The organism is Streptomyces sp. NPDC096079 (genome assembly GCF_040303145.1).
In the GTDB taxonomy this organism is placed as follows: domain Bacteria; phylum Actinomycetota; class Actinomycetes; order Streptomycetales; family Streptomycetaceae; genus Streptomyces.
Genome location: NZ_JBEOST010000006.1, coordinates 115344 through 225163 on the forward strand (window position 1 = coordinate 115344; position 109820 = coordinate 225163).

116 protein-coding genes and 1 riboswitch (2 of these 117 cut by a window edge) are annotated in these 109820 nt (G+C 73.3%); of the genes, 60 read left to right on the forward strand and 56 right to left on the reverse strand.

The features are described from left to right. The 3 genes from ABTY59_RS14780 to ABTY59_RS14790 all read right to left on the reverse strand — a co-directional run. Positions 1-978: the 5' portion of an NtaA/DmoA family FMN-dependent monooxygenase gene (locus ABTY59_RS14780; RefSeq protein ID WP_352019308.1), read on the reverse strand. The gene continues 387 nt to the left of window position 1, outside the view; the window shows 978 of its 1365 coding nt (coding positions 1-978); its start codon is at positions 976-978; the stop codon falls past the left edge of the window. Continuing rightward, entirely contained in the window at positions 975-2090 is a 1116-nt protein-coding gene (locus ABTY59_RS14785) for an LLM class flavin-dependent oxidoreductase (RefSeq protein WP_352019309.1), read from the reverse strand. Before ABTY59_RS14785 ends, ABTY59_RS14780 begins: the two co-directional genes overlap by 4 nt. 113 nt (positions 2091-2203) lie before the next feature. Further along, positions 2204-2371, reverse strand: a complete 168-nt coding sequence (locus ABTY59_RS14790) for a putative leader peptide (protein ID WP_352019310.1) — start codon at positions 2369-2371, stop codon at positions 2204-2206. Between the two features lie 195 nt (positions 2372-2566). Between ABTY59_RS14790 and ABTY59_RS14795 the strand changes: the two genes are divergently transcribed. Then, on the forward strand, positions 2567-3739 hold the full coding sequence (locus tag ABTY59_RS14795; protein ID WP_352019311.1) for an alpha/beta hydrolase family protein: 1173 nt from the start codon (positions 2567-2569) through the stop codon (positions 3737-3739). 16 nt (positions 3740-3755) lie between these two features. Here the strand turns inward: ABTY59_RS14795 and ABTY59_RS14800 are convergent, their stop codons facing one another. The 3 genes from ABTY59_RS14800 to ABTY59_RS14810 form a co-directional block, all read right to left on the reverse strand. Continuing rightward, on the reverse strand, positions 3756-4340 hold the full coding sequence (locus ABTY59_RS14800) for a nucleosidase (RefSeq protein WP_352019312.1): 585 nt from the start codon (positions 4338-4340) through the stop codon (positions 3756-3758). 62 nt (positions 4341-4402) lie between these two features. Beyond that, a complete protein-coding gene (locus ABTY59_RS14805; protein WP_352019595.1) occupies positions 4403-5815 on the reverse strand; it encodes a vWA domain-containing protein in 1413 nt (470 codons plus the stop codon). A 71-nt stretch (positions 5816-5886) separates the two neighbouring features. Beyond that, positions 5887-6756: an AAA family ATPase gene (locus ABTY59_RS14810; RefSeq protein WP_352019313.1), complete on the reverse strand. Its 870-nt coding sequence runs from the start codon at positions 6754-6756 to the stop codon at positions 5887-5889. 181 nt (positions 6757-6937) lie between these two features. Between ABTY59_RS14810 and ABTY59_RS14815 the strand changes: the two genes are divergently transcribed. Next, positions 6938-8113, forward strand: coding sequence for a PP2C family protein-serine/threonine phosphatase (locus tag ABTY59_RS14815; RefSeq protein ID WP_352019314.1), 1176 nt, complete (start codon positions 6938-6940; stop codon positions 8111-8113). Positions 8114-8357: 244 nt separating this feature from the next. Next, positions 8358-8723 (forward strand): luciferase domain-containing protein, encoded by a 366-nt coding sequence (locus ABTY59_RS14820; protein WP_352019315.1) that lies wholly within the window; start codon positions 8358-8360, stop codon positions 8721-8723. 19 nt (positions 8724-8742) lie between these two features. Here the strand turns inward: ABTY59_RS14820 and ABTY59_RS14825 are convergent, their stop codons facing one another. Continuing rightward, positions 8743-9234, reverse strand: a complete 492-nt coding sequence (locus ABTY59_RS14825) for a PaaI family thioesterase (protein WP_352019316.1) — start codon at positions 9232-9234, stop codon at positions 8743-8745. A 98-nt stretch (positions 9235-9332) separates the two neighbouring features. On the opposite strand from ABTY59_RS14825, the gene ABTY59_RS14830 reads away from it, so the two are divergent. Then, positions 9333-9809: a winged helix-turn-helix transcriptional regulator gene (locus tag ABTY59_RS14830; RefSeq protein ID WP_352019317.1), complete on the forward strand. Its 477-nt coding sequence runs from the start codon at positions 9333-9335 to the stop codon at positions 9807-9809. A 50-nt stretch (positions 9810-9859) separates the two neighbouring features. Here the strand turns inward: ABTY59_RS14830 and ABTY59_RS14835 are convergent, their stop codons facing one another. Continuing rightward, positions 9860-10447, reverse strand: a complete 588-nt coding sequence (locus ABTY59_RS14835) for a histidine phosphatase family protein (RefSeq protein WP_352019318.1) — start codon at positions 10445-10447, stop codon at positions 9860-9862. A gap of 162 nt (positions 10448-10609) precedes the next feature. Here ABTY59_RS14835 and ABTY59_RS14840 point away from each other — a divergent pair, with 162 nt between their 5' ends. Further along, a complete protein-coding gene (locus ABTY59_RS14840; RefSeq protein ID WP_352019319.1) occupies positions 10610-11467 on the forward strand; it encodes a YhjD/YihY/BrkB family envelope integrity protein in 858 nt (285 codons plus the stop codon). Between the two features lie 3 nt (positions 11468-11470). On the opposite strand, the gene ABTY59_RS14845 is transcribed toward ABTY59_RS14840, so the two are convergent. Both ABTY59_RS14845 and ABTY59_RS14850 read right to left on the reverse strand, forming a co-directional pair. Continuing rightward, positions 11471-12316 (reverse strand): ABC transporter permease family protein, encoded by an 846-nt coding sequence (locus ABTY59_RS14845; protein ID WP_352019320.1) that lies wholly within the window; start codon positions 12314-12316, stop codon positions 11471-11473. After that, positions 12313-13221 carry an ABC transporter ATP-binding protein gene (locus ABTY59_RS14850; protein WP_352019321.1) on the reverse strand — a complete coding sequence of 303 codons (909 nt, stop codon included), beginning with the start codon at positions 13219-13221 and terminating at the stop codon, positions 12313-12315. Before ABTY59_RS14850 ends, ABTY59_RS14845 begins: the two co-directional genes overlap by 4 nt. A gap of 133 nt (positions 13222-13354) precedes the next feature. Here ABTY59_RS14850 and ABTY59_RS14855 point away from each other — a divergent pair, with 133 nt between their 5' ends. The 3 genes from ABTY59_RS14855 to ABTY59_RS14865 all read left to right on the forward strand — a co-directional run bounded on the left by ABTY59_RS14855 (position 13355) and on the right by ABTY59_RS14865 (position 15959). Further along, on the forward strand, positions 13355-14632 hold the full coding sequence (locus ABTY59_RS14855; RefSeq protein ID WP_352019322.1) for a sensor histidine kinase: 1278 nt from the start codon (positions 13355-13357) through the stop codon (positions 14630-14632). Continuing rightward, on the forward strand, positions 14629-15309 hold the full coding sequence (locus tag ABTY59_RS14860; RefSeq protein WP_352019323.1) for a response regulator: 681 nt from the start codon (positions 14629-14631) through the stop codon (positions 15307-15309). Before ABTY59_RS14855 ends, ABTY59_RS14860 begins: the two co-directional genes overlap by 4 nt. A 155-nt stretch (positions 15310-15464) precedes the next feature. Continuing rightward, complete coding sequence (locus ABTY59_RS14865; protein ID WP_352019324.1) at positions 15465-15959, forward strand: NUDIX domain-containing protein; 495 nt, start codon at positions 15465-15467, stop codon at positions 15957-15959. Between the two features lie 51 nt (positions 15960-16010). Here ABTY59_RS14865 and ABTY59_RS14870 read toward each other — a convergent pair whose 3' ends face one another. Beyond that, positions 16011-16532 (reverse strand): AMIN-like domain-containing (lipo)protein, encoded by a 522-nt coding sequence (locus tag ABTY59_RS14870; protein ID WP_352019325.1) that lies wholly within the window; start codon positions 16530-16532, stop codon positions 16011-16013. 117 nt (positions 16533-16649) lie between these two features. On the opposite strand from ABTY59_RS14870, the gene ABTY59_RS14875 reads away from it, so the two are divergent. The 3 genes from ABTY59_RS14875 to ABTY59_RS14885 all read left to right on the forward strand — a co-directional run bounded on the left by ABTY59_RS14875 (position 16650) and on the right by ABTY59_RS14885 (position 18166). Continuing rightward, entirely contained in the window at positions 16650-17315 is a 666-nt protein-coding gene (locus ABTY59_RS14875) for a DUF6629 family protein (RefSeq protein ID WP_352019326.1), read from the forward strand. Positions 17316-17326: 11 nt separating this feature from the next. Next, complete coding sequence (locus tag ABTY59_RS14880; protein WP_352019327.1) at positions 17327-17539, forward strand: hypothetical protein; 213 nt, start codon at positions 17327-17329, stop codon at positions 17537-17539. 123 nt (positions 17540-17662) lie between these two features. Then, positions 17663-18166, forward strand: a complete 504-nt coding sequence (locus tag ABTY59_RS14885; RefSeq protein WP_352019328.1) for a peptidylprolyl isomerase — start codon at positions 17663-17665, stop codon at positions 18164-18166. Positions 18167-18352: 186 nt separating this feature from the next. Here the strand turns inward: ABTY59_RS14885 and ABTY59_RS14890 are convergent, their stop codons facing one another. From ABTY59_RS14890 to ABTY59_RS14900, 3 genes are all read right to left on the reverse strand, one after another. Next, positions 18353-19189, reverse strand: a complete 837-nt coding sequence (locus ABTY59_RS14890) for an SDR family oxidoreductase (protein WP_352019329.1) — start codon at positions 19187-19189, stop codon at positions 18353-18355. Between the two features lie 147 nt (positions 19190-19336). Beyond that, complete coding sequence (locus ABTY59_RS14895) at positions 19337-19585, reverse strand: type B 50S ribosomal protein L31 (protein WP_352019330.1); 249 nt, start codon at positions 19583-19585, stop codon at positions 19337-19339. 267 nt (positions 19586-19852) lie between these two features. Next, positions 19853-22366, reverse strand: a complete 2514-nt coding sequence (locus ABTY59_RS14900) for a SpoIIE family protein phosphatase (RefSeq protein ID WP_352019331.1) — start codon at positions 22364-22366, stop codon at positions 19853-19855. Between the two features lie 196 nt (positions 22367-22562). Here ABTY59_RS14900 and ABTY59_RS14905 point away from each other — a divergent pair, with 196 nt between their 5' ends. Further along, positions 22563-23327: an alpha/beta fold hydrolase gene (locus ABTY59_RS14905; RefSeq protein ID WP_352019332.1), complete on the forward strand. Its 765-nt coding sequence runs from the start codon at positions 22563-22565 to the stop codon at positions 23325-23327. Positions 23328-23563: 236 nt separating this feature from the next. Beyond that, positions 23564-24868 carry a phosphoribosyltransferase family protein gene (locus ABTY59_RS14910; RefSeq protein WP_352019333.1) on the forward strand — a complete coding sequence of 435 codons (1305 nt, stop codon included), beginning with the start codon at positions 23564-23566 and terminating at the stop codon, positions 24866-24868. On the opposite strand, the gene ABTY59_RS14915 is transcribed toward ABTY59_RS14910, so the two are convergent. After that, positions 24852-25715 (reverse strand): LysM peptidoglycan-binding domain-containing protein, encoded by an 864-nt coding sequence (locus ABTY59_RS14915; RefSeq protein ID WP_352019334.1) that lies wholly within the window; start codon positions 25713-25715, stop codon positions 24852-24854. The genes ABTY59_RS14910 and ABTY59_RS14915 overlap by 17 nt on opposite strands. 5 nt (positions 25716-25720) lie before the next feature. Then, a riboswitch (cyclic di-AMP (ydaO/yuaA leader) is annotated at positions 25721-25868 on the reverse strand. Between the two features lie 390 nt (positions 25869-26258). Here ABTY59_RS14915 and ABTY59_RS14920 point away from each other — a divergent pair. Continuing rightward, entirely contained in the window at positions 26259-26861 is a 603-nt protein-coding gene (locus tag ABTY59_RS14920; RefSeq protein WP_352019335.1) for a DUF6197 family protein, read from the forward strand. A 60-nt stretch (positions 26862-26921) separates the two neighbouring features. On the opposite strand, the gene ABTY59_RS14925 is transcribed toward ABTY59_RS14920, so the two are convergent. Together ABTY59_RS14925 and ABTY59_RS14930 are read right to left on the reverse strand one after the other, a co-directional pair. Then, complete coding sequence (locus ABTY59_RS14925; protein ID WP_352019336.1) at positions 26922-28946, reverse strand: phosphocholine-specific phospholipase C; 2025 nt, start codon at positions 28944-28946, stop codon at positions 26922-26924. 176 nt (positions 28947-29122) lie between these two features. After that, positions 29123-29929: a DeoR/GlpR family DNA-binding transcription regulator gene (locus ABTY59_RS14930; RefSeq protein WP_352019337.1), complete on the reverse strand. Its 807-nt coding sequence runs from the start codon at positions 29927-29929 to the stop codon at positions 29123-29125. Between the two features lie 174 nt (positions 29930-30103). Between ABTY59_RS14930 and ABTY59_RS14935 the strand changes: the two genes are divergently transcribed. Together ABTY59_RS14935 and ABTY59_RS14940 are read left to right on the forward strand one after the other, a co-directional pair. Beyond that, positions 30104-31027, forward strand: a complete 924-nt coding sequence (locus tag ABTY59_RS14935; RefSeq protein WP_352019338.1) for an SIS domain-containing protein — start codon at positions 30104-30106, stop codon at positions 31025-31027. Between the two features lie 42 nt (positions 31028-31069). Then, on the forward strand, positions 31070-31903 hold the full coding sequence (locus ABTY59_RS14940) for a class II fructose-bisphosphate aldolase (RefSeq protein ID WP_352019339.1): 834 nt from the start codon (positions 31070-31072) through the stop codon (positions 31901-31903). A gap of 27 nt (positions 31904-31930) precedes the next feature. Here the strand turns inward: ABTY59_RS14940 and ABTY59_RS14945 are convergent, their stop codons facing one another. Beyond that, on the reverse strand, positions 31931-32806 hold the full coding sequence (locus ABTY59_RS14945; RefSeq protein ID WP_352019340.1) for a LysR family transcriptional regulator: 876 nt from the start codon (positions 32804-32806) through the stop codon (positions 31931-31933). 72 nt (positions 32807-32878) lie between these two features. Between ABTY59_RS14945 and ABTY59_RS14950 the strand changes: the two genes are divergently transcribed. Further along, positions 32879-33856: a DMT family transporter gene (locus ABTY59_RS14950; protein ID WP_352019341.1), complete on the forward strand. Its 978-nt coding sequence runs from the start codon at positions 32879-32881 to the stop codon at positions 33854-33856. On the opposite strand, the gene ABTY59_RS14955 is transcribed toward ABTY59_RS14950, so the two are convergent. Continuing rightward, positions 33790-34236, reverse strand: coding sequence for a nitroreductase family deazaflavin-dependent oxidoreductase (locus ABTY59_RS14955; protein ID WP_352019342.1), 447 nt, complete (start codon positions 34234-34236; stop codon positions 33790-33792). The genes ABTY59_RS14950 and ABTY59_RS14955 overlap by 67 nt on opposite strands. A gap of 169 nt (positions 34237-34405) precedes the next feature. Here ABTY59_RS14955 and ABTY59_RS14960 point away from each other — a divergent pair, with 169 nt between their 5' ends. From ABTY59_RS14960 to ABTY59_RS14970, 3 genes are all read left to right on the forward strand, one after another. Continuing rightward, positions 34406-35200: an alpha/beta fold hydrolase gene (locus tag ABTY59_RS14960; protein ID WP_352019343.1), complete on the forward strand. Its 795-nt coding sequence runs from the start codon at positions 34406-34408 to the stop codon at positions 35198-35200. Positions 35201-35426: 226 nt separating this feature from the next. Further along, positions 35427-36641, forward strand: a complete 1215-nt coding sequence (locus ABTY59_RS14965; RefSeq protein ID WP_352019344.1) for a S8 family peptidase — start codon at positions 35427-35429, stop codon at positions 36639-36641. 117 nt (positions 36642-36758) lie between these two features. Further along, positions 36759-37187, forward strand: a complete 429-nt coding sequence (locus ABTY59_RS14970; RefSeq protein ID WP_352019345.1) for a nucleoside deaminase — start codon at positions 36759-36761, stop codon at positions 37185-37187. A 55-nt stretch (positions 37188-37242) separates the two neighbouring features. Here the strand turns inward: ABTY59_RS14970 and ABTY59_RS14975 are convergent, their stop codons facing one another. Continuing rightward, a complete protein-coding gene (locus ABTY59_RS14975; RefSeq protein ID WP_502995374.1) occupies positions 37243-38364 on the reverse strand; it encodes a serine hydrolase domain-containing protein in 1122 nt (373 codons plus the stop codon). A gap of 458 nt (positions 38365-38822) precedes the next feature. Between ABTY59_RS14975 and ABTY59_RS14980 the strand changes: the two genes are divergently transcribed. From ABTY59_RS14980 to ligA, 5 genes are all read left to right on the forward strand, one after another. After that, a complete protein-coding gene (locus ABTY59_RS14980) occupies positions 38823-39716 on the forward strand; it encodes a poly(ethylene terephthalate) hydrolase family protein (RefSeq protein WP_352019347.1) in 894 nt (297 codons plus the stop codon). Between the two features lie 182 nt (positions 39717-39898). Then, a complete protein-coding gene (locus ABTY59_RS14985; RefSeq protein WP_352019348.1) occupies positions 39899-40855 on the forward strand; it encodes a GlxA family transcriptional regulator in 957 nt (318 codons plus the stop codon). A gap of 141 nt (positions 40856-40996) precedes the next feature. Continuing rightward, a complete protein-coding gene (gene gap / locus ABTY59_RS14990; RefSeq protein ID WP_352019349.1) occupies positions 40997-41995 on the forward strand; it encodes a type I glyceraldehyde-3-phosphate dehydrogenase in 999 nt (332 codons plus the stop codon). Positions 41996-42133: 138 nt separating this feature from the next. Continuing rightward, positions 42134-43141 (forward strand): hypothetical protein, encoded by a 1008-nt coding sequence (locus ABTY59_RS14995; protein WP_352019350.1) that lies wholly within the window; start codon positions 42134-42136, stop codon positions 43139-43141. 55 nt (positions 43142-43196) lie between these two features. Then, on the forward strand, positions 43197-45263 hold the full coding sequence (gene ligA / locus ABTY59_RS15000; RefSeq protein WP_352019351.1) for an NAD-dependent DNA ligase LigA: 2067 nt from the start codon (positions 43197-43199) through the stop codon (positions 45261-45263). A 21-nt stretch (positions 45264-45284) separates the two neighbouring features. Here ligA and ABTY59_RS15005 read toward each other — a convergent pair whose 3' ends face one another. From ABTY59_RS15005 to ABTY59_RS15020, 4 genes are all read right to left on the reverse strand, one after another. Then, entirely contained in the window at positions 45285-46076 is a 792-nt protein-coding gene (locus tag ABTY59_RS15005; protein ID WP_352019352.1) for a YqjF family protein, read from the reverse strand. A gap of 149 nt (positions 46077-46225) precedes the next feature. After that, positions 46226-46675 carry a nuclear transport factor 2 family protein gene (locus ABTY59_RS15010; protein WP_352019353.1) on the reverse strand — a complete coding sequence of 150 codons (450 nt, stop codon included), beginning with the start codon at positions 46673-46675 and terminating at the stop codon, positions 46226-46228. Positions 46676-46773: 98 nt separating this feature from the next. After that, a complete protein-coding gene (locus tag ABTY59_RS15015; RefSeq protein ID WP_352019354.1) occupies positions 46774-47469 on the reverse strand; it encodes a type 1 glutamine amidotransferase domain-containing protein in 696 nt (231 codons plus the stop codon). Positions 47470-47669: 200 nt separating this feature from the next. After that, the gene (locus ABTY59_RS15020; RefSeq protein ID WP_352019355.1) at positions 47670-48389 is read right to left on the reverse strand and encodes an alpha/beta fold hydrolase; all 720 of its coding nucleotides are present in this window, start codon (positions 48387-48389) and stop codon (positions 47670-47672) included. Between the two features lie 149 nt (positions 48390-48538). On the opposite strand from ABTY59_RS15020, the gene ABTY59_RS15025 reads away from it, so the two are divergent. The 3 genes from ABTY59_RS15025 (at position 48539) to ABTY59_RS15035 (ending at position 51321) form a co-directional block, all read left to right on the forward strand. Further along, positions 48539-49825 carry a hypothetical protein gene (locus ABTY59_RS15025; protein WP_352019356.1) on the forward strand — a complete coding sequence of 429 codons (1287 nt, stop codon included), beginning with the start codon at positions 48539-48541 and terminating at the stop codon, positions 49823-49825. Between the two features lie 28 nt (positions 49826-49853). After that, positions 49854-50126 (forward strand): hypothetical protein, encoded by a 273-nt coding sequence (locus tag ABTY59_RS15030; RefSeq protein ID WP_352019357.1) that lies wholly within the window; start codon positions 49854-49856, stop codon positions 50124-50126. A gap of 163 nt (positions 50127-50289) precedes the next feature. Next, entirely contained in the window at positions 50290-51321 is a 1032-nt protein-coding gene (locus ABTY59_RS15035) for a metallophosphoesterase family protein (protein WP_352019358.1), read from the forward strand. A 145-nt stretch (positions 51322-51466) separates the two neighbouring features. On the opposite strand, the gene ABTY59_RS15040 is transcribed toward ABTY59_RS15035, so the two are convergent. From ABTY59_RS15040 to ABTY59_RS15050, 3 genes are all read right to left on the reverse strand, one after another. Next, a complete protein-coding gene (locus ABTY59_RS15040; RefSeq protein WP_352019596.1) occupies positions 51467-51676 on the reverse strand; it encodes a ferredoxin in 210 nt (69 codons plus the stop codon). Positions 51677-51708: 32 nt separating this feature from the next. After that, positions 51709-52899: a cytochrome P450 gene (locus ABTY59_RS15045; RefSeq protein WP_352019359.1), complete on the reverse strand. Its 1191-nt coding sequence runs from the start codon at positions 52897-52899 to the stop codon at positions 51709-51711. A 158-nt stretch (positions 52900-53057) separates the two neighbouring features. Further along, positions 53058-54296 carry a sensor histidine kinase gene (locus tag ABTY59_RS15050; protein ID WP_352019597.1) on the reverse strand — a complete coding sequence of 413 codons (1239 nt, stop codon included), beginning with the start codon at positions 54294-54296 and terminating at the stop codon, positions 53058-53060. Positions 54297-54424: 128 nt separating this feature from the next. Here ABTY59_RS15050 and ABTY59_RS15055 point away from each other — a divergent pair, with 128 nt between their 5' ends. Further along, positions 54425-54862: a glutaredoxin domain-containing protein gene (locus tag ABTY59_RS15055; protein ID WP_352019360.1), complete on the forward strand. Its 438-nt coding sequence runs from the start codon at positions 54425-54427 to the stop codon at positions 54860-54862. Between the two features lie 3 nt (positions 54863-54865). Here ABTY59_RS15055 and sigJ read toward each other — a convergent pair whose 3' ends face one another. Beyond that, positions 54866-55819 carry an RNA polymerase sigma factor SigJ gene (sigJ, locus tag ABTY59_RS15060; RefSeq protein ID WP_352019361.1) on the reverse strand — a complete coding sequence of 318 codons (954 nt, stop codon included), beginning with the start codon at positions 55817-55819 and terminating at the stop codon, positions 54866-54868. 114 nt (positions 55820-55933) lie between these two features. Here sigJ and ABTY59_RS15065 point away from each other — a divergent pair, with 114 nt between their 5' ends. Together ABTY59_RS15065 and ABTY59_RS15070 are read left to right on the forward strand one after the other, a co-directional pair. Next, positions 55934-56353: a hypothetical protein gene (locus ABTY59_RS15065; protein ID WP_352019362.1), complete on the forward strand. Its 420-nt coding sequence runs from the start codon at positions 55934-55936 to the stop codon at positions 56351-56353. A 61-nt stretch (positions 56354-56414) separates the two neighbouring features. Continuing rightward, positions 56415-57089, forward strand: coding sequence for a hypothetical protein (locus ABTY59_RS15070; RefSeq protein ID WP_352019363.1), 675 nt, complete (start codon positions 56415-56417; stop codon positions 57087-57089). A gap of 15 nt (positions 57090-57104) precedes the next feature. Here the strand turns inward: ABTY59_RS15070 and ABTY59_RS15075 are convergent, their stop codons facing one another. The 4 genes from ABTY59_RS15075 to ABTY59_RS15090 all read right to left on the reverse strand — a co-directional run bounded on the left by ABTY59_RS15075 (position 57105) and on the right by ABTY59_RS15090 (position 60172). Further along, a complete protein-coding gene (locus ABTY59_RS15075) occupies positions 57105-57590 on the reverse strand; it encodes an SRPBCC family protein (protein WP_352019364.1) in 486 nt (161 codons plus the stop codon). A gap of 91 nt (positions 57591-57681) precedes the next feature. After that, a complete protein-coding gene (locus ABTY59_RS15080; protein WP_352019365.1) occupies positions 57682-58068 on the reverse strand; it encodes a VOC family protein in 387 nt (128 codons plus the stop codon). A 137-nt stretch (positions 58069-58205) separates the two neighbouring features. Then, positions 58206-58829, reverse strand: coding sequence for a histidine phosphatase family protein (locus tag ABTY59_RS15085; protein WP_352019366.1), 624 nt, complete (start codon positions 58827-58829; stop codon positions 58206-58208). 119 nt (positions 58830-58948) lie between these two features. Then, positions 58949-60172: a PP2C family protein-serine/threonine phosphatase gene (locus tag ABTY59_RS15090; protein ID WP_352019367.1), complete on the reverse strand. Its 1224-nt coding sequence runs from the start codon at positions 60170-60172 to the stop codon at positions 58949-58951. A 201-nt stretch (positions 60173-60373) separates the two neighbouring features. On the opposite strand from ABTY59_RS15090, the gene ABTY59_RS15095 reads away from it, so the two are divergent. Genes ABTY59_RS15095 through ABTY59_RS15105 form a run of 3 tightly spaced genes read left to right on the forward strand, consistent with a single transcriptional unit; the run spans position 60374 to position 62823 of the window. After that, on the forward strand, positions 60374-61066 hold the full coding sequence (locus ABTY59_RS15095; protein WP_352019368.1) for a VanZ family protein: 693 nt from the start codon (positions 60374-60376) through the stop codon (positions 61064-61066). Positions 61067-61076: 10 nt separating this feature from the next. After that, positions 61077-61751 carry a response regulator transcription factor gene (locus tag ABTY59_RS15100; RefSeq protein WP_352019369.1) on the forward strand — a complete coding sequence of 225 codons (675 nt, stop codon included), beginning with the start codon at positions 61077-61079 and terminating at the stop codon, positions 61749-61751. Beyond that, positions 61744-62823, forward strand: coding sequence for a sensor histidine kinase (locus tag ABTY59_RS15105; RefSeq protein ID WP_352019370.1), 1080 nt, complete (start codon positions 61744-61746; stop codon positions 62821-62823). The genes ABTY59_RS15100 and ABTY59_RS15105 overlap by 8 nt, the downstream gene beginning before the upstream one ends. Positions 62824-62832: 9 nt before the next feature. On the opposite strand, the gene ABTY59_RS15110 is transcribed toward ABTY59_RS15105, so the two are convergent. Then, the gene (locus tag ABTY59_RS15110) at positions 62833-64026 is read right to left on the reverse strand and encodes an MFS transporter (RefSeq protein ID WP_352019371.1); all 1194 of its coding nucleotides are present in this window, start codon (positions 64024-64026) and stop codon (positions 62833-62835) included. Positions 64027-64164: 138 nt separating this feature from the next. Between ABTY59_RS15110 and ABTY59_RS15115 the strand changes: the two genes are divergently transcribed. After that, on the forward strand, positions 64165-64893 hold the full coding sequence (locus ABTY59_RS15115; RefSeq protein ID WP_352019372.1) for a hypothetical protein: 729 nt from the start codon (positions 64165-64167) through the stop codon (positions 64891-64893). 25 nt (positions 64894-64918) lie between these two features. Here the strand turns inward: ABTY59_RS15115 and ABTY59_RS15120 are convergent, their stop codons facing one another. Continuing rightward, positions 64919-65263, reverse strand: coding sequence for an ArsR/SmtB family transcription factor (locus ABTY59_RS15120; RefSeq protein WP_352019373.1), 345 nt, complete (start codon positions 65261-65263; stop codon positions 64919-64921). A gap of 115 nt (positions 65264-65378) precedes the next feature. Here ABTY59_RS15120 and ABTY59_RS15125 point away from each other — a divergent pair, with 115 nt between their 5' ends. Then, entirely contained in the window at positions 65379-66356 is a 978-nt protein-coding gene (locus ABTY59_RS15125; protein ID WP_352019374.1) for a quinone oxidoreductase family protein, read from the forward strand. Between the two features lie 55 nt (positions 66357-66411). Here the strand turns inward: ABTY59_RS15125 and ABTY59_RS15130 are convergent, their stop codons facing one another. Both ABTY59_RS15130 and ABTY59_RS15135 read right to left on the reverse strand, forming a co-directional pair. Further along, positions 66412-66987, reverse strand: a complete 576-nt coding sequence (locus tag ABTY59_RS15130; protein WP_352019375.1) for a GNAT family N-acetyltransferase — start codon at positions 66985-66987, stop codon at positions 66412-66414. Positions 66988-67045: 58 nt separating this feature from the next. Further along, entirely contained in the window at positions 67046-67558 is a 513-nt protein-coding gene (locus ABTY59_RS15135) for an RrF2 family transcriptional regulator (protein ID WP_352019376.1), read from the reverse strand. A 109-nt stretch (positions 67559-67667) separates the two neighbouring features. Here ABTY59_RS15135 and ABTY59_RS15140 point away from each other — a divergent pair, with 109 nt between their 5' ends. Further along, entirely contained in the window at positions 67668-68423 is a 756-nt protein-coding gene (locus tag ABTY59_RS15140) for an SDR family oxidoreductase (protein WP_352019377.1), read from the forward strand. A 10-nt stretch (positions 68424-68433) separates the two neighbouring features. Here the strand turns inward: ABTY59_RS15140 and ABTY59_RS15145 are convergent, their stop codons facing one another. Then, on the reverse strand, positions 68434-68592 hold the full coding sequence (locus tag ABTY59_RS15145; protein WP_352019378.1) for a hypothetical protein: 159 nt from the start codon (positions 68590-68592) through the stop codon (positions 68434-68436). 109 nt (positions 68593-68701) lie between these two features. Continuing rightward, positions 68702-69856, reverse strand: a complete 1155-nt coding sequence (locus ABTY59_RS15150) for an IMP dehydrogenase (RefSeq protein WP_352019379.1) — start codon at positions 69854-69856, stop codon at positions 68702-68704. Between the two features lie 305 nt (positions 69857-70161). Here ABTY59_RS15150 and ABTY59_RS15155 point away from each other — a divergent pair, with 305 nt between their 5' ends. Continuing rightward, positions 70162-70545, forward strand: coding sequence for a VOC family protein (locus tag ABTY59_RS15155; RefSeq protein ID WP_352019380.1), 384 nt, complete (start codon positions 70162-70164; stop codon positions 70543-70545). Between the two features lie 14 nt (positions 70546-70559). Here ABTY59_RS15155 and ABTY59_RS15160 read toward each other — a convergent pair whose 3' ends face one another. Together ABTY59_RS15160 and ABTY59_RS15165 are read right to left on the reverse strand one after the other, a co-directional pair. Beyond that, complete coding sequence (locus tag ABTY59_RS15160) at positions 70560-71672, reverse strand: ABC transporter substrate-binding protein (protein WP_352019381.1); 1113 nt, start codon at positions 71670-71672, stop codon at positions 70560-70562. A 174-nt stretch (positions 71673-71846) separates the two neighbouring features. Further along, positions 71847-72455, reverse strand: a complete 609-nt coding sequence (locus ABTY59_RS15165) for a TetR/AcrR family transcriptional regulator (RefSeq protein WP_352019382.1) — start codon at positions 72453-72455, stop codon at positions 71847-71849. 94 nt (positions 72456-72549) lie between these two features. Between ABTY59_RS15165 and ABTY59_RS15170 the strand changes: the two genes are divergently transcribed. The 4 genes from ABTY59_RS15170 to ABTY59_RS15185 all read left to right on the forward strand — a co-directional run bounded on the left by ABTY59_RS15170 (position 72550) and on the right by ABTY59_RS15185 (position 75269). Continuing rightward, a complete protein-coding gene (locus tag ABTY59_RS15170) occupies positions 72550-73830 on the forward strand; it encodes an NADH:flavin oxidoreductase/NADH oxidase family protein (protein ID WP_352019383.1) in 1281 nt (426 codons plus the stop codon). A gap of 62 nt (positions 73831-73892) precedes the next feature. Next, positions 73893-74432 carry a hypothetical protein gene (locus ABTY59_RS15175; protein WP_352019384.1) on the forward strand — a complete coding sequence of 180 codons (540 nt, stop codon included), beginning with the start codon at positions 73893-73895 and terminating at the stop codon, positions 74430-74432. Positions 74433-74604: 172 nt separating this feature from the next. Further along, on the forward strand, positions 74605-74772 hold the full coding sequence (locus ABTY59_RS15180; RefSeq protein WP_352019385.1) for a hypothetical protein: 168 nt from the start codon (positions 74605-74607) through the stop codon (positions 74770-74772). A gap of 44 nt (positions 74773-74816) precedes the next feature. Next, positions 74817-75269, forward strand: a complete 453-nt coding sequence (locus ABTY59_RS15185; RefSeq protein ID WP_352019386.1) for a DUF5709 domain-containing protein — start codon at positions 74817-74819, stop codon at positions 75267-75269. Between the two features lie 37 nt (positions 75270-75306). Here the strand turns inward: ABTY59_RS15185 and ABTY59_RS15190 are convergent, their stop codons facing one another. Beyond that, on the reverse strand, positions 75307-76473 hold the full coding sequence (locus tag ABTY59_RS15190; protein WP_352019387.1) for a PucR family transcriptional regulator: 1167 nt from the start codon (positions 76471-76473) through the stop codon (positions 75307-75309). A gap of 145 nt (positions 76474-76618) precedes the next feature. Between ABTY59_RS15190 and ABTY59_RS15195 the strand changes: the two genes are divergently transcribed. Beyond that, positions 76619-78106, forward strand: a complete 1488-nt coding sequence (locus ABTY59_RS15195; RefSeq protein WP_352019388.1) for a long-chain-fatty-acid--CoA ligase — start codon at positions 76619-76621, stop codon at positions 78104-78106. Here ABTY59_RS15195 and ABTY59_RS15200 read toward each other — a convergent pair whose 3' ends face one another. Together ABTY59_RS15200 and ABTY59_RS15205 are read right to left on the reverse strand one after the other, a co-directional pair. Next, complete coding sequence (locus ABTY59_RS15200) at positions 78107-78532, reverse strand: tautomerase family protein (protein WP_352019389.1); 426 nt, start codon at positions 78530-78532, stop codon at positions 78107-78109. It lies immediately after the preceding gene. A gap of 29 nt (positions 78533-78561) precedes the next feature. Next, on the reverse strand, positions 78562-79263 hold the full coding sequence (locus ABTY59_RS15205) for an SDR family oxidoreductase (RefSeq protein ID WP_352019598.1): 702 nt from the start codon (positions 79261-79263) through the stop codon (positions 78562-78564). A gap of 96 nt (positions 79264-79359) precedes the next feature. Here ABTY59_RS15205 and ABTY59_RS15210 point away from each other — a divergent pair, with 96 nt between their 5' ends. Further along, positions 79360-79842 (forward strand): winged helix-turn-helix transcriptional regulator, encoded by a 483-nt coding sequence (locus ABTY59_RS15210; protein WP_352019599.1) that lies wholly within the window; start codon positions 79360-79362, stop codon positions 79840-79842. Positions 79843-79860: 18 nt separating this feature from the next. On the opposite strand, the gene ABTY59_RS15215 is transcribed toward ABTY59_RS15210, so the two are convergent. From ABTY59_RS15215 to ABTY59_RS15230, 4 genes are all read right to left on the reverse strand, one after another. Next, positions 79861-81072, reverse strand: a complete 1212-nt coding sequence (locus ABTY59_RS15215; protein ID WP_352019390.1) for a PucR family transcriptional regulator — start codon at positions 81070-81072, stop codon at positions 79861-79863. A 214-nt stretch (positions 81073-81286) separates the two neighbouring features. Then, the gene (locus ABTY59_RS15220; protein ID WP_352019391.1) at positions 81287-82228 is read right to left on the reverse strand and encodes a hypothetical protein; all 942 of its coding nucleotides are present in this window, start codon (positions 82226-82228) and stop codon (positions 81287-81289) included. A gap of 32 nt (positions 82229-82260) precedes the next feature. Then, positions 82261-83892, reverse strand: coding sequence for a DUF6801 domain-containing protein (locus ABTY59_RS15225; protein WP_352019392.1), 1632 nt, complete (start codon positions 83890-83892; stop codon positions 82261-82263). 88 nt (positions 83893-83980) lie between these two features. Next, positions 83981-84610: a hypothetical protein gene (locus ABTY59_RS15230; protein ID WP_352019393.1), complete on the reverse strand. Its 630-nt coding sequence runs from the start codon at positions 84608-84610 to the stop codon at positions 83981-83983. 574 nt (positions 84611-85184) lie between these two features. Here ABTY59_RS15230 and ABTY59_RS15235 point away from each other — a divergent pair. The 13 genes from ABTY59_RS15235 to ABTY59_RS15295 are packed head-to-tail and all read left to right on the forward strand — an operon-like array spanning position 85185 to position 97279. Then, positions 85185-86195: an ABC transporter ATP-binding protein gene (locus ABTY59_RS15235; RefSeq protein WP_352019394.1), complete on the forward strand. Its 1011-nt coding sequence runs from the start codon at positions 85185-85187 to the stop codon at positions 86193-86195. Next, positions 86192-86956: an MlaE family ABC transporter permease gene (locus ABTY59_RS15240; RefSeq protein WP_093878139.1), complete on the forward strand. Its 765-nt coding sequence runs from the start codon at positions 86192-86194 to the stop codon at positions 86954-86956. Before ABTY59_RS15235 ends, ABTY59_RS15240 begins: the two co-directional genes overlap by 4 nt. A 5-nt stretch (positions 86957-86961) precedes the next feature. Next, positions 86962-87768 carry an MlaE family ABC transporter permease gene (locus ABTY59_RS15245; protein WP_189801008.1) on the forward strand — a complete coding sequence of 269 codons (807 nt, stop codon included), beginning with the start codon at positions 86962-86964 and terminating at the stop codon, positions 87766-87768. Position 87769: 1 nt separating this feature from the next. Next, positions 87770-89023 (forward strand): MCE family protein, encoded by a 1254-nt coding sequence (locus tag ABTY59_RS15250; RefSeq protein WP_352019395.1) that lies wholly within the window; start codon positions 87770-87772, stop codon positions 89021-89023. Continuing rightward, positions 89020-90075 carry an MCE family protein gene (locus ABTY59_RS15255; protein ID WP_352019396.1) on the forward strand — a complete coding sequence of 352 codons (1056 nt, stop codon included), beginning with the start codon at positions 89020-89022 and terminating at the stop codon, positions 90073-90075. The genes ABTY59_RS15250 and ABTY59_RS15255 overlap by 4 nt, the downstream gene beginning before the upstream one ends. Continuing rightward, positions 90072-91121 (forward strand): MCE family protein, encoded by a 1050-nt coding sequence (locus tag ABTY59_RS15260; protein ID WP_352019397.1) that lies wholly within the window; start codon positions 90072-90074, stop codon positions 91119-91121. The genes ABTY59_RS15255 and ABTY59_RS15260 overlap by 4 nt, the downstream gene beginning before the upstream one ends. Positions 91122-91149: 28 nt before the next feature. Continuing rightward, on the forward strand, positions 91150-92172 hold the full coding sequence (locus ABTY59_RS15265) for an MCE family protein (RefSeq protein WP_352019398.1): 1023 nt from the start codon (positions 91150-91152) through the stop codon (positions 92170-92172). After that, positions 92169-93386 carry an MCE family protein gene (locus tag ABTY59_RS15270; protein ID WP_352019399.1) on the forward strand — a complete coding sequence of 406 codons (1218 nt, stop codon included), beginning with the start codon at positions 92169-92171 and terminating at the stop codon, positions 93384-93386. Before ABTY59_RS15265 ends, ABTY59_RS15270 begins: the two co-directional genes overlap by 4 nt. Then, a complete protein-coding gene (locus ABTY59_RS15275; protein ID WP_352019400.1) occupies positions 93383-94657 on the forward strand; it encodes an MCE family protein in 1275 nt (424 codons plus the stop codon). Before ABTY59_RS15270 ends, ABTY59_RS15275 begins: the two co-directional genes overlap by 4 nt. Next, on the forward strand, positions 94654-95193 hold the full coding sequence (locus ABTY59_RS15280) for a hypothetical protein (RefSeq protein ID WP_352019401.1): 540 nt from the start codon (positions 94654-94656) through the stop codon (positions 95191-95193). The genes ABTY59_RS15275 and ABTY59_RS15280 overlap by 4 nt, the downstream gene beginning before the upstream one ends. Further along, positions 95190-95918, forward strand: a complete 729-nt coding sequence (locus ABTY59_RS15285; RefSeq protein WP_352019402.1) for a hypothetical protein — start codon at positions 95190-95192, stop codon at positions 95916-95918. Before ABTY59_RS15280 ends, ABTY59_RS15285 begins: the two co-directional genes overlap by 4 nt. A 26-nt stretch (positions 95919-95944) precedes the next feature. Next, complete coding sequence (locus tag ABTY59_RS15290) at positions 95945-96487, forward strand: Rv1363c family protein (protein WP_352019403.1); 543 nt, start codon at positions 95945-95947, stop codon at positions 96485-96487. A 51-nt stretch (positions 96488-96538) separates the two neighbouring features. After that, on the forward strand, positions 96539-97279 hold the full coding sequence (locus ABTY59_RS15295; protein ID WP_352019404.1) for a hypothetical protein: 741 nt from the start codon (positions 96539-96541) through the stop codon (positions 97277-97279). A gap of 24 nt (positions 97280-97303) precedes the next feature. Here the strand turns inward: ABTY59_RS15295 and ABTY59_RS15300 are convergent, their stop codons facing one another. The 4 genes from ABTY59_RS15300 to ABTY59_RS15315 all read right to left on the reverse strand — a co-directional run bounded on the left by ABTY59_RS15300 (position 97304) and on the right by ABTY59_RS15315 (position 101614). After that, the gene (locus ABTY59_RS15300) at positions 97304-98062 is read right to left on the reverse strand and encodes a class I SAM-dependent methyltransferase (protein ID WP_352019405.1); all 759 of its coding nucleotides are present in this window, start codon (positions 98060-98062) and stop codon (positions 97304-97306) included. A 212-nt stretch (positions 98063-98274) separates the two neighbouring features. Then, on the reverse strand, positions 98275-100221 hold the full coding sequence (locus ABTY59_RS15305; RefSeq protein WP_352019406.1) for an ABC transporter permease: 1947 nt from the start codon (positions 100219-100221) through the stop codon (positions 98275-98277). A 98-nt stretch (positions 100222-100319) separates the two neighbouring features. After that, on the reverse strand, positions 100320-101135 hold the full coding sequence (gene modA / locus ABTY59_RS15310; RefSeq protein WP_352019407.1) for a molybdate ABC transporter substrate-binding protein: 816 nt from the start codon (positions 101133-101135) through the stop codon (positions 100320-100322). Positions 101136-101227: 92 nt separating this feature from the next. Then, entirely contained in the window at positions 101228-101614 is a 387-nt protein-coding gene (locus ABTY59_RS15315; protein ID WP_352019408.1) for a TOBE domain-containing protein, read from the reverse strand. Between the two features lie 270 nt (positions 101615-101884). Between ABTY59_RS15315 and ABTY59_RS15320 the strand changes: the two genes are divergently transcribed. Then, a complete protein-coding gene (locus tag ABTY59_RS15320; protein ID WP_352019409.1) occupies positions 101885-103414 on the forward strand; it encodes a PucR family transcriptional regulator in 1530 nt (509 codons plus the stop codon). A 5-nt stretch (positions 103415-103419) separates the two neighbouring features. Here the strand turns inward: ABTY59_RS15320 and ABTY59_RS15325 are convergent, their stop codons facing one another. Together ABTY59_RS15325 and ABTY59_RS15330 are read right to left on the reverse strand one after the other, a co-directional pair. Continuing rightward, the gene (locus ABTY59_RS15325) at positions 103420-103818 is read right to left on the reverse strand and encodes a TOBE domain-containing protein (RefSeq protein ID WP_352019410.1); all 399 of its coding nucleotides are present in this window, start codon (positions 103816-103818) and stop codon (positions 103420-103422) included. A gap of 43 nt (positions 103819-103861) precedes the next feature. After that, on the reverse strand, positions 103862-104404 hold the full coding sequence (locus ABTY59_RS15330; RefSeq protein WP_352019411.1) for a hypothetical protein: 543 nt from the start codon (positions 104402-104404) through the stop codon (positions 103862-103864). Positions 104405-104610: 206 nt separating this feature from the next. Here ABTY59_RS15330 and ABTY59_RS15335 point away from each other — a divergent pair, with 206 nt between their 5' ends. Beyond that, positions 104611-106956 carry a hypothetical protein gene (locus tag ABTY59_RS15335; protein WP_352019412.1) on the forward strand — a complete coding sequence of 782 codons (2346 nt, stop codon included), beginning with the start codon at positions 104611-104613 and terminating at the stop codon, positions 106954-106956. 64 nt (positions 106957-107020) lie between these two features. On the opposite strand, the gene ABTY59_RS15340 is transcribed toward ABTY59_RS15335, so the two are convergent. Next, complete coding sequence (locus ABTY59_RS15340) at positions 107021-107725, reverse strand: TetR/AcrR family transcriptional regulator (protein ID WP_352019413.1); 705 nt, start codon at positions 107723-107725, stop codon at positions 107021-107023. A gap of 125 nt (positions 107726-107850) precedes the next feature. On the opposite strand from ABTY59_RS15340, the gene ABTY59_RS15345 reads away from it, so the two are divergent. Further along, entirely contained in the window at positions 107851-109080 is a 1230-nt protein-coding gene (locus ABTY59_RS15345; RefSeq protein WP_352019414.1) for a saccharopine dehydrogenase family protein, read from the forward strand. A gap of 88 nt (positions 109081-109168) precedes the next feature. Here the strand turns inward: ABTY59_RS15345 and ABTY59_RS15350 are convergent, their stop codons facing one another. Together ABTY59_RS15350 and ABTY59_RS15355 are read right to left on the reverse strand one after the other, a co-directional pair. Continuing rightward, positions 109169-109414, reverse strand: coding sequence for a hypothetical protein (locus ABTY59_RS15350; RefSeq protein ID WP_352019415.1), 246 nt, complete (start codon positions 109412-109414; stop codon positions 109169-109171). A gap of 59 nt (positions 109415-109473) precedes the next feature. Beyond that, positions 109474-109820: the final stretch of a histidine kinase gene (locus tag ABTY59_RS15355; RefSeq protein ID WP_352019416.1), read on the reverse strand. 1747 nt of this gene lie beyond the right edge of the window; only the last 347 of its 2094 coding nucleotides appear in the window; the start codon falls outside the window, past its right edge; it ends in the stop codon at positions 109474-109476.

Consider the following 109820-nt stretch of genomic DNA (forward strand, 5'->3'; position numbering starts at 1 on the left):
GTCCCGGCCGGACAGGTCGATTCCCCACAGAAGGCTCGCGATGCCCAGCGCGACGGCCGGCGTGACCTGCTCCAGGCGGACCCAGCGGGCCTTCTCCTCGGCCTCCTTCTCGGTGGCCCCGATGACGATCTCCGTGCCCGGCAGGATCCGCAGGGCGTCCTCGGGCCGTCCGGCCGCCCGCAGCCGCCGCCGGACGTCCTCCGCGAAGGCGAGCGCGTCGTCGAAGTCCGTACCGTGCCGGGAGAAGATCACCTCCGCGTTGCGGGCCGCGAAGTCCCGGCCCTCGGCGGAGTCGCCCGCCTGGAAGATGACCGGATGCCCCTGCGCGCTGCGCGGCAGCGTCGGCGCCAGATCGACATCGAAGTGCCCGGTCCGCGTCCGTACGCGTCCCACCGCACCCGGCACCGACCAGGACCGGGCCTCGGCGGACCCGGCGACGGCGCCGTCCGCCCAGCCGTTCCACACGGCGCGCGCGACGGAGAGGAACTCCTCGGCGCGCCGGTAGCGGTCGGCGTGGTCGAGGAAGCCGCCCCGCCGGAAGTTCTCGCCGGTCCAGGCGTTGTGGGTGGTCACCACGTTCCAGCCGGCCCGTCCGCCGGAGAGCAGGTCGAGACCGGCGAGCCGCCGGGCGAGGTCGCCGGGCTCGTTGAAGGTGGTGTTGGACGTGGCGACCAGGCCGATCCGCTCGGTCGCGGCGGCGAGTGCCGACAGCTGGGTGATCGCGTCGGGGCGGCCGGCGACGTCCAGCTCGTGGACGCCGCCCTCCGACTCGCGCAGCCGCAGCCCGTCCCCGAGGAAGAACGCGTCGAAGAGCCCGCGTTCGGCCGTCCGCGCCACCTTCAGGAACGAGGCGGGGTCGATCTGGGAACCGCTCGACGGGTCCGACCAGATCGTCCAGTGGTTGACCCCCTGGAAGAACACCCCGAAGTGCAGCCGGGCGTCCGGGCGCGGGACGTCGTTCGGATCGGCGAGGGTCATCGGGTCTCCTCCCGGACGAGCACGGCGGCACCGTCGGTCGTGAAGCGGCTGAGGGGCCGGGGAAGGCCCAGGGAGGTGCGCAGGGTGGTGCCCGGCAGCGGACGTGCGGCGATCCGCCGGACGAACAGCTCCGGCAGGACGAGCCGGGAGAGCACCGCGAGGTCCTCGTCCAGGACGAGCGGGCGCAGCCGGACCCCGTCGACGTGACCGCCGAGCTCCGTCAGCAGCTCCACCAGACCGGCGGCGGGACCGGAGTACCGCAACCGGTCAGGGCCGCCCTCCCAGGGGGCGTGCCGCTCCAGGTCGGCGATCCGCTCCCGCGCCGACTCGCCCGGGGTGTCGAGGGCGACCTCCAGCTCGGCGAAGGCGAGCGGCGCCCCCGCGGCCGATGCCGCCCGGCCCGCTTCCGAGGGCGTCTCCCCGCCGACGAGCGCGACATCGGCGAGACCGGCCGGGGCGAGACCCGGGCGGGCGAGGACCACGGGCCGGCCCTGCGGCGGGCGCGGCACGATCGAGGGGCCCCGCACGGAGTACGTCTCGCCCTCGAAGTCGACGGCGTGGAGGCGCGAGCGGTCCAGATAGCGGCCGGTGGCCACCGAACGGATCACCGCGTCGTCCTCCCACGAGTCCCACAGGTCCCGCACGACCCGGAGCCCGTCGTGGGCCTCGCGGACGACCGCCTCGGCGCCCTCGACGACCGGCCGGCCCCAGGCGCGGGCGGCGGCCGGGTCCTCCTCGGTGCCGACGACCCAGCCGGCCCGGCCGGCCGAGACGTGGTCGAGCGAGGCGAGCTGCGAGGAGACGTGGAACGGTTCGGCGTACGTGGTCGCCACGACCGGCGCCACGCCGACGACGCTCGTCGACGCGGCCACGAACGCGGCCCGCTCCACCGCGCCGATCCGTCCGACGGGATCGTGCGCGGCGCCGGGCGGGAGGATCGAGTCCTCCAGGGTGACGAGGGTGAACCCGGCGTTCTCGGCGGCGGACGCCACCCGGGCGAGCCGGCGCGGGGTCAGCAGCGTGCCGGGGGCGTGCGCGGCACGCCGCCACGCGGCCGGATGGGCACCGTCGCCGTCGATCTCGACGGCCAGGCGCAGGGCGGGGCGGGGCATGGGAGTCCTTCCGTACGACAGGGAGGCGCGACGGCGCGGCAGCGGTGCGGGGCACGGCTGTACGGGGCCGGGCGACGGGACGTCACGGGACGCGCGGACCCACGCGGGGCGGGTCAGGCGCGAGGGGAAGGACAGACGGCCGAGGAGGTGCGGCAGAGGTCGACGTGCCGACGGCGGACGAGGCGGGCACGCGGACGGGCGGGGACGTGCGCGGTGACGATCACTGCGAGCACCTGCGCCTCCCCTCCGGGTTCCGGCCCGTGGTCGTGCGGGCGGATCACGTCACCCTAGGCAGGCCGCCGTCGCCGGTGTCAAGGTCGTCCCGACCGGCGGGACGTCAGGACGGCACCGGGGGAGGCCGGTTGGGACGCACCGCGGCCCTCCCGAGGGACGGAGCGCGTGTCAGACCCTGGGCTGACCGCAGGTCAGTCCGTGGACGGACGCGGCCGCACGGGAGCCGCGCCTAGCGTGCCCGCATGAACCGATTCACCAGGGCGGCCGCGACCGCCGCACTCGTCAGTACCCTCGTCTTACCCGCAGGCGTCGCCACGGCCGCCTCCCCGGACACCCCGGCCTCGAACGCCGCGGCCCCGGCCTCACGAGCGGCCGTGCTCCCGGACCCCACCGGCCCGTACGCCGTCGGCAGCACGGTCCTGTCGCTCGTCGACCGCTCCCGTACCGACCCGTGGGTTCCGTCCGCCGACGGCCGCGCGCTCATGGTCACGCTGCACTACCCGGCGGCCTTCCCCGGCGGCGGCCGCCCCGTCCCGTACGCCACGCGGGAGGAGGCGCGGCTGCTCGCCGAACAGCTCGGGCCCGGCGTCTCCGGCGACGAACTCGCCCGCACGCGCACCCACAGCAGGTCCGGCGTCCGGCCCGCACCCGGACGGCACCCCCTGGTGCTGCTCTCGCCGGGCTTCGGCGTCTCCCGCTGGACGCTCACCCACCTCGCCGAGGACCTCGCCTCGCGGGGCTACGTCGTCGCCTCCGTCGACCACGCCTACGAGTCGTACGGGATCAGCCTCCCCGGCGGCCGCGTCCTCACCTGCGTCGCCTGCGCGGCGCTCGACGAGGGCGGGGTGCACGGCAGCGTCGTCACCTCGACCCGCGCCGCCGACATGCGGTACGTCCTGGACAGGCTCACCGGGCCCGAGCCCGCCTGGAGGTACGCCGGCACGATCGACGCGCGCCGCGTCGGCATGGCGGGCCACTCCATCGGAGGGGCGAGCGCGGCCACGGCGATGGCGGCGGACCCGCGCATCGACGCCGGGATCAACATGGACGGGCGGTTCTGGGAGGACCTCCCGGCCCAGGGCCTGCGGGGCCGCCCGTTCCTGATGCTCGGGACGCACGACGGCATGCACCTGCCCGGCGGGCAGGACACCACCTGGGACCGGACGTGGACCGCTCTCGACGGCTGGAAGCGCTGGATCACGGTCGCCGGATCCGAACACTTCACCTTCTCCGACGGCCCCGTGATCGCACGTCACTTCGGCCTGCCCCAGCCCGAACTGCCCACCGACCGTGCCGTGGCGGTCACCCGGACCTACGTCGCGGCCTTCTTCGACACGCATCTGCGCGGGCTCCCGCGCCCGGTGCTCGACGGCCCGACACCCGGGAACCCGGAGGTCCACTTCCAGCACCGCTGAGCCGCCCCCGGCGGGGTCAGGAGCGGTACGGGGTGTTCGCCTCCGCCCAGTCGGCCAGCGCCCGCGCGCACTCGGCGACCGATTCGCGCCAGGTGCGCGCGGCACCGTCACCGGCCTCGTCGCTCACGTGCTTCACGATGCGCAGCGGCACCCCGGCGAGCTCCGCAGCCGCCGCGAGCGCGTACCCCTCCATGTCGACCAGCGGCGCCCGCTCGGCGAGCCGGGCACGGGCCGCCTCGTCCGAGATGAACGCGTCGCCGGTCGCCAGGACCACGTCGCCGCCGTCCGGCAGCGCCAGCGGCGCGCCGTACGTCTCGCCGGTCAGGGTGGCGAGCAGCTCCCCGTCGAGATCGTGCTGCACGACCGTGCCGACGACGTGCGTACCGGTCCAGCCGGGCCGCAGCGCCCCGGCCGTACCCAGGTTCACGATCCCCGACGGCCGCGGCCCCCGCCCGAGCACGCTCGCGAGCGCGGTCGCCGCGTTCACCTTGCCCATGCCGGTGAGCAGGACGGGCAGCTCCGTGTCGAGGAACTGCGCCTCCTCCTTGACGGCGAGCACGAGCAGCGGACGGTGGGCCGTGATCTCTCCCAAGAGTTCCATGGGGGCCACGCTAGTTCGAGAGCCCGCCCGCCGTACAACCCGGGCGTGCTCGGTGCCCGCCCTCAGACCGGCAGCAGGCGGCCGATCAGCTCGCCCAGCTGGCGGGCGTTGCGGCACGGGCGCATCTCCACGAGCTCCGCGTAGGCCGGGGCCACCGAGTCGCCCGTCCCCCACAGCGAGGGCTGTTCGGGATTGAGCCAGTGGACCCGGCGCGCGCGGTCCGCGACGAGCCGGAGCGCCGGGAGGTTCGGATCGGCGCCGTTGGTGCGGGCGTCGCCGAGGACGAAGACGACCGTGCGCGGGCCGATCGCCTCCGCGTACCGCTCGGCGAACTCCCCGAGCGCCGTCCCGTAGTCGCTCTGCCCGTGCCAACCGGTGAGCTCCGCCTCCGCGAGGATCCGGTCGCCGAGCCCGGCGGGGTCCGCCGCGTCCCGCGCGATCAGACCGGTGACCTCGTCGACCCGGTTGACGAACGCGAAGACCCGCACCCGGCTGAACTGGTCGTGCAGGGCCTGCACCAGCAGCATCGTGAACTGGGCGAATCCGGCCACCGACCCCGACACGTCGCACAGCAGGACCAGCTCGGGGCGCCGGGGACGACGCTGCCGCAGGACCGGGCGCACCGGGACACCGCCGGTCGACAGCGAGCCGCGCAGGGTCCGCCGCAGGTCGATCTCCCCGCGCGCCGCACGCCGCCGCCGGGCCGCGAGCCGGGTGGCCAGCTTCCGGGCCAGCGGCCGCACCGTACGCCGCAGCTCGTCCAGCTGCGCCCGCCCGGCCAGCAGGAAGTCCACGCCGTCCGCCGTGCCCGCGACCGCCCGCCGCGCGACCCGGTCACGGCCCTGCCGCTCGGCGACGCGCCGCCGGGCCTCGGACCGCACCCGCTCCCGGAAGGCCTCGATGCGCCGCCGGATCTCGTCGTCGAGGAGCCGGTCGGTGAACTCCGGACCCGAGACCGCCGCCTCGGCCCGCAGCCGGTCGCGCACCCGCGCGAGCAGCGTCTCGGGGCGCAGCCGGGAGAGCGTCCGGTACGAGGACCAGCCGTCGGACTCGGGACCGGAGCCGAATCCGCCGAAGCCGCCCACCGCCTCGGCCGCCAGCCGGTCGAGCGCGGCGCCGTCCCCCGCGGCGAGGGCCTCCGCCAGCCGGGCCCGGAGCGCCGCGAGGTCCGCCGCGGTGTCCTCGTACGACCCGGCCGCCCCCGGAGCGCCGCCGAGCGGGAAGTACAGGTCGAAGACCTGGTCGAACACCTTCCGCCGGGCCTCCCCGTGGAGCAGGGTCGCCGCCAGCGCCTCCCGGACCTGCTCCCGGTCGGTGAAGCCGACCGCTTCGAGCGCGAGCCCGGCGTCCACGGTCTCGCCGGTGCCGATCCCGAACCCGTGCGCGCGCAGCGCCGCGACGAGTCCGGTGAGCCGCTCCGCGGCCCCGGCGGGCGCCGCGCCGGGAAGGGCCGTGCCGCCCGCGCCCTGGGGCACGCCGGAGGGGCCCGGTTCCGCCGTGCCGGAAGCGCCCGCGTCCGCCGTGCCGGAGGCCGGCGCCGGCCCGTTCACACCGCGTCCAGGTCGAGCTTGGCCGTCGCCTTCACGATGTCCTCCTGGTGCTTCAGGAGGACGCCGAGGGTCTCCCGTACGACCCCCTCGTCCAGCCGGTCCGCGCCGAGCGCGAGCAGGGTGCGGGCCCAGTCGACCGTCTCCGACACGGACGGCGCCTTCCGCAGGTCCATCGCGCGCAGCGCCCCCACGACCCGGACGACGGACGCGGCGAGCGCGGCATCGAGACCGGGCACCTTGAGCGTGACGATCCGGCGCTCCAGCTCCTCCTCGGGGAAGCCGATGTGCAGGAACAGACAGCGCCTGCGGAGCGCCTCGGACAGCTCGCGGCTCGCGTTCGAGGTGAGGACGGTGAACGGGCGGCGCGTCGCCGTGATCGTGCCGAGCTCGGGCACGGTCACCTGGAAGTCGCCGAGCACCTCCAGGAGCAGCCCCTCCACCTCGACGTCCGCCTTGTCGGTCTCGTCGACGAGCAGCACCGTCGGCTCCTCGGACCGGATGGCGGTGAGCAGCGGCCGGGGGAGCAGGAACTCCTCGCCGAAGATGTCCGTCCGCGTCTCGTCCCAGGACTCGCCGCGCCCGGCCGTGATCCGCAGCAGCTGCTTGGCGTGGTTCCACTCGTACAGCGCGCGGGACTCGTCGACGCCCTCGTAGCACTGCAGGCGGACCAGGCGGGCCCCCGTGACCGCGGTGACGGCCTTGGCCAGCTCGGTCTTGCCGACGCCCGCCGGGCCCTCGACGAGCAGCGGCTTGCCCAGCCGGTCGGCGAGGAAGACGGTGGTGGCGACGGCCGGCGACGCCAGGTAGCCGGTCGCGGCGAGCCGTTCGGCCACGTCGTCGACGGAGGTGAAGAATCCGGTCGTCATGTCTGTCCCCCCGGGGAGCGGAAAGTCTTACTGGCCAGTAGCCTCAGCTGTACTTGATCAGATCGGGCACCACCGCACAACCGTCCCGTCCCGGCTCCGTGCCGCGCGCGGGGCGGCGGCCGCTGGTGCAATGGGGGGACCGGGTACGCCACCCGGAGGCCCGCACGGCGGTGGAGGTGTCGTGGCGGAACGGGACGAGGCCCTCCTGGCCAGGGCACGGGCCCTGGAGGAGGCGATAGGCGAGATCGGCACGACGCTCGACGAGACGACCACCTGCCGCGAGCTCGCGGCCTTCCTCGCCCGCCACCTCCATGGCTCCGTGACCGTCGCCCTGCTCGACGAGCAGGGCGGCCCGGCCGGACGCGCGGCCCGGGCGGGAACGGAGGAGGCCCCGGCAGGCCGGTCGCCGGCGGGCGCGGGCCCGGACCGCGGGACCCGGGACGGCGCGGCCGCGGACAGCGCCGGAGGGGACGCCCCCCGCCTCGCCGCGCCCCTCGCCGTCCACGACGAGCCCCCCCTCGGGACCGTGACCGTCCTGCGCCCGGGAGGGCCCGACTTCTCCGCCGGCGAGACGGCGGTGCTCCGGCAGGCGGCCCGGCTCGCCGCCCGCCACCTCGGCCACGCCCGACGGCTCGCCGCGACCGAGGACACCGCCCTCCACCTCCAGCGCGCCCTCGTGGCCGAACCGGGCAGGCCGCACCCCAACCTGGAGGTCGCGGGCGGTTACCTCCCGGTGGGTCCCCGCACCCTGGTGGGCGGCGACTGGTTCGAGACCGTGCGGCTCCACTTCGGCCGCAGCCTGCTCGTCGTCGGCGACGTCATGGGCCACGGGCTCGACGCGGCCGTGGACATGAACGCCTATCGCACGGCGCTCCGCGAGGTCGCCGAGACCGACCTTCCGCCCCACCGGGTGCTGCGCCACCTCGACGCGGTGGTCGCCGAGGACGACGCCCGCAGGCCCGCCACCTGTCTGCTCGTCCGGGTCGATCCCGCCCGGAGCGCCGCCACCTTCGCCAGTGCCGGGCACCTGCCGCCCGCCGTGTTCGGCGCGGACGGCTCCGCCTCGCTCGTGGACCTCCCGGTGGGGCCGCCGCTGGGAACCGGCGTCGGGGGCTACGAGCCCACGACGCGCCCGCTCACCCCGGGCGAGACCCTGCTGCTCTTCACGGACGGCCTCGTGGAGCGGCGCGGGGAGGACATCGATGTCTCGCTCGCCCGGCTGGCCGCGCTCCGGCTCCCCGCCGACTCCGGTCCCGAGCAGGTCGTCGAGGAGGTGCTCCGCCGTCTCGACGCCCCTCACGCGGAGGACGACGTGGCCGTCCTCGCGGCCCGTATCCGTGCCCGCCCGGCCGCATGACGCCGACGCGGGCCCGTATCCGTGCCCGCCCGGCGCCGACGTGGGCCCGCATCCGCACGCGCCCGGCCGCATGACGCCGACGCGCGTCCGTCGGAGTGTCCGGAGTGACGCACGGTCACTCCCGTGCCCCGTGCAGTGGTGACGCACGGTCACACGGGCCGTCTCGACGGTCTGTTTCTCGCCACGGCGGGATTCTTCCGGCAGGACGCTTGTGCGCGGCCCCCGGGCCCGGCACGCTCCTCGTATGAACACGGCCAGGCATGCCAGTGAACGTCTGATGAGCTGGCCCTCGCTGACCCCCGGCCGCGCCCATTGCGGCGCCGAGCTCGGACTGGGCACCGGGACGCAGGAGATCGTCCACTTCCACGGCGAACACGAGGCGGACGTCCACCTCACCCGGGCCATGGTCGCGAAGCTGCGCCCGGCCCTCCTCGGATCGAGTGCCGTCCGGCTGCGGGCGGGGTCGGGCTGGGTGACGGTCCGGCTGGACATGGGCTCCGACATCGACCTGCTCGCGACGCTGGTGAGCGCCGCCCTCCAGGCCAACGGCGTGCCCGACGTGGCACCGGACGGCTGCACCCGCACCCGTCCGGTCACCGGCATCTGCTGATCCGCCGAACCCGTGGTCCCTACGCGGGGATCGGGAACAGCATGCAGGTGCTGGTCGCGTGACCGAGGAGCCGGTCCTCCGCGTCGTACAGGCCGGCCTCCGCCAGCGCCGTGCGGCGCCCCCGCGACAGCACCGTGCCGACGGCCCGGATCTTGCCCGTGTCCATCGTGATCGGGCGGAGGAAGCGGGTCGACAGGTCGAGCGAGGTGTACGCCATGCCCTGCGGGAGCGTGCTGTGGACCGCGCAGCCGGCGGCCGAGTCGAGCAGGGTCGCGTACACCCCGCCGTGCACGCTGCCGATCGGGTTGTAGTGCTCCTCGCCCGGTTCGAGCGCGAAGACCGCGCGCCCCGGTTCGACCTCGTCGAGGGAGAAGCCCAGCAGGGCGGCGATCGGCGGTCCCGGCAGCCTGCCCGACACGATCTCCCGCAGGAAGTCGATGCCCGCCATCGACGTCGAGGCGCGCGCGGTGGCCCCGGCGTCCTCCCACTCGACCGTGCGTGACCGCCCCATCACCACTCCACTCCGAAGAACAGCTGACTCTGTACACCGAAGCTAGCTTTCGCGTCAGCTGACTGTCAACGACAGAGCCAGGTGGCTACAGTGGGCGCATGAACTGGCTGGACACGGATACCGAGAACTGCCCGGTCGGCCGTGCCCTGGACATCGTGGGCGAGAAATGGAGCCTGCTCATCCTGCGGGACGCCTTCAACGGGGTGCGCCGGTACGACGAGTTCCGCCGGCACCTCGGCCTCTCGGAGGCCGTCCTCGCCGACCGCCTCCGCAAGCTCGTCGCCGCCGGCGTCCTACGGAGCGAGCCCTACCGCGAACCGGGCGCCCGCACCCGCCACGAGTACCGGCTCACCCGCAAGGGCGTCGACCTGTGGCCCGTGCTCCTCGCCCTCAAGCAGTGGGGCGACACCCACGCGGGTGAGCCGGACGGGCACGTCCTCGACATCCGGCACACCGGCTGCGACGCCCCCGTCCGCGTCGTCGTCCAGTGCGAGGGCCACGAACCGACCGTCCTCACGCCCCGCGACGTCACCGTCCGCCCCGGCCCGGCCGCCCGGCCCCGCCGGACCGGCTGAGTCCCGCCGACCCGGGTCCCGCGCACCGCACTTCGGGTCCCGGTCCGTCCCTACGGCACGTTCCAGGCCGAGATGACGGGCTGTCCGTCCTCCACGGCCAGGAAGGCGAGCGTGCCCGGATGCGGGTGGCCGAGCAGCCGGCTCGCGCTCGCGTCGAGGCCGAGCCAGCGCACGGTGAGCACGCGCGCCAGGTGGCCGTGCGCGACCACGGCGACATCACCCCCGTCCAACAGCGGCCGGATGCGGTCGAGCACCGCGTCCGTACGGGCGGCCACCTGGGCGAGCGCCTCACCGGGGTGGTCGGCGTCACCGGGAACGACACCGTCGCGCCAGAGGTCCCAGCCCGGCCTCTGCGCACGGATCTGCTCGGCGGTCAGGCCCTCGTAGCCGCCGTAGTCCCACTCCCGCAGGTCGGGATCGGTCTCGACGCCGGTCAGGCCGGCGAGCTCCGCCGTCCGCACGGCACGGCTCAGAGGGCTGCTGAACACGGCGGCCAGAGGACGCCGGGCCAGTCTCGGAGCCAGGGCGCGCGCCGAAGCCTCGCCCGCTTCGGTCAGCGCGACGTCGGTCCGGCCGGCGTGCCGGCCCGACAGGCTCCACTCGGTCTGGCCGTGTCTGATCACCATCAGCTCCCCCATGGCCGTGCAGGCTAGCGGTTCTCGTGCCACGTCGAGGCGGATTTCCCACCCGCGCTGCAGCCGTCCACGGCCGGCGCTCCGGACGAGCGGGGCTCTCGTCCGACCCACCCGTTCGGCCCCACCCCTGCGAGTCCCCGGGCCCGGCCGGGTACCTCACCAGGCATGCCCTCCACACCCGGTCCGCCGCGCGACGGTGCCCCCGCCGAACACGGCCACTGGTTCGCACGACTCCACGCGCGCGTCCTCGCCTCCTCCGTCGGCCTCGCCTGGAGCCGCGGCCGGGCCATGGAACTCATGCACCGCGCCATGGGCTTCGCGGCGCTCAGCCTGCTCACCCTCGTCCCCCTGCTCATCGTCGTGGCCGCGGCCGACCTCGCCAGCGGCCAGGGCTTCGCACGCTGGCTGGTCCAGGGCCTCGGCGTCTCCGACGTATCGGAGGAGGAGGTCGAGCAGCTCTTCGGGCAGCCGGGACAGGCTCTCCAACGCACCACGGCCTTCGGCCTCGCCGCCCTCGCCGCGTTCGGCGTCACCTTCGGTTCCGCCGTGCAGACGGGGTACGAGCGGGCCTGGGACCTCCCCACCGCCCGCTGGCACACCATGTGGCGGCACGTCGTCTGGCTCGCCGTCCTCGTCGCCGCCCTACTGCTCTTCGTCGCCTTCCCGGCACCGGAGAACGCGTCGGCGGGCGTCACCACGGTCGTCGCCCTCGGCGACCTCCTCGGCACCTTCGTCTTCTTCTGGTGGTCGCAGCGCTTCCTGCTCTGCGGCCGCATCCGCTGGCGCGCCCTCGCTCCCGGAGCCGTCCTCACCGCACTGGGGCTCCTCGGGCTGCGGATCTTCTCGCAGCTGGTCTTCTCCCCGCTGATCGCCTCGAACGCCGTGACGTACGGTCAGTTCGGCACCGTGCTCGTCCTCCAGTCCTGGCTCGTCGGCGTCGGCTTCGTCGTGTACGGAGGCGCCCTCGTCGGACGTCTGGTCCACGAACACCTCGTGCGCCGCAGGCTGCGGCACCCGGTGTGAGCCCTACTGGTCCCGGCCCCGCACCGCGAGGACCGTCACCACCGCCCCGCCCAGCGCCCACAGCGCGTACACCAGCCACGCCCCGCCCGCCGACCACGGGAACGGCTCACCGGACCCGGGAGGTCCCGCGTCCGCGAGCCGCTCCCAGGCGTGCAGCGGGGTCGCGTGGGCCAGGACGGCGGTCAGGTGACGCCGGTCCGAGAGCACCGCGGGCAGCAGCAGGAGCAGGACGAACGCCCCCACGACGGAGACCGCGCTCCGCCGCAGCAGTGCGCCGACCGCCATCCCGGCCACCGCGCACACCGGGGCGAGCGACGCCGAGGCCACGACGATCCGCAGCGCTCCGGGATGGGTGATCGGCAGCCCGACGTCACGGGCCGACAGCATCGCCTGGGTAGACCAGAAGGAGGCCCCCGCGACGACCGCGCCGAACAGCGCCTGCACCACCGTCACGACCAGCACCTTCGCCGCCATGAGCGCTCCCCGTGCCGGGACGGCGGTGAACGTCGTACGGATCAGGCCACTGCCGTACTCGCCGACCACCGTGACGGCGCCCATGGCCGCCGAGGCGAGGATCAGGACGAGCGCCCCGTTGTACGTGAAGGCGTCCCACAGCGCCATGTCGTGCGCCACGAAGTCGGCCCGGCTCGCCGCGTCGTACTGGAGGAAATAGCGGTAGTGGTCCCAGGCGGTGCCGAAGTTGAAGGCGACCACGGCGAGCGCGGCGAGCAGCAGGGACCACCCCGTCGACCGCAGCGACCACAGCTTCAGCCACTCCGACCCCACGAGGTCGCGGAAACGGGCACGGGGCTCCACCACGGGCGGCACGGGGAGGTCGAGGGTCGTCATCGGGCTTCTCCTGCCAGGTACTCGACGCTGTCGGCGGTCAGTTCCATGAAGGCCTCCTCCAGGGAGGCCGTACGGGTCGTCAGCTGGTCGAGCAGCACCCGGTGCTCCAGGGCCAGTTCACCGATGCGGGCGGCCGGGAGCCCCGTCACCGTCAGCCGGCCGGCCTCCTCTTCGACCTCGGCGCCTTCCGCGAGGAGCAGCGCCGTCAGCCCGGCCCGGTCGGGGGTGCCGACCGTGACGCTCTGCCGCCTGCCGCGCGCCGCGAACTCCGTGAGGCTCTCCGCCGCGATCAGCGCGCCCCGGCCGATGACGACCAGCTCGTCCGCCGTGTGCTCCATCTCCGTCATCAGATGGCTCGACACGAACACCGTGCGCCCCTCGGCGGCGAGCCGCCGGAACAGTCCCCGCACCCACTTCACGCCCTCCGGGTCGAGGCCGTTCAGCGGCTCGTCGAACAGGAGCACCGGCGGGTCGCCGAGCAGCGCTCCGGCGATGCCGAGCCGCTGCCGCATGCCCAGCGAGTACCCGGCGATCCGGCGCCCGGCCGCCCCCGCGAGACCCACCTCCTCCAGGACCTCGTCCACCCGGGACAGCGGGATGCGGTTGCTGCGCGCCAGCACCGCCAGATGCGCCCGTGCGGTCCGGCCGCCGTGCGCGTCACCGGCGTCGAGGAGCGCGCCCACGTGCCGCAGGCCGCGCGGCCGGTCCGTGAAGGGCCGCCCGTCGACCGTCACCGAACCGCTCGTCGGCGCGTGCAGGCCGAGGACCATGCGCAGCGTGGTGCTCTTGCCCGAGCCGTTGGGCCCGAGGAAGCCGGTGACCCGGCCGGGCCGGACGGTGAAGGTGAGCGCGTCGACCGCGGTGGCGGCGCCGTAGCGCTTGGTGAGTTCCCTGACTTCGATCATGTGCACCACCGTGCCGTCAGGCCCCCGCGCCGGGCATCGGACCAGCACGGACAATCGGCGGGGTCCCTGTCGCCCCGGGTCGTACACCCGTGGTCCGATGCCCCGTGCCACGGCCCCCGATTACGATCACCGCATGTCCGCCACCCCGTCAGCAGCGTTCCACAAGAGGGTCACGCCCGGTGGTTGGGCCGCCGTCGCCTGGGGCCTGGGCATCGTCTTCACCGCCCTCCTCCGGATGCGGGTGCCCGGCCAGGAGGGACCGGAGGTCTTGCCCGGATTCGTCATCCTGCGCTGGGACGGCCTCCTCATGCTGAGCGTCGGTACGCTCCTCACGCTGCGCGGGAGCGCTCTTCTGGCCCGGCGTCCGACCAGCGCCCTCAACCACCTCCTCGTCGCCCCGGTCATCGCCTCGACTCCCCTCGGCGTCACCGCCATCCCCTTCGCCCAGTACCTCGCGGTCGACGTCGCGCTCTACGCCATCGCCGCCTCCCGCCCCGGCCGGGAAGCCCGGCGTGCGCTCCTTCTCGCCGAGGGCCTGCTCGTCGCCTACCTGGCCGTCCGCGCGCTCTGCGGCTGGCCCGCGGGCACCACCGGCACCCTGGCGGTCGCCCTGGCCGCCCTCGTGGCCTGGCTGCTCGGCCGCTCGGAGGGCCAGGCCCGGGAGTACGCGGAGCGCAGTCGCGCCCAGGCCGCCGAGCAGGCCGTCACCACCGAACGCCTCCGGATCGCCCGGGAGATGCACGACACGGTCGCCCACAGCATCGGGATCGTCGCCCTCCAGGCCGGCGCCGCCCGCCGGGTCATCGACACCCAGCCCGAAGGGGCCCGGCAGGCCCTCGGCGAGATCGAGACCGCGAGCCGCGAGACCCTCGCCGGTCTGCGCCGGATGCTCGGCGCCCTGCGCACGCCGGGCACGGACGCGCAGGAGCGGCCCGAGCCGGGCCCCGCCGCCTCCGGGAGCACTGAGACCTCCGCCGAGGTCCGGGGTCTCCCCGAGATGCCGGGCCTGGGCGCCCTCGACCGGCTCGCCGAACTGACGGGAAACGCCGGCGTGCGCGTCGCCGTCCGCGTCGCCGGCGCCCCGCGCCCGCTGCCGCCGGACATCGACCTCTCCGCCTTCCGGATCGTCCAGGAGGCCGTCACCAACGTCGTACGGCACTCGGGCGCCGGCTCCTGCACGGTCACCGTCGACCACCGCGGGCCCGACTCCCTCGCCGTCACCGTCGAGGACGGCGGCCCCGTCCCCGGCCACGCGCGCGTGAACCCCGGCCCCGGCTCCGGATACGGCCTGACCGGGATGCGGGAACGCGTCGCCGTGCTGCACGGAGAGTTCACCGCGGGACCCCGCCCCGGCGGCGGCTTCCGCGTCACCGCCCGCCTTCCCCTGCCCACAGGAGACACCACGCCATGAGCGAGACCACCGTCGAGCGGCCGGTCCGCGTCGTCCTCGCCGACGACCAGCCCCTGGTGCGCACGGCGCTCCGAATGGTCATCACCGACACGCGGGACCTCGTCGTGGCCGGCGAGGCCGCGAACGGCGCCGAGGCCGTCCGGCTCGTCGAGGAGACCGAAGCCGACGTGGTCGTCATGGACCTGCGGATGCCCGGTACGGACGGCATCGAGGCCACCCGGATCATCACCGAGGGCCCCACGGGCGCGCGTGTCGTCGTCCTCACCACCTTCGACGACGACGACCACGTGTACGCGGCGCTCCACGCGGGCGCGTCCGGGTTCCTCGTCAAGGACATGGCCCTGGACGACATCCTCGCCGCCGTCCGTGTCGTCGCCTCCGGCGACGCCCTCATCGCGCCCAGCGTCACCCGGCGCCTCATCAAGGAGTTCACCGACCGCCCCAGGACCGCGCCCGCCGCCCCGCGCCGCCGCGTCGAGGGCATCACCGTCCGCGAGCGCGAGGTCCTCACCCTCGTCGGGCGAGGGCTGTCCAACGCCGAGATCGCCGGCGAACTGCACATCAGCATCGCCACCGCGAAGACCTATGTGACCCGGCTGCTCTCCAAGCTGGACGCCCGCGACCGCGTGCAGCTCGTGATCATCGCGTACGAGACGGGCCTGGCCTCGGCTTCCTGACGGCTCCGGCGGCCCCGGTGCGGCCGTGGTCACGGCCACCGCCCCGCTCGGGCGGGCTCACACGATCCGGTGATCCACTCGCGAGCCGCCGGCCGGGCCGCCCCGGACCGCTTGGATGGAAGGGACCCATCCGGTCCGTCGAGAGAGAGCCGCCCATGGCGAACACCTGGCTGCCGCCCGCCGAGTACGTCGACACCCTGCCGAGAGCGACGGCGTACGCCTGTCTCTACTTCACCGACACCACAGGCCGCCCCTTCCAGCTCCGGGCCAGCTACACGCCCGAGCTGTGGCAGTGGCCGGGCGGCAACATGGACCCGGGGGAGACCCCCTGGGAGACCGCCGTGCGCGAGTGCAGGGAGGAGACCGGGCTCGACTTCGCCGGGGAGCCGCGCCTCCTCGCCACCCACTTCGTCACCGACCGCGGCGACGACTGGCCGGCCAACCACATCGGCTTCATCTTCGACGGCGGCGAGCTGACGGACGAGCAGATCGCCGCCGTCGTCCTCGATCCGGCGGAGCACAGCGAATACCGCCTGCGCACCCTCGACGAGTGGGAACGGGAGATGAACCCGCGCGAGTTCGCCCGCCTCGCCGAGGTCGACCGGGCACGGAGGACCGGGTCGACCGTGTACGTGGAGAGCGGGACCTGAGAGGCGAGGGGGAGGGGGCCGTCGGTCCTGACGGGCCCCCTCCCGGGCGGGTCAGGCCCGGCAGCCCACGGGGTGGGCGATGTCGACGACGAACCGCTCCGGCGCGTGCAGCCGGAAGGTCTTGACCTGGGGCTTGGTGTCGAAGGCGGCTCCGATGGTCACCACGCCCTCGAAGTCGCCGGTCAGGGCGACCCCCTTGAGCGCGGGCAGGTGGATCTTCACCAGCCGGGGGCCGTGGTAGACGGACCGGCCGGCGTCGTCGTGCGCGGCGGCGGGGGACAGCCTGATCTCCAGGAAGTACCTCCCCGCCAGCGGGACCCGCTCTCCGGATCCGTCGTAGTGGAGCGAGCGGACCTGATGGACGGTGACCGGGGGCAGCTTGCCCCGGACGTCGATCACGAGCCGGTCGAAGGTGGCGTGGCCGCCCCAGCGGGCGTTGACGACCAGGGCCGTGGCCGGGGGCGACGCGGTCAGGGTCGGGGCGTTGGCCGCGCCCGCCGGGACCGTGGCGCCGATGCCGGCGGTGAGCAGGATTCCCGCGGCGACGGCTGCGAGGCTGTGGCGGTGATGCATGACGTCCTCCCATGGTGCTTTCCGAGGACAGAGGCGTCACTGATGGAGACATACAGAACAACCATACGGTTCCTGGTTGTACATGCAGATATGGGATTTATCGGGTAAAAGTTCGCCATGTGCTGGAGTGCGACCGCCGACTTCTGGGCCGGGCTCGGGATCGGCGCGGTCGGCGTGGCCTCGCTGGCCTCCGTACGCCGTCCCGGGGACGCGCCGCTCGCCGCGCTGCCCCTGCTCCTCGGGGCCCACCAGATCGTGGAGGCCGCCGTCTGGGACGCCGGCGGCGGCGCCGGGTCCGCCACCCTCGCCTGGGCGGTGATCGCCCTCCCCCTGCTGCCCGTGTGGGTGCCGCTCGGCGTCCTGACCGCCGCCCGCCCCGCCGACCGGCGGCGCTCCCTCCCGCCGCTCGTCGTCGGCCTCGCGACCGCCGTCGTCCTCGCGCACCGCCTCGCCACCCGGCCCGTCTCGGCCGAGATCCGCGGGCACACCCTCGGATACGCCGTCGACCCGCCGCACGCGCCACTGGTCATGGCCGGGTACCTGCTCGCCACCGTCGGTGCCCTGCTCCTCGCCCGCGACCGGCTCCTGCGGGTCCTCGGGCTCCTCACGGGCATCGGCGCGGCCGTCTGCGCCGTCCTGTGGCGCACGGCGTTCGTCTCCACCTGGTGCGCCCTCGCGGCGGCGGCCTCGCTGCTGCTGTTCGCCTGGATCAGAGGACGGGCACGAGCGAGCGCGACGGCCGATCCGGGCCCGGCCGACCGTAACCCCACGGCGACTCAGTAGTTGACCCGGTCATGAAGAAGCGCAGCATGCTCGCCATCGCCTCCCTCGCCGCCGGTGTCGTCACCGCCATCGTCACCCCGCCGCCGCAGGCCAGCGCCACCGAGAGCCCCCTGGCCGGCACCACGGGCCTCCTCCAGGACGACCAGGCCCCGACCGTCCTCCACGACACCGTCCAGGGCGCCGGGAACGCCCTCCAGAACCAGCCGGGCGGCGGACTGCTCTGACCTCCGTCCCCCGCGGCGACCGGTGCCCCGCACTCCCGGCGGAACCCGGGGCACCGGCACACCGTGCCCCGGGAGGAGGCGGCCCGTGCGCGCGCCGTGCGTGACTAATGACAGGATGTCCTCATGAGCGACAACGTTTACTTCGACATCACCATCAACGACCAGCCCGCGGGCCGCATCACCTTCAAGCTCTTCGACGAGGTCGTCCCGAAGACGGCGCAGAACTTCCGCGAGCTCGCGACCGGCGTGCACGGCTTCGGCTACGCCGGCTCCCCGTTCCACCGCGTCATCCCGCAGTTCATGCTCCAGGGCGGTGACTTCACCCGGGGCAACGGCACCGGCGGCAAGAGCATCTTCGGCGAGAAGTTCGCGGACGAGAACTTCGACCTGAAGCACGACCGCCCGTTCCTGCTCTCGATGGCGAACGCCGGCAAGAACACCAACGGCTCGCAGTTCTTCATCACCACGATCGTCACCGACTGGCTCGACGGCAAGCACGTCGTCTTCGGCGAGGTCGTCGAGGGCCAGGACCTGGTCAAGAAGATCGAGTCCCTCGGCTCCGCGTCCGGTGCCACCAAGGCCACCATCAAGGTCGCCGAGTCCGGCATCGTGAAGTCCGAGGCCTGATCGCCTTCGTGACATCCGGGTGAGGGCCCGGCGCCCTCGACTCACCCACCCGGCGGGGCGGGGAACGCGGTCCATCGGGGCCGGCTCCCCGCCTCCGCCGTGTCGGCGGCCGTCTCGCGCGTCGAAGGGGCCCTCGTACGCGCCCCTGGTGCCGGCGTGTGCCGCCGGGCCTCCCTCAGGCGAACCTCACGCGAAGGCGAACGCGTTCCGACGCGCCCACGCCGAGAAGGACCGGGGCGCACGCCCGAGCACCCGCTCCACGTCGGGGCTCACCCGCCGCTCGTCCGCGAGGGGCTCGCCCATCACCGACAGCATGCCGTCGACGGCCTCCTCCGGCAGGAACCGGACCAGCGCCTCCCGCGCCTCGCCCGCGCTCTGCGGCACGAACCGCACCGCGGCGCCCACCACGTCGGCCAGGGCCAGCGCCTGCTCGCGCGGCGAGACCGCGACCGGACCGGTCAGGACGTACGTCCGCCCCGTGTGCTCCGGGTCCCGCAGCGCGGCGGCCGCGACCTCGGCGATGTCCCACGGGTCCACCACGGGCAGCGCCACATCGGCGAACGGGGCCTCCACGACGCGCGCGGAGCGCACGGGCCCGGCCCACAGGAACGCGTTGGACGCGAAGCCGCCCGGCCGCAGCACGGTCCACGCGACGCCCGACTCCCGTACGGCCGTCTCGAACGCCCGCAGGACCTCGTGCGACACCGAATCGGTCCGCGTCCCCACCAACTGCGAGGACTGGAACACGATCCGCCGCACCCCGCAGTCCACCGCCGCCGCCACGATCTCGCGCGGACGCAGCTCGGCGCCGAGCCCCGCCACCAGCAGGTACACGGCCTCGGCGCCCTCGAACAGGCCCCTCAGGCCGTCGACATCGGCCAGATCCCCCTGCCGGTGCGCCACGCCGGCGGGCAGGCCCTCGGCCGGACGGCGGCTCACCGCCGTCACCTTCTCGCCGGCCGTGGCCAGCAGCTCCACCAGCGGTCGTCCGACGTTGCCCGTCGCTCCGGTCACCACGATCACAGCTGTTCCCCTCCAGGGAAGTCCGTGGCGGAGCGTGAGCGCCCCGCCGCCCTCATGACCCCATCCTGGAAGGTGAACCGGTCATCTTCCGGCCACTTCGGGAAGGGCTTCCCGTGGGAAGGGCTTCCCGTGGGAGCCTTCCGAGGCTCAGTCCTCCTCGCCGAAACGGCGCTGGAACTTGGCGATCCGCCCCTCGGAGTCCACCGTCCGCGCCGTACCCGTGTAGAACGGGTGGCTCTCGGAGGAGATCTCGACGTCGATCACCGGGTAGGTGTTCCCGTCGTCCCACTCGATGGTCCGGTCGCTGGTCGCGGTCGACCGGGTCAGGAACGCGTACCCCGCCGAGCGGTCACGGAAGACCACGGGGCCGTACTCGGGCTGCTTGTCCTTCTGCACGTGTCCTCCTCGGGCTGTCGCCCTGGCTCGTCCGGCCTGATCGGCGCGGCACCCCCAGCCTCCCCGCGCCCACGGCCCCCGACCAGCGTCACGGGCCCGACCGGGTGAACGCGCCGGGCCGCTCGGTACGCGTCCGGCCCAGGGTTTCCCCGGCCGCCGTGCCGCTCGGTACGCGTCCGGCCCAGGGTTTCCCCGGCCGCCGAGCCGCTCCGTACGCGTCCGGCCCAGGACTCCTCCGGCCGCCGGGCCGCTCCGGGCCCGCCGGGCTCAGGCGCCCTCCGGCCAGCGGGCCGCGAGCAGCAGCGCGATGTCGTCCGGCCGGGACGTGGCCGCCCGCGCCTCCCGGATCAGCCGGTCGGCCGTCTCCGCGAGCGGCAGCGCGCCCGTCACCGCGAAGGCGTTGCCGAGCCGCTCGATCCCCTCGTCGATGTCCCTGCCGGGCCGCTCGACCAGCCCGTCCGTGAACAGGGCGAGTACGGCCCCCGGCGCCAGCCGCAGCCGCGTCACCGGGTACGAGGCCCGCTCGTCCACGCCCAGCACCATCCCGCCCGCCAGCTCCACTTCCGTCGTCGTCCCGTCCGGCATCCGCAGCAGCGGCTGCGGATGCCCCGCCCGCACCGCGCGCGCTTCGCCCGTGTCCGGGTCGAGCAGGACGTAGCAACAGCTCGCGAACTGGCCGGGGTCCAGGTCGATCAGCAGCCGGTTGGTTCCCCGCATCACGTCCTGCGGCCGGTGCCCGCCCAGCGCGAACGCCCGCACGGCGCTGCGCAGCTGCCCCATAGTGGCCGCGGCCGCCACCCCGTGTCCCTGTACGTCCCCGATCACCAGGGCGAGCTGCCCCTGGCCCGTCTCGATCACGTCGTACCAGTCGCCGCCCACGTCCATGCCCTGCGTGCCCGGCAGATAGCGGCCCACCGTGTCCACACCGTCCCGCACCGTCAGGCGGTGCGGGAGCAGCGCGTCCTGCAGCCCGCGCGCGACCGCCGACTCCGTGTCGTACCGCTGGGCCCGCTCCAGAGCCTGCGCGATCAGCCCCGCGAGCGCCGTGAGCACGGTCCGCTCCTCCGGGCTGAAGCCGCGCGGCGAGTCGAAGCCGAGGATGCAGGACCCCACCGGGCGGCCCGAGGCGATCAGGGGCAGGAAGGCCCGTGCGCCCGATTCCGCGTCCATCGGAAGGTCCGGGTAGGCGCGCCCCAACTGCTCCATCGACTCGAAGAAGAGCGGTCTGCCGGTCGTCAGGGTCTCCACGCCCGGCACATGGGAGTCCAGGGCCACTCCGTCGAAGGGTTCGAGGAAGCCCGTCGGGAACCCCGTCTCCCAGGCCAAATAGAGGCGCCGGTCGCTGAGCAGGTAGATCGCCAGCTGACGTCCGCCGAAAGCCGGCAGCAGCTCCTCCGTCACCACCGCAGACACCTGGCGGGCCGTCACCGCCTCGGACAGGGCGATCGCCAGTGCCACCGGCCGGTACAGCGCCGCCGCCTTGTCGCCGGGCGAGGACAGCACGTGCTCCATCCGCTGAGCGCTCGCGGAAGGGGGCGTGAGCGGAGCGGGATCCTCCTCGGGGATCAGCACCATCGTCACCCCGTCCCGGCCCGGGTGGAGCGAGACGGACAGCCAGCGGCCCCGGTCGGGGTGGGCCAGGAAGTGCACGGGTTCGCCGGAGAGCAGAGCGGCGCGCAGCTGCTCCTCGTGGACGGGGTGACCGAACCAGGGCAGCGCCTCCCACAGCGTCCGCCCCGCCAGCGCCGCGCGCGGCCGGCCCAGCAGGCGTTCCGTGCGCTCGTTGACGTACGTGACCCGGGCCAGCCGGTCGACGGCCAGGATCGCGCGCGGCAGCCGGTCCGTCGCGTCCGAGCCGACCAGGCCCGTCCCCAGGTCCACGAGCGTGCCTTCGAGGCGTCCGCCGCTGCCGGAGCCGGCCGCGCGCGAGGACACCTCCAGGAGGTGGAGGCCGCCGTCCGGGCCCCTGAGGCGGATCCTGCGGACCGACGGCCGTCCGTCCGGGCCCGTGGCCTGCCGCGCCGCCGCCCACAGGGCGTAGCCGTCCTCGGGAGCGAGCAGGGACGTCAGCGCCTCGATCGAGCAGGGCGAGACGACTCCCGCCCCCAGGATGGCGAGCAGCCCGTCGTCGAGGACGACCGTGCCCGCGTCCACGTCCCAGACGAAGGAGCCGAACCGGACCGGAGGTCCCGCGGTGGTGGGCAGCTGGACGCACACCGGGTCGCCGGGCCATTCGACGGTCGTCCCCCGCCGGTCCAGATCGGCCAGGGCCTCGCCCAGGCGCAGCCCGCCCCGGGTCATCCGGTTCCTGTCCCGCGCGTCCACCGGCTCACCCGGGGTCGGCGGGCGAAGCGCCACGAGCACGCCGAAGCGCTCGCGGCCGGCGACCACCGGCGCGTACAGCGAGGAGAAGGGGAAGGGGAGGCTGGCCACCAGCTGCGGGAAGCGGCGCATGGCCTCTTCGACGTCGGCGAGGTGGACCGACTGCCCCGAGCGGTGCACCTCGGCCACGGGGAAAGGCCGGTTCGCGTGCATCCGCCACCACGGGCGCAGCAGGGAACCCGGCAGCCCCACCACCACCGCCATCCGGAGCAGTCCGGGGGTGCCGGAGCGCAGGTACACGCCGCCCGCGTAGCCTCCGACGTCCTCCACCGCCGCGACCGACGCCTCCGTGAGCGCCCACGTCAGCGCGCCCGGAGCGGGCCTGTCGTCGGCTCCGCTCCCGGGCGGGGGCCCGGTGCCGCCCGCCGGGCCGGGGCCGGACGTGCCGTGCGAGGTCACACAGCCAGCATGCCCCCGCCGCGAAAGGACCCGCATCCCGGATCCGACGGGCGGCGGCGATCCGATGCGGCCCGTGGCAGGGAGGCTCCCCGTGCCCCGACCGGCGGTGTTGACCCCACGCGTCCGCACCGTCACACTCGGTCGTCGACCGCCGCCATCGGGGTGCGGCGCCACGACCTCGCGAGCAGGGGGCACGATGACGGGCCAGGTTCTTCCGTACGACGTACACGGCGAAGGCCCCGGGAGGGCCCTCGTGCTGCACAACTGGTTCGGCGACCGCACCAGTTTCGCCCCGCTCCGCGCCCATCTGGACGGCGCGGTCGGCTCGTACGCCTTCGTCGACTGCCGGGGCTACGGCGACGCCCTCGACCACCCCGGCGCCTACACGATGGAGGAGGTCGCGGCCGACGCCCTCGCGGTCGCCGACGACCTCGGCTGGGACTCCTTCTCCGTCATCGGCCACTCGATGGGCGGCAAGGCGGCTCAGCTCATGCTCCTCGACGCCCCCGACCGGATCCGCTCGATCATCGGCGTCTCCCCGGTCTCGGCCGCCGGCTTCCCGCTCGACGGGGAGACCTGGGAGCTCTTCGCGGGCGCCGCCGACGAACCGGCCCACCGGCGCACGATCATCGACAACACCACCGGCGGACGCCATGACGACGCCTGGCTGAGCGCGCTCGTCGACCGCTCCGTCACGCGCTCCTCGGCCACCGCCTTCCGCGCCTATCTGGACTCCTGGTCCGGCACCGACTTCCACGAGCGCGTCCGGGACAACCCGGTCCCCGTCCTGCTCGTGGTCGGCGCCCACGACCCCGCGCTCGGCACCGAGGCGATGGAGGCCACCTGGCTGCGCTGGTACCCCAACGCGCGCCTCGCGGTCCTCAAGGACGCCGGTCACTACGCCCCCGAGGAGACCCCGGAGGCCCTGGCCGAAGCCATCGAGGCCTTCCTCGGCGCCTGACGGCCCCGTGCCTGACGGCCCCCGCCGCGGGACCTCATCCGAAGGTCGACGGACGTGACGACTTTCTACCCGGCCGCTGCGCCGCCCGCCGACCGGTCCGGGGTCCGGGCCCCGGTCGGGCCGGTGGCCGTCCGCCCACCGGTCGTGGCGCTCTACCCTGGAGGGACGGGCCGGGGACGAGGTCACACCGTTCCTCCCCGGGGCCCGGGCCGCGCAGGCGGAAGGGCGGCGGGACCATGTTCTTCAGCGATCGTACGGACGCGGGGCGGCAGCTCGCCGACCGGCTGGACCACCTCAAGGGCCAGGACGTCGTGGTCCTCGGGCTCCCCCGGGGCGGCGTGCCGGTGGCGGTGGAGGTCGCCGAGGCCCTCGACGCGCCGCTCGACATCTGTCTCGTGCGGAAACTGGGGGTGCCCCACCAGCCGGAGCTCGCGATGGGGGCGCTCGGCGAGGGCGGCGTGCGGGTCCTCAACGAGCGCGTGCTCCGCGAGGCCCGTGTGGGCGACCGCGACCTCGCGGCGGTGGAGGAGCGGGAGCACGCCGAACTCGACCAGCGTGGCCTGCGCTACCGGGGCAGCCGGCCCTCCGTGCCGCTCGACGGGCGGACGGTCGTCGTGGTCGACGACGGGCTGGCCACGGGCGCCACGGCACTGGCGGCCTGCCGGGTGGTACGGGCCAGGGGTGCCGCCCGGATCGTCCTCGCCGTCCCGGTGGCACCGCGCGGCTGGACCACGCGCCTCGGCGGCGAGGCCGACGAGACGGTGAGCGTGCACGCGCCGGAGTTGTTCTTCGCGATCGGGCAGTTCTACCGGGACTTCTCACAGACCCCGGACGCCGAGGTCGTCGCCTGTCTGGAGCGGAACCGGACGGCGCGCGTCCCGGTCGTCCGGGACACGGACGTCAGGATCCCGGTCGGCGGCGTCCGCCTCGGCGGGCGGCTGGCGGTTCCCGAGGACGCGCGAGGCGTCGTGCTGTTCGCCCACGGCAGCGGCAGCAGCCGCCACAGTCCGCGGAACCGGGCGGTGGCCGCGGCGCTGCATCGGGCGGGCCTGGGGACGCTGCTGTTCGACCTGCTGACGGAGGCGGAGGCGACGGACCGGGCGCACGTCTTCGACACCCCGCTCCTGGCCGGGCGGCTCGCCGGGGCCACGGAGTGGCTGGCGGCGCGGCCCGAGAGCACCGGTCTTCCGCTGGGGTACTTCGGCGCGAGCACGGGTGCCGCCGCCGCGCTGTGGGCGGCGGGCGATCCCGCGTCCCCGGTGAGCGCCGTCGTCTCGCGCGGCGGCCGGCCGGACCTGGCGGCCGAGCACCTGGCCCGGGTGCGCGCTCCGACGCTCCTGGTGGTGGGCGGCGCGGACGCGCTGGTCCTGGATCTCAACCGGCGTGCCCTGGCGCTGCTGCGCTGTGAGAACAGGCTGGCCGTCGTGGGGGGCGCCGGGCACCTCTTCGAGGAACCCGGCGCCCTGGAGGAGGTGGCGGACCTCGCCACCTCCTGGTTCGCCGGTCACTTCCGGCGGCGGGCGGTCAGTACGCCGAGTTGACGTTGTCGATGGAGCCGTAGCGGTCGGCCGCGTAGTTGCAGGCGGCGGTGATGTTGGCGACCGGGTCGAACAGGTCCAGGGACGTGCCGGGCACGTGGTAGGCGAGGAAGGTCGGCTCGATGACCTGGAGCAGGCCCTTCGAGGGGGTGCCGGCGGCGGCGTTGGAGTCCCAGAGGTTGATGGCCTGGGGGTTGCCGGAGGACTCGCGCATGATGTTGCGGTGGATCCCGTCGTAGGACCCGGGGATGCCCCGCTGGCCCATGATGGCCAGCGACTCGCGGATCCAGCCGTCGAGGTTGTCCGCGTAGTTGGTGGCGGCGGCCGGGGCAGCCTTGACGGCGGAGGGGAGGGCGACGGCGGGTGCGGCCGCGGCGGCGGACGAGCCGGTCCCGGTGGCCACGGCGGGGGCGGCCGAGCGGTGCGCGGAGCGGTTCGCCCGCTCGGTCGCGGCGGACTTCTTCGCCTTGGCGGGCGCGGCCTTCGCGGAATCCAGACGAATCGTCAGTTCAAGGCCGGGGCGAATGAGTGACGGATTGTCACCCACGGCGGTCTTGTTCGTCTGGTAAAGGCTCTTCCAGCCGCCCTGAATTCCCTTCTTGTGGGCGATCAGGGAAAGCGAGTCGCCGCTCACCACGGTGTAGGTGTGCGTGGCGGCGGGGGCCTTGGCCGTGACTGCCACGGCGGGCGCCTTGACGGCGATCTGCGGGGCGGCGGACACGGGCGCCGCACTGGCGACGGCCGAGGCGATGAGCGGCAGGGTCAGCGCGGCGCCACCGGTGCCGACCAGGGCGAGGCCGCGGGAGACGTGGCCGAGGCGGGGACGGCGGTGCTTACCGTGAGCAGGCATGACGGGTTTCCTCTCCGGCGCCTGCGGGGTGAGCTGTCGGGTTCGGACGGGAGATGTCCGGCCGCGCGCACGCGGCTTCACCCCGAGCCGTTCCGGAGTGCGGAACGGCGTATTCGTGGGTCCCCCGCTCCTGCCGTCGGGTGAAAAGGGAGGTGTGCCGAGCGGCGGCAGGATTGGGCGTTCCGCTCGAATGGAGGTGACCGTAGGCCAGTAATGCGACGGATAACAAGAGGAGTGGATGCCGGGTATCCGGAAATGGATCACGGAATTCGGGTAATTCAAGATCGATGCCGCTCGGGCGGTGTCGAACTTCCTTGTCCGGTACGGGCTCGGCGGAGAGCGCGCGAGGGACCGGGGGTGGTTGAGTGAGTCGCGTCACCAGGGTCGTAATGTCCGAATATGCTCTGTAATTCCGAGGTGGGTAAATAGGGGGGAAATCCCCTCGATGGGGTGTTCGCGCGGCGACTCTCCCGGGGCTCGTAAAAGTGGCAAAAGGGACATTTATCTTGAAAGATGGAGGAAGTCGACCCAGGAGCCGCTCCCATGCCGCCTTCCCCCGCCCTGCTCAACCCCGACGGCCTCGATCGCGAGGCGGCCGCGCTCTTCGAGAGCGCCACCTGGCAGCGGATCGTCACGGACTGGACCGCCACCGAGGAGCCGTCACCGGCGGAGGAGGGCTGGCGGAAGCTGCTCAGCGTGCCGGTCGACCGCCTCGTGGCCGACGCGCTCGCCGCACTCCCGCCGGGGCTGCCCACCGAGCGGCGTCTCCCGGGACGGCTCGGAGCCGTACTGCCGGACCGGCTGCACTCCTGGCGGCGCCTCGGGCAGGCCGAGCTGCGCCCCTCGGTCCACCTCGGCTACGCGCGCCTGGTACTGACGGAGTGGGGCTGGCAGAACGCCCCGTACAAGCTGCGCGACGCACGGGGGGCCCGGTGCGTCTGCGGGGCCCTCCTCGCCGCCCATCGCCTCGGCTACGGGGGCGCGGACACCATGCACGAGGCGGCCGCCTGGATCATGACCGAACTCCGCTCGCGCGGCTGGCACGACCTGATCGGGCCCTGGAACCGGGCCCCGGGCCGGACCGCCGCCGACGCGGTGGCGCTGCTCGACGCCACGGTCCGCCGCGCCGCGCACGCCGGCCGCTGACGCCGCGCCCGGAGCCGGGCGGCGACCGGAGGGCCGCCGCCCGGCACGCGGGGCGGGGGATCAGCCGCTGACGCTCGCGGCACCGGTCTCGATGTGGCCGGTGTACCGGCGCGACCAGGTCCCGTCGATGTCGGCGAGGATCGTGAAGTCGTACCAGCCGCCGTTGTACGCCACCGCGTTGAAGAAGTCCTCGCGGCTGGAGTTCGCCGGCACGGTGTACGTCCACGGGCCGTCGGAACGGTAGGCGTTCGAGCGGACGGTGAAGGTGACCGCCTTGGCCGAGGCGTTGGCCATCCGGAAGTAGACCGCGGTCTTCCCGGTGCCGGGCTCCTTGGCGTACCGCGCGGCGACCTCGATGTCCTTGCCCGCCTTGGAGGCGTCCCCGATGAACCGCCGCAGGAACCGGTTGGGGCCCATCATCGAGATGTCGTACTTCCCCGAGCCCGATCCCAGGCCGATGTTGAAGTAGTCCGTGGCCGTGCCGCCCGGGTCGACGGTGTACTGCCAGGCCGCCGTGTCCCGGTGCTGGTGCGGGTGGATCGAGAAGTGCGCCGGGCGCTTTGCCTCGTCGCCCTGGTTGGTCATCGAGAACCAGGCCAGGATCTTGCCGGCGGCGCCGAACTCGAAGCGGTCGAGGTTGCCGTTGACCTGGTACGGCAGGGCGCGCGCCGGCCGGGTGCCGGACTCCTGTGCGGGCAGCGCGTTGTTCTGCGGGGCCGGGTTCGGCAGCGGGCCGCAGGTGGCCTGTCCGATCACCTTCGCCGTGGAGGGGAGACCGGACGGCACTCCGTACACCGGGTTGGCGAAGTCGAAGACCCCGGTCAGGTCACCCGTGACCTTCCGGCGCCAGTCGCTGATGTTCGGACAGGTGGCGGGGTTGCCGAGGGCCGCCGTCCAGGTCTCCATGAACCGCAGCACGGAGGTGTGGTCGAAGACCTCGGAACTCACCCAGCCACCCCGAGTCCACGGGGACATGACAATCATCGGGACGCGGAAGCCGAGGCCGATCGGAACGCCGTCCAGGTACTCGCCCGCGGTGCCCGGCGGGGCGACCGGCGGCGGCACGTGGTCGAAGAAGCCGTCGTTCTCGTCGTAGTTGAGGAAGAGCACCGTGGAGTCGAACACCTCGGGGTTCGCGGCGAGCGCCCGGTAGACGAGGTCGACGAAGTGGGCGCCGTCCCCCGGCGGGGCGTACGGGTGCTCGGAGAAGGCCTCGTTCGCGACCACCCAGGACACCTGGGGAAGGGTGCCCGCGACGACGTCGGCCCGGATCGCCGCCGCGATGTCGTCCGGCGTCGAGCCGGTCACCTTCGGGACCGAGCCCATGCCGCGGTCGTGCAACGGGTCCCCAGGACGGGCGTCGGTGAACTTCTTGAAGTAGGCGAGGCCGTTGTCGCCGTAGTTGTCCTGGGCGTTCTGGTAGACCTTCCAGCTCATGCCGGCGCGCTGGAGGGCCTCGGCGTACGTCTCCCAGGTGAGGCCGGACTCGTCGCCGCCGTCCTTGCTGGAGCCGTCGATCTTCCCGCTCCACAGGAACGTGCGGTTGGGGCCCGTGGCGCTGAGCGTCGAGCAGAAGTAGGCGTCGCAGATCGTGTAGCTGTCGGCGAGCGCGTGGTGGAAGGGGATGTCGCCGCGGTCGAGGTGTCCGAGGGTCCGGGTGTTGCCCACGCCCGTGACCCAGTTGTCGAGGCGTCCCTTGTTCCAGGCGGCGTGCTGCGAGGTCCAGCTGTGCGGCAGGTCGCCGTTGCACTGCGCGAGGGTCTCGCCGTCGACGCCGCCGGCCGGCGGGGTGGAGCTGAGCTTCCAGGGGTACTGCCGGCCGCCCCAGTTGGGCTGGTTGAACATGCCCCAGCCGCCGGGCAGGTTGCCCGCGGCGCGGTCACCGAAGCCCCGTACGCCGCGCAGGGTGCCGAAGTAGTGGTCGAAGCTCCGGTTCTCCTGCATGAGGATCACCACGTGCTTCACGTCCCTGAGGGTGCCGGTCGCCGAACTCGCGGCGGCCGAGGCATGGGCCGGGGGCAGCGCGGCCCCGGCCATGAGCCCCGCGCCGATCCCGACGAAACCCCTGCGGCTGATGGGAATCATGCCCCGCCTCTCCTGTCACGGTGTGCCCCAGCGGCACGTCCGAGACATGATGAGGGAGGGGAGCTTAAAGGTATACAGCCGCGCGGTAATTAGTGTGTGAACAAGCAGAGGCCTTGAGGCACGGGCACTCTGATTGGTCCAATTGAAGACCTTTGGTCCAGCCGAAGCCCTATGGGTCAGACGGCCAGGACCTTCACTCCGGCCTCGGTCAGCTGCGCCACGGTCTCCGGCGCGATTCCCGTGTCGGTGACCAGCAGGTCGATCCGGTCCAGACCGCAGATCCGCGCGAACGCCCGCCGGCCCATCTTCGAGGAGTCGGTCACCACGACGACCCGGCTCGCCCGCTCCGCGAAGAGCCGGCTGATGCTCGCCTCGTCCTCCTGGTGGGCCATCACGCCCAGCTCGGGGTCGACGCCGTCGACCCCCAGCACCACCACGTCGAGCACGACCTCGCTGAGCACCCCGACCGTGAGCGGGCCCACCAGCTCGTACGTCTGGGGGCGGGCGACACCCCCGGTGGCGACGATCTTGATCTGGGGCCGCACCGCGAGCTCGCCCGCGATGTTGAGCGCGTTGGTGACCACGGTCAGCGCGGGTCCCGCCGGTGCCGGCACTCCCGGAGTCTCGGTGCGACCGCTCGCGAACCGCAGCGCGAGGGCCCGCGCGACCTCCGTGGTCGTCGTGCCCCCGTTCAGCCCGACGACCTCGCCGGGCGCCACCAGATCCGCCACCGCCTCCGCGATCCGCCGCTTCTCCGGCGCGTGCCGGGTCGACTTGTACCGCAGCGGCAGCTCGTACGAGACGCCGTGCACCACCGCGCCGCCGCGCGTCCGCACCAGCAGCTGCTGCTCGGCGAGCTCGTCGAGGTCCCGGCGGATCGTGGCCGCCGAGACGTCGAGGGCCGTCGCCGCCTCCTCGACCTCCAGCTTTCCCGAGGCCGCGAGCAGCTCCAGGAGCGTGTTCCACCGCTCGTGCTTGGACATGGGTCCCTCCCTCCATCGGGGTCGCGCCCCATGACCGCCCCGCTCGTGCGCGCGTCCGATTCTAGCCGCCGACGGGTGCCGGACCTGGCAAGAGGATGCATGTTTCTGCTTGAATGAGCGTGTCTTCAAGCAACTTCCATCATCATCGCGCACTCTTCTTGCAAGGAGATCGGCATGACCACCACCCGCACCGCCGTGGAGATCGCCTCCCAGCCGGCGACCTGGCGCCAGGCGGCCCGCACCCTGTCCCAGCACGTCGCGGCCCTGCCCCGACGCGGCGAGCGGGTCGCGGTGATCGGCTGCGGCACCTCCTGGTTCATGGCCCTCGCCTACGCGGAGCTGCGCGAGTCCGGCGGCCACGGCGAGACCGACGCCTTCGCCGCCTCCGAGTTCCCCCACGGCCGCCGCTACGACCGCGTCGTGGCCATCACCCGCTCTGGCACCACCAGCGAGGTCCTCGCCCTCCTGTCCCGGCTGCGCGGCAAGGTCCCGACCGGCGCGATCACGGCCGACCCCACGACCCCGGTGATGGACCTCGCGGACGACGTCGCCGTCCTCGACTTCGCCGACGAGGAGTCCGTCGTCCAGACCCGCTTCGCGACCACCGTCCTCGCCCTGTTCCGCGCCCACCTGGAGTCCGAGGACGCCCTCCCGGAGGGACTCGCCACCGTCGAGGACGCCGCACGGGACGCCGAGCGCGCCCTCGCCTCCCCGCTCGACGAGAGCGTGCGCACCGCCGAGCAGTTCACCTTCCTCGGCACCGGCTGGACCTACGGGCTCGCTCTGGAGGCGGGCCTGAAGATGCGCGAGGCGGCCGGCGCCTGGACCGAGGCGTACCCCGCGATGGAGTACCGCCACGGCCCGATCAGCATCACCGGCCCCGGCCGCGTCACCTGGGGCTTCGGCGCGCTGCCCGCCGGACTCGCGGACGAGGTGCGCAAGGTCGGCGGCACCCTCGCCGAGAGCGACCTCGATCCGCTCGCCGAGCTCGTCCGTGCCCAGCGGCTCGCCGTCGCCGTCGCCGAGGCCCGGGGACTCGACCCGGACACCCCCAGGAACCTGACCCGCTCCGTCGTCCTCACCGACGTCCATGCCTGACCGCCGCCCCGCTCCCGCCCGCCGCCACACGGAAGAGGCACCATGCCGCTGACACCCACCGACGAGATCGTCCGCCGCGCCCGCGCCGCCGGCACCGGGGTGGGGGCGTTCAACGTCCTCCAGCTCGAACACGCCCAGGCCATCGTGACCGGCGCCGAGAACGCCGACCGGCCCGCCGTCCTCCAGATCAGCGAGAACACCGTCCGCTACCACGGCGCCCTGGAGCCGGTCGCGCTCGCCTCCCTGGCCGTCGCCCGCGCCGCCAAGATCCCCGTCGCCGTCCACCTCGACCACGCCGAGAACCCCGACCTCGTCCGCGAGGCCGTCGCCCTCGGCCTCGGCTCGGTCATGTTCGACGCCTCGAAGCTCCCCTACGCGGAGAACGTCGCGGCGACCCGCGAGGTCGTGGAGCACTGCCACCGCCACGGCGTCTGGGTCGAGGCCGAGCTGGGCGAGGTCGGCGGCAAGGGCGGTGCCCACACCCCGGGGGTGCGCACCGACCCCGAGGAGGCCCGTGCCTTCGTCGCCGCCACCGGCGTCGACGCCCTCGCCGTCGCGGTGGGCAGCTCCCACCAGATGGTGACCAGGGACGCCGTCCTCGACCTCGACCTGATCGCCCGGCTGCGTGCGGCGGTGGACGTTCCGCTCGTCCTGCACGGCTCCTCCGGGGTCTCCGACCCGCACCTCACCGAGGCGGTCACGGCGGGCATGACCAAGGTGAACGTCTCCACCCATCTGAACAAGGCCTTCACCGAGGCCGTCCGCGGCCACCTCGCCGAGCATCCCACCACGGTCGATCCGCGTCACTACCTGACGCCGGCCCGTGCCGCCGTGGCCCGCGAGGTCGCCCACCTCCTGGCGGTCCTGTCCCCCTGACGGCGCCGTCGGTGCGACCCCGTCGGCTCAGACCTCCTGAAGCGCCGTCAGGAGGTCCCGCACGGCGGGCAGGGCCAGCGAGGACTCCCGAACGGCAGCGTGGATCGACCGCACCGGCTCCGGACCGCGCACCTTGCGGACCACCACGTTCGGGTGACGGCTGCCGAGGCCCATCAGAGGGATCAGACTGATCCCGAGGCCGGCGGCGACGAAGCCCTGCGCGGTGGCGTACTCCTCGCACTCCACCGCGATGTCCGGAGTGAACCCCGCCGCCGCGCACGCGCCCAGGACCGCGTCGAGACAGGGGCCCGGGCGCTCGCTGCCGACCCACGGCTCGGCGGCCAGGTCCGCCAGCTCGACGGCGCCCCGGCGGTCGGCGAGCCGATGGCCCCGGGGCAGGACGGCGCGGTACGGGTCGTCGACCAGGGGAACGAGCCGGAGACCGTCGCCGGAGGTCTCCGGCCCGCCCCGGGGCCGTACGAGCAGGGTGAGGTCCGCCTCCTCGTCGGGCGCGCCGTCGGCGATCCTCAGGTCGACCCGCACGCCGGGGTGTTCCGTACGGAAGCGGGCCAGGGCCGGTGCGACCAGGTCGGCGCCCGCCGTGGCGAAGTAGCGCACGGCGATCCGGCCGGTGCGGCCCGCGCGGAGGTCGGCGAGCGCCGTCTCCGCCTCGGCCACCTGACGTCCGATCACGGCGGCGTGTTCGGTGAGCAGCCGCCCGGCGGCGGTCGGCCGCACGCCCCGCCCGAATCGTTCGAGCAGCGCGATGCCCGCTTCCTTCTCCAGGGCGGCGATCTGCTGACTCACGGCGGAAGGGGTGTACCCGAGGTGCCCGGCGGCGGCCGTGATCGAGCCGCCGGCGACGACGGCCCGGAGCACCTGCATGCGTCTCACGTCCAGCATGCAGCAGAGCTTAACGCCGGATGCAGGATCCTTCGCTTGTCCTGTCGGCTTGGGGCCGGGACCGTGGAGGGCATGACTTCGGCGATGCGCATGGGCGTCCTGGCCCTGCTCTGGGGCTCCGGCTTCCTCTGGATCAAGATCTCCCTCAACGAGGGCCTCACGCCCGGGTGGATCACCTTCGTCCGATGCCTCCTCGGCGCGGCGGTCCTCCTCGCGCTCGCGTACGCGTCCGGGCAGCGGCCGCCACGGGATCGCGGCACCTGGGGGCGCCTCGGGATCGCCGCGCTCCTCTGCAACGCGCTCCCGTTCCTGCTGTTCTCGGTCGGCGAGCAGACCGTCGACAGCGGAGTGGCGGGCGTCCTCAACGCGACCACACCGCTCTGGTCACTCCTGATCGGCCTCGGCCTCGGCACGGAACGGCCGACGAGCCCCGCCCGGCTCGGTGGACTCGCCCTCGGCTTCACCGGCGTCCTGCTGATCTTCGCGCCCTGGAGCACCGGCACCGGCCTGCTCACCTGGGGCGCCCTCGCCCTGCTCGGCGCCTCCGTGAGCTACGCGGCGGCCTTCGCCTACATGGCGCGCCGGCTCACGGACCGGGGTACGGCACCCCTGGCGCTCTCCGCCGCGCAGCTCCTCGCGGCGACCGCCCTGAGCACCCCCGCCCTGGCGGCGAGCGGCCCGGCCCGGGTGACCGCGACGGGAGTGCTCGCGGTCCTCGTCCTCGGCGTGTTCGCGACCGGGCTCACCTTCCACCTCAACTACCGCATGATCGCCGAGGAAGGCCCCACGAGCGCCGCCACGGTCGGCTACCTGCTCCCGGTCGTCTCGGTGACCCTGGGTGCCCTGGCCCTCCACGAGCCCCTGTCCGCCCGGGTGCTGACGGGCATGGCGGTCGTCCTCGCCGGCGTCGGCCTGACCCGCGCCGGGAACGGCCGGGCCGGACGGCCCGGCCCCTCCGGGACCGGGGCCCGGGAGGCGGAGGCCTACGCGTCCCGGACGACCGGCTCGGCGACGAAGAGGGGGATCTCGCGGTCGGTCCTGCGCTGGTAGTCGGCGTAGTCCGGGAACGCGGCGACGGCCCGCTCCCACCACGCCTGGCGCTCCTCGCCCGTGACCAGACGGGTCTTCATGTCCCCCGACCGGGGGCCGTCGCGCAGTTCGATCAGGGGTGCGGCGACCAGGTTGTGGTACCAGACGGGGTGCTTGACCGCGCCGCCGTTGGACGCGACGAGCGCGTACGCCCCCTCGTGCTCGACCCGCATCAGCGGGGTCTTGCGGAGCTTGCCGCTCCGCGCGCCGAGGCTCGTGACCAGCACGACGGGGAGGCCCCGCATCGTCGTGCCCTCGGTGCCGCCGGACGACTCGTACAGCTCGACCTGCTCGCGGACCCAGGCCGTGGTGCTGGGCCGGTACTCGCCTTCGAGGGGCATCGGTGCACGTCCTTTCGGTGGCGGCCGGTGTCGCCGGCCTGCTCGTCCCGACGCTATCCGACGCCCCGGCCGCGCGACGGCGGACCGCTCCGGCGGGGCGTTGTCAGTACCGGCTCATAGGGTGGCTCCTGACAGTGGGACAGGTGTACGAGGCAGGGGAGCGGGCGGCATGCGGGAGTTGTTCCTGGCGGAGGAGCGGGCGTACATCAGGTGGATCGACCTGCCGGGCGAGGGGCCCGCGCGGGTGTTCGTCCACGGCCTCGGATGCACCTCCGCCTCCGACTTCGCCTCCATCGCGGCGCACCGGGCGCTGGGCGGCGGCCGGGCCCTCCTGGTGGACCTGCTCGGCCACGGGTTCAGCGACCGCCCCGCGGACTTCGACTACCGCATGGAGTCCCAGGCGGCGGCCGTGGCCGCCGTCCTCGACCACCTCGGGGTCACGGGGGTGGACCTCGTCGGGCACTCGATGGGCGGCGCCGTGGCGATCCACCTGGCGGCGGCCCGCCCGGACCTGGTCGCGCGACTGGTCGTGGCCGAGCCGAACCTGTACGCGGGCGGTGGGGCGTTCAGCTCGCCGGTGGCCGCCCAGGACGAGGACGCGTTCGTGGCCGAGGGCTTCGCCCGGATGGTCGCGGAGACCGACCGGCCCGACTACGCCGCCCGGCTGCGGCTCGCCGACCCGAGAGCGGTGCACCGCAGCGCGGTGGCGCTCGTGGAGGGCAGCGTGCCGGCGCCGGGGGACCTGCTGGCCGGGCTCGGGATGCCGCGGGCCTTCCTGGTGGGGGAGCGGAGCCTGCCGGACGCCGACGCGGAGAAGGCGGCCGCGCTGGGCGTCCCCGTGTCCGAGGTGCCCGGCGCGGGGCACAACCTGATGCTGGACAACCCCGACGGCTTCGCGACGGCCCTCGCCCGTGTGCTCGCCGCCGACCCGGCGGCTTCGCTTCCAGGCCACCGGAGCGCTTGATCCAGCCAGGCGGGCCCAGCTCGGAGGGGGTTCCGTTGCAGGCGCATGGCGGATGCATGACAAGACCTCAACTCCCTTGAGCCGCGCCCCGGGGAGAGGCCAGGCTGCTGATCACGCCGGGGCCGGACACACCGGTCCCGACCGTGTACGTGGCCCCACGTGCACCCCCCCACAGTCGCGCCGCCCCACCCTTCGGGCGCGACGCCCATGAGGAGGACTCCCGCGCATGGCACTTCCCCAGAGCAAGAAGACCCGCCTCGCCGTGACGGCTTCCGCCGCGACCGCCGCCGCCCTGCTCGGCACCTTCGCCGCCGTCCCCGCCCAGGCCGCTCCCGCCGAGGGAACCGTGCTCGCCGCGGACTCGGCCGACGCGGTCCCCGGCAGCTACATCGTCACCCTCAAGCAGGGCGCCGGCCTCAAGGCCGCCTCCGCCGAGGGGCGGAAGCTGATAGCCGGTTACGGCGGCACGGTCCACAAGACCTTCGGCTCCGCCCTCAACGGCTACACGGCCACCCTCGGCGCCGCCGAGGCCCGCCGCCTCGCCGCCGACCCGGCCGTCGCGTCCGTCGAACAGAACCAGGTGGTCCGCTCCGACGCGACCCAGACCAACGCGCCCTGGGGCCTGGACCGCATCGACCAGGCCGATCTGCCGCTCTCCGGCACCTACACGTACCCCGACAGCGCCGGCGGCGGCGTCACCGCCTACGTGATCGACACCGGCGTGCGGATCACCCACTCCGAGATCGCCGGCCGCGCCGTGAACGGCTACGACGCCGTCGACGGCGACACGGTCGCCCAGGACGGCAACGGGCACGGCACCCACGTCGCCACGACCATCGCCGGCACCACCTACGGCGTGGCCAAGAAGGCGAAGATCGTCGCCGTCCGTGTCCTCGACAACAACGGCTCCGGCACCACCGCGGGCGTCATCGCGGGCATCGACTGGGTCACCGCCCACCACCAGGCGGGCGCCCCCGCCGTGGCCAACCTCTCGCTCGGCGGCGGTGCCTCCACCGCCCTCGACAACGCCGTGAAGAACTCCATCGCCGATGGCGTCACCTATGCGGTCGCCGCCGGAAACTCGGGCACCAACGCCTCGTCCTCCTCGCCCGCCCGCGTGGCCGCCGCCCTCACGGTCGGCGCCACCGGCTCCAACGACGCCAAGGCCAGCTGGTCCAACTACGGTTCGGTCCTGGACCTCTTCGCCCCCGGCGTCTCCATCACCGCCGGCTGGAACACCGGCGACACCGCCACCAACACCATCTCCGGCACCTCGATGGCCACACCGCACGTGGCGGGCGCCGCCGCCGTCTACCTGGCGGGCCACACCTCCGCCACTCCGGCGCAGGTCGCCACCGCTCTCGTCAACGGCGCCACGCCCAACAAGGTGACCAGCCCGGGCAGCGGCTCCCCGAACCGCCTCCTGCGCATCGTCCAGTAGTCCGTCCGGTACACCGGCACGGAAGCCGCCCCGGAGGCAGCCGGCGCCTCCGGGACGGCTTCCGTACACCCCCCTAGGCTCGGCTGTGACCTCCCCACCGCACCGAACGGAGCCGTCATGACCGCAGCCGACGACCACACCCTCCTCCGCCGCGCCATCGCCCTCGCGGCCGAGGCGACGGAGGGCGGCGACCCGCCGTTCGGTTCGCTCCTCGCGGCACCCGACGGGACCGTCCTCGCGGAGGAACGCAACACGACCCTCACGGACAGGGACATCACCGCCCACCCCGAGCTGAAGCTCGCCCGCTGGGCGGCACGGGAACTGGACCCCGCGGCGGCGGCCGGGACCACGATGTACACCAGCTGCGAACCGTGCTCCATGTGCGCGGCGGCCATCCGGCAGGCGGGCCTCCGCCGCGTCGTCTACGCGCTGTCGCACGCCCAGCTCCTCGACATCCGGCCCGGCACGGGCCGCCCGCCCGTTCCGACGGACGGCCCCGCGCTGCTCGACGAGGTACGGGCGGTGGTCGCGCCGTACTACGGCTGACCGGCCGTCGGAGGCCCGGGGCCTGGCGACGACGTCAGCGGCTCCCGCTCCGCCGTCAGTGGCGCTCGGGCAGGTCACGCTCCGCCGGCAGCGGCGCGAGGTCGGAGGCCGCGGGCGACGCGGCGGCGCGCGAGGACGGTGCCACCGCCGGCTTCTTGCCGCAGAAGGCCGCCTCCAGCGTGCCGCCGAGCGCCGTGTTGGCCTCGCCGTGGTTCGAGGTGTTCGCCAGGGCCGACAGGCTGCGCCGGCCGTCACGGGTCGAGAAGGCGTACGTGTAGAAGCCCTGCACGGTCCCCGTGTGCCCGAACACCTGCGTCCCGCAGGACAGGTCGTAGCGGCGCAGGCCGAGACCGTAGAACCGGGTGCCGGTGGAGTCCGTCGGCGTGACCGTCGTCATCGCCTCCAGCATCGCCGGCGACAGCAGCCGACCGCGCATCAGCGCGCTCGTGAAGGTGTTCAGGTCGGCCGGGCTGGAGATCACGGCACCGGCGGACTGCGCCCAGGACACCGTCTGCTCCGTGGAGTCCACGAGCGGGTCGCCGGCCGCGTCCGGGTGCAGATAGCCCCGCACGTGCAGCCCCTTGATGCGCGCGTCGGGGTGGACGTACGAGGTCCTGCCCAGCTTCAGCGGCTTGAAGATGCGGCGCTCGTACGCGTCGGACACCGGCCGGCCGGTGAGCTTCTCGATGAGCATGCCGACGACCACGAAGTTCGCGTTGGAGTACTTGTACGACACCCCGGGCTCGGTGGTGCGGGGCTCGCTCAGGGACAGGTCGACGAGCTCCTGGTAGCTGAACACCCGGTTCCGGACGGCCTCGAAGCCCGGCACCGTGTCGTTGAACATCGCGTCCGTGTAGTCGGCGAGCCCGCTGCGGTGGGTGAGGAGGTGCCGGACGGTGATGCGGTCGTCCGGGAGCAGCCCCGGCAGGTACCGGTTGACGGGCGTGTCCAGCTCCAGCCGGCCCTCCTCCACCAGCTGGAGGAGCACGACCGCGGAGAACGTCTTGCTGACGCTGCCGATCCGGAACCGCGCGTCGATGTCCATCGGGGCCCCCGTCACCCGGTCCTGGACGCCGACCGTCCGGCTCTGCACCCCCTGCGGGCCGGAGAACCGGGCCATCGCGCCCGGCGCGCCGTTGGTCATGGCCGAGTCGAGCGCGGCGACCACGCCCTTCATGTCCGGGGCGGGCACCGCGTGCGAGGGAGTGACGGCGGGGGCGGGGGGAGCGGCGAACGCACTGGTGGCCGGGGCGACTCCCACCGCCAGCGCGGCGATCAGGGTGGCGCTCACGGCCAGACGGCGGTGCGACGACTGGAACACGGTGATTCCTCTGCTTCTTCCGAACGTTCGGCGCGGCACTGGGCGGGGGTGGGCCGCAGGACCGGGGGACCGCGCCGCTGTCGCGCGTCGCCCCCGTGTCCAACGATCATGAGTGCCGTCGGGCCACGAACGGTTCCGGACACGAGCGACGAGATCCGGACGGCGTACTTCCGTGCCTCCGTTGGGCGTCTGCCCAGCAAGGGCCCGGCAGGACTGGGCTCCTGCCGACAGACAACCGGCGCCGGGAAGCACCACCATGGCGCTGGCCACGCTTGCGAGGACGCGCAACGTGCCGCATCCACAGAGGAGTTGCCATGCCAGGACCAGTTCCCCGCCCCCTGCCACGGAGAGGGATCCGCGCACTCGTCGGCCTGCTGCTCGCCCTCCTGATGACCGCGTACGCCGGGCCGGGCACCGCCGGCGCCACGGAGGCGGCGACCGGCCGGATCCCGTCGGTCGGCACCGCCTGGGACCAGCCGGGGCCGTACGAGGTGACCGTCGAGATCGAGGCGGTGCACACCTTCTACCGCCCGAAGGACATGGGGCGGCAGGGCGAGCTCCACCCCGTCGTGATCTGGGGCAACGGCACCGGCGCCGTGCCCGGGATCTACGGCTCGCTGCTGCGCCACTGGGCGAGCCACGGCTTCATCGTCGCCGCCGCCAACACCCCCACCTCCAACTTCGCGATCAGCATGCGCGCCGGGATCGACGTGCTGGAGCACCGGAACGCCGACAGCTCCAGCCCCTACTACCGGAAGGTGGACCTCGACCACATCGGTTCCGCCGGCCACTCGCAGGGCGGCGCGGCCGCGGTCAACGCCGCGCTCGACCCCCGCGTCGACACCGCGGTCCCCATCCAGCCGGGCCCCCTGACCGATCCCGACCTGATCGACGAGCCCGTCTTCTACCTGGCCGGGCAGCGCGACCTGATCGTGTGGCCGGCCCTGGTGAAGGCGCTCTACCGGGACTCCTCGCACGTCCCCGCCGTCTACGGCGAGGTCCGCGGCGCGGGACACCTCAGCTCCATCGGCGACGGCGGCGACTTCCGCGCCCCGACCACCGCCTGGCTCCGGTTCTGGCTCATGGGCGACGAGAACGCCCGCGGAGTGTTCTTCGGCCCGGGCTGCGCCTCCTGCACCGACACCGCCCTGTGGTCCGGATGGGACCGCAACGAGAACGCGCTGCGGATCCCCGGCCCCACGGCCTGACGCGAACCGCTCCCCGGCACGGTGGGCCCCGGCCGTCGCGACGACCTCCGCGACGGCCGGGGCGAGACCGACGGGACCCGGCGCCCCGCCGCACGGCGCGTGTCCTCGGGCAGGAGCCGGGCGCACGGCCGCCGGGACCGCCGCTGACCAGCGCGGACACCCGGCCGCGTACCCTCGTGGACGTGTCTGCTTCACGTCTCCACCGCGTCGCCGTCCTCGTCCTCGAAGGGGCGAAACCCCTCGACGTCGGCATCCCCGCCCAGGTCTTCACCACCCGCGCGAGCATGCCGTACGAGGTGCGGGTCTGCGGCGCCGAACCCGGGGTCGTGGCAGGCGGCGACGGCCTGTCCTACCAGGTCGCCCACGGCCTGGAAGCGCTCGCCTGGGCCGACATCGTCTTCGTCCCCGGCTACCGCCACCCCGACCGCGAGGACCCGCCCCGGCCCGTCGTCGACGCGCTGATCGCCGCGCACGACCGCGGGGCGCGGCTCGCCGCCATCTCGACCGGGGCGTTCGCCCTCGCCGCCACCGGCCTCCTCGACGGCAAGCGCGCCACGACGCACTGGCACTACGCGAGGGCCCTCGCGGCCAAGCGCCCGCTGGTCCGCGTCGACGAGAACGTCCTCTTCGTCGACGAGGGCAGCGTCCTCACCTCCGCCGGCGCGGCCTCCGGCATCGACCTGTGCCTCCACATCCTGCGCGGAGACCTCGGCGTGGGCGCCTCCAACCACGCGGCCCGGCGCCTGGTCGCCGCCCCGTACCGCAGCGGCGGCCAGGCGCAGTACGTGCCGCGCAGCGTCCCGGAGCCGCTCGGCGAGCGGTTCGCCGCCACCCGCGAATGGGCCCTGCACCGGCTCGACGAGCCCCTCACCCTGGAGGTCCTCGCCCGCAACGCGGCGGTGTCACCGCGCACCTTCTCGCGGCGGTTCGCCGAGGACACCGGATACACGCCGATGCAGTGGGTCATGCGGGCCCGCATCGACGTGGCCCGTGAACTGCTCGAACGCTCCGAGCGGGGCGTCGAGCAGATCGCCGCCGACGTCGGCCTGGGCACCGGGGCCAACCTCCGCCTGCACTTCCAGCGGATCCTGGGGACCACGCCCAGCGAGTACCGGCGGACCTTCGCGCAGGGCGAATAGAACCCCTTTGGGTGATCTTGTCGGATCTCGTGCGTGACCTTGGCGCGATACTTGCGGACCGTGGCGATCCCGCCGCTGGTTGAGCCGCGCGTTCCGCGCGAACCTGGGTGGCGAATCGGAAGGTCGGAAGGGACACCGCTCATGACTCGCATCGCCATCAATGGTTTCGGTCGCATCGGCCGCAACGTGCTGCGCGCCCTCCTGGAGCGCGACACCGACCTGGAGGTCGTGGCCGTCAACGACCTGACGGAGCCCACCGCCCTCGCGCGGCTCCTCGCCTTCGACTCCACCTCGGGCCGTCTCGGCCGTCCGGTCACCGTCGACGGGGACACCCTCGTCGTCGACGGCCGCCGCATCAAGGTGCTCGCCGAGCGCGAGCCGGCGCAGCTGCCGTGGGCCGAGCTCGGCGTGGACATCGTCCTGGAGTCGACCGGCCGCTTCACCTCGGCCAAGGCCGCCCGCGCCCACCTCGACGCCGGCGCGAGGAAGGTGCTCGTGAGCGCGCCCGCCGACGGCGCCGACGTCACCCTCGCGTACGGCGTGAACACCGACGCGTACGACGCCGAGCTGCACACCATCGTCTCCAACGCCTCCTGCACGACCAACGCGCTGGCGCCCCTCGCGAAGGTCCTCGACGACCTCGCGGGCATCGAGCACGGCTTCATGACGACGGTCCACGCCTACACGCAGGAGCAGAACCTGCAGGACGGCCCGCACCGCGACCCGCGCCGCGCCCGCGCCGCCGGCGTCAACATCGTGCCGACCTCCACGGGCGCCGCGAAGGCCATCGGCCTCGTCCTGCCGAACCTGGACGGCAAGCTGTCCGGCGACTCGATCCGCGTGCCCGTCCCGGTGGGTTCGATCGTCGAGCTCAACACGACCGTCGCGCGCGACGTGACCGTCGAGGACGTCCTGGCGGCCTACCGCACCGCCGCCGAGGGCCCGCTGGCCGGCGTCCTCGAGTACTCCGAGGACCCGCTGGTCTCCGCCGACATCGTGGGCAACCCGCACTCGTCGATCTTCGACTCGGCCCTCACCCGCGTCGAGGGACGCCACGTCAAGGTCGTCGCCTGGTACGACAACGAGTGGGGCTTCTCGAACCGCGTCATCGACACCCTCCAGCTCCTCGCCGCGAGCTGACGCCGCGCCCGCCGCACGGCGGGAACCGCCAGGCCCGCACGCCGACTCCGACCGCACGGGAGTCGGCGTGCGACGCGTTTCCCGGCACACCCGGTCCTCCGGCCCGTGGCCGACGACGCGGTTGGCTACCGTGACCTCGTGAAGCCCGCCCCCACGACCCCGTACCGGCCCCTCGACATCACGGTCCCGTTCCCCGAGCTGACGGCGTACGCCCGCACCGCGACACGGCTCCATCCCCGCCCCGGCGCACCGACCGCTGCCGACAGCTCCGTCGGAGGCCCGCTGCTCTGGCCGCAGGACGAGGAGTGGCCGGTGTGCCGGGAGCACGGCCGGGTGCGGGGAGTCCGCCCGCGACGGGTCCGGCACCACGCGGAGATCCTCGGGGCGGCGCAGGCGCGGCCCCGTCCGGCCGACGGCACCGGGTGGGCCTTCACGGAGGCCGAGCGGGCCGAGTTGCGGGAGATGAGCGACTCCGGACACCAGCCGGACCGGCACGACGGCAGCCCGCTGCCGCTCCTCGCGCTCGCGCAGTTCCATGCGCGCGACGTGCCCGACCTGGGGTCCTTCGCGCTGCCGGGGACGGACCTGCTCCAGGTGCTGTGGTGCCCGTTCGCCGGGCACGAGGACGGCCCGTTCAGCGACTTCGGCCCGTCCACGCGCCTCTTCTGGCGACGCGCGGCCGACGTGACCGCTCCCGTGCGCGCGCAGCCGGAGCCGCCGCTCGTCGAACGCGCGCGCTACCTGCCGGTGCCGTGCGTGCTGTACCCGGAGCGCATCGTCGAGTACCCCTGGGCGGACCGTCTGCCACCCGACCTGGTGGAGCGGATCGACGCGTGGGAGGACGACCTCCAGGAGCGTGCGGGAGCGGCGGCGCCGACCTACCAGTACGACCTCTCCCTCGCGCCGGGCTGGAAGATCGGCGGCTGGGACTCCTGGCACCGGACCGGTCTGATGCCGGTCCACTGCGACGCGTGCGGAGCCGGCATGCGTCTGCTGCTCACCGTCGATTCCACGGAGCACCAGGCGAGTTGGGGCCCCTTCCCGCCGCCCGGATGCCCCACCGGTGTCGGCGCCGGCCGCGACGAGTACCGGGCCTTCGTCTGCCCGTCCGATCCGGCGCACCCCCACCGGATGAGCGCCCAGTAGGACCGGGCGGCCGCGCGACAGGGCGTTGTCAGTGCCCTGCGACAGGATGGTGGACATGACGACAACGCCCGCCGTAGAGGCGCATTTCAGCCTGCCCAGCCGTGCCGCGTACCAGGCCGCGATCGAGCGCCTGCGCGACGCGTCCCGTACGTACTACGGCGAGAGCTACAGCGTCATGGACGACGCCACGTACGACCGGCTGCGGCTCTCCGTCACCGCCTGGGAGGCGGAGCACCCCGAGGACGTCGCGGCCGACTCGCCGGCGGGTCAGGTGGCCGACGGAGCGGCCCCCGAGGGCGACGTCGCGCACACCACGCGCCTGCTCAGTCTCGACAACGTCTTCGCCCCGGAGGGGCTCGTCGCCTGGGGCGCCTCGCTCCGACGGCGGCTCGGGCACGAGCCGTCGGGAGGGTTCACCGTCGAGCCGAAGATGGACGGAGCGGCCGTCGCCGCCCGCTACCGGGACGGGCGCCTCGTTCAGATCATCACCCGCGGCGACGGTTCCAAGGGCGAGGACGTCAGCCACGTCATCGGGACGATCGTGGGCCTGCCCGAGCGCCTCCCCGTGCCCGCCACCTTCGAGGCGCGCGGCGAAGTCCTCTTCACCCAGGAGCAGTTCGAGGCCGCGAACGAGATACGGACGGCGCACGGCGGGGACGTCTTCGCCAACCCCCGCAACGGCGCCGCCGGCACGCTGCGGGCGAAGGACCGCCCGTACCGGCTCCCGATGACCTTCTGGGCGTACGGCGCGGTCGAGCTGGACGGCGTGGCGTTCCTGCCCGCCGGCGCACGTCACGCCGAGACGCTGGCCGCGGTGGCGGCGGCGGGCGTGCGGACCACGGCGGACACACCGGCCGGGCTGCACGTCGTCGGCACCCTCGCCGAGGCACAGGAGAGGGTCGACGCGATCGCCGCGATGCGCGCGACGCTGCCGTTCGGCATCGACGGCGTCGTCATCAAGGCCGACAGCGCCGACGAGCAGGGGAGGGCGGGCTTCGGCAGCCGCTTCCCGTACTGGGCGATCGCCTACAAGCTTCCGGCCGTCGAGCGCCAGACCGTCCTGGAGGACGTGTTCTGGGAAGTGGGCCGTACGGGTGTGCTCGCCCCGACGGCGGTGCTCACGGCCGTGGAGCTCGACGGGTCGACCGTCACCCGCGCCACCCTGCACAACCCGGCCGACATCCTCCGGCGGGACCTCCACATCGGCGACACCGTGACCGTCCACAAGGCCGGCGACATCATCCCGCGCGTCCAGGCGGCCGTCGTCGAGCTCCGGCCGCGGGGAGCCGTGCCGGTGCCGCTGCCCGAGGCGTGCCCGAACTGCGGCGGCGAGGTCGACAGGAGCCAGGAGCGGTGGCGCTGCGCGCGGGGCACCGCCTGCGCCCTGGCGCCGCTGATCGAGTACGTCGCCGGGCGCGACATCCTCGACATCGACGGCCTCGGCAGGACGTACGTCGACGCCCTGGTCGCCGCCGGGGCCGTCACCGACGTCGCCGACCTGTTCACCCTCACCGAGGAGCAGCTCACCGCCGCCTCCGGCAGTGCCAAGCGGGGCGCGAAGCTTGCCGAGCAGCTCCGGCTGGCCAGGTCCCGCCCCCTCAGCCGCGTCTTCTGCGCCCTCGGAGTGCCGGGCACCGGCCGCAGCATGTCCCGGCGCATCGCCGCCCACTTCGGCACGATGGAGGCCATCCGCGCGGCCGACGCCACGGCCCTGCAGGAGGTCGAGGGCATAGGCCCGGAGAAGGCGCCGGTCATCGTGGAGCAGGTCGCCGTGCTCGCGCCGGTGATCGACAAGCTCATCGCGGCGGGCGTCACCATGACCGAGCCGCGCCAGGACGAGGCCGAGGACGCGGCGGAAGGCCCGTGGAGCGGGAAGACCGTCGTCGTGACGGGGAGGATGACCGGTCCGCTGGACGGCTGGGGGCGCTCCGAGATGGGCGCGCTCATCGAGAAGGCCGGAGGGCGCCTGGGCAGCGGCGTCAATTCCCGGACGACGTATCTGGTCGCGGCGCCGGCGGCTCACGGCAAGCCGAGCTCGAAGGCCGTCAAGGCGCTGGAGCTCGGCGTCGAGGTCCTCGCCCCGGCCGCCTTCGCCGCGCTCGTGGCGGCGTATCTGGACTGACCGGGCGTCCCGGGGACGGTGTCAGTCGCCGCCGCTCCTCGGGCGCGGGACGACGGTGCCCCGCGGGGAGGGCGGGCTGCCGAAGCGTACGGGGACGCCCGGGGAGTACAGCACGCTCACGGGCTCCCCGAGGGGGCGGCGGAGACCGGCGGCCGTGAGGAGGCTCTCGTCGCAGGCGAGGAGCCGGGCGCGGTGCAGCGGCCAGCGGGGGTGGTGGTTCGGAAGATAGAGGGGGCGCCCGCGGAAGGCGCTGTGCATGCCCCAGCGGGCGGTCAGGAAGTGTTCGAGCGCGGTGGGCTCCTCGACCCGCTCGCCGACGTCCACGCTGATCGCGCTGTGCGCCCCGCGCGGTCCTGGCCACCGCCGTCTGCTGGTGTACGTCAGGGTGGAGCCGTCGGTGCGCACGGTCATCTTCGACCAGACGTAGGGGATGCGGAACGCCCAGCGTCCGACGGTCACGGGGAGGAGCCGGGAGGCGTCGAGCGAGCGGAAGACGACGCCGCGCCGCCCGTGACCGTCCACGGAGTACAGGCGCACGTTGGTCTCCGGGAAGCTCCCGAGGTAGGGGATGCCGGGGAGGCGGAACCAGCCCACGCGGTGCATCCGGAAGGCCACGAGGCCGACGTACGTGACCCCGTCGAGGGTGTCGGGCACGGTGCCGGGCGGCAGGAGCGGGGCCACTTCGGCGGGGTCCACGGGCCAGTGCAGAAAGGCCAGGTCGAGCCAGGACTGGGTGAGCAGGGTGAGGTCCGGGCGGTGCGGCGGGTCGGCCGATATGGGTTCGGGTTCCACGGCGGGCGGCGTCGGCGGCATCGCAGCAGTATCCCGGACCGGGGGCGGTGCGGTCGGGGCCGGCGCGTCGGCACGCCGGTGCCGACCGCGTGCGGGGGCGCCGTTCGGGTCACCTCGGCCGTCGGTGGCTCGGTGGCTTCGCGGTCGGCGGCTTCGGCGGGTTCGACGGCTCAGGCTGGCTCGACGCCGCCGGCGACCCGGTCGCCCTCGGCGCCCGTGGTGGCTTCGGCGCCCGCGGCGGCTTCGGCGGCGATGCGGTCGAACTCTGCCCCCATCGCCTCGGCCAGCGCGTGCGCGGCGGAGAGCGGCCGGACCATGACCATGAAGTCGTCGATGAGTCCCTGCTCGTTCAGGTGGAGGAAGTCGCAGCCGGTGATGGCCCGGTCCCCGACTCGCGCCTCGAAGACGAGGGCGTGGTCGCGGCCGTCCTGGCCGCTGGTCTCCCGGACGTAGCGGAAGTCGGTGAAGACGCGGGAGACCCCGCGCAGGATGGCCGCGGTGATGGCCTTGCCGGGGTAGGGCTTGAACGCCACGGGGCTGGTGAAGACGACGTCGTCGGCGAGCAGCGCCTCGATCGCCGCGTGGTCGTTCGCCTCGACGGCCTGCCGGAAGGACTTCATGCTCGACTCCGCAACTAGTCAACAATATGAGTAGGTGGGAGGAGGGTAGCGACGGGGGCGGGCCCCGTCCAGGGCCCGCCCCCGTGACCGCGAGGGCGTCAGGTCAGCTTCTTGAGCAGCTCCGCGGCGAGCGGGGCGGAGGAGGACGGGTTCTGGCCGGTGACCAGGTTGCCGTCGACGACGACGTGCGGAGCCCAGGGCTCGCCGACCTGGACGTCCACGCCGGCCTCGACGAGCCGGGTCTCCAGCAGCCACTTCGCCCGGTCGGCGAGGCCGGCCTGGGTCTCCTCGGCGTTCGTGAAGGCGGCGACCTTGCGGCCGGCGAACACGTTCACGCCGTCGGCGTCCGTGGCGGCGAGGAGCGCGGCCGGCCCGTGGCAGACCACGCCCAGCGGCTTGCCCGACCGCAGGGTGTCGGCCAGCAGCCGGCCGGAGGTCGCGTTCACGGCGAGGTCCTCCATCGGGCCGTGGCCGCCGGGGTAGAAGACGGCGTCGTAATCGGCCGTACGGACGTCCTCCAGCTTGATCGGGTTCTTGATCTCGTCGATGGAGGCGAGCGTCGAGGCGACCCTGTCCGCGCCCTCCTGTCCACCGTTGAACTCGGGGGCGAGGCTGCCGGCGTCGACGGTCGGGACGACACCGCCCGGCGTGGCGACGACGACCTCGTGACCCGCGGCCCTGAAGGCCTCGTACGGGGCGACGGCCTCCTCGGCCCAGAAGCCGGTCGGGTGCTTGGTTCCGTCGGCCAGCGTCCAGTGGTCGGCGCCGGTGAGCACGAAAAGGATCTTCGACATGGGGAGCTCCAGAGGTGGCGGGCCCGGTGGGGCCCGGGGCGGGTGCGCACACGGACACTCTGCTCCGAGGGACGCTCCGCGGCGAGGTCGCCGGTGCGGCGACGACCTCGACACTAGGTGGATGATCCATAGGTTTCCAATGGGGAAGTCAATGCCTGCCATAGGGAACCCGATGTCTCCCCGGGGAATACGAGTGCCGTTCAGTTCCGCCGGGCGGGGAGCGCGGACCCGGCGATTCCGGCCAGGAGCGCGGCGAGCCGCCGGGGCATGGAGAGGAAGGGCGAATGGCCGCTCGGCAGCCGGTGGACAGTGCCGGCCCGCACGGCGAGCGCGTGCTGCCGAGAAGGTTCGAGCGCCCGGTCCTGCTCGCAGACGACGTAGGCGGAGGGCACGGTCCGCCAGCCGGCCGTGGTGACGGGCTCCGTGAAGGAACGGACGCTCTGCGGACGCAGCCGGGCCACGGCGCGCTCGGCGTCGGCCCGGGGAACGTCGCCGAAGAGTATCCGCCGGGCGTCCTCGTACGGCGGGGCATGGCCCGAGCCGTCGTCGGGTACGGGGGTCCCGAGGAACGTGACCATGCTCTCGCCCGCGTCCAGCTGGAAGGCGGCGACGTACACCGCCCCCACGACGTTCGCGGCATCCGCGACGGCCTGCGTGACGGGGACGCCGCCGTAGGAGTGGGCGACCACCACCACGGGCCCGTCGACGCGCCGCAACGCGTCCCGGACGGCCTCCGCGTCGTCCAGCATCCCCACAGGACGGGAGCGCTCGGCCGTCGCGGGTCCGGCGCTGGGCAGGTCGACGGTCCGGGACCGACAGCCGGCGGCGTCGAGTTCGGCGCGTACGGAATCCCAGCACCAGGCCCCGTGCCAGGCTCCGTGAACCAGCAGGAGCGTGGGGCGGTCGGTGTCGGCGTGCATGAGCGGTACCTCCGTCGATCGTGCGCGGCCCTGGCGGGTCCGCGGCCCTGGCGTGTCCGGGATGCTCAAGCCCCCGTTCCCTCAACGTCGTTCGCCGCGCCGCTGCACGGCTACCCTCGCTCTGGAGGATCCACAGGGGGGAGCGGGCGATGGGCGACGAGGTTCAGCTGATCAGTGACGGCGAGGGGCTGGCGGTCATCGGGACGCCGGCGGACGTGGAACGCTTCCTCGTCTCGGAGGGGCTGGCGTCCAAGGACCTCGGGCTGGGACGGCTCAGGTCCCTCCTCGGCGCCGGGGCCTCGGTCGCGCAGACGGGTGCGGAGGTCGCCGCCGAGTCCGGCCGCTGGGTGAAGCTGAGCCGGGAGTCGGCGCACCTCGTCAAGAAGTACGGGCTGCGGGAGAACGCGAAGACGGGTCTCGGCACAGGCGTACTGAAGGGACCCAAGGGGCAGATCAAGGGCTTCGTGGACATCGTCAAGGCGCCCAGGGCCCTGCTGACCAACCCGGCCATGCTCGCCGGTGCCGCGGGGATCATGGCCCAGCTCGCGATGCAGCAGGCCATGGACGAGATCACCGACTATCTCGCCGCGATCGACGAGAAGGTCGACGACGTGCGGCGTGCCCAGAAGGACGCCGTGGTGGCCCGCATGATCGGAGTGGGCTTCGTGGTGGAGGAAGCCATGCTGATCCGGGAGAACCGGGGGAGGGTCGACGAGGTCACGTGGTCGAAGGTGCAGACCGCGCCCACGACGCTCGCGGACACCCAGGCGTACGCACTGCTCCAACTCGACGCGATCGCGGAGAAGATGGAGCGCAAGACCCGGATCGGCGACCTCGCGACGGCGGCCAGGGAGGCCGAGCCGCTGGTGCGGGAGTGGCTCGCCGTGCTGGCCCGCTGTTTCCGTCTCCAGGACGCCGTCGCCGTGCTCGAACTCGACCGCGTGCTCGACGACTCCCCGGAGGAGCTGGACGGGCATCGCCTCGGGCTGAAGGCGGCCCGGAAGACCCGGCTCGACGTCATCGCGAGGAGCACCGCACGTCTGGTGGCCCGGATGAACGCGGCCGCCGGGACGGCCAACGCGAAGGTGCTGCTGCATCCGGCCAAGTCCCCGGCCGTGGTCCGGTCGAGCAACGACGTCGCCCTCGGCGTGCAGGAGTTCCACGAGCGGCTCGGCATCGAGTCCGGTGACACGTCGGCGCAGACGCGACGGTGGGCACAAGCGGCGGCGGCGGCTCGGGACAAGGCCCTGGAGACGGGTGCGAAGGGCGTCGGCGCCGCCAGGAACCTCGGCAACGAGACCCTCGACAGGGCCGGTTCGGTCACGAGCAAGCTCGCCGACGGAATCGCCGAGCGCGCCCGCCTCGGCCTGGAGGCGACGAAGAACCACACGACGAAGAACCACACGAGGAAGAACCGAACGAGCAAGGCGGAGTGAGCGCCGGGTGCCCCCGTACATTGACGGCGTGGACATACCGAATGCCTTCCGCTGGGTGCTCCTCGCCCTCGCAGTGCTCCAGCTCCTCTCCTTCGTCTCCGTATTGCGCCGGTTGCGTCAGTCCCCGCCCGAGCGGCGGCTCGACCACAGGCTCGACGTGCTCGACTCGGTCAGCGGGATCCTGCTCCTCGCCGGCCTCGGCCTCGCCAACATCCCCCTGGGGATCGTCGGCCTCGCCCTGATGGGCATCGCGCTGCTGCTGAAGGGGCTCCGGCTGCTCCGGTCACGCCGGGCGGCCTGACACCCGATCGCTCCGTCATTCCGTCGGCACCCGTTCATCCTCCGGACATCCGACGCGGGGTGACGGGTCGCATGGGTCACATATCCATAACGGGTCTGGTTCGAAGCGCGGTGGCCGGGGACGCGTGTGTGCCGGCCGCCGCCGCCCCCGAGAGGAACTCCCCGTGGATCGCAGGTCACTGCTCACCGTCGCGACAGGAGCGGTCGGCGCCGTCGCCGCCTCCCAGGTGCCGGTGGGCGCGGCGCCCCTGGCGCAGTCCGGTCCGCACGCCGCACCCGGCCGTCCGGTCACCACGTTCAACGTCATCAGCGACATCCAGGGGGATCTCCGGGACCTCGGGGTCGCCCTGGAGGACATGCGCCGGACCAACCCGGCGGGCTCGGGCCTCGCCGTCGCCGGCGACATCACCCCGCGCGGCTACGACGCCGAGTACGCGGCCGTCACCGCCGAACTCGCGCGTCACACCCGTACGAGCACGGTCGCCTGGGCCATCGGGAACCACGAGTTCTACGTCCCCAAGTGGCGCGACCCGTCGACGCTCGCGCAGGACACCTGGCCCAACGGCACCACCGAGGACTCGCTGTTCCGGAGCTTCTTCCACTTCGCCGGACGCAACACGGTGTACGCGGAGCACTCGTTCGGCGGCATTCCGGTGCTCAGCCTCGGCACCGAGAAGTACATGCACTTCCACGACCCGAAGCTCTGGGACGAGGTGTGGCTCAGCGAGGCCCAGTTCACCTGGCTGGAGGAGCGCCTCGCCCACTGGGCCCGGCGGCGCAAGCCCGTCATGGTGGTCACGCACCACCCGCTGCCCAACACCGTGTCCGGCAGCCACAACCGGCTGTATTCGCGCGACTACCTCCAGGCGGACCGGCTCCTCGCGATCCTCGGCCGGCACCGTGACGTCTTCCTCTTCTGCGGCCACACGCACTGGGACCTCGGGCTCTCGGACTGGTACGTGCGCAGGGTCGTCCCCGGCACCGCCAACCTGGACGGCTTCTCGGTGATCAACACGGGTGCGGTGCAGACGGGTTACACGGACGACGGCCAGGGCGGCGAGGTCTCCGTCCCCGGGACGTTCAACCAGGGGCTCCAGGTGGAGGTCCACCGGGACCGTGTCGTCGTCAAGGCCCGCGACTTCGCCGCCGGCAGCTGGCTGAAGCAGATCACCGTCCCGCTGTCGACGCGGATCTGACCGCCGCCCCACCGAGGTCCGGACTCCACGCGACGGGACGCGCGGGACCCTGCGTACGGTCCTCGCGCCGTCCCTCGCGCCGTCCCTCTCGCACGGGATTCGGCGCCGCTCCGGCGGCCGACTCCCGTGCGCCCTCGTACGGCCGTCAGGTACCCGCCTCGTCGGCCGTGTCGTGCAAGGTGATCGCCTGTACGGGGCAGGCGCGGGCCGCCTCCGCGACCAGGGTCCCGGTGCCGGCCTCGCGGCCCCGAACGACCGTCCCGAAGCCGTCGTCGTCCTGGGTGAAGAAGTCCGGGGACGTCAGGGCGCACTGCCCCGCGCCGATGCAGACGTCCCCGTCGATCGAGATGCGCACCGCTGCCTTCGCCATCCTCCGCACCGCTCCTCTCACCACGTGACGGGGAGTTCGAGCATCCCCTGGATCGTGTCGCCCGGCTTGAAGGGGATCTCGTCGGCGGGCACGGCGAGGCGCAGCCCCGGCAGCCGGCGCAGGAGCGTACCGAGCGCGATCTCCAGTTCCGCGCGGGCGAGGTTCTGCCCGAGGCACTGGTGGATGCCGAAACCGAAGGCCACGTGGTGGCGGGCGGACCGGTTCCAGTCCAGGCTGTCCGGATCGCTGTAGGTGGCGGCGTCCCGGTTGATGACCGAGGTCGAGAAGACGACGCCCTCGCCGGCGCGGATCACCGTCCCGTCGACATCGATGTCCTCGCGCGCGACCCGGAGCAGTCCGTCGGCGATCGACAGGAACCGCAGCAGCTCCTCGACGGCGGTGGGCACGAGCCCGGGATCCGCCCGCAGCTCGGCCAGCCGTTCCGGGTGCCGCAGCAGCGTGTACGTGCCGAGCGAGATCATGTTCGCCGTGGTCTCGTGGCCCGCGACCAGGAGGATCGTCGCGAGCTGGACCAGCTCCTGCCGCTCGGGACCGCCCTCTCCGGAGCCGCGTCCCACCAGGTCGTCGAGGACGCCGTCACCGGGCTTGCCGCGCTTCCGGTCGATCAGGTCGCCGAGGTAGTCCTCCAGCCGGGCCAGGGCGTCCTCGGTGTCCGCGCCCGTCGGACCGCGGAGCAGGCGGCGCGACTGCTCCTCGAAGAAGTCGTGGTCCGCGTACGGCACCCCGAGCAGGTCGCAGATGACGATCGACGGCACCGGCAGCGCGAACGCGCTCACCAGCTCGGCCGGCGGTCCCTGCGCCTCCATCGCGTCCAGGAGGCGGTCCACGGTCTCCTGGATGCGGGGCCGCAGGGTCTCGGCGCGCTTGAGGGTGAAGCTGGGGATCAGTTTCCGCCGCTGGGCGTTGTGCTCGGGGTCGTCCCAGCCGAGCAGTGCGGCGCGCCGGCGCCGGCGGAGCGAGGCCGCGCGCTCCGTCGGGAGCGGGAAGTCGGGGCGGGTGGAGTCGGTGGACAGGCGCTGGTCCGCCAGGAGGGTACGGGCGGTCGTGTGCCCGGTGACCAGCCACACCGGCCTCCCGTCCCACAGGGTGACCCGCGACAGCGGGCGCTCCTCCTCGGTCCGGGGGTAGGCGGTGGGCGGGTGGTAGGGGCAGGTCCGGTCCTGGGGGAACGCCACGGCTTTCGTCACGGGGGCCTCGCTTGGAACGCATCGGCGGCAGGGACTTGTGGTGCCTTCTCCACTACATGCCTCAGGCACCTATCTGGTCTACGCACAGTTCGGCCATTCCACCGGAACGGGCGATGCCCATCCGGCTGACGCGGCGGGGCGCCCGGCTCGCGCTCGGGTCAGGAGGGTGGCGACAGGGGGATGACCGCGGTCAGGACCGTCCCCTCGCCGGGAGCCGACTCGATGGTGAGGGCGCCGCCGAGCTGCCGGACCCGCGCGCGCATGGCGGGCAGGCCGTGGCCGCGGACACCGCCGGGCCGCTCGGCGGGGTCGAAGCCGCGGCCGTCGTCGGCGATGTCCAGGACGACCTGGTCGTCCAGATGACTGAGGGTCAGGGCCGCCGTGCCCGCGCCGGCGTGTTCGCGGACGTTCGCCAGCGCGCCCTGCGCGATCCGCAGCAACGCCGCCTGGACGCGGTCGGGCAGCGGGGCGGAGGGAGTGCCGTCCTGGTGGAACAGGACCCGGAGGGTGTCGGTGGACTCGCGCTCGGCGAGGCCGCGCAGCGCCTCGTCGAGGCGGGCGCCTCCGGCGAGGTCGGCGGGGGCCAGGTCGTGCACGAAGCGCCGGGCCTCGGCGAGGTTGTGCTCGGCGATGGACCCCGCCGTACGGATGTGGCGGCGGGCGGCGACCGGATCGGTGTCCCAGAGCCGGTCGGCGGCCTGGAGCAGCATCCGCTGGCTCGACAGGCCCTGGGCGAGCGTGTCGTGGATCTCCGTCGAGAGGCGCTGGCGCTCGGCGAGGGTGCCCTCGCGGCGCTCGGTCGTGGCCAGTTCGCGGCGGGTGCGGACCAGGTCGAGGATGACGGTCCGCAGCCGGTCGGCCTGGCGCTGGGAGTGGATGAAGACGGCGGTGGCGACGGCGGCGACGGCGGGCGGCGCGAACAGCAGGTTCGGGTCGAAGCCGAACCGCAGTCGCAGCTTCACCTGGGCGCCCACGACGATGGCGGTGAGCAGCGCGACGAGGATGATCGCGGACCGGGTGCGCAGCGAGCGCAGGCCCGTGTAGAAGAGCGGCACCGCGCACCACTCGAAGCTCGGCGCGAGGCCCACGAGGGCCAGCCAAGTCGCGACGACGGCCGCGAGCCAGAGCCCGTGGCCCGTGGTGGGCCCGGCGGGGCGCCCGTAGGCCTCGCGGGGGCCGAGGACCGGCCCGAGCACGTACAGCAGGGCCAGGAGGATCGCGAGGACGAGCACCCAGGGGGTGCCGGGGGCGCCGGGGTGGACGATCAGATACCGGGTCAGTGACGAGCACAGCAGGACGAAGAACGCCACGTGCATCACGGTGGCGAGCCGGCCGGCGTCCGGGTCGGCGGCCTCCGGGCCGGCCGCGCCCGTGTCGATCGGCGACCGCTCGTCCATCCGCACCGCGTGCTCCTCGTCGCCGACCGCTCCCACGAGCCCAGATTATCCGGACGGATCAATTCCGCATCAGTCGGCCGAGTGCCCCGTCGACGGCCCGGTGACGGTCCGTCGGTAGCCTGCGGTGCATGATGCGCGCCTGGATCCTGCCGATGCTGCTCTTCCTCACCGGCTCACTCGTCGCCGCGGGGCTCGTCGCCAAGGGCGATCCCGGCGAAGGCGCGCTGCTCCTCGTGCTGTTCGCGCTCATCGCGGGAGTGAACTCGCCGCTGGTCTTCCCGAGGTCGATCGGCGCGGAGGAGGCCCGGCGCCGCAGCGAGGCCGACGGGCGGCCCGTCGTCTACTGGCGGCCGGGATGCCAGTTCTGCCTCCGGCTGAGGTTCCGGCTGGGCCGCCGCGCCCGCGGGGCGTACTGGGTGAACATCTGGCGCGACCCGGACGGGGCGGCGGTCGTGCGAGCCGCGAACGACGGCGACGAGACGGTGCCCACCGTGGTCGTGGAGGGCAGGCCGTTCACCAACCCCGACCCGGCGTGGGTGCGTGAGAAGCTCCCGCCCGCCGCGTGACCGTCAGCCGGTACCGCGCTCCGTCCACGGGCGGAGCTTCTCCGGGTTGCGGACGGCCCAGATGCGGGCGACCCGCTCCCCGGCCAGTTCGAACGCCGCCACGGTCACGGTGACACCGGCGTTCTGGGCGACCAGTCCCGGCATCCCGTTGACCGTCCGTTCCAGCAGGGTCAGCCCGGGCGCCTTGTCGGCGATGTGGACGAGGTACTGGGCGATCAGCGCGCTGCCCTCCACCGGGCGGAGCACGGCGCCGACCAGCCCGCCGCCGTCGGCCGCCATCGTCGCGCCGGGGTCGAGCAGATCGACCAGGGCCTTGATGTTCCTGGCCTCCCAGGCCTCCTTGAAGTCCCGTACCAGGGCGGCCTGCCGGGCCGCCGGGACGGCCGGGGTCCGCGCGGCGCGGACCCGCCGACGGGCCGAGGAGGCCAACTGCCGGCAGGCCGCGGGGGAGCGGCCGACGATGTCGGCCACCTCGGCGAAGGGGTACCCGAAGACGTCGTGCAGGATGAACGCCACGCGCTCCGCCGGGGTCATCGACTCCAGTACCACGAGGAACGCCATGTTCACCGACTCGTCCAGGGTGATCCGGTCGGCCGGGTCGGCGGGCTCGGACCGGTCGCCGCCCGCCCGGACGCTCGACCACTCCGCACGGTCGGGCAGCGGCTCCGGGATCCACGTACCGACGTAGCGCTCGCGCCGGACACGCGCCGAGCCGAGCATGTCCAGGCAGACCCGCCCGGCCACCGTCGTCAGCCAGGCCCCGGGGGAGTCGACGGCCCCGCGCCGCTCCGGCGACATCGCGTACCAGCGGGCGTACGTCTCCTGCACCGCGTCCTCGGCCTCGGCGACCGAACCGAGCAGCCGGTAGCCGAGGTTGATCAGCCGGCGCCGCTCTCCGACGACCACGGCCAGGTCCGGATCGGACCGGTCGTGCCCCGGTGCGGTGGGGATGCTCATGATCGCGGCTGCTCCCAGTCTTCCGGCCCCGCCTCACATTTCACGGGCCTGCGTCGTCGTACGGACGAGACACTACCGAGCCACCGCCGCGAGGCAGAAGAAGAGGATCACGTCATGGCCACCACCGCACAGACCACGGCAGTTCAGGGCAGCGGCGTCCGCACCTTCCTCCAGGTCTCGATAGCCCTGCAGACCGTCACGCTCTTCTTCCAGGCCTCCACCGCCGGGCTGCTGCTCTCCTCGTCGCACGGCGAGCTGCTGCACGGCGTCGGGGCACGCGTGATGTACGGCGCGACCATGCTCTACGTGCTCGCGGCGGTCCTCGCCTGGAAGCCCGGCGGCGGCTCGCCGAGGCCCATCCTCTACTCGACCGGCTTCCTCGTCCTCGCCTCGGCCCAGGTGGTGCTGGGGATCGCGCACGAGGCGTCCCTCCATGTCCCCCTGGGAGTGCTGATGTTCGGCCTCAGCGTCCTGGCCCTCGGCCGGAACCTCACCGGGCGCCGCCAGGGCGGCCCGGGCACCCGGCGGCGGTAGTCACCGGAGGGCGTCCTTCCCGGTGTCGGCGCGCCCCCGGAGCCGATCTACTGTGGTGCGCATGTCTGTTCCCGTCCGTGCCCTCGCCCACCGGCCGTTGACTCCCGCGGCCGTAGCCGAACTCGTGGCGCTGCCGGCCGTGCCGCCCGTCCCGGACGACGACGGTGACGCCGTCGACGCCGAGACCGACCTCCGGGGGTGGGTCCGGGAGGAGTCGTTGGTCTGCGAGTCGTACCGGACCGGGCACGGCCACGTGCTCTGCACGGACGTCGGCAGCCCCTTCGGATGCCAGGAGGCCCGGACCTTCCTGGTCTTCGGGGAGCTGTACCCCGTCGACCCGCACGACGAGGACATGGCCAACGGCTCCTGGCTGCACGGGCTCATGGACCGGTGGAGCGAGCAGCCCGGCTGGACCGGCAGCCGCCCGAGCACCGCCGAGGCGTGCGAGGCGGTCCTCACGGAGGCCGCGCGGGTGGTGACCGAGCACCTCGGCACATCGCCCGAACGCACGGCGCCGGCTGCCGACAGCCTGGTCACGGGGCCCGCGCTCACCCACCGCGTCTGGCGGACCGCCACCCACGCCCTGGTCCTGGGGCCCGCGCCCGACAACGGCCCGTACGGCTACCTCACCCACCTCCAGCTGTCCTGCAGCCCGCTCGACTGCGCGCCCGAACTCCCGCCCGTCGAGGACGAGGACGGCCTGGCCGAGTGGATCGCGGCGCACATCGACTGGTGACCCCCGGTGCCCCGGTCAGCCGCCGGACGTCGCCGTGCGGGCGATGCGTTCGAGGGTGGTGCGCATCCCGGCCCGGTTGAGCGCGATCCGGCGGGCCGGGTTCGTCCCGGCGAAGACCGTGCCCAGCGCGTCGGCCGCCCGGGCGCGGTACCCGTCGGTGCGCAGGTCCTGCCAGAACTCGGTGAGCCGGGTCCCCGAGCCCTCGGGCTCGAAACGGTAGCCCCAGCGCGCGATCGGCAGCCCGAAGACGCTGATGTCGAAGACGAACTCGCTGTCCGGGGTCATCCGGCTGATCCGCCCGAGGGTCGGCCAGAGGAACGGTCCGCGGCGGTTGAACCCGACGAACCGGGTGCCGGTGCGCGCCGGAGGGCGCAGCACCCACACGCGGCGGCACTCCGGGCTCCAGCGGCCCATGTTCCGCAGGTCCGAGACCAGCCGGTACACGCGCTCCGGCGGCGCGTCGACGACCGTGCTCTCCTCAAGGCTCCACTGACGGTCCATGGCCCGCTCCCCTCGCACCGTGGGGGACTGCCCCACTCTCGCTACTCGCCGGTACGTTAGCGGGCGGGGGAGCGGCCTGTCCCGTGCCCGGTCAGTTCTCGACGTCCTCCGGGTACCAGCGCAGCTCGACCGTGTTGCCGTCGGGGTCCTTCACGTAGACCGACTGGGCCGAGCCGCGCGCGCCCCAGCGGGGGACCGGGCCCTCCAGGACCTCGAACGTGCCGGAGTCGATGACCTCCTGCCAGTCCAGGGGGTCCACGACCAGGCAGATGTGGTCGACGTTGGACTCGCCCCGGGGCCGGGAGAACAGGTCGATGACGGTGGTCTCGTTGATCCGCACCGACGGGAACGACACCTTGCCGGCCCGCCACTCCTCGACCCGCTCCGGAGCGAGGCCCAGGGCCCCGGTGTAGAAGTCGAGGGCTTTGTCGACGTCGGTCACGTTGAGCACGAGGTGGTCGAAGGCTTTGACGCGCATGAGGGGATCAGTACCTCTCCGGAAGGGTGTCTCGTCCTGATGATCATGGTCACCGGAGAGGCCGCGATCAAGGGCTCGGGCCGTCCACGATCCGGACCGATTGCCTCCGGGCCCGGGCCGCGGCCGTCCCACCGCCGTCAGACGTGGAGCTCGGGAGGGAAGCCGGTCCAGCGCAGCTCCCCGGGGAGGTGCCCGGTGTCGTTGAGGAAGAGCACGGCCGGGGCGCGCTCCTCCGTGTAGCGGATGACGGTCAGCGCGGCGTTGGCGTGGTTGATGCCCATCCACCGCGCCCGCGGGGCTTCGAGCGCCTCCCGGACGAGCCAGGCCAGCAGGAAGTTGTGCGTGACGACGAGCTCGTGGACCGGCTGGTCGCCCTCGACGGGGCCCGTGAACCGGGCCAGGGCCTCGGCGGCGAGGCCCGGGCCCTGCTCGCGCTCCTCCGGCGGGAACTGGGCCAGGAACCCGAGCATCGCGTCGGCGGACCGCTCGGGCAGCTCCTCGCGCCGCGGCACGTACGGGACGTAGTCGCCGGCCGGCGCCGACATCCGCAGGGGAACCCCGTCGAGCTGCTCCGCGACCAGCCGGGCGGTCTGCGCCGCGCGGGGCAGCGGACCGTGGTGGATCGCCGTCAGCGGGGCCTTCCGGAGCCGCTCGCCGAGCAGGACGGCCTGGCGGCGTCCCCGCTCGCTCAGCGCGGTCTCGTCCTCGGTCGCCTCACCGTGGCGCGCCAGGTACAGATAGCGGGCGGCCGTCCTCGTCATGCGCGACTCCTCGCGGCTCTCGTGATCTTGCGAACGTGTGGACGGACGCGCTCCGGCGCCACGCGGTTCCCGTGCCACGGCCCCGCCCGGCGTGGGCGACCGCCCGTCCTCCGTACGCGTCAGAGACGCAGGAGGACCAGGGCCGTGTCGTCGGTGGGTCCGGCCGCCGGGGCGAGTTCCGTGAGCAGGGTGTCGGCGAGGACCTCGGGGACGGCCGTACGGTGCCGGGCCAGCGCTTCGGCGAGCCGCCCCAGACCCGCGTCGATGTCCTCACGGCGGCGCTCGACGAGGCCGTCGGTGTACAGGGCCAGCACCGAACCCTCACGGAAACCGGTCCGCGCCTGCGGCCGGTGCGCCGGTTCGGGCAGGGCGCCGAGCGGGGGATCCGTCGCGCGGTCGAGGAACTCCACGCCGCCGTCGGGGTGGCAGAGGACGGGCGGGGGATGGCCGGCGCTGCTGTACGTGAGGACGCGGCTCTCCCAGTCGATGACGACCGACACGGCGGTGGTGGACTCGGCCCCCGGGACGTCACGGGAGTACAGGTCGAGGACGTCGAGGGCCTGGGCGGGGCCCTCGGCGACGCGGGAGGCGGCCGACAGGGCACTGCGGAGCAGACCCATGACACCGGCGGCACGAAGGCCGTGGCCGACGACGTCACCGACGGCGACGGCGGTGCGGCCGGGCAGCTCCACCAGGTCGTACCAGTCGCCGCAGACGTTGAGCGCGGCGGCGGCGGGACGGTAGCGCACGGCGGCGAGGTGATGGCCGAGCGGGTGCGGCGGGGGCAGCATCGCCTTCTGGAGGTGGAGCGCCACCTCGCGCTCCTGGGCGTGGGCCCGGCGGAGCCGGTCGTTGACGTCCTGGAGTTCCCTGGCACGGGTGAACAGCTCGGACTCCAGCACCCGGGCACGGTCGCCCCCGGGCGCTCGCCGGGCCTGGATCAGCTCGGTGACCTCCTCCACGCGGTGCAGGACCAGGGCGACCGAGCCGTCGGGCGCGAGGACGGGGACGTTGACCGGGCTCCAGTACCGCTCCTGCCACTGCCCCGGCCGGTCGACGGACTCGACGTCGTAGCGCTGGAGGGCCATGGTGTCGCGCTCCCCGGTGGCCAGGACCCGCTCCAGGGAGGCGCGCAGGTTGCGCATGCCGGTCGCGGACGGGTCGCCCGGGTTGTCGGGGAAGACGTCGAAGAGGTAGCGGCCGAGGAGCTGCTCGCGCGTCCGGCCCGAGATCGTCAGGAACGCCTCGTTGACGTCCGCGTACACGAGCCCGGGGGTGAGCAGCGCCGCGGCGGCCGGCAGGGCCTGGAACACCGCCTCGTAGTCGATCCCGGGTCCGTTCACCCTTCACCTGCCCGTCCGCCGCGGGTCCAGCCGAGAGACTGCCCCCACGATAGGCCCGCGCGGCGGGGACGGCCTGCGGGCCCGCTCCGTCCGTGGACCTCTCCGGGCCTGCCCAGGGAGGGCGGCCGGGCGGTACGGGTATCGCGGGCGTATCGAGAACCGCGTACGCCGCCGCAACGCCCCGTCGTGTCCCATGGGCGCATGAACCAGCACGTGTCCCCGTCACCACGCCCCCGCCTCCCGCGCACAGCCGCTCTCCTCGGCCCGGCGCTCCTGTGCCTGGCGGCCGCCGGGTGGGTCCTGCGGGGCCCGCTCCTGATGGCCGCGCCCCGGTGTGCGGCGGGGCGGTGGCACGGCTGCCTCGACACGTTCAACGGCGTGGTGCTCATGACCCTGGTCACGCTGCCCGCGGCCGTGCTCGTGGCGTGGGCACTGGCCCGCCGCCGCCGTGCCGGCGGGGTCCCCTCGGCCTGGCGGACGTCGCTGGCCGAGGTGGGCACGGTCCACGGGACCGTGCCGTTCCTGTGGCTGACCATGATGCCGGGCGCCGGGGCCGGTACCGTCCCCGGCCGGGTGAACCTGGTGCCGCTGCGGGACCTGGTCACCATGGGACCGCTCGGAATCACCGGGAACCTGCTGGTGCTGGCGTCCCTGGGCTTCTTCGCCCCGATGCGCTGGGCGGCCCTGGCGTCCCTGCCCCGGATCCTCGCGCTCGGCGCGGGCTGCTCGGTCCTGATCGAGACCGCGCAGTACGTCCTGCGCCTCGACCGGGTCTCCTCCGTGGACGACGTCCTGGTCAACACGGCCGGCGCCGTCCTGGCCGCGCTGGCCTCGCGGCGCTGGTGGCGGCAGCGCCCGCCCGCGCATACGCCGGCGATATCCGGCGCTGCTTAGGCTGGGGGACATGCGTGTACTGATCGTGGAGGACGAGCCCCATCTGGCCGAGGCCGTCCGTGACGGTCTGCGCCTGGAGGCGATCGCCGCCGACATCGCCGGGGACGGCGACTCCGCCCTGGAGCTCCTCGGCGTCCACTCCTACGACCTCGCGGTCCTCGACCGTGACATCCCCGGCCCCTCCGGCGACGAGGTCGCCCGGCGCATCGTCGCCTCCGGCAGCGGCATCCCGATCCTCATGCTCACCGCCGCCGACCGGATCGACGACAAGGCATCCGGGTTCGAGCTCGGCGCCGACGACTACCTCACCAAACCGTTCGACCTGCGGGAGCTCGTGCTGCGGCTCAGGGCGCTCGACCGCAGGCGCGCCCACCTCAGGCCTCCGGTCCGTGAACTCGCGGGCCTGCGGCTCGACCCCTTCCGCCGGGAGGTGTTCCGCGACGGGCGCTACGTCGCGCTCACCCGTAAGCAGTTCGCCGTCCTCGACGTCCTGATCGCCGCCGACGGCGGGGTCGTCAGCGCCGAGGACCTCCTCGAACGGGCCTGGGACGAGAACGCGGACCCCCTCACCAACGCCGTGCGCATCACCGTCTCCGCCCTGCGCAAACGGCTCGGCGAGCCGTGGGTCATCGCGACGGTGCCGGGCGTCGGCTACCGGATCGACACCGGCCTGCCGCGTGGATAGGCGCCCGGGGCTCAGCGCCCGGCTGAGGCTCACCCTCAGCTACGCCGGATTCCTCGCCGTCGCCGGTGCCCTCCTGCTGGCCGTGGTGTGGGGCTTCCTGCTGCGGTACGTCCCCGACAACGAGCGGGGCCTCCTCGGGATCTCGCCCAACCGCTATCTGCTCGTGCACACCTTCGCCCCCGCCGCGGCGGTGGCGATGGCCTTCCTGCTCGTGTTCGGCCTCGTCGGGGGATGGCTCCTGGCCGGCCGGATGCTCGCACCGCTCACCCGGATCACGGCCGCGGCGCGCACGGCGGGGAAGGGAACGCTGTCGCACCGCATCCGCATGGAGGGCCGCCGGGACGAGTTCCGTGAACTCTCCGACGCGTTCGACTCGATGCTCGAACAGCTTGAGTCCCACGTCGCCGAGCAGCGACGGTTCGCCGCCAACGCCTCCCATGAACTGCGCACCCCGCTCGCCGTCTCGCGCACCCTCCTCGACGTGGCCCGCCAGGACCCCACGCGGGACCCGGGCCAGGTCGTCGAACGGCTCCACGCCGCCAACACGCGCGCGATCGCCCTCACCGAAGCGCTCCTCCTGCTCAGCCGCGCCGACCGCACACCGGTCCAGCGCGAGAGTGTCGACCTCTCCCTCCTCGCGGAGGAAGCCGCGGAAACCCTGCTGCCCCTCGCCGAACGGCGCCGGATCACCCTCGACGTCACCGGCGGGGCGGCCACGGCGAGCGGCTCCCCCGAGCTGCTGCTGCGGATGGTGACGAACCTCGTCCAGAACGCCCTCGTCCACAACCTCCCCGAGGCCGGCACCGTGACGGTCAGCACCGGGACGGACGGCGACACGAGCGTCCTGCGGGTCGAGAACACCGGGCGTCCGCTCCCGCCGGAACTCGTACCGACCCTCACCGAACCCTTCCGGCGCGGAACGGACCGCGTCCGCACCCCCGAGCACGCCGGCGTCGGCCTGGGCCTCGCCATCGTGCACAGCGTCGTCCGCGCCCACGACGGCACCCTCGACCTCGCCCCCCGCCCCGCCGGGGGCCTCCTCGTCACCGTCCGACTGCCCGGGACGTCATAGGGGCCTGAGTCAGGGCTGCGCCGTGCGCACCGGACGGCGCAGCAGGTAGACGGCGGCCGAGGTGACCAGGAACAGCATGCAGCCGGTGAAGACCAGCCCCGCCTGCTCCAGGCCGAGCGGCTCGGCGAGGAGGCCGACCCCGATGACCGGGATCGAGATGCCCGTGTAGGCGACGACGAACAGGGCCGAGATCACCGCCGCGCGCCGTTCCACCGGCGCGGCCGAGGCGACCGCGGACATCGCCGCGCGGAAGGAGAGCCCCTGCCCCACCCCGCCGACCACGGCCGCGAGGACCACGAGCGCGAGCAGTTCCACGGAGAGCGCGCCCGCCAGGAAGGCCAGACCGGCGAAGAGCACGGCGCAGCCCAGCGGCAGGGACCGGGACACCCCGAAGCGTCCGACGGCGAGCTGCCCGGCCGTGGAGGAGAAGAACGCGAGGGCGACGATCAGACCGCTCACGGCGTGGTTGTCGACGTGCAGGAACCGCGCGAGGAACGCGGGGCTGACCGAGGTGAACACCCCGAACAGGGCGAACCCCGCGAAGGAGGCGATGGCCGCGGGCACGAACACCGGACGGACCTGGGCGGGCAGCGCCGGCCGCTGGGGCCGTACGGCGGTCAGCGGCCGCGCGTCCCGCACCGTCTCCGGCAGCCGCAGGAGGACGACCGCCGACACGGCCACCAGGGCGAGGTGCACCGCGAACGGCAGCAGCAGCGGTTCCGGGGCGTACTCCGCGAGCAGCCCGGCGAGCAGCGGCCCGCAGCCGAGGCCGCCCATGTTGGCGGCCGTCGCCACGAGCGTCGCCCGGGACTGGCCGCCGGGCGGAGCGAGGTCCATGACGTACGCGGTGGCGGCCCCGGTGAACAGACCCGCCGACAGGCCCGACAGCAGCCGGCCCGCGTACAGCCACGCCAGGGCGTCGGCGCTCAGGAAGCAGACCGCGCTCGCCGCGGCGAAGCCGAGCCCCCACAGCAGCGTGGGCCGTCTGCCGACGGTGTCCGAGGCGTTGCCCGCCAGGAGCAGGACGCCGATGACCCCGAAGGCGTACACGGCGTAGACGACGGTCACCGTCAGCTCGGAGAACCCGAACTTCTCCTGGTACAGGGGGTAGAGCGGCGTCGGCAGCGTGGTGCCGGTCATCCCCACGACGAACACGGCACCGGCGAGCAGGCACCGGAGCCACCCTTGACGATCACCAACCATGCCGCCGACCGTAACCCCGCGACCCCGCCCCGCCCGGCAAGGCGAGGCCCGCGCGCGGCGCCTCGACCGTGGCGGCCCAAGCGCCGACCGGCCACGGGCACCGGCCGGGGCAGACGGTGCGCGGGGCAGACTGTGCGCATGGACGGATGGATCCGCTCGGGCAGCGAGCCCGGCCCCGCGACGTACGGACGCCTGCGCGTCGAGACCGACGACCTCGCTCCCGCCCACTGGCTGACCGAACGCCACCCCGGACACGGTGACTTCGGCACCGTCGCCGGCGTCGCCGCGCCCGGCTTCCCGGCGTACGCGCGGGTCCTGCACCCCGCGGCGCTCGACGAGGAACCGGTCCGCTGGGACACGGTGGCCGCCGCCCGGGGCGGGCGGGTCGAGGCGCTGACGGACTGGTACGAGGTGATCGGCGCGCGGCGGTTCTACCAGAACGCGGAGGAGTACGGCCTCCCCGGAGTGTGGGACGAGCACCCGGCCGAAGGCCCCACGCCCCCCGGCGTGGCACGCGCCCTCGTCCCCGTCCTCGCGCGGCACACGGCCACGCCGGAACGGTGCTGGTACGGCCTGTGGCACGGGTACGGACGCTGGGACTGGGACGGGATCCCCACCTTCCCGACCCCGCACCGGGACGAGCTGCTGCTGTCCGGAACCCTGGCCGACTCCGTCTCCCCCGAACTCCTCGACCCCTTCGCCGAACTCCCCGACCTGTGGTGGCCCGAGGACCGGGCCTGGTGCGTGGGCGGTGACGTGGACCTGGTGAGCACGTACGTGTGCGGACCGGAGGCACTGATCACCGACCTGCTCGCCACGCCCGGCCTGGAGGCCCACCGGGTCACGGCGTCCGACCGCGTCGGCTGAGCCGGGCCTCCCGTCGTAGGGGCGCTCAGCCCATGTCGTCGGCGCGCAGGGTGAGTTCGAGCAGCCCGGGGAAGCGGGCGTCGAACTCCTCCCGGCGGAGCCGGTTGAGCCGCTTGGGGCCCTGGTCGCGCTGCTCCACGAGGCCGGCGCCGCGCAGCACGGTGAAGTGGTGGCTCTTCGCGGCCCTGCCGACGGGTACGTCGAAGTTGCTGCAGCTCAGCGTCCAGTCGGGCTGGGCGGCCAGTTCCCGGACGAGCTGGATGCGCACGGGGTCCGCGAGTGCGGCGAGCGCGGTGAGGAGGGCGACGTCGTCGGGGTGCGTGTGCACGGGCGCCGCGCGGTGACCCGTGCTCCCGGACTGCTCGGCCATCCCGTCCACTCCTTCGTCGGGGCTTCTGCGCTTGCCCAGTGTTCGATGGTCATCATACAGTGCGAGTGTTCGCCTCCCGTTGAACACTCGGCACTCCTCGAAGGATGGTTCGTCCATGCGCGCGATCGAATTCCACGAGTACGGCGGTCCCGAGGTCCTGCGACTCGTCGAGGCCGCCACGCCCCGGCCGGGTCCCGGCCAGGTCGCCATCGACGTCGCCTGGGCCGGAGTGAACTTCGCTGACGTCAAGGCGCGTGCGGAGGGCTACCGCGTCGAGGTCCTTCCCCACCGGCCCGGCCTCGAAGTCGCCGGCCACGTCCGGGCGCTGGGCGAGGGAGTCGAAGGCCTTGAGGTGGGCCAGGAGGTCGCCGCGCTCGTCGGCTCCGGCGCCTACGCCGAGGTGGTCGTCGCCCGGGCCGAGACGGTCTTCCCGCTTCCCGGGGGACTGGACCTGCGGACGGCGGCGACGCTCCCCACGGTCCTGCCGACCGCACACGCCCTGATCCACGAAGTGGGCCGCCTCCGCTCCGGGGAGAGCGTGCTGGTGCACGGCGCGGCGGGCGGCATCGGCACCGCCGTCGGCCAACTGGCCCGCGCGGCGGGCGCCGGAGCGGTGTACGGCGTCGCCTCCACCGAGGCGAAGGCCGCGTACGCCCTGAAGTACGGCTACGACGAGGTCTTCCGCCCCGACACCTTCGCCGACGACGTCCGGCGGGCCACCGGAGGCAGGGGAGTCGACCTCGTCCTCGACCCGGTCGGCGGCGACACGCTGCGCCGCGGCCTGGGCGCCCTCGCCGCCTTCGGGCGCCTGGTGTCCTTCGGCAACGCGGGCGGCGGCGCGCCCTGGCAGGTCGGCCAGCCCGAACTGTACGGCCAGGGCCACTCCGTATCCGGCTTCTCCGTGCTGTCGCTCGCCCAGACGGCGCCCGCCGCCGCGCGCGCCCTGACCGAGCGCGCGCTGCGGACGGTGTCCGACGGGACGGTGACCCTGCCCGTCACGGCCGAGTTCCCCCTGTCCGAGGCGGCCGAGGCCCACCGGCTGCTGGGCGGCCGCACCTCCACGGGCAAGCTCCTGCTGCGCGTCCGGGACTGACGCGTCCGCCCGGAGCGTCCCGTCCCCTACGGCCCCTCGGGGCATCCGGACGGACTCACTCCCGCTCGCGGAGGTCCAGCATGCAGAAGACCTTGTCGTAGCGACGCTCCCCGACGGCGACGAAGTCCGGCAGGCGCCCGTACTCGGTGAAGCCGAGCGACCGGTAGAGGCGCAGGGCGTGGGCGTTGTCGCCGCGCGCGTCCAGCGTGAGGACCTCGATCCCCGCCGTACGGGCGTCGGCGATCAGGGCGGCGGTCAGCGCCCGTCCGACACCGAGCCCCTGGGCGGCGGGGTCCACGGCGAGCTTCTCGAGGTCGGCGTGGGGCCGGTGGGTGGGCCGGGCGTAGCGCAGCCAGTACCCCAGGCCGACGACGCGCCCGTCCGCGCGGGCCACGCGCAGGGCGCCGTCCCCGGCCCGTGCGGCGGAGACGACGTGCTCCAGGAGCTTCGCCACCTCCTCCCGCGAGGGCGGCTCGACCCAGCCGAGCGCGGCCCCGCCCCGGACCAGGTCCGCCAGGATCCGGTGGGCCGACTCCGTGAGCCCCTCGCGCTGCACGGGGTCCGAGGCCACCTCCAGCGCGTCGAGCAGGGCGGGCCGGGCGGTCGCGTCGCGGTGCGGGACAGGCGTCATGATCGTCAGCCTAGTGCTGTGGCCGCAGACCGGACCGGGTCCCCGGTCCGGTCTGCCGCTACGCCGACGGGCCGTCCGGGTCCGTGGGCGCGTCACCGCCCGACGTGAGCCAGGAGCCGACCGCCGGGAGGGCGTCGGGCCCGCTGTCGCCCTCGACCGAGGCGACGAGGTCGGCGATGGTCGTGCCGGCGAGCGAGTCCCGCCACGCGGCCTCGGCGGCTCCCATGGCGCGGGCGATCGGGCACGGCCTCACGCACTTCTCCGGCGGGGTCGCCAGGGGGCCGCGCTGCCGGATCTCCGTGCAGACGAACGCCGGATCGGGCCCGTCGACGGCCCGCACCACGTCGAGCAGGGAGATCTCGGCGGCCTCCCTGGTCAGCACGTATCCGCCGGTCTTGCCCTGCACGGACCGGACGAGGCCGGCCCGGGAGAGCGCCTGCAGCTGCTTGGCCAGGTAGCTCGGCGAGACGTCGTGCAACTGCGCGAGGCGGGCCGCCGGCACCGGGCGGCTCGCCGCCGTCAGCACCACACAGCAGTGCAGCGCCCATTCCACGCCACCGGACAGTTTCATCCTTGCCTCCCCATTTGACTCGGACACAGAGTATCCGAGTATTATCTCGGACATCGGGTATCCGAGTTTGCGTCCCGGGGTCCGACCGACCCACGAAGGAAGGCACACCATGAAGATCACCGTCATCGGCGGCACCGGCCTCATCGGCTCCCAGCTCGTCGCCACGCTGCGCGACGCCGGCCACGACGTGGTCCCGGCCTCCCTGTCCTCGGGGGTGGACCTGCTCACCGGCGCCGGCCTGGACGAGGCACTCCACGGTGCCGAGGCGGTCGTCAACGTGACCAACTCCCCGACCTTCGACGAGCACTCCCTCGACTTCTTCCGCACGACCGTGGGCCACCTGCTCCGGGCGGGGGAGAAGGCCGGGGTACGTCACCAGGTCGCCCTGTCGATCGTCGGCGTCGACCAGGTCCCCGAGCTGGACTACTACCGCGCGAAGGCGCTCCAGGAGGAGCTGCTGCGCCAGGGGCCCACCCCGTACTCCCTCGTCCGCGCCACGCAGTTCTTCGAGTTCATGGACGCCGTGCTGTCCTGGACGGCGGACGGCGACGTCGTCCGCCTGCCGGCGACCCCGCTGCGGCCGATCGCGTCCGCGGACGTCGTCCGGGCCCTCGCCGACGTCGCGACCGCCGCGCCGCTCGACGGGACGGTCGACGTCGCGGGACCCGACGTCCTCGGCCTCGACGAGATCGGCCGGATCACGCTGGCCGCGCGCGGCGACGGCCGCCGTGTGGTCACCGACGGCACGGCGGGCATGTTCGCCGTCGTCCGTGGCGACGTCCTCGTCGGCGGCCCCGACGCCCGCCGTGCCCCCACCCGCTACCGGGACTGGCTGCGGACCTCCCCGGCCGTCGTCCAGGGGTGACGGCCGCCGGTCAGGCGCGGCGCCGGCGCTTGCGGTTCGGGCGCTTGGGGCGGGCGAGGGCGTCGCGCCCGCCCACTGCCGCGGGGATGTGGGCGGGCTCGCGGGCGGCGACCGCGCCGGGCGGGACCTCATGCGGCTCGGGGGTGGCGACGAAGGCACACAGGGACACCGTCCCGCGGGGCGTGCGGGGTTCGGTGGGCGGCGGCCCCACCGGTCGGCCTTGGGGACGGGCCGGCCGGTGGGGCCGCGCCGCCGGACCGCGGTCCGGACCGGTCAGGTCACTCGGCGGAGGTGAGGGCCGGGAGGCGCAGCTGCACCTCGGCGCCCGTCTGCTTGAAGGACTCCGCGGACACCGGTACCAGCACCGCGTCACGGTGGAAGTCCCGCAGGTTCGTCGAACCGCAGCTGATCATCGTGGAGGCGATCTTCGCCCGCGTCCGCTCGACGTTGTCGTCCAGGCCGCCCGCGTAGGGCACGTAGCCGTCGACGCCCTCCTCGAACACCATCCGGCCCCGCTGGCCGTAGCGGGCCTCGTTCTGCGCGCGCAGCGAGCCCTCGCCCCAGTACTCCTTGTACCACTGCCCGTCGATCAGCAGCTTCCGCGAAGGGCTCTCGTCGAGGCGGGCGAAGTAGCGGCCGAGCATGATGAAGTCCGCCCCCATCGCCAGCGCCATCGCCATGTGCGAGTCGTTCAGCAGACCGCCGTCGCAGCACAACGGCACGTACACGCCGGTCTCCTGCGCGTACGCGTCGCGCGCCTCGACCACGTCGAGCAGCGCGGAGGCCTGCCCGCGGCCGATGCCCTTCTGCGCGCGCGTGGTGCAGATGGCCCCGCCCCCGATGCCGACCTTCACGAACGCGGCGCCCGCGTCCGCCAGGTAGCGGAAGGCCCGTCCGTCCACGACGTTCCCCGCGCCCACGGGGACGTCCTCCCCGTACGTCTCCCGGGCGAACTCCAGTGTCCTCGCCTGGTGCACGGAGTAGCCGTCGGAGGAGTCCAGGCACAGCACGTCCGCGCCCGCCTCGACCAGTGCGGGCACACGGTCCTTGAAGTCACGGGAGTTGATCCCGGCGCCGACCCGCAGCCGCCCCTCGCCGTCCACGCTCGCCCGGTCGTCCGTCCGGGATGCCGGGTGGTCGTGCCCCTTCACCGCCCGCACGTCCGCCGCCTGGTCCTCGATCCGCTGGTTCTGGTGGATGAAGGACAGTCCGCCGGCCCGTGCCAGCGCCACCGCGAGCGTGGGCGACGACACCGCCTGCATGATGGCGCTCACCAGGGGGGTGGTCACCCGGACTCCGGGCTCCTCGCCGAGCCGGTGGCGCACCAGCGGCGCCCCGAGGTCCACCCGGTCCGGGGTGCAGTCCTCTGTGGTCAGACCGGGGATGAGGAGGTACTCGCTCAGCGTACGAGAGATCTCGGGAAGGATTTTCACATCGTCTCCAGCAAGGAGCCTGCGCGCCGGTCGGGAACGGTACGGCGGGGCTCGTACGGGCACTGCGGATGGATGCCGACCGGGAGCGCGCGGACGGAAGGGCGCTCGGGAAACCCGGAGCGGGCGCGCCCGGCGGGGCGGTGCGCACGCGCCGGACCGGGCGGACGGTGAAGGCGACAGACCCGAACCCCGCGGTGCTGCACAGGCGTTGACTTCCATCACGCCATGCGTGATCTTACCGCACCGGGCGGCTCCGGCAGGCGATCCGGTGGCGCAGGGCACGGAGATCGGGAAGAATCGCGATCATGGTCTCGGTATTGCAGAACGTGGCGATCGACTGCGCGGACGCCTATGGGCTGGCCCGCTTCTGGAGCGGTGTGACGGGCCGCCCGCTGGACCCGGAGGACAGGCCGGGCGCGCGGGAGACCCAAGTGCTCCTCGCGGAGGGCCCGGTGCTGTACTTCAACCAGGTGCCCGAGCCCAAGACGAGCAAGAACCGGCTCCATCTGTGCCTGCGCCCCGAGACCTCGCGCGACGAGGAGGTGCGGCGCCTGCTGGATCTCGGCGCCACGTTCGTCGCCGACCACCGGAACGCCGACGGCTCGGGCTGGGCCGTCCTGGCCGACCCCGAGGGCAACGAGTTCTGCGTCCTGCGGGCCGAGTCCGAGCGGGCCGCCGCGAACTCCTGACGCGCGGGGTGCCGTCAGCCGACGCGGAGCACCCGGAACCGGCTCGGGTCCGACGGATCGCGGTCGGCGACCTGGAGGGGCGCCCACGTCCACTGCCAGGTGTCGATGCCCGGGGTCCGGGAGAAGGAGACCGGCCCACGTGTGCCCTCGACCGTCAGCTCGGCCCAGGACTCCGCGACGGTCGCCCGGTCCGTGCCGTGGGCGCGCAGCAGCGCGGCAAGGAAGGTGACGGTGTCCCAGCCCTCGAAGGCCACGAACGAGGGCGCCTCGCCCAGGCGCGCGTGCAGCTCCTCCCGTACGCGGTCGCCGAGCGGGCCCAGCCGCTCCGGGAGGTAGCGCAGGAACGGGATCCCTGCGCCGTCCACTCCCAGGGCCTCGGCCCACTCGGTGAACTCCGGCTGCCCGGCGGGGGCGCCGATCAGCAGGTCCGCGAGCCGCCGGTCGCGCCTGACCGCCCTGACGAGCGGCACCGCCGGTTCCGGGCTGCCGACGAGCAGGAGCAGCGCCGTGACACCGTGCTCGACGAGGGCGTCGCACAGGGCCTCGGGGGTGAGCGCGGTCGCGTCGAGCTCGACGACGGAGCCGCCCCGGGGCGCGAGGCGGTCCCGCAGGACACGGGTCCCGGACGCCCAGTAGACGCTCGGCTGGTTCGCCACGGCGATCCTGCCCCGGCCCATGGCGAGGAGGAGGTCCGCGAAGACCGACCAGCCGCGTGACTGGGCGGGGGCCACGCGCGCGACCCACTCGGTCGGCTGCTCGACGAGTGCGTCGAGCACCGCCGACGAGCAGAGGAACGGCAGGCCGAGGGCGTCGGCACGGGCGGCGACGGCGCGGGCGACGACACTGTGGTACTCGCCCACCACGGCGGCCACGCCGAGGCCGGCCAGTTCGTCCACGGCCGCCGCGGCCCGCTCCGGATCGGCCGCGGTGTCCCGTACGACCAGTTCCAGCGGGCGGCCGTCGATCCCGCCCCCGTCGTTGACCTCGCGCGCGGCCAGGTCGAGCCCCGCGAGCAGGTGCCGGCCCGCCTCGACCCAGCCGGGGCGCGTCAGGGGGACGAGTGCGCCCAGCCGGACGGGCGATCCGCTGGTGCGCGCGGTTCCGGAAGGCGAGGACGGCGTGTTCATGGGGCGGGTGTCTCCCTGGGACGAAGGCGGACGCGGAGGGTCCGGACGGTCGCCGGTGGGCGGCGGCCGTGCGCGTTCCGCGTGCCGCGCCGGGGCGGCGCCCGGGTGATCATGCCGTCGCCATGGGAACCGGCGTCGCCGGGCGCGGTCAAGTGCTTTGCCGGCGCCGGGGGCCTACGGGGCGGGCGTCCCCGCCGGCCGCGGCGTGGGGGAGACGGTGAACAGGGCGTGCACCGCGCCCCGTACCTGGGCGGCGACCGCCTCGGGCGACGAGGAGTCGAGCTTTCCGTCGAGATGAAGGAACGCCAGGCCGTGGACGAGGGCCCAGACGGTGGTGGGGAGGGCGCCCGTCACGTCTGCGCCGGGGAACGCGTCGCGGACGATGCCGTGGACGTACTCCTTGATGACGGCGGTCGCGGCGACGCGTTCCTCGCTGGTCGGGTCGCAGGGCTCGGCGAACATCGCCCGGAACAGGGCGGGGTGGTCGAGGGCGAACCGCACGTACACGACGGCGACCGCGGCCAGGTCGTCGGGCGTCGAGGGCGCGGGGTGGGCCGCGGCCAGGTGCTGGGCGAGTTCGCGGTAGCCCTCCGCGGCGACGGCGGAGACGAGGGCGTCCCGGTCCGCGTAGTGCCGGTAGGGGGCCGTGGCCGACACGCCCGCCCGGCGGGCCACCGCGCGCAGGGAGAGTCCGGCGCTGCCGTCCTCCTCCAGGAGTTCCCGGGCGGCGCGCAGGCAGGCGGCGCGCAGATCGCCGTGGTGGTACGTACCGGTTTGCGACATAGGTCACACTCTTTTATGTTTGCGCCGCTTACATGGGGTCTTATGTTTGTGGTGCATACATGGTAGGCGAGGGACATGGAAAGAGGGAACCGGGATGACCAGTGAGCTGTTCACGCCACTGCCCCTGCACTCCGGGCAGGTACTGGACAACCGCATCGCGAAGGCGGCCATGGAGGAGAACATGGCCGGTGAGGGGCAGCTCCCCGACGGGCGGATCCTGACGCTCTACCGGCGCTGGGCCGCCGGCGGCGCCGGCCTGCTGATCACCGGCAACGTGATGGTGCACGCCGAGGCGCTGACCGGCCCCGGCGGAGTCGTACTCGACGAGCACGCGCCCCTGGAGCCGTTCACCGCGTGGGCCGAGGCCGGGAAGTCCGGCGGCGGAGCGATCTGGATGCAGATCAACCACCCTGGCCGGCAGGTGGCGTCCGACATGCCCGGCGTCGTCTGGGGCCCGTCCGACATCGGCGTCGACCTGGGCCGGCACAGCGGCCGCTTCGGCCGCCCGACGGCCATGACCCCCCAGCAGATCGAGGACACCGTGGCGCGGTTCGCCGTCACGGCCCGCCGCGCCGAGGAAGCCGGATTCGACGGTGTCGAGGTGCACGCGGCCCACGGCTACCTCCTGTCGCAGTTCCTGTCGCCTCTGGTCAACACGCGCACCGACCGATGGGGCGGGCCGCTGGAGAACCGGGCCCGGATGCTCCTCGACGTCGTCAGCGCGGTCCGCGCCGCCGTCTCGCCGACCTTCGCCGTCGCGGTGAAGCTCAACTCCGCCGACTTCCAGCGCGGCGGCTTCGACGCCGACGACGCACGCCAGGTGATCGCCCTGCTCGAACCGCTCGGCGTCGACCTGGTCGAGCTGTCCGGCGGCAGCTACGAGAGCCCCGCGATGACCGGCCGCCCCGCCGACGCGCGCACCACGGCGCGCGAGGCCTACTTCCTCCACCTGGCCGAGGACCTGGTGCGCACGAGCCCCGTCCCCCTGATGCTCACGGGCGGCATCACCCGGCGGGCCACCGCCGACGAGGTCCTCGACAGCGGTGTGGCGGTCGTCGGGATGGGCACCGCGCTCGCCGTCACCCCCGATCTGCCCGACCGCTGGCGCGCCGACCGCGAGGCCGACCGGCGGATGGCGCCGGTGACCTGGTCGGACAAGACCCTCGCCTCGGCCGCCGGCATGGCGCGGGTCCGCCACCAGATGCGACGGCTGGCCCGCGGCGCCGAACCCAGGCCCGGTACCCACCCGGCGATCGCCCTCGTCGCCGAGTACCGGAAGCAGCGCGGGGCGCTGCGCGGCTACCGCGCCTGGCTGGCCACCGGCCGGGACGCGGGAACTTCCCGGCCCTCGGAGGCGTTCCGGAAGGCGACCTGATCGTTTGAGTTCGACGTGTGACGCGGCGGCGGAGAGCCGTCGTCGGGGGAAGTGAGCAACCCATGGCCATGGTCGGCCTGTTCTGGATCGCCGAGGGCGATGTGTACGTGGGCGCGAAGCCCTCGGGTACGGCACCCGGGGTGCGCCTGACCCCCGACGGCGTCCTGGCTCTCGGCGGGGAGCAGTCCCGCCTCCACCTCTGGGAGGACGTGCGGGCGCTGACGGTGGCGGACGTGCCCGTGAAGTCCCTCAAGCGGCAGGTCGGCGTGGTCACGGACATGGCCCTCGACGTGGTGATGAACCTGGGCATGACGCTGGGCCCCGGCCTCGGGGGCGAGGCCCCGCCGATGATGACGCTGGGTCTGGAGGCGTCCGACGGCACGCACGAGCTGGAGGTCTTCGTGGCGGCGGCCGTCGGCTACACCCCGGCGGAGGTCGAGCTCTCCCGCACCCTCCTCGCCCGGCTCACGGAGGGCGCCGCGACGATGGCGACCACCCTGGCGGCGATGTCGGAGTGGGGCAGGGCGTGGGAGGGCGGATCGCCCCGCGCGGCGCAGCGCGAGGAACTGCTGCGGCGGTGGGTGGGCCAGGGACTTTCCTGACAGGCCCCGGGGGGTGTCCCGGACGCGCATCGGGTTGCGCTCGCACCCCATGCGGGGACCATGGAAGGGAGAACAGGGATTCGACGCCCGTCGAAGGCGCCCCGCACCAGGTCCTCGTCCCGAGCCGCCACGCGAACGGCCGGCATCGACCGCACTCCCCTCAGGAGGCGCCATGACCGTACCCGACGATCCCCTCGGCTACTGGACGGGACGGCTGCTGCGGCTCGGCGTCGGCATCTCGCCCGAGGCGGCCCGGAACTTCGTGCACGAGCTGTACGCGAAGGCCCAGTCCGACCTCGACGCCGAGCGGGCCGAGGCCGACTTCGAACGGGAGGAGTGAACGCGGGCGAAGCCGTCGTGGACTGGTGAGAAACGGAGTTCCCCATGACCGAGACGGAAGCCTGGGGCGATGACGTCTACCAGCCCGACGGCAGCGAGGTCCGGGACGACACGGGAGTCCTGGACTACGAGGACACCCTGGAGGGGCCGCCCGGCGACCCGCTCGACGCGGGGTACTCGCCTCCGGAGAGACCCCTCGCGGCCGAGCGCGCGGGCGTGACCGCGGCCGAACGACAGCGCGGCGAATCCCTCGACGAACGGCTGGCGGAGGAGGAGCCCGAGCCCCCTCCGCCCGACGGTGACGGCCTCGGAGACACCACGGACACCGACGGGGAGCTCCTCGACGACCAGGTCGGCGGCCGCCGCGCGGGACGCCTGATGGCCGAGGACGAGGGAACGGGTCCCGTGTCGGCGGAACTGAACGCCCGGGACCTCGGCATCGACGGCGGCGCCGCGTCCGCAGAGGAAGCGGCGATGCACATCATCGACGAGGAATGACCCGGTCCACCGCACGCCGTGCCGGCGGACGCGTCCCTCAGTCCGCCCCGGGAGCGCGCACCGCGAGCAGCGCCGCGCCGAAGTCCGCCGCCGTGCGCGGATCGGAGAGCGAGCGGCCCGTCAGCTCCTCCACGCGACGCAGCCGGTAGCGGACCGTGTTGGGGTGGACGAACAGGCTGCGGGCCGCGCCCGCGGCCGAGCCCGCGGCGGCGAACCAGTGCTCCAGGGTGCGCAGCAGCCGGGCGCGCTCGGCCGCCGGAAGGCCGAGCACCGGCCCCAGGACCACCTCCGTCAGATGTGCCGCCTCGGCCGGTGCCGCGGCGACGACCATGGCCAGCGGGTTGTCGTCGAAGCGGGCCACGCCGGGGCCGCTCCCTTCGAGGCCGGCCAGGGCGAGCCGGGCGAACCGCAGGGCCCGGGGCGTGTCCCGCAGGGAGTGGAAGCGCGGGCTGAAGCCCACGCGGGCGCGGGTCCTGCGGAGGATGCGCAGGCAGGTGGTCTCCGCGGCCGCCGTGGGCAGGGCGACGAGGGCGAGTTGCTGGTCCGGCAGGAGCCGCCAGGCGGAGGGCAGGTTCGCCCGGCGCAGCGCCGACTCCGCCCCGGTGAGGGGCTCCTCGCCGGGCGTCCCGGCCTTCGCCGCCGCGACCGCGTAGGGACCGTGCTCGGGCAGCTCCAGTTCGCGGGCGGTCTCCCACAGGGTGCGGTCGGTGGCGATGCCGGTGAACAGCGCCTCCACCAGGGCGGAGCGCCGCGCCTGGCCCTGCGAGGTCAGCTCGGCGGCGGCCTCCCGGTAGGCGACCGCCACCGACTCGGCGTACAGACCGGAGAGCGCCCAGAACTCCGTGGACTCCGACAGCAGCAGGTCGTCGGAGACCTCGGGGCGGGCGCGGGCCTCGGCGAGGATCTCGGTCCAGAGGAACTGCGAGCCGATCCGGTACGCGTGCAGCGTGTCGGCCAGCGGAACCCCCTGCTCGGCGCGGAGCCGTCCGGTCTCGCGGGCCGAACTGGCGTCGGGGGTGCCCCCGGTGCGGAGGTGGCTCAGGATGAGGTCCGCGTTGGCGGTGCAGGAACGGCGCAGGGAATCCAGCGGGATCAGCGTCTCGTCCTCGTACGCCTCGACGTTCGCGCGGATGCGCAGGGCCATGCGCTCACCCAGGTCCGGTAGTTCCGCCAGAAGCGCCGCCGCCACGCCCGAAAGGATCATCCGTGCAGCTTAGTGGCGTCGGATTGTGGCCGGGGACAATCGGAGAGCCCTCGCGTTGTCACCCCGGCCATAGGCCGCGACCGGGCGCCCCTGCAAGATGTCGGCGATGTAAACATTCGATGATGCCGTGTAACGGAGGCGGGTCATGGCCAATCTGGCAGGGTTCCTCGTGGAGACGGCGGCGCGGCAGCCCGAGCGGCCCGCGCTGCGTCTGGGGGAGCGGGTCATCACGTACGGGGAGCTGGACGAGCGCACCGCTCGCGCCGCCGCCCTGCTGAGGTCCGAGGGCGTGCGCCCCGGGGACCGGGTCGCGCTGATGCTGCCGAACGTCCCCGAGTTCGTCGTGCTGTACTACGGCGCCCTGCGCGCCGGAGCGGTCGTCGTCCCGATGAACCCGCTCCTGAAGACCCGGGAGACCGAGTTCCACCTGACCGATTCCGGCGCCGTGCGGCTGTTCGAGTGGCACCAGGCGCCGGGCGAGGGCGCCCAGGGCGCGGTGGCCGCGGGAGTGCCGCACACGGCCGTCGAACCCGGCGCGTTCGCGTCGGAGTTGGCCGAACACGAGCCGCTGCGCGAGGTCGCCGACACGGACGGCGAGGACATGGCGGTCCTGCTGTACACCTCCGGCACCACCGGCCGGCCGAAGGGCGCGGTCCTCACCCACGCCGGGCTGCGGCACAACACCGAGGTCAACAGCGTCCACATCCAGGAGATGAGGCCGGACGACGTCGTGGTCGGCTGTCTGCCGCTGTTCCACATCTTCGGGCAGATCTGCACCATGAGCGCGGCCGTCCGCAGCGGCGCCTCGCTCGTCCTCGTCCCGCGCTTCGAGCCGGGGGCCGTCCTGGACGCCGTCGCCCGCGAGCGGGCCACGGTCTTCGAGGGCGTGCCCACCATGTACGCGGCGCTCCTCCAGCACCCCTCGGACGCGGACGTGTCGACGCTGCGGATGTGCATCTCGGGCGGAGCCTCGCTGCCCGTGGAGATCCTCCACGGCTTCGAGCGGCGCTTCGGCTGCTCCGTCCTGGAGGGCTTCGGCATGTCCGAGACCAGCCCGGTGGTGACCTTCAACCACCCCGACCGGCCCCGCAAGGCCGGTTCCATCGGTACGCCCATCCGGGACGTCGAGGTGCGGCTCCTCGACGACGAGGGCCGGGACGTGGCCCCCGGGGAGATCGGCGAACTGGCCGTCCGGGGACCCAACGTGATGAAGGGGTACTGGAACCGTCCGGAGGAGACGGCGGCGGCCATCCCCGACGGCTGGCTCCGCAGCGGCGACCTCGCCCGCGCCGACGAGGACGGCTACCTGTACGTCGTCGACCGCAAGAAAGACATGATCATCCGTGGCGGCTACAACGTCTACCCGCGCGAGATCGAGGAGGTGCTGCACGAGCACCCGGCCGTCGCCCTCGCCGCCGTCGTGGGCTTTCCGCACCCCGAGCTGGGCGAGGAGGTCGCGGCCGCGGTCGTGCTGCGCCCCGGCGCGCGGGCCACACCCGAGGAACTGCGCGCGTACGTGAAGGAGCGCGTGGCGGCCTACAAGTACCCGCGCCGGGTGTGGCTCTCGGAGGGGCTGCCGCTGGGGCCGAGCGGCAAGATCCTCAAGCGGGAGATCACCGTGCCCGTGGGGTGATCAGTACGGGGTCGCCGCGTTCTGCTCCGCCCAGTGCCGTTCGGCGTCGGATCCTCCCGGCGGCGGGACGAGCCCGTTGATCATCCAGAGCTCCTCGCTGGTCTCGTCGACGTGGAACTCCCAGTGGAGCCCGGCGACCCGGTCGAGGTGGGGGCGGAGCATCTCCCTGATCCAGCGGGCGGTCCTGCGCCTGCTGTCCCCGTCGGGGTTGTGCCGGGCGATGTGGTCGACGGTGATCCTGACCCCCACCGGGGTCGGGTCGCCGCTGACGTGGAAGTCCTCCGGGCGGACCTCGTGGAAGAGGGTGACCACGTAGAAGCGGGGCAGCCCCGCCTTCTCGTAGTGGTCCGCGACGGCCGAGGCCAGCCGGTGCTTGTCGTCGTCGGAGAAGACTCCGGGCGTGTGGTGAACGGTCCACAGGGGCATGGCGGTTCGTGACTCCTCTGTCAGGGGGCTCAGCCGGCGGCCGAGAAGGTCAGGTGTTCCACGGGCCCGGAGAGCGCGGCCTTCACGGTGACGCTGACGTCGTCGGCCAGCACCTCCGTCTCCCCGGCCTCCAGGCCGTCGACGATCCGCGCGGCCACGTCGGCCGGCTTCGCCTTGCTGCGGTCGAGTGCGGCGACCATGTCCGTGTCGATGAATCCGGCGTGCACGCCGACGACGTGGGTGTGCTGCGGCGCGAGTTCGAGCCGGAGCGAGTTGGTGAGGGACCACGCCGCGGCCTTGGACGCGCCGTACGCGCCGCTGCCCGCCAGCCACGACAGCACGGAGTGCATGTTCACCAGGGCTCCGCCGCCGTTCGCGGCGAGGACCGGAGCGAAGGCCCGCGCCACCCGCAGCGGCCCGAGGGCATTCACGTCGAACGTCTCGGCGGCCCGCTCGACGTCGTCCGTGAGCAGCGGCCCGGGCAGCAGGACCCCGGCGTTGTTGAACACGATCGAGGCGTCCGTCGCCAGCTCCGCGAGCGCGGCGACCGACTCGGCCGACCGCACGTCGAGCGGGACGGTCACCACCCTCGGGCGTGCGTCCGTGTGGGCCGTGCGGGAGGTCGAGTACACCTTGCTCGCCCCGCGCGCCAGCACCTCGTCGACGAGGGCGGCACCGAGTCCTCGCCGTCCTCCGGTCACCACGACCACCTTGCCCGCCACCGCGACCATGGCACTCACTTCCCATCTGAATAACGACCTCGTTAGTCAGATGCAAGCACGGATGTGCTGAGTAACGCAAGCATTAGTTATGCTGGGCGGGTGGCGATGAGGTTCGAGAAGCGACTGAGCGACCGGGACACCTGGTCGATCGGAGACGGGTGCTCGGCCGGCCGGGTGCTCGACCTGCTCAGCACCCGGACGGTGTTCCTGGTCGTACGGGAGTGCTTCTACGGCACGACCAGGTTCGAGGACTTCGTGACGCGGATCGGCGCCTCCGCGCCCTCGGTCTCCCGCGCCCTCAAGCAGCTGGAGTCGGCCGGGGTCGTGGCGCGCACCCCCTACCGGGAGCCGGGACAGCGGGCCCGCGACGAGTACCGGCTGACCCCGGCCGGGGAGGACCTGCTGCCGGTGTTCCTGTCGCTGGTCCGGTGGGGTGACGCGCACCTCCAGGACGGCCGCCCGCCCCTGGCCTTCGTCGAGGCCGGCACCGGCCGCCCGCTGAACGTCCGCGTGACCGCCGACCCCGCACCGGACCCGCCCTCCGACGACATCGAGATCCGCCTGCACCCGGACTGGCGCCGCGGCTGACGCTCCGGCGGGCGCGGCTCAGTCCGCGCGCTTCCTGCCGTGCAGGTGCAGCGACCGCAGGGCCGCTTCGAGGGCGAAGCGGTGGTCGGGGTCGAGCAGGCGGTCGCCGAAGTGGTTGTCCAGGTTCCGCAGCCGGTAGCGGACCGTCTGGGCGTGCACGCCCAGCATCTCGCCCACCTGCTCGGCGGGCGCCCGTGTGGAGATGTGGACCCGCAGGGTCTCGATCAGCCGCTCGCGCCGGGTGCCGGACAGCGCGTCGAGCGGGGCCAGTTCACGCGCGGCGAGATGCGTCGTGAGGGCAGGATCGGACAGCAGCCACAACGTTGTCAGGTGTTCCTCGCAGGGGACGAGGGGGGCGTCCGCGACGATCCCCTCGTCGATGAGCTGGAGGACCCGCCGTGCCCAGCGGATCGAGTGCGCGGCCTGCACCGGAGGCACGGTCAGACCGATCACGGCAGGCGTGCCGGCCAGGGCGGACTCGAGCATCGCGAGCCGCTGCGGGGTGAGGGGCCCGGGGATCAGCAGGTGCGGCTGGGGGAGGGTCAGGTCGGCCAGCACGTCCCGGTCGAGCCCCGCCTGGACGAGCTCGGCGACCGGAGGGCGCAGTGCCACCATGGTGCATTCGGAGGGGAGCTGCCAGGACGCCTCCTGGCACAGCTCGGCGATCGTCGCCCGGGGCAGTGGCGGGCCCGCGACGACGAGGTGGAGTAACTGTCTTCTCCGTGCCGCCACATCGGAGACGGCACGGGCCTGGGCCATGACGTAGCCCTCGCGGGAGAGGGCTTCGAGCTCCTCGACGTAGGCGAACAGGGCGTCTGCGAAGGCCAGGATCAGAGTGGGGGAGAGGTTGTAGGTCCGGCCGATGCTCTTGGCGCGGCGCAGCGCGATGCGCGCCCCGAGACGGTAGGCGCCCTGCAGGCAGCCGAGGTCACGTCCCTCGTAGGCTTCCACGCGGCCGAACTTGCGCAGCAGCTCGTCCCGGAGCGCCGACTGCGCCCCCGGAGCGGCGACCCGCTCCACGAAGGCCGCCAGGGCCTGCTCCACGCCCTGGCGGATGGCGTCCGAGTGCGGTCCGTTGAACAGGTGCGCGTACACGGGGTAGGTCCGCTGGACCTCCATGCCGATCTCTTTGATGAGGCCCGGGATCTCCGGTCTCATCAGGTCGGCGAACTCCCTGGGGAGCGGGTCGAGGGGCTCGCCGATGTTCGGTGACTGTGCGGTTGCGGGCATGGACCGATCCCTTGCTCTCCTGCGCGACCGGTGGGGAGCGGCGGTGCGGCGCCCTGCCTGGATGGTGGGCGCCGCCATGGCCGTCAGGTGCGTACCAACGGGGACTGCTGAAGCTAAATCAACTGCTGTGTGCTGTACACAACTTGCGCAAGAGTTGGTGTTCCCGGAGGCCCGTGGGCCGCCGAGTAGGCCGGGAATCGCCCCTGGTTGGCCGTTACCTGACGGCCGAGTGCCAGTTCCGGGACAGCACCTTTCCGGCGTCGGGGGCGACGACCCCGGGGGCGTAGAGCCCGGTCAGATAGGTCTGGGTGTTGTTCAGGGTGAGGCTGTTCCTCCCGGCCGCGGAGGGCAGCCCCGTCTTGAGGTTGACCGCGCCGTTGACCAGGCCGAGGCCCAGGCCGCAGCCGCTGGCGCCGGGGACGGCGAAGGAGGTGTCGACCTGGGTGGAGCCGAGGATGTTGAGGCGGCTCATGTCGCCTTCCTCGTTCGCGGAGCCGTCGCCGTTGGAGCGCTCGACGCCGAAGTCGGGCGAGGTCTTGTTGCTCGGGCGCAGGATGATCGGGTTCGCCTTCGTCCCGATGTAGCAGTTGCTGCCGAGGAACGGGTTCTCCAGGTGGATGCGGACCGGGATGGCCACGATCGGCATGTCCGTGAGGACGCCCGCGATCTGGTCGAAGTCCGAGGGCGTGCCGACCGACTCCATGGTGGCGGTGATCTTGTTGAGCTTGGCGTCGGACAGCTGCCGGCAGATGTCGGTGATGAACGGGATGTCGCTGGGACACATCAGCCCGAGCAGGCCGCCGGGGACGGTGGCGGAGTCCGCGATGATCGCGCCGGCGGGCGGGGCGACGACGGAGCTGGTGCCGTCGGCGTTCTGGATCACGCCGATCTGGAGGTTGGTCTTCCCGGTGATGACCGTCGTGTTGCCGAGCTTGATGGAGCCGGAGACCGAGCTGGAGGAGACGCACTGGGGCGACTGGTCGAGGCCGTCGGCGGCGAGCATGGCGGGTGCGTCCACGGGACAGCGGTCGAACGGCGCCCAGCTGCCGTTCAGCTGCGGGGAGGACGCGGTCGCCGTGCCGAGGGAGGCGAAGGCGCCGAGCGCGGTCAGCGCGGAGAGGGTGGCGAGTCTCGTACGGGAGGAGACGAGGGACATGGCGGATGCCTTCCGTCGGGAGAGGGGGTGGTTCAGCGTGCGGGCTTGGGGATCACCAGGGGCTGGCGGTCGTCGGTGCACTGGTCCGGAGGGGGTGTCTCGACGCCCACGGAGCAGGTCTGGCCCTGGATCTGCTTGACGTGGTTGCCGGGGCCGGAGATGGAGGCGGTGAGGAGCCGGTCGAGGTTCTCGCCGCCGGCGCCGCAGCCCTTGAACGCGGGGATCGTCACCTCACCGGTGAGCGGGCCCCCACTGGTCAGGAGATAGCCGGTGGCGTCCGTGCCGTTGATGAGCTGGCCCTTGCCCAGGAGGACCAGATGGTCTCCGGGGTACTTGGCGGGGGTGGGCTCGGGGGAGCCGAGCGGCTTCTCCGTACGGCAGGAGGGGCCGACGTCGAGCCGGGTGCCGTTGACCTGGACGTCGAGGACGCGCAGGACCAGGGGGACCCGGATGTAGGTCTCGGCGAGGTTGTCGGGGAAGACCAGGAGGACGTCGGACGTGACGGTCATGGGGCCCGCCTGCTCCAGGACCAGCGTCGCCGTCGTCGGGGCGAAGCCGAACGTCAGGAAGGTGGCCTTGAAGGGCGGGGTCTGCTTGCGTCCTCCGTACGAGAGGTCGCCCGTGGACGTCTGGTAGAGGTGCATGCTGCCGTCCGGCAGGATCACGAACTCCGGCTGTCCCTGCTCGATCAGGACGCAGGACACCGGGATGACGTTGGCGCCGTTCAGCTTGCGCACGTTGGAGTAGCCGGTGATGTACGCCGACAGGGACGTGGGGGTCGGGTTCCTGGTGACGCAGGGCGGGGCGGTCGGCCGGGCCGCGGGGGCGCCGGTCCCGTCCTCGCCGGCCGTCGTCAGGCCCCGGCCCGCGGGCTTCCCGGCCACCGGGCCCCGCGTGCCCCCGTCCGTCCCGCCCTTGCCGCCCGGGAGCGCCGGGGTCGCCCGGTCCGCCGGGAGCGACGGCCGGGGGACGTGCGGGGCGGGGACGGACGGCCGGGGGACGGGCGACGACGGGGGCGGGCCGCTCGGCTCGGGGGAGGGGGTGCCGGTGCCGACCGGGACCGTGGCGAGCAGGGTGCGCGCGTCCTCGCCGGGGACGCAGGCGACGGAGAGGGACGCGGGGCTGGTCGGCGCCCCGTCGGCAGTGCTCGGGGCGAGGTCCAGGGTGAGGCCGCCGGCGGTGAGGGTCAGGTCGCCGGCGGCGTCCGTCGTCAGGATCGGCACGTCGCCGCTGGTGGTGAGGGTGAGGGGCCCCTCCGCGGGGACGTCGAGCGGCTGTGCCGTCCCGCGCCACGAGGCCTCCGTGTGCTGCCCGTTCTGGCCCGCTCCCACGGCGAGCAGGCTCTCCGCCCGTACCGTGGCGGCCTGGAGGGCGGCGAGGTCGGCGACGGCGGCGGCCGGGAGCTCCACCGTCGTGGTGACGTCGGTCGGCCGTATCTCCTCGCCCGGGACGGCTCGTTCGGGGAAGGCCGCCGTGATCCGTACCGTCGCGGGCCGCTGACCCGAGGGCAGGGCACAGACGTAGGGCAGCGAGGCGTCGACCTTCAGTGTCCCCACGGCGACGGCCGCCGCGGGGAGCAGGGGTGCGAGCGCCACGAACGCGGCGATCGTCGCGCCGCGGACGCGGGCGCGGGAGGATCGAGGGGTGGGCCCGTGGCCTCTCATCTGTTGCTCCGCTCGGGTCGTTCGTACGCGGACAGGCCGCGTCCGCCCGGCCGGGGTCGCCGGCCGGGCGGACGCGGGTCCTGCGTCCTTACGGGTTGGAACCGACGATCGTCGGGATGACCGTGCCGGACTTGACGAGGTAGGTGCCCTTGAACGTGGGCTTGGCACCGACCGGGACGGCGGAGCCGCAGTTGGTCGACGAGACGACGGTGAGCTCGCCCGCGACGCTGTTGACGGCCAGCGCGCCCGTGGAGTTGGTGTACGTGCCGGAGGCCTTGCCCGTCACGCGGAAGACACAGGCGCCGACGGTCACCTTGGCGTCGACGTTGCCGACGTAGCCCTTGGTGACCCCGGTCGCCGCGGTGTAGTCCTGCGCCACGACGGTCCACGGCGTGGTCGCGACCGTGCTCACGTTGCCGAGGACGCTGGTGCAGGGCGCGCCCGTGGCGCCGAACGCGATGGAGCTGATGGAGGCCACCGTGGCGGGGTTGCCGGTGGCGCTCGCCATCGTGCCCGCGGCGGTCGACTTCGTACACGTCATGGCGATGCCGTTGACGCTGAGGACGACGTTGCCGCTGTTGGCCGCGGTGAAGCTGGCCGGCGTGGGGTTGACGGTCCATACCGTCGAGGGCACCGCCGAGGCGGGCGCCGCCGCGAGGGCGAACGCGGCCGAGGCGGCTCCGGCGACGACGGCGAGCTTTCTGATCGGCTTGTTCATGGCTCTGGGACTCTCCTTGGGGATTGACCGGCAGAGGGGTGGCCGCGGTGGGGGTCGAGCGGCCGGCGGACCGATATTTCTCGGCCGCGAAACCAGACGTTACTTGCGGGAAACTTAGCTGAACAATGGCGGAGTCCAAGATTCTTTGGAGTTCTCGCATTGCCTGTCAAGTGGGTGAGCGATGGCGAGAATCCCCTTGGTTCCGGGGTGCGCAATGTCGACAATTCTGATCGATCGCCGGGAACCCGTACTGCTCTCTGCGGTGACAAGAGGCAGAGCGGAACTGTCTCCCGCCTGATAAATGCGGCGCTGTTTGATTCCGTGCCCGGAAAACTCGGAATCCAGTATTGCCGCGAGAGGTTACTCGGCCGTAGCGTTCCCACGGCGGCGCACCGCCGCAGGTCGGCGCAGCTCTGTGTCTCCACGGAGACAAGTTCCGATCCCGACCTTGTCTCCGCGGTGACAAATACGGGAGCGGATCAAGAAAAGTGGCACCCGCCTATTGTCCGGAAGATCCGGACCGACTTACCGTGCGCCCGCAGCGCACACCCGACACACGCTTGCTGGAGGTGGGATGGGAATCGAAGTAGTCGTTGAGGGTCTGACCATGTCCTTTGGCAAGCAGAACATCTGGCAGGACGTGTCGCTGACCCTGCCGGCCGGAGAGGTCAGCGTCATGCTCGGCCCTTCCGGAACCGGCAAGACGGTCTTCCTGAAATCGCTCATCGGACTGCTGAAACCCCAGCAGGGCCGTGTCCTCATCAATGGTGTCGACATGGTCAGCAGTCCCGAACGCGACATCTACGAGACCCGGAAGCTCTTCGGCCTCATGTTCCAGGACGGCGCCCTGTTCGGCTCCATGAGCCTCTTCGACAACATCGCCTTCCCCCTGCGCGAGCACACCCGCAAGCGCGAGTCCGAGATCCGGCGCATCGTCATGGAGCGCATCGAACTCGTCGGCCTGCTCGGCGCCGAGGACAAGCTGCCGGGCGAGATCAGCGGCGGCATGCGCAAACGAGCCGGACTGGCCCGCGCGCTCGTGCTCGACCCCCAGATCGTCCTCTGCGACGAACCGGACTCCGGGCTCGACCCCGTCCGCACCGCGTACCTCTCGCAGCTGCTGATCGACCTCAACGCGCGCATCGACGCGACGATGCTGATCGTCACCCACAACCTCGACATCGCCGCCACCGTCCCCGACAACATGGGGATGTTCTTCCGGCGCCGACTGGTCACCTTCGGCCCCCGCGAAGTCCTTCTCACCAGCGACGAACCGGTCGTGACCCAGTTCCTCGCCGGCCGCCGCGAAGGCCCCATCGGCATGTCCGAGGAGAAGGACGCCGCCCTCCTCGCCGCCGAGGCGGAGAACCCCGCCGGCCACTCCACGGCGCCCCGCGTCATCGTCCCGCAGCTGGAGCCTTCCCCCGGCCTGCCGCCCCGCGCCGCCGTCACCCGCCGCCGCGAACGCGTCCTCGGCATGCTCGACCAGCTGCCGCCCGCCGCCCGCACCGCCATCCGCGACACCTACGCGCGCGGCGCCGAGGCGCCCACCCTGACCATGCCCGCCCCCGGGAGCGGCTCGTGATCGCCGGCGCGCTGCGGCAGACCGGCCGCCTCTTCGCGCTCGCCGCCGAGGTGAGCCGGGCCGTCTTCCGCCGGCCGTTCCAGTTCCGGGAGTTCGTCGAACAGTTCTGGTTCGTCGCGAGCGTCACGATCCTGCCCGCCGCGCTCGTCTCCATCCCGTTCGGCGCCGTCATCGCCCTCCAGGTCGGCTCCCTCACCCAGCAGCTGGGCGCCCAGTCGTTCACCGGCGGCGCCAGCGTCCTCGCCGTCATCCAGCAGGCCAGCCCCCTCATCGTGGCCCTCCTGATCGCCGGCGCCGGCGGCTCCGCCATCTGCGCCGACCTCGGCTCCCGCAAGATCCGCGAGGAACTCGACGCGATGGAGGTCATGGGCGTCTCGCCCGTGCAGCGGCTCGTCGTCCCGCGCGTCCTCGCCACCATGGCCGTCGCCGTGCTCCTCAACGGCATGGTCTCGGTCGTCGGCACCCTGGGCGGCTACTTCTTCAACATCGTCCTCCAGGGCGGCACCCCCGGCGCGTACCTCTCCAGCTTCTCCGCCCTGGCCCAGCTGCCCGACCTCTACATCAGCGAACTCAAGGCCCTGATCTTCGGGTTCATCGCCGGCATCGTGGCCGCCTACCGGGGGCTCAACCCGCGCGGCGGACCCAAGGGGGTCGGCGACGCCGTCAACCAGTCCGTCGTCATCACCTTCATGCTGCTGTTCTTCGTGAACATGGTGCTGACGGGCATCTACCTGCAGATCGTCCCGCCGAAGGGAGGCTGAGACCGATGGCCTCCCCGTTCGTGTGGCTCGACCGGTCCGGCGACCAGCTCCTGTTCTACGTCCGCGCCCTGCTCTGGATCCCGAGGACGCTGCGCCGCTATCTCAAGGAGGTGCAACGCCTGCTCGCCGAGGTCGCCTTCGGCTCCGGCGGACTCGGCGTCATCGGCGGCACCATCGGCGTCATGATCGCGATGACCCTGTTCACCGGCACCGTCGTCGGACTCCAGGGCTACGCCGCCCTCGAACAGATCGGCACCGCCGCCTTCACCGGCTTCGTCTCCGCCTACTTCAACACCCGCGAGATCGCCCCGCTCGTCGCCGGACTCGCCCTCTCCGCCACCGTCGGCGCCGGATTCACCGCACAGCTCGGCGCCATGCGCATCAACGAGGAGGTCGACGCCCTCGAAGGCATGGGCATCCGCTCCATGCCGTACCTCGTCACCACCCGCATCATCGCGGGCGTCGTCGCGATCGTCCCGCTCTACGCGATCGGGCTGCTCTCCTCCTACCTGGCCTCCCGCTATGTGACGGTCCTCTTCAACGGCCAGTCGCAGGGGACCTACGACCACTACTTCAACCTCTTCCTGTCACCGACGGACGTCCTCCTCTCGGTGCTGAAAGTGCTGATCTTCAGCGTGATGGTGATCATCGCCCACTGCTACTACGGCTTCCGCGCCTCCGGCGGCCCCGCCGGCGTCGGCATCGCAGTCGGCCGCTCCGTACGCAACGCGATCGTGCTGATCAGCGTCACCGACTTCTTCCTGTCGCTGGCCCTCTGGGGCGCGACCACGACCGTGAAGGTGGCGGGGTGAGATGAGCGACACACGTGCCGAGACCGTCCGCCGCCGGTTCGCCGGCGTCGTCTTCCTGCTCGTCCCCGTCCTGCTCGCCTCGCTCGCGGTCGCCGTCTACGACAAACGCTTCACGGACTCCGACCCGATCACCGTCGAGACCGGCAGCGTCGGCAACGAGATGCACCTCGGCGCCGAGGTGAAACTGCGCGGCGTCGTCATCGGCGAGGTCCGCGCCATCGACGCCATCGACGGCGGAGCCCGCCTCACCCTCGCCATGCGGCCCGGGACCCTGCGCCACGTCCCCTCCGACGTACGCGCCCAGATGCTGCCCACCACCCTCTTCGGCGAACGCTTCGTGGCCCTCGTCCCGCCCGCGAACGCCTCCACGCGCACGCTCGGCCCCGGAGCCGTCATCCCCGAGGACCGTTCCGGCAACGCCGTGGAGCTCCAGCAGGTCCTCGACAACGTCCTGCCCCTGCTCACCGCCGTCCAGCCGCAGAAACTCTCGGCGACCCTGTCCGCCGTCTCCCGCGCCCTGGAAGGGCGCGGCGACAAGCTCGGCGAGACGCTCGCCGAACTCGACGCCCACCTGCGCGAGTTCAACCCCCACCTGCCCGCCCTCACCCGCGATCTGAAAGAACTCGTGAAGGTCAGCCACCTCTACGCCGACGCCGCCCCGGACATCGTCACGGCGCTCACCGACTTCACCACCACCAGCGGCACCCTCGCCGAGAAGGAGGGCGAGCTGGCCGGGACCTTCGGCGCCACGACCCGGACCGCCCAGGACCTCACCGCCTTCCTGCGGCAGAACAAGGACAACATCATCCGGCTGAGCGCCACCGGCAGGCCCACCCTGGAACTCCTCGCCGAGTACTCCCCGTCCTTCCCCTGCACCCTGCGCACCCTCGCGCAGTTCGTGCCCGCCATGGACAAGGCCCTCGGCAAGGGAACGAACCAGCCCGGACTGCACGTCGAGGTGACCACCGTCCCCTCGCGCGGCGCGTACGTCCCCGGCCGTGACACGCCCTCGTACGGCTCCGGCGGCGGCCCGCGCTGCTATCCCGTGCCGTACCTCGGCGTCCCCGTCGCACCCGCCGTGCGGGCGTCCGCCGCGGCCGACCAGGAACTCGGCCCCGCCAACTCCCCGCAGGAGAACGACCTCGTCAACGAACTCCTCGCCCCCGCCGCCAAGAAGGCTCCCGGTGACCTGCCGGACTGGAGCAGCCTGCTCGCCGGCCCCGCGTTCCGGGGTGCGGAGGTGACCCTCCGATGACGACGAAACCCACCCACACGCGGCGCCGCGGCCTGACCGGGACCGTCCTGAAGTCCCTCGCGTTCGTCCTGGTCACCGCCCTCGCCACCACCGTCCTCGGCTTCAGCATCGCCAACACCGGCGTCGGCTCCGCCACCCGCACCTACAAGGCGCTGTTCACCGACGTCACCGGCCTCGTCGAGGGCGACTCCGTGCGGATCGCCGGAGTGAAGGTGGGGGAGGTGACCGACGTCCGCGTCGTCGAACGGCGCACCGCCCAGGTCACCTTCTCCGTCCGCGAGGACCGGGCCCTGCCCCGGTCGGCGACCGCCGCCGTGAAGTACCTCAACATGGTCGGGCAGCGGTACGTCTCCCTCGGCCGCGGCACCGGCGACCTCGGCGGCACCCTGGAGCCCGGGGACACCATCCCGCTCGACCGCACCACACCCGCACTCGACCTGACCCTGCTCTTCAACGGCTTCAAGCCGCTCTTCGAAGGGCTCTCGCCCGCCGACGTCAACGACCTCGCCGGCTCCCTCGTCCAAGTCCTCCAGGGCGAGAGCGGCACCGTCGACAGCCTCCTGCGGCACATCGGCTCCCTCACCACGACCGTGGCCGCCAAGGACAAGGTCATCGGTCAGGTCGTCACCCACCTCAACACCGTCCTCACCACCCTCAACAACCGCGAAGCCGGCTTCAACGACCTCGTCGTCACCCTCCAGAAGCTCGTCACCGGCTTCAACACCGACCGCAAACCCCTCGGCGAGGCCGTCCAGGCCATCGGCGACCTCACCACGACGACCGCCGGACTCCTCCAGGAGGGGCGCGCCCCTCTCAAGAAGGACATCCGCGAACTCGGCCGCCTCTCCGGGACCCTCGGCGACCACACCCCCAGCATCGAGGCCTTCCTCGCGCGCACCCCCGGCAAGATGACGGCCCTGGCCCGCCTCTCCTCGTACGGATCGTGGTTCAACCTCTACCTCTGCGAGGCGCGCGTGAGCGGCGTGGGAACCTCCGACGGCTCCAAGCCGCCGACCGGCATCGCCGTCACCGAGACGAGGTGCCGCGGATGAGCTCCCGCCCCCTGTTCAAGCCGGTCAAGGAACGCAACCCCGTCGGCGTCGCCGTCGTCGGCCTGGTCGTCCTGGCCGTCCTCGCCGTCCTCGCCTACAACGTGGAACGGCTGCCCCTCGTCGGCGGAGACACCGCCTACAGCGCCGACTTCACCGAGGCCGCAGGGCTCGACGCCGGCGACGAGGTCCGCATCGCCGGAGTGAAGGTCGGCAAGGTCACCGAGGTCGCCCTCGACGGACCCAAGGTCAAGGTGACGTTCGAGGTCGGCGACGCCTGGGTCGGCGACCGGTCGACCGCCGCCATCGCCATCAAGACCCTGCTGGGCGAGAAGTACCTGGCGCTCGACCCGCTCGGCTCCGCCCCGCTCGACCCCGGCACCCGCATCCCGCAGTCCCGCACGACCTCGCCGTACGACGTGACGCAGGCCTTCCAGGACCTCAGCAGCACCGTCGACGCCGTCGACACCGAGAAGCTGGAAGAGAGCTTCCGGACGATCTCCGACACCTTCAAGAACTCGCCCCCGCACGTGCGCACCGCCGCCACCGGACTCTCCGAGCTGTCGAAGTCGGTCTCCAAGCGGGACACCCAGCTCGCCGAACTCCTGCGGAACAGCGCGAAGTTCACCAAGACCCTGAAGGACAGGAAGTCCAGCTTCGAGATCCTCCTGGAGGACGGCGGTTCGCTGCTCGGCGAGCTGGAGAAACGCCGCGAGGCCATCCGCGCCCTGCTCAAGGGCAGCCGGGACCTCGGCACCGAACTCAGCGGACTCGTCGGCGACAACAACCGGCAACTCGGCCCCACCCTCAAGGCCCTCAGCCGCGTCACCGGGGTCCTGGAGAAGAACAGCGGCCAGCTCGACAAGACGCTCGCGCTCATCGGCCCCTACTACCGGCTCGTCGGCAACACCCTCGGCAGCGGCCGCTGGTTCGACAGCTACCTGTGCGGCGTGGTGCCCCGCACCTATCTGCCCGAGTCCTCGCAGCCCAGGACCGGATGCCTGCCGCCGAAACAGACGGCGACGGCCAAGGGAAGCGGGGAACGATGACCAAGCCCAGCAAGGGGAGCGGTGAACGATGACCAAGCCCAGAAGACCGCTCGTCGCCGGCCTCGCCCTCGCGGTGCTCGCCGCCTGCGGCCTCGTCGCCGTCCGCGTCCTCGACGACGACGGCATCCGCGTCACCGCCTACTTCGACCGGGCGGTCGGCATCTACGCCGGATCCGACCTCCGCGTCCTGGGCGTCCGCGTCGGAGAGGTGGAATCCGTGGAACCCCAGGGAACCCGCGTCCGTGTCGAACTCCGCCTCGACGAAGGCATCCGCGTCCCCGCCGACGCACGGGCCCTCGTCGTCGCACCGAGCATCGTCGCCGACCGGTACGTCCAGCTCACCCCCGCCTACAGCAGCGGGCCCGCGCTCGCCGACGGAGCCCAGCTCCCCGCCGCCCGCAACCGCACCCCCGTGGAGATCGACCAGCTCTACGCCTCGATCACCGAACTGAGCGAGGCACTCGGCCCCGACGGCGCCAACTCCGCCGGAGCCCTCTCCGAACTCCTCGACACCGGAGCGAAGAACCTCAAGGGCAACGGCACGGCCATCGGCACCTCCATCGAACAGTTCGGCAAGGCGGCCAAGACCCTCGACGGCAGCAGCGACGACCTGTTCACCAGCCTCGGCCGGCTCCAGACCTTCACCACCATGCTCAAGGAGAAGGACGGCGACGTCCGCACCGCACAGGAACGCCTGGACGAGGTCGTCGGCTACTTCGCCGAGAACAAGGACGACCTCGCCGGCGCCCTCAAGGAACTCGGCAAGGCCCTCGCCCAGGTCAAGACCTTCATCAAGGACAACCGCGGCGAGCTCAAGAAGAACATCGACCGGCTCGTGCCCCTCACCCAGACCCTCGTCGACCAGCGTGCCTCGCTCGCGGAGGCGCTCGACGTCGCGCCGCTCGCCGCGGGCAACGTCGTCAACGCCTACAACCCGGCCACCCGCACCCTCGACGGCCGCGCCAACCTCAACGAGATCAGCGCGGGCGGCCCGCTGCTGCCCCTGCCGGTCACCGGCGCCTCGGCGAGCACCGGAGAGGGGAAACGATGAGACGGGCCACCCCGCCCTCCCGCAAGGCCGTCGCTGCGGGCGCCGTCGGCGCCGTCGCCCTCGGCCTCGCGATCGCCGTCGTCCTCGGCGCCGGCCCCGCCCGGCCCGTGCGCTTCGACGGCATCGAGGACCTCCCGCTGCCCGGCGGCGCCGACCTCGGCTCCCACCCCTACACGGTCACCGCCGAACTCGACGACGTCCTGAGCCTCGTCCCGCAGTCGGCGGTCAAGGTCAACGACGTCGCCGTCGGCCGCGTCACCGCCATCGAGCTGGGAAACGGCACCTGGTCCGCCCGGGTCACCCTGAAGATCAACGGTGACGTCCGGCTCCCCGCCGACGCAGGCGCCCGCCTCGAACAGTCCAGCCTCCTCGGCGAGAAGTACATCCAGCTCGTCGCCCCCCGGAAGGACGACGGCGCGCGCCTCACCGACGGCGGCGTCATCCCGCTCGCCCGGACCAGCCGCAACACGGAGGTCGAGGAGGTGTTCGGCGCGCTGTCCCTGCTCCTCAACGGCGGCGGCGTCAACCAGCTCAAGACCATCACCCGGGAACTCAACGCCGCCCTCGGCGGACGCGAACCCGAGGTCCGCTCGATGCTCGCCCGCGTCAACACCCTCGTGACCACCCTGGACGCCCACCGCGGCGACATCACCGCCGCCCTCGACGGCGTCAACCGGCTCTCCGCCACCCTCGCCGGACGCAAGAAGGACGTCGACACCGTCCTCACCGGCCTCTCGCCCGGCCTGAAGACGCTCGAGAACCAGCGGGGCTCCCTGCTCACCATGCTCCGCGCCCTGGACACCCTCTCCGGCGTCGCCGTCTCCACCGTCGACGCCAGCAAGAAGGACATGATCGCCGACCTCAAGGCCCTGGCACCCACCCTCACCGCCCTCGCGGACGCCGGCGCCGACCTGCCCGACTCCCTGCAGGTCCTCCTCACGTACCCCTTCACCGACGAGGTGATGCGCGGCATCAAGGGCGACTACCTCAACACCTATCTGCACCTCGCGGCAGCCCCCGGCACCGAGGTCATCCCGCCCCTGATCCCGAAGGCGGAACCCACCCCCACCCCCGCCCCGACCACCCCGGGCAGCACCGCGCGCGGGCGGGCCGGAACGAACAGCGGCCCCTCGGCCCTGCCGCTGCCCCCCGTCTCCCCGAGCACCCCGCCGGCCCCCGCCACCCCATCCAAGGACGGAGGCGAGAAGCGGTGATCACCCGCACCGTACGGCTCAAGAACCTCGCGTTCCTCGTCATCGCCGTGCTCGTCCTCGGCTTCGTCGGCGTCCGCTACGCCGACCTCGGCCGCTACGCCGGCGTCGCCGACCACTACACCGTGCGCGTCCACCTCGCCCGTACGGGCGGACTGTTCACCCACTCCGACGTCACCTACCGGGGCGTCTCCGTGGGCCGCGTCGGCGCCATCGACCTCACCGCCGACGGAGTCGTCGCCGAACTGCGCATCAAGAACTCGGCGCCCCTCATCCCCGCCGACGCGCGCGCCGTCGTCGCCGGACTCTCCGCCGTCGGCGAGCAGTACATCGACCTGCGCCCCGAGAGCGACGGCGCGCCGTACCTCGCCGACGGCGCCCGCATCGAACAGTCCGACACCGAGGTCCCGGCACCCGTCACCGACGTGCTCGCGAGCATGGACGAGCTCACCCGCTCCGTCCCCCTGGACTCCCTGCGCACGGTCGTCGACGAACTCGGCAAGGCCTTCGAGGGACACGGCGACGACCTCCAGGTCCTCCTCGACAGCGGCAGCCGCTTCGTCGACGCCGCCGACCGCTCCCTGCCGGCCACCACGCGGCTCATCGACGACGGCGAGACCGTCCTGCGGACCCAGGCCGACGAGAGCCGCGCCATCCGGGACTTCGCGACCGGCGCCCGTGACCTCGCCGCCACCCTCAAGGGCTCCGACGCCGACCTCCGCCGCCTCCTCGCCGTCACCCCCGACGCGACCGGCCAGGTCAGCGGCCTCCTGCGCGACCTCGACCCCAGCCTCAGCGTCGTCCTCGCCAACCTCCTCACCACCTCGGAGATCGCCGTCACCCGCCAGCGCGGCACGGAGGAACTCCTCGTGAAGTTCCCGGCGGCCGTCTCCGCGGGAGCCACCACCGTCGACGGAGGGCACGTGAACTTCGGCATGGCCGTCACCTTCTTCAAGCCACTGCCCTGCACCACCGGATACGGCGGTACGCGCTACCGCAACGGACTCGACCTGGGCACCGCGCCCGCACTCAACACCGGCGCCTCCTGCACGGCCTCCGCCGCAGGCGGGGTCAACGTACGCGGCTCGGCGCACGCCCCCGGAAGCGGCGTCGTGCCGACCCCCGCGAAGCCCGGCTCCCTGCCCTCAGGCGGCGCCCGCACCACGACGGGCGGCCGGGCCGCCCTGCCCGGCGCGCTCGCCCTGGCCGGCGCGAACGGCGGCCCGACCGACATGGCGGGTCTCCTCGGCCTGGACACCGGGAGCACCCGATGAACCGCGCGAAGGCGCTCGCCACCGGAGCCCTCGTCCTCGCCCTGGGCTTCTGCGGCACCGGCGCCTGGACGTACGCCACGGCCCGTACCGACGAGGAGCTCACCTTCGGCCGGGAACGCGACACCGCGCTCGCCGAGGGCAGGAGCCGCGTGACCGTCCTGAACACGCTCGACGCCTCGACCCGCGAGCGCGCCGAAGCCGGCGTCCAGGCCTGGCGCGACGCCTCCACCGGAGCGCTCCGCACCGAACTGGGCCGCACCGAACCGGCGGTGGGCGCCTCCGCGCGCGCCACCGTCACGGAGGCGGCGCTCACGGCGCTCGACGCCAGGGCCGGCACCGCGAAGCTCATCGCGACGGTACGCGTCGACGTCACCCCGCGCGGCGCCTCCACCCCGACGACCGACCGCAAACGCCTGGAAGCGGTCCTGACCCGCACGGGCGAGAACACCTGGAAGGTCGCGGCACTGAGCGCGGTGCCCGTCACGGGCGCGCAGCGGAGCGGGGACGGCACGACGGAGGAGGGCGGGGACGAGTGACGCGACTGCTGCGGAAGACGGACGCCGAGGAGCCGGAGGCCGACGGGCACGAGGCATCGGGGGCGCTCGGGAACGACGACCCGCACGAAGAGCCCGACACCACGGAGAGCAAGACCGAAGCGAGGGACGACGAGGAGGCGGACGGACCCGAAGCCACGGACCCGGACGGACCCGAAGCCACGGACCCGGACGGGACCGGAGACGCCGTCAGGACCCGGCGACTCGGCCTCACCTGGCGGAGCGGTGCCCTCGCCGCCGCGCTCGCCGTCCTCCTCGTCGCCGGGGCCGGCTTCTTCCACGCCGCCCACCAGCTGCGCTCCGCCCCGTCGGCCCGCAACCAGGCGCTCACCGACACCGGGGCCACCGACCGCGTCAGCGGCGACGTCGCCGACGGACTCGCCCGGGTCTTCTCCTACGCCCCGGCCGACACCGCCGCCGCCGAGCGGTCCGCCGCCGTCGTGCTCGCGGGCCGCGCGGCCCGCCAGTACGGCGAACTGCTCGCCCAGGTCCGCGCGAACCTGGTCGAGCAGCGCATCACCCTCTCGACCCAGGCCGTCCGCACCGGGGTGATCGAGCTCGACGGGGACAACGCGCGCGTGCTCGTCTTCCTCGACCAGACCTCGCGCCGCGACAAGGCAGCCCCTACCTCCGCCGCCGCCCAGCTCACCGTCACCGCGAAGCTCCAGGGGGACCGGTGGCGGATCGTCGACATCCAGACCCGCTGACGACGAGCGGGAGACAGGAGAAACCCATGACACGCCAGGTCCGCGCCTCGGCGGGCAAGCGGCCGGCCCTGGCCGTGGCCCTCGTGCTCACGCTCGTCGCCGGCGGCTTCGCGGCCTGGGAGGGCCGGAGCTGGTACGCCGCGGCCCACGACGACTCCGCGGCGTACGCGGCGCAGCGCGACCGGGCGCTCGCGGCGGGGGAGCAGGCCGTGCAGAACCTCAACACGCTGGACCACCGGCGGGTGGACGAGGGCCTCGACCTCTGGGAGACCTCGACGACCGGCGAACTGCACCAGCAACTGGTCGACGGACGCGCGGAGTTCACCAGTCAGGTGAAGACGGCGAAGACGGTGACCTCGGCCCGGGTGCTGTCCGGGGCCGTCACGGAGCTCGACGACCGCGCCGGACGGGCCCGGCTGCTCGTCGCGCTGCGCATCACCGTCACGACGCCGGACGACAAGAGCTCGGAGAAGGACAGCCGGATGCTGGGTGAACTCACCCGCGCCGACGGCCAGTGGAAGCTCAGTGCTCTGGGGCAGGCCCCTGTGGGCGGTACGGCGACCGGCTGATCCGGCCCGTCCCGTACGCGAGAGCCACCAGCACCCGAAAGGACACGCACGATGCCGACGCCCCGCCACCACCTCAACCGCCAGCGCCGCCGCCGGGCCCTCGCCGACCACCCGGCCGGCGCGTCCAGGACCCACGCGCCCGTCGGCCTGCTGCCCGAGCCGGAGCCCCGGCCGGAGCCGGACGCCGGTCCCGCACCCGCGTCGGAGCGGGAGCCGAGGACCCACGCGGGCGCCGCGGCACCGGCACGCGCGTCGACGCGGCGGTGGCCCTCCCCCCTGGTCGTCCTCTGCGTCCTGACCCTCCTCCTCGGCGGCTTCGCGGGGTGGGCGCACCACAGGGCGGGCGGTCTGCGGGAGGACCCCGCGCGCGGCAACACGGCCCTCACCGACATCGCCCGGACCAGTGAGATCAAGGGCCAGACCGCCGCGGCCGTCGCCGCCCTCTTCTCGTACGACCACGCCGACACGGCACCCTTCGAGCGCGCGGGGAAGACCCTCCTCACCGGCAAGGCGGTGGCCCAGCACAAGACGCTGTTCAGCGGGGTGCTCGCCCGGGCAGCCGAGCAGAAGACGGTGATCACCACGACGGTCACCGACAGCGCGGTCGAGCGGATCGACGGCGACCGGGCCCGGGTGCTGGTGTACGCCGACCAGAGCAGCGTCAGCACGGCCGGAACCGGCAAGGCGAAGGCCGATGACCAAGGTGTCTACGCGGGTGCCATGTTCGCCCTGGACGTCGTGCGCCGCGACGGCCGCTGGCTCGTCGAGAACATCGACACCTTCGGCCGCTGACGGGCCCTCAGGGCAAGCTCCCTCTCACGGCACCGCGCGGACGACGACGAGGGAGCCCTGGTACGTCGACCGCGTCCGCAGGTGACCGAGGCGTGCGTCCCAGGCGCCGGACTCCAGGTCGCGGCGCAGGGTGCGGTCGAAGCGCTCGCGGGCCTCGTCGCCGACGAAGCTCCAGGCCGAGCAGGGCTGTCGCGCGGCGGGATCGAGCAGCATCTCGGGGCGGCCGTAGTAGGCCTCGTTGAAGGCGTCGGTGCAGTCGAGCGGGATCGGTACGGCCTCGACGGCGACCGTGCCGCCCAGCGCCTCGGCGATCTCCGCGACGGGCGGGTGGCGGCGGGCCTCCGTGGCGAGGACGTCGGGGGCGTACGCGTCCAGCCAGAAGTCCCGTACGAGCGCGGGGTCGCAGGTCAGGACGGTGACCGGGCCGCGCGTCACGCGGCGCATCTCCCGCAGGCCGGCGGTGACGTCGCTCCACTGGTGCACGCTGAAGAGCGTCATCGCCGCGTCGAACTCCCCGTCGGCGAACGGCAGGTCCTCGGCGACGGCGTCGACGGCCGCGGACAGTCCGTCCGGGCGCCTGGCCCGCATGGCGGCGGACGGTTCGACGGCGGTCACCGTGCCGCCGACGCCCTCGTACGAACCGGCGCCCGCGCCCACGTTGAGCACGGACCGGGCCTCGCCGAGGGAGGCCGCGATGAAGCGGGCGATCCGCTCGTCGGGCCGACGCGGGGCCGTGTGGTGTCCGACGCCGCCGACGCGGCCCTCGTGCGTACGGGTCGTCATCTGCCTTACCTCGCCTCGTGAGCAGGAACAGCGGAAGCGACGGCGCTCCGTTCGGAGCCGCCCTCGCTCGGCGCCGCCGCTGGGACCGGCGCACCACCATCCTGTATTTGCGGGGAGTGATTCCGCAATCACCTCACGAATGCTTGGCTGATCACCCAGTTCGGCGCGCATCTGAGATGTGGAGCTTTGGAGGTGCCGACAGGCGTCGGTGTTCAGAGGGCGACGACCGTCGCCTCGGTCGCCTTGACGCTGGTCCACACGGGCACCCCGTCGGCGAGGCCGAGTTCGGCGGCGGCCTGCGGGGTGATCTCCGCGACGAGGTCGGGGGCCTCGTCCGAGGTGATGAGCACCCGCAGCCTGCTTCCACTGGCCGTGATCTCGCGTACGGTGCCGGGCCAGACGTTACGGGGGCTGCCGGCGGGCTTCTGGCGGTGGACGGACACCGCCTCGGGCGCCACGATCGCGAGCGCCGGGGTGCCGGTGGCCGGCGGTTCGGCGGCGACCAGGGTGCCGCCGCCGTCCAGGTCGAGGCCGTCCGCGGTGGCGGTGCCGGGCCAGGCGTTGCGGCCGAGCATCCGGGCGACCCAGGGGGAGCGGGGGTGCCGGGTGACCTCGGAGGGGCTGTCGTCCTGGAGCGCGCGGCCCTCGTCGAGCACGAGCACCCGGTCGGCGAGGGAGACCGCCTCGACGGGGTCGTGGGTGACGATGAGGCAGACCCCGCCGAAGCGCGCGAGATGGGTCCGCAGGGTGTGCCGCACGTGCGAGCGGGTGGTCTGGTCGAGGGCGGCGAGCGGCTCGTCGAGGACGAGGAGCCGGGGGCGCGCGGCCAGGGCCCGGGCGAGCGCGACCCGCTGGGCCTGGCCGCCGGACAGCTGGCCGGGACGGCGGTGGGCGAGGTGGCCGACGGCGAGCCGGTCGAGCCAGTGCTGCGCCTCGCGCCGCGCCTGCGCGCGGGCGACTCCCTGGGCGCGCAGGCCGTAGGCGGTGTTGGAGAGTGCCGACATGTGCGGGAAGAGGGCGCCGTCCTGCGGCACCCAGGCGACGCGCCTCCGGTGCGGGGGGAGCGCGGTGACGTCGGTGCCGCCGAGGGTCAGGTCGGCGTGGGCGCGGGGGGTGAGGCCCAGGAGGGCGCGGAGCAGGGTCGTCTTGCCGGCGCCGTTGGGTCCGACGACGGCGATGGTGGTGCCGGGTTCCGCGTCCAGGGTGAGCCGGGTGAAGCCGGTGACCTCGGCGTGCAACGACCAGCGTTCCTCCGGCCGGTTCGTCCCGGGGAGGGCCGTCGCGGGCGCTTCGGGGGCCGGTTCCCCGGTGGTGTCGGTGTCCGGGGCGGGTGCGGGCCGGGGCGTGCGGTCCACCGGGGTGCCGGTCCACCGGCCGCGCAGGGCGACGAGCACGCCCATGGCGATGGCGAGCAGGAGCAGGGAGACGGAGGTGGCCGCCTCGGGCTCCTCCTGGAGCAGCAGGTAGACGTGGAGCGGCAGGGTCTGGGTGGTGCCGGGCAGGTTGCCGGCGAACGTGATGGTCGCGCCGAACTCGCCCAGCGCCCGCGCCCAGGTGAGGGCGGCGCCCGCGACGACCCCGGGCGCCACCATCGGCAGCGTCACGGTGAAGAACACCCGGACCGGTGAGGCGCCGAGCGACGCCGCCGTCTCCTCGTACCGCGGCCGGAGCCCGCCGAGGGCGCCCTCCAGACTGATCACCAGGAAGGGCATGGCGACGAAGGTCGCCGCGAGGACGGCGCCGGAGGTGTGGAAGGGGAAGGTGATCCCGAACGTCGACTCCAGCCAGGGGCCGAGGAGGCCGCGCCGGCCGAAGGCGAGGAGCAGCGCGACACCGCCGACGGTGGGCGGCAGGACCATCGGCAGCAGGACCAGGGAGCGGACGAGCGCCTTGCCGGGGAACCGCACGCGGGCGAGCAGCCAGGCCAGGGGAACCCCGAGGAGCAGCGCGAGCCCGAGCGCCCAGAACGAGACGAGCAACGAGAGTTTGAGCGCCTCGACGGTGCCCGGCGAGCCGAGGTGGCCGGCGAGTTCGCTCCACTCGGTCCGTACGAGGATCCCGATCAGAGGCAGCGTCAGGAACGCCACGGCGAGCAGCGCGGGCAGCGCCAGTGCCAGCGGCGGACGGGTACCGGGCCCGCGCGTGCCGGTGTGTTTCATCGAGTGACCCCGCAGAGACGACGACATGAGGACGAGGGGCTGTCCATTCCCCCGGGACGGACAGCCCCTCATTCTTGACCCTGAGCGCGCGCCCGCGGTTACGGCTTCTGGAAGCCGGCGTCCTGGAGGATCTTCTGGCCCTCGGGCGAGGAGAGCCAGGCGACGAACGCGGCGGCGGCCTCCGCGTTCTTCGAGTCCTTCAGCGTGGCGGCGGGGTACTTGGCGATCGCGTTCTGGTCGTCGGGGATCGCGACGGCCTCGACCTTGTCCTTGGCGCTCTCGGCGTCCGTCTTGTAGACGAGACCGGCGTCGGCCTCGCCCAGCTCGACCTTGCTGAGCACGGCGCGCACGTTCGGCTCCTGGGAGACCGGCTTCACCGTGATCTTCTGGGCGTCGAGGATCTGCTTGCTGTACTTGCCGGCCGGGACCTCGGGCGCGGCGAGGACGACCTTGAGCTTGGTGTCGGCCAGGTCCTTCAGGTCGTCGACCTTGAAGGGGTTGCCCTTGCCGGTGGCGATGACGAGCCGGTTCTTCGCGATGATCGCCGGCGTGCTCGTGTCGGCCTTCACCTTGTCCATGCTCTTGGTGTCGGCGGTGACCAGGACGTCGGCGGGAGAGCCCTGCGAGACCTGGGCCACGAGCTCCTGCGAGCCGGCGAAGGAGAAGGTGACCTTCGTGCCCGGGTGGGACTTCTCGTAGGCGGCGCCGGCCGTCTTGAAGACGTTGGTGAGGGAGGCCGCGGCGAGCACCGTGAGGTTCGCCTGGGGCGCGGTGCTCGCGGAGCCGGACGGAGTCGAGCCGCCGGTGTCCTCCTTCTTGTCGTCGCTCGAACACGCCGCGAGCGGGACCAGCAGCGCGGCGGTGAGGACGGCGGCGGCGGTGCGGCGTCTGGCGGGGGTGAGGGTGAGGGCCATGAAGGTCTGATCTCCTTGGGACGAACGGGAAAGCGGGATGGGATGCCGGCCGCGCCGACGGCCGAGGTCCTGCGGTGGTGCGTGAGGGGTGGTCAGGTGCGGTCGATGTGCACGCTGGTCGATTTCACGCGGGCGGTGGCCTGCATGCCGACTTCCAGTCCCAGCTCCTCCACGGCCTCACGGGTGAGGAGCGAGACCAGGCGGTGCGGTCCGGCCTGGATGGTCACCTGGGCCGCGATGTCGCCGAGCTTGATCCCGGTCACGATGCCCGGGAAGGCGTTGCGCGCCGAGGTGTAGGACGCGTCGTCGTCGCTGTGGGCGATCTCGGTGGAGAAGGCCGCGAGCGACTTGGCGTCGATGACGCGCCGACCGCTCTCGTCGCGGTGCGTCGCGACCCGGCCGGCGTCCGCCCAGCGCCGCGCGGTGTCGGGGCTGACGCCCAGCAACCGTGCGGCCTGCCCGATCGTGTAGGACTGCATGTGCGACACCGTAGGTCGATCGGCCTCTCATCTGCAACAAGCCCGTAGGACCCTCCATCGCGAATGCGAGACCAGTTGGAGAAAGGTACGGGGCGGGGTGCGGGTGTCGCGCGGGCCGGTGGAGAACCTCCATGCCGGACGGCCCGTTCCTGGGGGAACATCCGAGAGGTGTTTCGCGCCATTGGCTTGGCATCTACGATGATGCGACTCGCAATCGGCTGGTGAATGTGAGGCACGGGCCTCTGTCCGTGAGCACACGAGGAGTTCCACATGCAGGTCGATCACCTTCTCCGCCTCGACCGTCTCGACCTCTCGTTGGTCTGGGGGGACGACGCCCTCCTCGGCCAGGAGATCGGCGGCGTGACGGCGACCGATCTCGAGGACCCGGCGCGGTTCCTCCAGCCGGGCGAGATCGTGCTCAGCGGCCTCGTGTGGTGGGCGCGGGACGGGGACCCGCTCAAGACCGACCGGTTCGTCTCCGCCCTGCGCGAGGCGGGCGCGGTGGCGCTGCTCGCCGGCGAGGAGACCCACGGAGAGGTGCCGAAGCAGCTCGTGGACGCCTGCCGCAGCCACCGCGTCGCCCTGCTCGGCGTACCGGCGCACACCACCTTCCGGGCGATCACCGAGGCCGTCTACCTCCGGCAGTGGGGCGAACTGAGCCGCCGTCCCACCGATCACTACGCGCTGCCCGAGAACGTCCGCGTCGACCTCGACCGGGCCCTCGAACGCGGCGCGCCGGCGGGCGAGCTGCTCGACCTCGCCTTCGCGCACCTCGGCACCCCCGCCAGCCATCTGCTCACCGGCAGCGGCCGCACGGTCGCCCGGACCACGAGAGCGCCTGAACTCCCGGCGCGGCGCGCGGCGGAGGCGCTGCGCGGGCGGCACGGCACGGCCGTGCGGATCGAGGCCGACGACAGCGTCTTCGACACCTGGTACCTGCACCTGCCGGAGGACGACCACGTGCCTCCCCGGATCCTCCACGAGATCGGCGAACTCATCGGCCGCCACCGCCGCCGCCAGGACCGTCGGACGGCACCCCGCAGGCAGGCCCAGGAGGAGCTGGTGACCCGGGTGTGCGCGGCGTACGGGGAGGCGAACGGCCTGGAGGAGGGCCTCCGTTCCTGTGGGCTCGCCGACGCCGCCGCGTACACCGTGGTGGTCGCGTCGGCCGGCGACCCGGGAGACCGGGGCGACGCCGCCGCGGCGCTCACGGAGGCGCTGCGGCACCAGGAGGCGGTCGCGTTCGCCGTGGCCGGACGCGGCGAGGGCGAGGCCGTCGCGGTCCTCGCCCACGAGCCCGACCCGGACGGGCGGGTGGCGGAGCGGCTCCGCGAGGTGTGGCCGCTGCTCCACGCCTGCCGACCCGGCTCCGCGCTGCACGCGGGCGTCAGCGACCCCGTCCCCGGGCCCGCCCGGCTGCGCGGCGCCCTCGCCCAGGCCCGCTACGCCCTCGCGGGCGCCCGCTCGACGGCACCGGCGGCGGCGAAGGTGGCGCGCCTCGCCGACCTCGCCGACCTCAGGACGCTCCTCGCCGGCATTCCGGCCGACGTACGGGCGGTGTACCTGGACACCGTGCTCGGGCCGCTGCTGCGCGCGGGCAAGGGCTCGCACGCGACACTCCTGGAGACCCTGGAGGTGTTCCTGGCGCACAACTGCTCCTGGGCCAGGACCGCGGAGGCCCTGCACCTGCACGTGAACACGGTCCACTACCGCATCGACCGCATCCAGGCCCTCACCGGCCGGGACCTGTCCCGCCTCGACCACAAGCTCGACCTGAGGGCGGCGCTGCTCTGCCGCTGAGCGGGTCAGGGCAGGTCGACGTGCACGCTCGTCGACTTCACCCGGGCGGTGACCGTGACCCCCACCTCCAGGGCCAGTTCCTCCACGGCCTCGCGCGTCACCAGCGACACCAGGCGGTGCGGCCCGGACTGGACCTCGACCTGCGCGGCGACGTCGTCGACCCGTACCGCGGTGACGATCCCGACGAACGAGTTCCGCACGGAGGTCGGCACGTCGTCCTCGGGGACGGCGTGCAGCCCCGCCCCGCGCTCCGCCGCGAACCGGGCCAGCGCCACCCCGTCGATGAGGCGCTTCCCGGCCCCGTCGCGCTCCATGCCCAGCTTCCCCCCGTCCGCCCACCGGCGAACGGTCTCCGAACTCACTCCGAGCAGCTGCGCGGCCTGCCCAATGCTGTACGACGGCACACGGGCACTCTAGGCCACCCGCGCCCACCACGCGGGAGGGTGCTCACCCTCCGGCTTCGGCGTCCGGCGCGTAGTCGTCCAGTTCCGCGCGCAGGGAGCCCGGGGCCGGGTCGTCTCGGAGGAGGGCGAGGAAACCGCTGAGCGGGTGGTGCTGGGGGCGGGCGTCGTAGTCGATGCCCTCGGGGTCCCGGAACGCGGGCAGGAGCCGGAAGGGCACGATCACGTACGGGCGCTTCGACCAGGGGTGGGTGTCGGCGGGATCGGGATCCAGGCGCCAGCCCGTGCCGCGCGTCCGGTTGTGGACCTCGCCCACGTACCAGCAGGCGACCTGGACCAGTGGGGTGTGCTCACGGGCGAACAGCTCGTCGACGGACGTGAGGTGGGCGCGGATCAGCTCCTCCACGCGGTCGAGGGAGCCCTCGCCGAAGTCCCATCCCCCGCCGTGGGCCCGGCCCCACTCCTCGAAGCCGGACCGCTGCTCCGCCAGCCAGGCCGACAGGCGCGGATTGTCGGCGTGCGCCGCGTCGACGCGTTCCGCGACGGCGTGCTCGTCGGCACCCTCATCATCCCAGATTTCCTCGCTCACGACAGTGAAGGGTACGCCCTGCATGTGACGGTAAGGATCCCGAATCTGCACCGGGTTGACACACGGCGAACCGCCGAAAGGTCATTGCGCCGGCAAAGCGCGGCCCTAGGATCGGAGCGCTTGCGCGGCGCCCACAAGAGCATCGGGGGCCCTGGCGCCGCGGCACAGCCGGACTCTGACCCGTGGGGCTCCCGGGGGAAAGCACTGTGAAGCCAGCTCGAATAGCACACCGCGGGCGTGCGCTCAGGAACGCACTGCTCGCGCTCGCCTGTGCCGCCGTCATCACCGTCACCGGCGGTCCTGTCGCCGGAGTCGCCGGAGTCACCGGCATCGCCGAAGCCGCGCCCGCGCCGCCGAAACTGAAGCCCGGCAAGCGCTGTGACGAGATGTACGGGGTGCGCAACGTCCCCACGGGCGGCCTGCCCCAGGGCGACGCCTCCCGTGCGGTGGACCGCTGGGACACGTACGAATACACCAACCCCGGCCTCCAGTTCGACGGCCTCAACCCCACCCAGGCCGAACTCGACGCCGCGGGCACCGACTACAAGAAGTACGACCACAGCGACCCGAGGCGCATCTACGCCCGGTTCAACGCGCAGAAGCGCTGGAAGAACTTCGGCGACTACCTCGCGAAGGTCTACATCCCGAACCAGGGCTACGACGCCCGGGGCAAGGCCTTCATGGGCAAGGTCGTCCGCGAGATGGGCCTGACCGGCCCGGACTGGATCTGCGAGAAGGAGTTCTACTTCACGGACCCCGACACCGGCGAACGCCACGTACGCCGTCTCGACGCCTACAACAAGCGCAGCCGGGAGATCGTCGAGGTCAAGTCCAACGGCAGCCCCGACGGGCGCGAGAAGCCCGCGGACCGGGCCTGGGCCAAGAACCAGGGCTGGCGCTCCTACAAGTACACGTACGTCTTCGCCGAGAACCAGACCCGCGACGCCAAGAACTTCATGAAGGAGCTCAAGGACACCGCGGGCAAGGACACGCTCGGCCGCGACCGGGTCCGGACCTACGACTACCAGTCCCACCACAAGGGCGTGGCCCCCAAGGGCACCGAGAACGGACCGTACCGCGCGAACGGCACCACGATGTCGCCCGGCAACGGCACCTCCACCGGATCCCGGGGCTCCGGCAACCAGGTGATCAACCAGTCCCCGCCCAACCCGGCGACGCTCAAGGAGCAGCTCGACCGGCTCGGCAGGACGGGCCAGCGGTCCCTGATGAACCGGGGCCTCGGCGGCATCGACTTCACCACCCTCGACCTGCGCTACATCGGCCGGGCCAAGAGCGGCAAGGGCCTCGACTACGCCTTCTCGGCCAAGTCGGTGGCGGACGAGTACGCGGCCGGATGGGGCGGACAGGAGAAGGGCAACCTGATCTCCGACGCCTTCTTCACCTGGCTCGCCCTGGACCCGTCCACCTTCTGGGTGAACCTCAACCCGGACGAGCCGAACCGCATCATCGACGCCGACTTCGGCAGGACCGACGCCGGCCGGGTGCTCCTGGAGGCGGACCTGGAGCTCAAGCACGACATCTTCAAGGCCATGGACCCGGAGACCGAGGCCGGCCGTGACTTCATGAACGCCCTCCCGAAGCGCGACGGCTTCCCCTGCTGGGCCGGCTTCCGCTACTGGATCGAGCCCGAGACCGCGGTCGTGCGCGAGCAGGACGGCGGCATCCACATCCTCGACACCCCGCTGAAGCTGTCCACGGTCCCGCAGGAGACCCACACCCAGCCGCCCGGCGGGAAGGGCTGCGACCTCACCGAGGCGGAGACCCAGCAGTCCGACCGCGTCCTCGACCGCTACATCACGCCCCTCGTCGCCGAGAAGGTCAACAACGGCGACTACTACGCCGACCTGCGCCGCGTCTACACCGCCCGCGTCGCCGCGGAGTGGGTGCGTCAGAACGCCGCCGACATGCCCGCCGAGTACCGGAAGATCATCAACAGCAACGACGTGCGGCGCTGGCCGCTGCGCGCCCCCCACCAGGACTGGACCGGCAAGCAGGTCTGGGACCGCTACTACAAGGCCTTCACCGAAGGCACCTTCAAGTACCAGTGGTCCAACGGCGAGGACGTGTACGTCTACACCGTGGGCGGCGTCGACTTCTCCAAGCAGCCCAAGACCAACATGAACCCGGTGCGCTTCCGCACCGAACAGCGCTACAAGCCCCGCACGGTCGGCTTCGCGGTCGACACGATCGCCGACGACCCCCACAAGGAGGGCTACCTGATGTTCGGCGGCAACAGCGCCGGACACTCCGACGCGGGCACCCCCACCCCCACGCCGACCGGCACCGGCGAGCCGACGCCGAGTCCGACCGGCACCGGGAAGCCCACGCCGTCACCGACGGACACGGCCCCGACCGCGGGACCGTCGACCGGGGCCACCACCCCGCCCGGCCCGAAGGACCCCGACGGCGACCTCGCCGACACCGGCAGCAGCACGCCCGTCGGCCTGATCGGCGGCATCGCCGCCGCCGCGATCGCCGTGGGCGGCGCACTCGTCTGGTGGCTCCGCCGCCGGGCGGCGGCCAGGAGCTGACCGGCACCCGATCCACGGAACGGCAGAGGCCCGGGGCACGCACCACGCCCCGGGCCCCTCGCGTTCACCCCGTCGCCGCCAGCCGCGCCTCCGCCCCCTCCAGGAGCATGTCCAGGACCGCCGGATAGGCGCTGTCGTTCATCCGGTCCGCCAGCAGCCCCGCCGTGGCCGCGATGTGCGGATGGGTCGCGGCGGGCAGCCGCGCGTACGTCGAGGTCCACATCTCCTCGTCCGCCTCCCGGACCTCGTCCTTGACGGCCAGCGCGCCCGCGTCCAGCGCGGCGAAGGCCAGCGCCAGGTCGATGAAGGCGTGGTACGTGCCGACCGCGTCCGCGTCGCCGAAGCCCGCGCCCCGTAGGATGCCGAGGATCCTCTCGTCGACCTCGATCTCCCGGGGCCGTCCCGTGACGCGGCTGGCGGTCAGCAGCGCCGCCTGCGGATGGGCGAGGTACGAGGCGTGGATCGCGAGGCCCAGCGACCGCAGGTCCGCCCGCCACGCCCCGGTCGCCGTCCAGCTGTCCAGGGCCCGCCCCATCAGCTCCTCGCCGATGGCCCGGGTCAGGCCGTCCAGGCCGGCGAAATACCGGTAGACCGTGCTCGGGTCGGCACCGAGGGCCGCGCCGAGCCGGCGCGCGGTCAGCCCGGCGCTCCCGTGCTCGCGCAGCATCCGCAGCGCCGTCTCCACTATCAGCCCCTCGGACAGCACGGTGCCCTGCCGCGTCGGCCGCCGCCTGCGCCGCTCCGCCTCGGGAACCACTTTCTTCGGCACCGCGCCACCGCCCCGTCACCCTTGCGTCCCTTATGCCAACGCCGTAGACCTTAACCGTCGTGGTCGTGTTCCATCGAGACGTCCCCGGGCGTCCGCCCGGCGGACTCGAGGATTGGGTGTGTGACATGCGTGTACTTCTCGTGGGTGCGGGCGGCGTCGGAACCGCCGTCACCCGTATCGCGGCCCGCCGTGACTTCCTGACCCACATGGTCGTCGCCGACTACGACCCGGCCCGCGCGGAGGCCGCCGTGGCCGCGCTCGACGACCCGGAGGGCCGGTTCGTCGCCCGCCGCGTCGACGCCTCCGACGAGGCCGCCGTCCGCCGGCTCCTCGTCGAGGAGGGCTGTGACGTCCTGCTGAACGCGACCGACCCCCGGTTCGTGATGCCGCTGTTCCAGGCCGCCCTCGCCGCGGGCACCCACTACGTCGACATGGCCATGTCGCTGTCCGTGCCCCATCCCACCGCCCCCTACGAGGAGTGCGGGGTCAAGCTCGGCGACGAGCAGTTCGCCCTGGCCGGAGCCTGGGAGGAGGCGGGCCGCCTCGCGCTGGTCGGCATGGGCGTCGAGCCCGGCCTCTCGGACGTGTTCGCCCGCTACGCCGCCGAGGAACTCTTCGACGAGATCGAGGAGATCGGCGTCCGCGACGGCGCGAACCTCACCGTCGAGGGCTACGACTTCGCCCCGTCCTTCAGCATCTGGACCACCATCGAGGAGTGCCTCAACCCGCCCGTCGTCTACGAGAAGGACCGCGGCTGGTTCACCACGGCCCCCTTCAGCGAGCCGGAGGTCTTCGACTTCCCCGACGGCATCGGCCCGGTGGAGTGCGTGAACGTCGAGCACGAGGAGGTCCTCCTCATGCCGCGCTGGGTCGACGCGCGCCGGGTGACGTTCAAGTACGGCCTCGGTGACGACTTCATCGCCAAGCTGAAGACCCTCCGTGACCTGGGCCTCGACTCCACCGCCAAGGTCACCGTCCCCGGCGCGGACGGACCGGTCCAGGTCTCGCCCCGCGACGTGGTCGCCGCCTGCCTGCCCGACCCGGCCACCCTCGGCGACCGCATGAAGGGCAAGACCTGCGCGGGCACCTGGGTCAAGGGGACCAAGGAAGGCGCGCCGCGCGAGGTGTACCTGTACCACGTCGTCGACAACGAGTGGACGATGCGCGAGTACGGCTCCCAGGCCGTGGTCTGGCAGACCGCCCTCAACCCCGTGATCGCCCTGGAGCTGATCGCCGCCGGCACCTGGAAGGGGAGCGGCGTCCTCGGCCCCGAGGCACTGCCGCCGCGCCCCTTCCTCGACCTCCTCGGCGCGTACGGCTCCCCGTGGGGGCTGCGCGAGGAGCCCCGGCGCTGACCCGGTCGGCCGCACGGATCCCGCCCGGCCCGAACCCCTGACGCGGAAGGCCCCGGCCCTGAGGGGGCCGGGGCCGGGAACGCGGCGGTCACGCGGGCGTTCCGCCGGAGGGGAAGCGGCGCTCCTCGCCGTCGGCGCCGGGGGTGCCGCCGCCCGGGAACCGGGCCGCCTCGGTCGCCGTGGGCGTACCCCCTCCCGGGAAGCGGGCCGCCTCGGTGACGGTCGGGGTGCCGCCTCCCGGGAACTTCCGGAAGGCCGCGACGACGGTCGCGATCAGGGCGGGCACGGCGAGCACCTTCGCCGTCGTGCGGAGAGCGGACTTGGCCTGGGGCATGTCGGTCCTCCAGGTGGGGGGAGCGGCCGGGCGGGCCGTACGGACATACCTCAGTCTGCTCACGGGACTGTCCCAGGCGCCTGAACCTCAGGTCCCACCTGTGTCCCGGCTTTCCCGCAGGGCATGACCGCCCGGACGAGCGTGCCCGCGCCCGTGTCGACCAGCTCGAAGGAGCCGCCCAGCTCCTCCGCCCGCTCGGCCATCGAGCAGAGTCCGACGCCCTCGCCGCGCTCGGCCGGGATGCCGTCCCCGTTGTCGCGGATCTCGACGGTGACCGCCTCGCCGGCCAGGACCACCGTGGCCTCGGCCCGGTCGGCGTGCGCGTGCCGGACCGTGTTGTTGAGCGCCTCGGCCGCGATGCGGTAGACGGCGACCTCCACCGCCGCGGGCAGCCGGGGGAAGGGCT

Bases quoted from the DNA above. Each gene is read 5' to 3' on its own strand.
- ABTY59_RS14785 (WP_352019309.1), bottom strand. From the start codon at position 2,090: ATGCCCCGCCCCGCCCTGCGCCTGGCCGTCGAGATCGACGGCGACGGT.
- ABTY59_RS14795 (WP_352019311.1), top strand. From the start codon at position 2,567: ATGAACCGATTCACCAGGGCGGCCGCGACCGCCGCACTCGTCAGTACC.
- ABTY59_RS14800 (WP_352019312.1), bottom strand. From the start codon at position 4,340: ATGGAACTCTTGGGAGAGATCACGGCCCACCGTCCGCTGCTCGTGCTC.
- ABTY59_RS14810 (WP_352019313.1), bottom strand. From the start codon at position 6,756: ATGACGACCGGATTCTTCACCTCCGTCGACGACGTGGCCGAACGGCTC.
- ABTY59_RS14820 (WP_352019315.1), top strand. From the start codon at position 8,358: ATGAACACGGCCAGGCATGCCAGTGAACGTCTGATGAGCTGGCCCTCG.
- ABTY59_RS14825 (WP_352019316.1), bottom strand. From the start codon at position 9,234: ATGGGGCGGTCACGCACGGTCGAGTGGGAGGACGCCGGGGCCACCGCG.
- ABTY59_RS14830 (WP_352019317.1), top strand. From the start codon at position 9,333: ATGAACTGGCTGGACACGGATACCGAGAACTGCCCGGTCGGCCGTGCC.
- ABTY59_RS14835 (WP_352019318.1), bottom strand. From the start codon at position 10,447: ATGGGGGAGCTGATGGTGATCAGACACGGCCAGACCGAGTGGAGCCTG.
- ABTY59_RS14840 (WP_352019319.1), top strand. From the start codon at position 10,610: ATGCCCTCCACACCCGGTCCGCCGCGCGACGGTGCCCCCGCCGAACAC.
- ABTY59_RS14845 (WP_352019320.1), bottom strand. From the start codon at position 12,316: ATGACGACCCTCGACCTCCCCGTGCCGCCCGTGGTGGAGCCCCGTGCC.
- ABTY59_RS14850 (WP_352019321.1), bottom strand. From the start codon at position 13,221: ATGATCGAAGTCAGGGAACTCACCAAGCGCTACGGCGCCGCCACCGCG.
- ABTY59_RS14855 (WP_352019322.1), top strand. From the start codon at position 13,355: ATGTCCGCCACCCCGTCAGCAGCGTTCCACAAGAGGGTCACGCCCGGT.
- ABTY59_RS14860 (WP_352019323.1), top strand. From the start codon at position 14,629: ATGAGCGAGACCACCGTCGAGCGGCCGGTCCGCGTCGTCCTCGCCGAC.
- ABTY59_RS14865 (WP_352019324.1), top strand. From the start codon at position 15,465: ATGGCGAACACCTGGCTGCCGCCCGCCGAGTACGTCGACACCCTGCCG.
- ABTY59_RS14870 (WP_352019325.1), bottom strand. From the start codon at position 16,532: ATGCATCACCGCCACAGCCTCGCAGCCGTCGCCGCGGGAATCCTGCTC.
- ABTY59_RS14875 (WP_352019326.1), top strand. From the start codon at position 16,650: ATGTGCTGGAGTGCGACCGCCGACTTCTGGGCCGGGCTCGGGATCGGC.
- ABTY59_RS14880 (WP_352019327.1), top strand. From the start codon at position 17,327: ATGAAGAAGCGCAGCATGCTCGCCATCGCCTCCCTCGCCGCCGGTGTC.
- ABTY59_RS14885 (WP_352019328.1), top strand. From the start codon at position 17,663: ATGAGCGACAACGTTTACTTCGACATCACCATCAACGACCAGCCCGCG.
- ABTY59_RS14905 (WP_352019332.1), top strand. From the start codon at position 22,563: ATGACGGGCCAGGTTCTTCCGTACGACGTACACGGCGAAGGCCCCGGG.
- ABTY59_RS14910 (WP_352019333.1), top strand. From the start codon at position 23,564: ATGTTCTTCAGCGATCGTACGGACGCGGGGCGGCAGCTCGCCGACCGG.
- ABTY59_RS14915 (WP_352019334.1), bottom strand. From the start codon at position 25,715: ATGCCTGCTCACGGTAAGCACCGCCGTCCCCGCCTCGGCCACGTCTCC.
- ABTY59_RS14920 (WP_352019335.1), top strand. From the start codon at position 26,259: ATGCCGCCTTCCCCCGCCCTGCTCAACCCCGACGGCCTCGATCGCGAG.
- ABTY59_RS14925 (WP_352019336.1), bottom strand. From the start codon at position 28,946: ATGATTCCCATCAGCCGCAGGGGTTTCGTCGGGATCGGCGCGGGGCTC.
- ABTY59_RS14930 (WP_352019337.1), bottom strand. From the start codon at position 29,929: ATGTCCAAGCACGAGCGGTGGAACACGCTCCTGGAGCTGCTCGCGGCC.
- ABTY59_RS14935 (WP_352019338.1), top strand. From the start codon at position 30,104: ATGACCACCACCCGCACCGCCGTGGAGATCGCCTCCCAGCCGGCGACC.
- ABTY59_RS14940 (WP_352019339.1), top strand. From the start codon at position 31,070: ATGCCGCTGACACCCACCGACGAGATCGTCCGCCGCGCCCGCGCCGCC.
- ABTY59_RS14945 (WP_352019340.1), bottom strand. From the start codon at position 32,806: ATGCTGGACGTGAGACGCATGCAGGTGCTCCGGGCCGTCGTCGCCGGC.
- ABTY59_RS14950 (WP_352019341.1), top strand. From the start codon at position 32,879: ATGACTTCGGCGATGCGCATGGGCGTCCTGGCCCTGCTCTGGGGCTCC.
- ABTY59_RS14955 (WP_352019342.1), bottom strand. From the start codon at position 34,236: ATGCCCCTCGAAGGCGAGTACCGGCCCAGCACCACGGCCTGGGTCCGC.
- ABTY59_RS14960 (WP_352019343.1), top strand. From the start codon at position 34,406: ATGCGGGAGTTGTTCCTGGCGGAGGAGCGGGCGTACATCAGGTGGATC.
- ABTY59_RS14965 (WP_352019344.1), top strand. From the start codon at position 35,427: ATGGCACTTCCCCAGAGCAAGAAGACCCGCCTCGCCGTGACGGCTTCC.
- ABTY59_RS14970 (WP_352019345.1), top strand. From the start codon at position 36,759: ATGACCGCAGCCGACGACCACACCCTCCTCCGCCGCGCCATCGCCCTC.
- ABTY59_RS14975 (WP_502995374.1), bottom strand. From the start codon at position 38,364: ATGAAGGGCGTGGTCGCCGCGCTCGACTCGGCCATGACCAACGGCGCG.
- ABTY59_RS14980 (WP_352019347.1), top strand. From the start codon at position 38,823: ATGCCAGGACCAGTTCCCCGCCCCCTGCCACGGAGAGGGATCCGCGCA.
- gap (WP_352019349.1), top strand. From the start codon at position 40,997: ATGACTCGCATCGCCATCAATGGTTTCGGTCGCATCGGCCGCAACGTG.
- ligA (WP_352019351.1), top strand. From the start codon at position 43,197: ATGACGACAACGCCCGCCGTAGAGGCGCATTTCAGCCTGCCCAGCCGT.
- ABTY59_RS15005 (WP_352019352.1), bottom strand. From the start codon at position 46,076: ATGCCGCCGACGCCGCCCGCCGTGGAACCCGAACCCATATCGGCCGAC.
- ABTY59_RS15010 (WP_352019353.1), bottom strand. From the start codon at position 46,675: ATGAAGTCCTTCCGGCAGGCCGTCGAGGCGAACGACCACGCGGCGATC.
- ABTY59_RS15015 (WP_352019354.1), bottom strand. From the start codon at position 47,469: ATGTCGAAGATCCTTTTCGTGCTCACCGGCGCCGACCACTGGACGCTG.
- ABTY59_RS15020 (WP_352019355.1), bottom strand. From the start codon at position 48,389: ATGCACGCCGACACCGACCGCCCCACGCTCCTGCTGGTTCACGGAGCC.
- ABTY59_RS15025 (WP_352019356.1), top strand. From the start codon at position 48,539: ATGGGCGACGAGGTTCAGCTGATCAGTGACGGCGAGGGGCTGGCGGTC.
- ABTY59_RS15050 (WP_352019597.1), bottom strand. From the start codon at position 54,296: ATGGACGAGCGGTCGCCGATCGACACGGGCGCGGCCGGCCCGGAGGCC.
- ABTY59_RS15055 (WP_352019360.1), top strand. From the start codon at position 54,425: ATGATGCGCGCCTGGATCCTGCCGATGCTGCTCTTCCTCACCGGCTCA.
- sigJ (WP_352019361.1), bottom strand. From the start codon at position 55,819: ATGAGCATCCCCACCGCACCGGGGCACGACCGGTCCGATCCGGACCTG.
- ABTY59_RS15065 (WP_352019362.1), top strand. From the start codon at position 55,934: ATGGCCACCACCGCACAGACCACGGCAGTTCAGGGCAGCGGCGTCCGC.
- ABTY59_RS15070 (WP_352019363.1), top strand. From the start codon at position 56,415: ATGTCTGTTCCCGTCCGTGCCCTCGCCCACCGGCCGTTGACTCCCGCG.
- ABTY59_RS15075 (WP_352019364.1), bottom strand. From the start codon at position 57,590: ATGGACCGTCAGTGGAGCCTTGAGGAGAGCACGGTCGTCGACGCGCCG.
- ABTY59_RS15080 (WP_352019365.1), bottom strand. From the start codon at position 58,068: ATGCGCGTCAAAGCCTTCGACCACCTCGTGCTCAACGTGACCGACGTC.
- ABTY59_RS15085 (WP_352019366.1), bottom strand. From the start codon at position 58,829: ATGACGAGGACGGCCGCCCGCTATCTGTACCTGGCGCGCCACGGTGAG.
- ABTY59_RS15095 (WP_352019368.1), top strand. From the start codon at position 60,374: ATGAACCAGCACGTGTCCCCGTCACCACGCCCCCGCCTCCCGCGCACA.
- ABTY59_RS15100 (WP_352019369.1), top strand. From the start codon at position 61,077: ATGCGTGTACTGATCGTGGAGGACGAGCCCCATCTGGCCGAGGCCGTC.
- ABTY59_RS15110 (WP_352019371.1), bottom strand. From the start codon at position 64,026: ATGGTTGGTGATCGTCAAGGGTGGCTCCGGTGCCTGCTCGCCGGTGCC.
- ABTY59_RS15115 (WP_352019372.1), top strand. From the start codon at position 64,165: ATGGACGGATGGATCCGCTCGGGCAGCGAGCCCGGCCCCGCGACGTAC.
- ABTY59_RS15120 (WP_352019373.1), bottom strand. From the start codon at position 65,263: ATGGCCGAGCAGTCCGGGAGCACGGGTCACCGCGCGGCGCCCGTGCAC.
- ABTY59_RS15125 (WP_352019374.1), top strand. From the start codon at position 65,379: ATGCGCGCGATCGAATTCCACGAGTACGGCGGTCCCGAGGTCCTGCGA.
- ABTY59_RS15130 (WP_352019375.1), bottom strand. From the start codon at position 66,987: ATGACGCCTGTCCCGCACCGCGACGCGACCGCCCGGCCCGCCCTGCTC.
- ABTY59_RS15135 (WP_352019376.1), bottom strand. From the start codon at position 67,558: ATGAAACTGTCCGGTGGCGTGGAATGGGCGCTGCACTGCTGTGTGGTG.
- ABTY59_RS15140 (WP_352019377.1), top strand. From the start codon at position 67,668: ATGAAGATCACCGTCATCGGCGGCACCGGCCTCATCGGCTCCCAGCTC.
- ABTY59_RS15155 (WP_352019380.1), top strand. From the start codon at position 70,162: ATGGTCTCGGTATTGCAGAACGTGGCGATCGACTGCGCGGACGCCTAT.
- ABTY59_RS15160 (WP_352019381.1), bottom strand. From the start codon at position 71,672: ATGAACACGCCGTCCTCGCCTTCCGGAACCGCGCGCACCAGCGGATCG.
- ABTY59_RS15165 (WP_352019382.1), bottom strand. From the start codon at position 72,455: ATGTCGCAAACCGGTACGTACCACCACGGCGATCTGCGCGCCGCCTGC.
- ABTY59_RS15170 (WP_352019383.1), top strand. From the start codon at position 72,550: ATGACCAGTGAGCTGTTCACGCCACTGCCCCTGCACTCCGGGCAGGTA.
- ABTY59_RS15175 (WP_352019384.1), top strand. From the start codon at position 73,893: ATGGCCATGGTCGGCCTGTTCTGGATCGCCGAGGGCGATGTGTACGTG.
- ABTY59_RS15180 (WP_352019385.1), top strand. From the start codon at position 74,605: ATGACCGTACCCGACGATCCCCTCGGCTACTGGACGGGACGGCTGCTG.
- ABTY59_RS15185 (WP_352019386.1), top strand. From the start codon at position 74,817: ATGACCGAGACGGAAGCCTGGGGCGATGACGTCTACCAGCCCGACGGC.
- ABTY59_RS15190 (WP_352019387.1), bottom strand. From the start codon at position 76,473: ATGATCCTTTCGGGCGTGGCGGCGGCGCTTCTGGCGGAACTACCGGAC.
- ABTY59_RS15195 (WP_352019388.1), top strand. From the start codon at position 76,619: ATGGCCAATCTGGCAGGGTTCCTCGTGGAGACGGCGGCGCGGCAGCCC.
- ABTY59_RS15200 (WP_352019389.1), bottom strand. From the start codon at position 78,532: ATGCCCCTGTGGACCGTTCACCACACGCCCGGAGTCTTCTCCGACGAC.
- ABTY59_RS15205 (WP_352019598.1), bottom strand. From the start codon at position 79,263: ATGGTCGCGGTGGCGGGCAAGGTGGTCGTGGTGACCGGAGGACGGCGA.
- ABTY59_RS15210 (WP_352019599.1), top strand. From the start codon at position 79,360: ATGAGGTTCGAGAAGCGACTGAGCGACCGGGACACCTGGTCGATCGGA.
- ABTY59_RS15215 (WP_352019390.1), bottom strand. From the start codon at position 81,072: ATGCCCGCAACCGCACAGTCACCGAACATCGGCGAGCCCCTCGACCCG.
- ABTY59_RS15220 (WP_352019391.1), bottom strand. From the start codon at position 82,228: ATGTCCCTCGTCTCCTCCCGTACGAGACTCGCCACCCTCTCCGCGCTG.
- ABTY59_RS15225 (WP_352019392.1), bottom strand. From the start codon at position 83,892: ATGAGAGGCCACGGGCCCACCCCTCGATCCTCCCGCGCCCGCGTCCGC.
- ABTY59_RS15230 (WP_352019393.1), bottom strand. From the start codon at position 84,610: ATGAACAAGCCGATCAGAAAGCTCGCCGTCGTCGCCGGAGCCGCCTCG.
- ABTY59_RS15235 (WP_352019394.1), top strand. From the start codon at position 85,185: ATGGGAATCGAAGTAGTCGTTGAGGGTCTGACCATGTCCTTTGGCAAG.
- ABTY59_RS15245 (WP_189801008.1), top strand. From the start codon at position 86,962: ATGGCCTCCCCGTTCGTGTGGCTCGACCGGTCCGGCGACCAGCTCCTG.
- ABTY59_RS15250 (WP_352019395.1), top strand. From the start codon at position 87,770: ATGAGCGACACACGTGCCGAGACCGTCCGCCGCCGGTTCGCCGGCGTC.
- ABTY59_RS15255 (WP_352019396.1), top strand. From the start codon at position 89,020: ATGACGACGAAACCCACCCACACGCGGCGCCGCGGCCTGACCGGGACC.
- ABTY59_RS15260 (WP_352019397.1), top strand. From the start codon at position 90,072: ATGAGCTCCCGCCCCCTGTTCAAGCCGGTCAAGGAACGCAACCCCGTC.
- ABTY59_RS15265 (WP_352019398.1), top strand. From the start codon at position 91,150: ATGACCAAGCCCAGAAGACCGCTCGTCGCCGGCCTCGCCCTCGCGGTG.
- ABTY59_RS15270 (WP_352019399.1), top strand. From the start codon at position 92,169: ATGAGACGGGCCACCCCGCCCTCCCGCAAGGCCGTCGCTGCGGGCGCC.
- ABTY59_RS15280 (WP_352019401.1), top strand. From the start codon at position 94,654: ATGAACCGCGCGAAGGCGCTCGCCACCGGAGCCCTCGTCCTCGCCCTG.
- ABTY59_RS15290 (WP_352019403.1), top strand. From the start codon at position 95,945: ATGACACGCCAGGTCCGCGCCTCGGCGGGCAAGCGGCCGGCCCTGGCC.
- ABTY59_RS15295 (WP_352019404.1), top strand. From the start codon at position 96,539: ATGCCGACGCCCCGCCACCACCTCAACCGCCAGCGCCGCCGCCGGGCC.
- ABTY59_RS15300 (WP_352019405.1), bottom strand. From the start codon at position 98,062: ATGACGACCCGTACGCACGAGGGCCGCGTCGGCGGCGTCGGACACCAC.
- ABTY59_RS15305 (WP_352019406.1), bottom strand. From the start codon at position 100,221: ATGAAACACACCGGCACGCGCGGGCCCGGTACCCGTCCGCCGCTGGCA.
- modA (WP_352019407.1), bottom strand. From the start codon at position 101,135: ATGGCCCTCACCCTCACCCCCGCCAGACGCCGCACCGCCGCCGCCGTC.
- ABTY59_RS15315 (WP_352019408.1), bottom strand. From the start codon at position 101,614: ATGCAGTCCTACACGATCGGGCAGGCCGCACGGTTGCTGGGCGTCAGC.
- ABTY59_RS15320 (WP_352019409.1), top strand. From the start codon at position 101,885: ATGCAGGTCGATCACCTTCTCCGCCTCGACCGTCTCGACCTCTCGTTG.
- ABTY59_RS15345 (WP_352019414.1), top strand. From the start codon at position 107,851: ATGCGTGTACTTCTCGTGGGTGCGGGCGGCGTCGGAACCGCCGTCACC.
- ABTY59_RS15350 (WP_352019415.1), bottom strand. From the start codon at position 109,414: ATGCCCCAGGCCAAGTCCGCTCTCCGCACGACGGCGAAGGTGCTCGCC.